109 protein-coding genes (1 of these 109 running past the window's edge) are annotated in these 114,284 nt (G+C 60.7%); 49 read left to right on the forward strand and 60 right to left on the reverse strand.

The window, feature by feature from the left end; all coding sequences use genetic code 11:
* Window positions 1–22: 22 nt before the first annotated feature.
* A complete protein-coding gene (locus tag AAFM31_RS07815; RefSeq protein WP_341707358.1) occupies window positions 23–400 on the reverse strand; it encodes a GNAT family N-acetyltransferase in 378 nt (125 codons plus the stop codon).
* Window positions 401–973: 573 nt separating this feature from the next.
* Here AAFM31_RS07815 and AAFM31_RS07820 point away from each other — a divergent pair.
* Window positions 974–1,939 (forward strand): integron integrase, encoded by a 966-nt coding sequence (locus AAFM31_RS07820; RefSeq protein ID WP_341707359.1) that lies wholly within the window; start codon window positions 974–976, stop codon window positions 1,937–1,939.
* A 173-nt stretch (window positions 1,940–2,112) separates the two neighbouring features.
* On the opposite strand, the gene AAFM31_RS07825 is transcribed toward AAFM31_RS07820, so the two are convergent.
* Complete coding sequence (locus AAFM31_RS07825; RefSeq protein ID WP_341707360.1) at window positions 2,113–2,670, reverse strand: HdeD family acid-resistance protein; 558 nt, start codon at window positions 2,668–2,670, stop codon at window positions 2,113–2,115.
* Between the two features lie 212 nt (window positions 2,671–2,882).
* Entirely contained in the window at window positions 2,883–6,779 is a 3,897-nt protein-coding gene (gene purL, locus AAFM31_RS07830; RefSeq protein ID WP_341707496.1) for a phosphoribosylformylglycinamidine synthase, read from the reverse strand.
* Between the two features lie 158 nt (window positions 6,780–6,937).
* On the opposite strand from purL, the gene mltF reads away from it, so the two are divergent.
* Window positions 6,938–8,380, forward strand: coding sequence for a membrane-bound lytic murein transglycosylase MltF (mltF, locus tag AAFM31_RS07835; protein ID WP_341707361.1), 1,443 nt, complete (start codon window positions 6,938–6,940; stop codon window positions 8,378–8,380).
* Between the two features lie 28 nt (window positions 8,381–8,408).
* Here the strand turns inward: mltF and tadA are convergent, their stop codons facing one another.
* The 4 genes from tadA to AAFM31_RS07855 form a co-directional block, all read right to left on the reverse strand.
* The gene (tadA, locus tag AAFM31_RS07840) at window positions 8,409–8,879 is read right to left on the reverse strand and encodes a tRNA adenosine(34) deaminase TadA (protein ID WP_341707362.1); all 471 of its coding nucleotides are present in this window, start codon (window positions 8,877–8,879) and stop codon (window positions 8,409–8,411) included.
* 23 nt (window positions 8,880–8,902) lie between these two features.
* The gene (gene cysN / locus AAFM31_RS07845) at window positions 8,903–10,810 is read right to left on the reverse strand and encodes a sulfate adenylyltransferase subunit CysN (RefSeq protein WP_341707363.1); all 1,908 of its coding nucleotides are present in this window, start codon (window positions 10,808–10,810) and stop codon (window positions 8,903–8,905) included.
* Window positions 10,811–10,940: 130 nt separating this feature from the next.
* Window positions 10,941–11,843 (reverse strand): sulfate adenylyltransferase subunit CysD, encoded by a 903-nt coding sequence (gene cysD / locus AAFM31_RS07850; protein WP_088273256.1) that lies wholly within the window; start codon window positions 11,841–11,843, stop codon window positions 10,941–10,943.
* Between the two features lie 150 nt (window positions 11,844–11,993).
* Window positions 11,994–12,752 carry a Nif3-like dinuclear metal center hexameric protein gene (locus AAFM31_RS07855; protein WP_341707497.1) on the reverse strand — a complete coding sequence of 253 codons (759 nt, stop codon included), beginning with the start codon at window positions 12,750–12,752 and terminating at the stop codon, window positions 11,994–11,996.
* 160 nt (window positions 12,753–12,912) lie between these two features.
* Here AAFM31_RS07855 and AAFM31_RS07860 point away from each other — a divergent pair, with 160 nt between their 5' ends.
* Window positions 12,913–14,031, forward strand: a complete 1,119-nt coding sequence (locus AAFM31_RS07860; protein ID WP_341707364.1) for a trypsin-like peptidase domain-containing protein — start codon at window positions 12,913–12,915, stop codon at window positions 14,029–14,031.
* On the opposite strand, the gene hisC is transcribed toward AAFM31_RS07860, so the two are convergent.
* From hisC to AAFM31_RS07910, 10 genes are all read right to left on the reverse strand, one after another.
* A complete protein-coding gene (gene hisC / locus AAFM31_RS07865) occupies window positions 14,028–15,083 on the reverse strand; it encodes a histidinol-phosphate transaminase (RefSeq protein WP_341707365.1) in 1,056 nt (351 codons plus the stop codon). The two genes, AAFM31_RS07860 and hisC, sit on opposite strands and share 4 nt — an antisense overlap.
* Window positions 15,084–15,163: 80 nt before the next feature.
* Window positions 15,164–16,474 carry a histidinol dehydrogenase gene (hisD, locus tag AAFM31_RS07870; protein WP_341707366.1) on the reverse strand — a complete coding sequence of 437 codons (1,311 nt, stop codon included), beginning with the start codon at window positions 16,472–16,474 and terminating at the stop codon, window positions 15,164–15,166.
* Window positions 16,475–16,520: 46 nt separating this feature from the next.
* Complete coding sequence (gene hisG, locus AAFM31_RS07875) at window positions 16,521–17,162, reverse strand: ATP phosphoribosyltransferase (protein ID WP_341707367.1); 642 nt, start codon at window positions 17,160–17,162, stop codon at window positions 16,521–16,523.
* A 12-nt stretch (window positions 17,163–17,174) separates the two neighbouring features.
* Window positions 17,175–18,440 carry a UDP-N-acetylglucosamine 1-carboxyvinyltransferase gene (murA, locus tag AAFM31_RS07880; protein ID WP_341707368.1) on the reverse strand — a complete coding sequence of 422 codons (1,266 nt, stop codon included), beginning with the start codon at window positions 18,438–18,440 and terminating at the stop codon, window positions 17,175–17,177.
* A gap of 21 nt (window positions 18,441–18,461) precedes the next feature.
* Window positions 18,462–18,701, reverse strand: coding sequence for a BolA family protein (locus AAFM31_RS07885; protein ID WP_341707369.1), 240 nt, complete (start codon window positions 18,699–18,701; stop codon window positions 18,462–18,464).
* 47 nt (window positions 18,702–18,748) lie between these two features.
* The gene (locus tag AAFM31_RS07890) at window positions 18,749–19,069 is read right to left on the reverse strand and encodes an STAS domain-containing protein (protein WP_341707370.1); all 321 of its coding nucleotides are present in this window, start codon (window positions 19,067–19,069) and stop codon (window positions 18,749–18,751) included.
* Window positions 19,066–19,707: an ABC transporter substrate-binding protein gene (locus AAFM31_RS07895; RefSeq protein WP_341707371.1), complete on the reverse strand. Its 642-nt coding sequence runs from the start codon at window positions 19,705–19,707 to the stop codon at window positions 19,066–19,068. Before AAFM31_RS07895 ends, AAFM31_RS07890 begins: the two co-directional genes overlap by 4 nt.
* 28 nt (window positions 19,708–19,735) lie before the next feature.
* On the reverse strand, window positions 19,736–20,200 hold the full coding sequence (gene mlaD / locus AAFM31_RS07900; RefSeq protein WP_341707372.1) for an outer membrane lipid asymmetry maintenance protein MlaD: 465 nt from the start codon (window positions 20,198–20,200) through the stop codon (window positions 19,736–19,738).
* Between the two features lie 19 nt (window positions 20,201–20,219).
* Complete coding sequence (mlaE, locus tag AAFM31_RS07905; RefSeq protein WP_341707373.1) at window positions 20,220–20,999, reverse strand: lipid asymmetry maintenance ABC transporter permease subunit MlaE; 780 nt, start codon at window positions 20,997–20,999, stop codon at window positions 20,220–20,222.
* Window positions 20,996–21,814: an ATP-binding cassette domain-containing protein gene (locus tag AAFM31_RS07910; RefSeq protein ID WP_341707374.1), complete on the reverse strand. Its 819-nt coding sequence runs from the start codon at window positions 21,812–21,814 to the stop codon at window positions 20,996–20,998. The genes mlaE and AAFM31_RS07910 overlap by 4 nt, the downstream gene beginning before the upstream one ends.
* A gap of 205 nt (window positions 21,815–22,019) precedes the next feature.
* Here AAFM31_RS07910 and AAFM31_RS07915 point away from each other — a divergent pair, with 205 nt between their 5' ends.
* The 10 genes from AAFM31_RS07915 to AAFM31_RS07960 all read left to right on the forward strand — a co-directional run bounded on the left by AAFM31_RS07915 (window position 22,020) and on the right by AAFM31_RS07960 (window position 28,988).
* Window positions 22,020–22,991, forward strand: coding sequence for a KpsF/GutQ family sugar-phosphate isomerase (locus AAFM31_RS07915; RefSeq protein WP_341707375.1), 972 nt, complete (start codon window positions 22,020–22,022; stop codon window positions 22,989–22,991).
* 8 nt (window positions 22,992–22,999) lie between these two features.
* Entirely contained in the window at window positions 23,000–23,521 is a 522-nt protein-coding gene (locus tag AAFM31_RS07920; protein WP_341707376.1) for an HAD family hydrolase, read from the forward strand.
* Entirely contained in the window at window positions 23,518–24,093 is a 576-nt protein-coding gene (gene lptC / locus AAFM31_RS07925) for an LPS export ABC transporter periplasmic protein LptC (RefSeq protein ID WP_341707377.1), read from the forward strand. The genes AAFM31_RS07920 and lptC overlap by 4 nt, the downstream gene beginning before the upstream one ends.
* A 46-nt stretch (window positions 24,094–24,139) precedes the next feature.
* On the forward strand, window positions 24,140–24,634 hold the full coding sequence (gene lptA, locus AAFM31_RS07930; protein ID WP_341707378.1) for a lipopolysaccharide transport periplasmic protein LptA: 495 nt from the start codon (window positions 24,140–24,142) through the stop codon (window positions 24,632–24,634).
* A complete protein-coding gene (gene lptB / locus AAFM31_RS07935) occupies window positions 24,631–25,356 on the forward strand; it encodes an LPS export ABC transporter ATP-binding protein (protein WP_088273240.1) in 726 nt (241 codons plus the stop codon). Before lptA ends, lptB begins: the two co-directional genes overlap by 4 nt.
* A 93-nt stretch (window positions 25,357–25,449) precedes the next feature.
* Window positions 25,450–26,946 (forward strand): RNA polymerase factor sigma-54, encoded by a 1,497-nt coding sequence (locus AAFM31_RS07940; RefSeq protein ID WP_341707379.1) that lies wholly within the window; start codon window positions 25,450–25,452, stop codon window positions 26,944–26,946.
* Window positions 26,947–27,071: 125 nt separating this feature from the next.
* Window positions 27,072–27,380 (forward strand): ribosome hibernation-promoting factor, HPF/YfiA family, encoded by a 309-nt coding sequence (gene hpf, locus AAFM31_RS07945; RefSeq protein ID WP_341707380.1) that lies wholly within the window; start codon window positions 27,072–27,074, stop codon window positions 27,378–27,380.
* A 21-nt stretch (window positions 27,381–27,401) separates the two neighbouring features.
* Window positions 27,402–27,860, forward strand: a complete 459-nt coding sequence (ptsN, locus tag AAFM31_RS07950) for a PTS IIA-like nitrogen regulatory protein PtsN (RefSeq protein ID WP_341707381.1) — start codon at window positions 27,402–27,404, stop codon at window positions 27,858–27,860.
* A gap of 1 nt (window position 27,861) precedes the next feature.
* Complete coding sequence (gene rapZ, locus AAFM31_RS07955) at window positions 27,862–28,716, forward strand: RNase adapter RapZ (protein WP_341707382.1); 855 nt, start codon at window positions 27,862–27,864, stop codon at window positions 28,714–28,716.
* Window positions 28,716–28,988 (forward strand): HPr family phosphocarrier protein, encoded by a 273-nt coding sequence (locus AAFM31_RS07960; RefSeq protein WP_341707383.1) that lies wholly within the window; start codon window positions 28,716–28,718, stop codon window positions 28,986–28,988. Before rapZ ends, AAFM31_RS07960 begins: the two co-directional genes overlap by 1 nt.
* 45 nt (window positions 28,989–29,033) lie before the next feature.
* Here AAFM31_RS07960 and pmbA read toward each other — a convergent pair whose 3' ends face one another.
* Window positions 29,034–30,389: a metalloprotease PmbA gene (gene pmbA / locus AAFM31_RS07965; RefSeq protein WP_341707384.1), complete on the reverse strand. Its 1,356-nt coding sequence runs from the start codon at window positions 30,387–30,389 to the stop codon at window positions 29,034–29,036.
* A gap of 137 nt (window positions 30,390–30,526) precedes the next feature.
* Here pmbA and yjgA point away from each other — a divergent pair, with 137 nt between their 5' ends.
* The 3 genes from yjgA to egtB all read left to right on the forward strand — a co-directional run bounded on the left by yjgA (window position 30,527) and on the right by egtB (window position 33,363).
* A complete protein-coding gene (gene yjgA, locus AAFM31_RS07970) occupies window positions 30,527–31,057 on the forward strand; it encodes a ribosome biogenesis factor YjgA (RefSeq protein ID WP_341707385.1) in 531 nt (176 codons plus the stop codon).
* A 108-nt stretch (window positions 31,058–31,165) separates the two neighbouring features.
* A complete protein-coding gene (gene egtD, locus AAFM31_RS07975; RefSeq protein ID WP_341707386.1) occupies window positions 31,166–32,146 on the forward strand; it encodes an L-histidine N(alpha)-methyltransferase in 981 nt (326 codons plus the stop codon).
* Window positions 32,143–33,363, forward strand: coding sequence for an ergothioneine biosynthesis protein EgtB (egtB, locus tag AAFM31_RS07980; protein WP_341707387.1), 1,221 nt, complete (start codon window positions 32,143–32,145; stop codon window positions 33,361–33,363). The genes egtD and egtB overlap by 4 nt, the downstream gene beginning before the upstream one ends.
* 56 nt (window positions 33,364–33,419) lie before the next feature.
* Here the strand turns inward: egtB and AAFM31_RS07985 are convergent, their stop codons facing one another.
* From AAFM31_RS07985 to bioB, 8 genes are all read right to left on the reverse strand, one after another.
* Window positions 33,420–35,225 (reverse strand): phenylacyl-CoA dehydrogenase, encoded by a 1,806-nt coding sequence (locus AAFM31_RS07985; RefSeq protein ID WP_321350756.1) that lies wholly within the window; start codon window positions 35,223–35,225, stop codon window positions 33,420–33,422.
* 182 nt (window positions 35,226–35,407) lie between these two features.
* Window positions 35,408–36,145 (reverse strand): putative metalloprotease CJM1_0395 family protein, encoded by a 738-nt coding sequence (locus AAFM31_RS07990; RefSeq protein WP_341707388.1) that lies wholly within the window; start codon window positions 36,143–36,145, stop codon window positions 35,408–35,410.
* A gap of 33 nt (window positions 36,146–36,178) precedes the next feature.
* Entirely contained in the window at window positions 36,179–36,487 is a 309-nt protein-coding gene (locus tag AAFM31_RS07995) for a hypothetical protein (protein ID WP_341707389.1), read from the reverse strand.
* Window positions 36,488–36,561: 74 nt separating this feature from the next.
* Window positions 36,562–37,242 carry a dethiobiotin synthase gene (bioD, locus tag AAFM31_RS08000; RefSeq protein WP_341707390.1) on the reverse strand — a complete coding sequence of 227 codons (681 nt, stop codon included), beginning with the start codon at window positions 37,240–37,242 and terminating at the stop codon, window positions 36,562–36,564.
* 10 nt (window positions 37,243–37,252) lie between these two features.
* Complete coding sequence (bioC, locus tag AAFM31_RS08005; RefSeq protein ID WP_341707391.1) at window positions 37,253–38,047, reverse strand: malonyl-ACP O-methyltransferase BioC; 795 nt, start codon at window positions 38,045–38,047, stop codon at window positions 37,253–37,255.
* Complete coding sequence (locus tag AAFM31_RS08010; RefSeq protein WP_341707392.1) at window positions 38,044–38,754, reverse strand: alpha/beta fold hydrolase; 711 nt, start codon at window positions 38,752–38,754, stop codon at window positions 38,044–38,046. Before AAFM31_RS08010 ends, bioC begins: the two co-directional genes overlap by 4 nt.
* Window positions 38,747–39,913 carry an 8-amino-7-oxononanoate synthase gene (gene bioF / locus AAFM31_RS08015; protein ID WP_341707393.1) on the reverse strand — a complete coding sequence of 389 codons (1,167 nt, stop codon included), beginning with the start codon at window positions 39,911–39,913 and terminating at the stop codon, window positions 38,747–38,749. Before bioF ends, AAFM31_RS08010 begins: the two co-directional genes overlap by 8 nt.
* Before the next feature lie 94 nt (window positions 39,914–40,007).
* Complete coding sequence (gene bioB / locus AAFM31_RS08020; protein ID WP_341707394.1) at window positions 40,008–41,057, reverse strand: biotin synthase BioB; 1,050 nt, start codon at window positions 41,055–41,057, stop codon at window positions 40,008–40,010.
* Window positions 41,058–41,145: 88 nt separating this feature from the next.
* Between bioB and AAFM31_RS08025 the strand changes: the two genes are divergently transcribed.
* The 9 genes from AAFM31_RS08025 to yaaA all read left to right on the forward strand — a co-directional run bounded on the left by AAFM31_RS08025 (window position 41,146) and on the right by yaaA (window position 54,087).
* Window positions 41,146–41,865: a ComF family protein gene (locus AAFM31_RS08025; protein WP_341707395.1), complete on the forward strand. Its 720-nt coding sequence runs from the start codon at window positions 41,146–41,148 to the stop codon at window positions 41,863–41,865.
* 84 nt (window positions 41,866–41,949) lie between these two features.
* On the forward strand, window positions 41,950–42,927 hold the full coding sequence (locus AAFM31_RS08030) for a serine/threonine protein kinase (protein ID WP_341707396.1): 978 nt from the start codon (window positions 41,950–41,952) through the stop codon (window positions 42,925–42,927).
* Between the two features lie 87 nt (window positions 42,928–43,014).
* Window positions 43,015–44,817, forward strand: a complete 1,803-nt coding sequence (locus tag AAFM31_RS08035) for an acyl-CoA dehydrogenase (RefSeq protein ID WP_341707397.1) — start codon at window positions 43,015–43,017, stop codon at window positions 44,815–44,817.
* Between the two features lie 159 nt (window positions 44,818–44,976).
* Complete coding sequence (mscK, locus tag AAFM31_RS08040) at window positions 44,977–48,381, forward strand: mechanosensitive channel MscK (protein WP_341707398.1); 3,405 nt, start codon at window positions 44,977–44,979, stop codon at window positions 48,379–48,381.
* A gap of 82 nt (window positions 48,382–48,463) precedes the next feature.
* A complete protein-coding gene (gene yeiP / locus AAFM31_RS08045; RefSeq protein ID WP_341707399.1) occupies window positions 48,464–49,030 on the forward strand; it encodes an elongation factor P-like protein YeiP in 567 nt (188 codons plus the stop codon).
* 111 nt (window positions 49,031–49,141) lie between these two features.
* The gene (locus AAFM31_RS08050; protein ID WP_341707400.1) at window positions 49,142–49,798 is read left to right on the forward strand and encodes an alpha/beta hydrolase; all 657 of its coding nucleotides are present in this window, start codon (window positions 49,142–49,144) and stop codon (window positions 49,796–49,798) included.
* 121 nt (window positions 49,799–49,919) lie between these two features.
* Window positions 49,920–51,449, forward strand: coding sequence for an ATP-dependent RNA helicase RhlB (gene rhlB, locus AAFM31_RS08055; RefSeq protein WP_341707401.1), 1,530 nt, complete (start codon window positions 49,920–49,922; stop codon window positions 51,447–51,449).
* Window positions 51,450–51,794: 345 nt separating this feature from the next.
* Window positions 51,795–53,177: a PhoH family protein gene (locus AAFM31_RS08060; RefSeq protein ID WP_341707402.1), complete on the forward strand. Its 1,383-nt coding sequence runs from the start codon at window positions 51,795–51,797 to the stop codon at window positions 53,175–53,177.
* 133 nt (window positions 53,178–53,310) lie between these two features.
* Entirely contained in the window at window positions 53,311–54,087 is a 777-nt protein-coding gene (gene yaaA / locus AAFM31_RS08065; RefSeq protein ID WP_341707403.1) for a peroxide stress protein YaaA, read from the forward strand.
* A 16-nt stretch (window positions 54,088–54,103) separates the two neighbouring features.
* Here yaaA and AAFM31_RS08070 read toward each other — a convergent pair whose 3' ends face one another.
* Entirely contained in the window at window positions 54,104–55,006 is a 903-nt protein-coding gene (locus tag AAFM31_RS08070) for an alpha/beta hydrolase (RefSeq protein WP_341707404.1), read from the reverse strand.
* Window positions 55,007–55,009: 3 nt separating this feature from the next.
* A complete protein-coding gene (locus AAFM31_RS08075; RefSeq protein ID WP_341707405.1) occupies window positions 55,010–55,783 on the reverse strand; it encodes a class II aldolase/adducin family protein in 774 nt (257 codons plus the stop codon).
* Between the two features lie 163 nt (window positions 55,784–55,946).
* Here AAFM31_RS08075 and AAFM31_RS08080 point away from each other — a divergent pair, with 163 nt between their 5' ends.
* A complete protein-coding gene (locus AAFM31_RS08080; protein ID WP_341707406.1) occupies window positions 55,947–56,663 on the forward strand; it encodes a Crp/Fnr family transcriptional regulator in 717 nt (238 codons plus the stop codon).
* A 3-nt stretch (window positions 56,664–56,666) separates the two neighbouring features.
* Here the strand turns inward: AAFM31_RS08080 and AAFM31_RS08085 are convergent, their stop codons facing one another.
* Window positions 56,667–57,119 (reverse strand): flavodoxin domain-containing protein, encoded by a 453-nt coding sequence (locus AAFM31_RS08085; protein ID WP_341707407.1) that lies wholly within the window; start codon window positions 57,117–57,119, stop codon window positions 56,667–56,669.
* 127 nt (window positions 57,120–57,246) lie between these two features.
* Between AAFM31_RS08085 and AAFM31_RS08090 the strand changes: the two genes are divergently transcribed.
* Complete coding sequence (locus tag AAFM31_RS08090; protein WP_341707408.1) at window positions 57,247–57,678, forward strand: PAS domain-containing protein; 432 nt, start codon at window positions 57,247–57,249, stop codon at window positions 57,676–57,678.
* 11 nt (window positions 57,679–57,689) lie between these two features.
* Here AAFM31_RS08090 and AAFM31_RS08095 read toward each other — a convergent pair whose 3' ends face one another.
* Window positions 57,690–58,607, reverse strand: coding sequence for a MerR family transcriptional regulator (locus AAFM31_RS08095; RefSeq protein ID WP_341707409.1), 918 nt, complete (start codon window positions 58,605–58,607; stop codon window positions 57,690–57,692).
* A gap of 222 nt (window positions 58,608–58,829) precedes the next feature.
* Between AAFM31_RS08095 and folM the strand changes: the two genes are divergently transcribed.
* The 7 genes from folM (at window position 58,830) to AAFM31_RS08130 (ending at window position 63,952) form a co-directional block, all read left to right on the forward strand.
* On the forward strand, window positions 58,830–59,537 hold the full coding sequence (folM, locus tag AAFM31_RS08100) for a dihydromonapterin reductase (RefSeq protein WP_371833026.1): 708 nt from the start codon (window positions 58,830–58,832) through the stop codon (window positions 59,535–59,537).
* Between the two features lie 16 nt (window positions 59,538–59,553).
* Window positions 59,554–60,117 (forward strand): GTP cyclohydrolase I FolE, encoded by a 564-nt coding sequence (gene folE, locus AAFM31_RS08105; RefSeq protein ID WP_341707411.1) that lies wholly within the window; start codon window positions 59,554–59,556, stop codon window positions 60,115–60,117.
* 2 nt (window positions 60,118–60,119) lie between these two features.
* Window positions 60,120–60,494, forward strand: coding sequence for a dihydroneopterin triphosphate 2'-epimerase (gene folX / locus AAFM31_RS08110; RefSeq protein WP_341707412.1), 375 nt, complete (start codon window positions 60,120–60,122; stop codon window positions 60,492–60,494).
* A 103-nt stretch (window positions 60,495–60,597) separates the two neighbouring features.
* Window positions 60,598–60,900, forward strand: a complete 303-nt coding sequence (locus AAFM31_RS08115) for a DUF1244 domain-containing protein (protein ID WP_341707413.1) — start codon at window positions 60,598–60,600, stop codon at window positions 60,898–60,900.
* Window positions 60,897–61,238 (forward strand): HopJ type III effector protein, encoded by a 342-nt coding sequence (locus AAFM31_RS08120; RefSeq protein ID WP_341707414.1) that lies wholly within the window; start codon window positions 60,897–60,899, stop codon window positions 61,236–61,238. Before AAFM31_RS08115 ends, AAFM31_RS08120 begins: the two co-directional genes overlap by 4 nt.
* Before the next feature lie 3 nt (window positions 61,239–61,241).
* Entirely contained in the window at window positions 61,242–61,736 is a 495-nt protein-coding gene (locus AAFM31_RS08125; RefSeq protein ID WP_341707415.1) for an RDD family protein, read from the forward strand.
* 119 nt (window positions 61,737–61,855) lie between these two features.
* The gene (locus tag AAFM31_RS08130) at window positions 61,856–63,952 is read left to right on the forward strand and encodes a hypothetical protein (RefSeq protein WP_341707416.1); all 2,097 of its coding nucleotides are present in this window, start codon (window positions 61,856–61,858) and stop codon (window positions 63,950–63,952) included.
* 56 nt (window positions 63,953–64,008) lie between these two features.
* On the opposite strand, the gene AAFM31_RS08135 is transcribed toward AAFM31_RS08130, so the two are convergent.
* The 4 genes from AAFM31_RS08135 to lptF all read right to left on the reverse strand — a co-directional run bounded on the left by AAFM31_RS08135 (window position 64,009) and on the right by lptF (window position 69,114).
* Window positions 64,009–64,677 carry a response regulator transcription factor gene (locus AAFM31_RS08135; protein WP_341707417.1) on the reverse strand — a complete coding sequence of 223 codons (669 nt, stop codon included), beginning with the start codon at window positions 64,675–64,677 and terminating at the stop codon, window positions 64,009–64,011.
* Window positions 64,674–66,860 carry an ATP-binding protein gene (locus tag AAFM31_RS08140; protein WP_341707418.1) on the reverse strand — a complete coding sequence of 729 codons (2,187 nt, stop codon included), beginning with the start codon at window positions 66,858–66,860 and terminating at the stop codon, window positions 64,674–64,676. Before AAFM31_RS08140 ends, AAFM31_RS08135 begins: the two co-directional genes overlap by 4 nt.
* A 102-nt stretch (window positions 66,861–66,962) precedes the next feature.
* A complete protein-coding gene (lptG, locus tag AAFM31_RS08145; protein ID WP_341707419.1) occupies window positions 66,963–68,024 on the reverse strand; it encodes an LPS export ABC transporter permease LptG in 1,062 nt (353 codons plus the stop codon).
* Entirely contained in the window at window positions 68,011–69,114 is a 1,104-nt protein-coding gene (gene lptF, locus AAFM31_RS08150; protein ID WP_341707420.1) for an LPS export ABC transporter permease LptF, read from the reverse strand. Before lptF ends, lptG begins: the two co-directional genes overlap by 14 nt.
* Before the next feature lie 151 nt (window positions 69,115–69,265).
* Here lptF and AAFM31_RS08155 point away from each other — a divergent pair, with 151 nt between their 5' ends.
* The 5 genes from AAFM31_RS08155 to yejK all read left to right on the forward strand — a co-directional run bounded on the left by AAFM31_RS08155 (window position 69,266) and on the right by yejK (window position 75,923).
* Window positions 69,266–70,756 carry a leucyl aminopeptidase gene (locus AAFM31_RS08155; RefSeq protein ID WP_341707421.1) on the forward strand — a complete coding sequence of 497 codons (1,491 nt, stop codon included), beginning with the start codon at window positions 69,266–69,268 and terminating at the stop codon, window positions 70,754–70,756.
* A gap of 68 nt (window positions 70,757–70,824) precedes the next feature.
* On the forward strand, window positions 70,825–71,256 hold the full coding sequence (locus tag AAFM31_RS08160) for a DNA polymerase III subunit chi (protein WP_341707422.1): 432 nt from the start codon (window positions 70,825–70,827) through the stop codon (window positions 71,254–71,256).
* A gap of 3 nt (window positions 71,257–71,259) precedes the next feature.
* On the forward strand, window positions 71,260–71,751 hold the full coding sequence (locus AAFM31_RS08165) for a hypothetical protein (RefSeq protein WP_341707423.1): 492 nt from the start codon (window positions 71,260–71,262) through the stop codon (window positions 71,749–71,751).
* Between the two features lie 184 nt (window positions 71,752–71,935).
* The gene (locus AAFM31_RS08170) at window positions 71,936–74,854 is read left to right on the forward strand and encodes a valine--tRNA ligase (RefSeq protein ID WP_341707424.1); all 2,919 of its coding nucleotides are present in this window, start codon (window positions 71,936–71,938) and stop codon (window positions 74,852–74,854) included.
* A 61-nt stretch (window positions 74,855–74,915) separates the two neighbouring features.
* A complete protein-coding gene (gene yejK, locus AAFM31_RS08175) occupies window positions 74,916–75,923 on the forward strand; it encodes a nucleoid-associated protein YejK (RefSeq protein WP_341707425.1) in 1,008 nt (335 codons plus the stop codon).
* Between the two features lie 45 nt (window positions 75,924–75,968).
* Here the strand turns inward: yejK and pelG are convergent, their stop codons facing one another.
* The 9 genes from pelG to AAFM31_RS08220 form a co-directional block, all read right to left on the reverse strand.
* A complete protein-coding gene (gene pelG, locus AAFM31_RS08180; protein WP_341707426.1) occupies window positions 75,969–77,339 on the reverse strand; it encodes an exopolysaccharide Pel transporter PelG in 1,371 nt (456 codons plus the stop codon).
* Window positions 77,340–78,854 carry a GT4 family glycosyltransferase PelF gene (gene pelF, locus AAFM31_RS08185; protein WP_341707427.1) on the reverse strand — a complete coding sequence of 505 codons (1,515 nt, stop codon included), beginning with the start codon at window positions 78,852–78,854 and terminating at the stop codon, window positions 77,340–77,342.
* The gene (locus tag AAFM31_RS08190) at window positions 78,851–79,837 is read right to left on the reverse strand and encodes a HEAT repeat domain-containing protein (protein ID WP_341707428.1); all 987 of its coding nucleotides are present in this window, start codon (window positions 79,835–79,837) and stop codon (window positions 78,851–78,853) included. Before AAFM31_RS08190 ends, pelF begins: the two co-directional genes overlap by 4 nt.
* Window positions 79,815–81,182: a PelD GGDEF domain-containing protein gene (locus tag AAFM31_RS08195; RefSeq protein ID WP_341707429.1), complete on the reverse strand. Its 1,368-nt coding sequence runs from the start codon at window positions 81,180–81,182 to the stop codon at window positions 79,815–79,817. The genes AAFM31_RS08190 and AAFM31_RS08195 overlap by 23 nt, the downstream gene beginning before the upstream one ends.
* Window positions 81,182–81,700, reverse strand: coding sequence for a penicillin-binding protein activator LpoB (locus AAFM31_RS08200; protein ID WP_341707430.1), 519 nt, complete (start codon window positions 81,698–81,700; stop codon window positions 81,182–81,184). Before AAFM31_RS08200 ends, AAFM31_RS08195 begins: the two co-directional genes overlap by 1 nt.
* Before the next feature lie 21 nt (window positions 81,701–81,721).
* Entirely contained in the window at window positions 81,722–85,267 is a 3,546-nt protein-coding gene (locus AAFM31_RS08205; RefSeq protein ID WP_341707431.1) for a tetratricopeptide repeat protein, read from the reverse strand.
* On the reverse strand, window positions 85,245–88,028 hold the full coding sequence (locus AAFM31_RS08210; protein ID WP_341707432.1) for an endo alpha-1,4 polygalactosaminidase: 2,784 nt from the start codon (window positions 88,026–88,028) through the stop codon (window positions 85,245–85,247). Before AAFM31_RS08210 ends, AAFM31_RS08205 begins: the two co-directional genes overlap by 23 nt.
* A gap of 242 nt (window positions 88,029–88,270) precedes the next feature.
* Window positions 88,271–89,032 (reverse strand): ABC transporter permease, encoded by a 762-nt coding sequence (locus tag AAFM31_RS08215; RefSeq protein ID WP_341707433.1) that lies wholly within the window; start codon window positions 89,030–89,032, stop codon window positions 88,271–88,273.
* On the reverse strand, window positions 89,029–89,988 hold the full coding sequence (locus tag AAFM31_RS08220; RefSeq protein ID WP_341707434.1) for an ABC transporter ATP-binding protein: 960 nt from the start codon (window positions 89,986–89,988) through the stop codon (window positions 89,029–89,031). The genes AAFM31_RS08215 and AAFM31_RS08220 overlap by 4 nt, the downstream gene beginning before the upstream one ends.
* A gap of 204 nt (window positions 89,989–90,192) precedes the next feature.
* On the opposite strand from AAFM31_RS08220, the gene AAFM31_RS08225 reads away from it, so the two are divergent.
* Window positions 90,193–90,933: a hypothetical protein gene (locus AAFM31_RS08225; RefSeq protein WP_341707435.1), complete on the forward strand. Its 741-nt coding sequence runs from the start codon at window positions 90,193–90,195 to the stop codon at window positions 90,931–90,933.
* A 70-nt stretch (window positions 90,934–91,003) separates the two neighbouring features.
* Entirely contained in the window at window positions 91,004–91,603 is a 600-nt protein-coding gene (locus AAFM31_RS08230; protein ID WP_341707436.1) for a glutathione S-transferase family protein, read from the forward strand.
* 3 nt (window positions 91,604–91,606) lie between these two features.
* Here the strand turns inward: AAFM31_RS08230 and AAFM31_RS08235 are convergent, their stop codons facing one another.
* From AAFM31_RS08235 to AAFM31_RS08245, 3 genes are all read right to left on the reverse strand, one after another.
* Window positions 91,607–92,344 carry a TerC family protein gene (locus AAFM31_RS08235; RefSeq protein ID WP_341707437.1) on the reverse strand — a complete coding sequence of 246 codons (738 nt, stop codon included), beginning with the start codon at window positions 92,342–92,344 and terminating at the stop codon, window positions 91,607–91,609.
* A gap of 151 nt (window positions 92,345–92,495) precedes the next feature.
* Window positions 92,496–93,431: a glutathione S-transferase family protein gene (locus tag AAFM31_RS08240; RefSeq protein ID WP_341707438.1), complete on the reverse strand. Its 936-nt coding sequence runs from the start codon at window positions 93,429–93,431 to the stop codon at window positions 92,496–92,498.
* A gap of 54 nt (window positions 93,432–93,485) precedes the next feature.
* Complete coding sequence (locus AAFM31_RS08245; RefSeq protein ID WP_341707439.1) at window positions 93,486–93,806, reverse strand: GIY-YIG nuclease family protein; 321 nt, start codon at window positions 93,804–93,806, stop codon at window positions 93,486–93,488.
* Between the two features lie 31 nt (window positions 93,807–93,837).
* Here AAFM31_RS08245 and AAFM31_RS08250 point away from each other — a divergent pair, with 31 nt between their 5' ends.
* Window positions 93,838–94,320 (forward strand): asparaginase domain-containing protein, encoded by a 483-nt coding sequence (locus AAFM31_RS08250; protein WP_341707440.1) that lies wholly within the window; start codon window positions 93,838–93,840, stop codon window positions 94,318–94,320.
* 21 nt (window positions 94,321–94,341) lie between these two features.
* Here the strand turns inward: AAFM31_RS08250 and tldD are convergent, their stop codons facing one another.
* The 8 genes from tldD to AAFM31_RS08290 all read right to left on the reverse strand — a co-directional run bounded on the left by tldD (window position 94,342) and on the right by AAFM31_RS08290 (window position 105,186).
* Window positions 94,342–95,784 carry a metalloprotease TldD gene (gene tldD, locus AAFM31_RS08255; protein ID WP_341707441.1) on the reverse strand — a complete coding sequence of 481 codons (1,443 nt, stop codon included), beginning with the start codon at window positions 95,782–95,784 and terminating at the stop codon, window positions 94,342–94,344.
* Window positions 95,777–96,634 (reverse strand): carbon-nitrogen hydrolase family protein, encoded by an 858-nt coding sequence (locus AAFM31_RS08260; RefSeq protein WP_341707442.1) that lies wholly within the window; start codon window positions 96,632–96,634, stop codon window positions 95,777–95,779. Before AAFM31_RS08260 ends, tldD begins: the two co-directional genes overlap by 8 nt.
* A complete protein-coding gene (locus tag AAFM31_RS08265) occupies window positions 96,634–100,527 on the reverse strand; it encodes a YhdP family protein (protein ID WP_341707443.1) in 3,894 nt (1,297 codons plus the stop codon). Before AAFM31_RS08265 ends, AAFM31_RS08260 begins: the two co-directional genes overlap by 1 nt.
* A gap of 15 nt (window positions 100,528–100,542) precedes the next feature.
* The gene (gene rng, locus AAFM31_RS08270) at window positions 100,543–102,000 is read right to left on the reverse strand and encodes a ribonuclease G (protein ID WP_341707444.1); all 1,458 of its coding nucleotides are present in this window, start codon (window positions 101,998–102,000) and stop codon (window positions 100,543–100,545) included.
* Between the two features lie 62 nt (window positions 102,001–102,062).
* Window positions 102,063–102,644, reverse strand: a complete 582-nt coding sequence (locus AAFM31_RS08275; RefSeq protein ID WP_341707445.1) for a Maf family protein — start codon at window positions 102,642–102,644, stop codon at window positions 102,063–102,065.
* Entirely contained in the window at window positions 102,634–103,107 is a 474-nt protein-coding gene (mreD, locus tag AAFM31_RS08280; RefSeq protein ID WP_341707446.1) for a rod shape-determining protein MreD, read from the reverse strand. Before mreD ends, AAFM31_RS08275 begins: the two co-directional genes overlap by 11 nt.
* The gene (mreC, locus tag AAFM31_RS08285; RefSeq protein ID WP_371833025.1) at window positions 103,097–104,005 is read right to left on the reverse strand and encodes a rod shape-determining protein MreC; all 909 of its coding nucleotides are present in this window, start codon (window positions 104,003–104,005) and stop codon (window positions 103,097–103,099) included. The genes mreD and mreC overlap by 11 nt, the downstream gene beginning before the upstream one ends.
* A gap of 140 nt (window positions 104,006–104,145) precedes the next feature.
* Complete coding sequence (locus AAFM31_RS08290; RefSeq protein ID WP_341707447.1) at window positions 104,146–105,186, reverse strand: rod shape-determining protein; 1,041 nt, start codon at window positions 105,184–105,186, stop codon at window positions 104,146–104,148.
* 305 nt (window positions 105,187–105,491) lie between these two features.
* Here AAFM31_RS08290 and gatC point away from each other — a divergent pair, with 305 nt between their 5' ends.
* The 4 genes from gatC to AAFM31_RS08310 are packed head-to-tail and all read left to right on the forward strand — an operon-like array spanning window position 105,492 to window position 109,173.
* Entirely contained in the window at window positions 105,492–105,779 is a 288-nt protein-coding gene (gene gatC / locus AAFM31_RS08295; protein ID WP_341707448.1) for an Asp-tRNA(Asn)/Glu-tRNA(Gln) amidotransferase subunit GatC, read from the forward strand.
* A gap of 30 nt (window positions 105,780–105,809) precedes the next feature.
* A complete protein-coding gene (gatA, locus tag AAFM31_RS08300; RefSeq protein ID WP_341707449.1) occupies window positions 105,810–107,261 on the forward strand; it encodes an Asp-tRNA(Asn)/Glu-tRNA(Gln) amidotransferase subunit GatA in 1,452 nt (483 codons plus the stop codon).
* A gap of 14 nt (window positions 107,262–107,275) precedes the next feature.
* On the forward strand, window positions 107,276–108,724 hold the full coding sequence (gene gatB, locus AAFM31_RS08305; protein WP_341707450.1) for an Asp-tRNA(Asn)/Glu-tRNA(Gln) amidotransferase subunit GatB: 1,449 nt from the start codon (window positions 107,276–107,278) through the stop codon (window positions 108,722–108,724).
* A 56-nt stretch (window positions 108,725–108,780) separates the two neighbouring features.
* Window positions 108,781–109,173: a septal ring lytic transglycosylase RlpA family protein gene (locus AAFM31_RS08310; protein WP_341707451.1), complete on the forward strand. Its 393-nt coding sequence runs from the start codon at window positions 108,781–108,783 to the stop codon at window positions 109,171–109,173.
* A 51-nt stretch (window positions 109,174–109,224) separates the two neighbouring features.
* Here the strand turns inward: AAFM31_RS08310 and AAFM31_RS08315 are convergent, their stop codons facing one another.
* On the reverse strand, window positions 109,225–109,809 hold the full coding sequence (locus AAFM31_RS08315) for a YajG family lipoprotein (protein WP_341707452.1): 585 nt from the start codon (window positions 109,807–109,809) through the stop codon (window positions 109,225–109,227).
* A gap of 173 nt (window positions 109,810–109,982) precedes the next feature.
* Between AAFM31_RS08315 and AAFM31_RS08320 the strand changes: the two genes are divergently transcribed.
* Complete coding sequence (locus AAFM31_RS08320; protein ID WP_341707453.1) at window positions 109,983–110,198, forward strand: hypothetical protein; 216 nt, start codon at window positions 109,983–109,985, stop codon at window positions 110,196–110,198.
* On the opposite strand, the gene AAFM31_RS08325 is transcribed toward AAFM31_RS08320, so the two are convergent.
* From AAFM31_RS08325 to AAFM31_RS08335, 3 genes are all read right to left on the reverse strand, one after another.
* Entirely contained in the window at window positions 110,195–110,488 is a 294-nt protein-coding gene (locus tag AAFM31_RS08325) for a PA4642 family protein (protein ID WP_341707454.1), read from the reverse strand. The genes AAFM31_RS08320 and AAFM31_RS08325 overlap by 4 nt on opposite strands.
* A 67-nt stretch (window positions 110,489–110,555) precedes the next feature.
* Window positions 110,556–111,044, reverse strand: a complete 489-nt coding sequence (locus AAFM31_RS08330; protein ID WP_341707455.1) for a hypothetical protein — start codon at window positions 111,042–111,044, stop codon at window positions 110,556–110,558.
* Window positions 111,045–111,049: 5 nt separating this feature from the next.
* Complete coding sequence (locus AAFM31_RS08335) at window positions 111,050–111,607, reverse strand: hypoxanthine-guanine phosphoribosyltransferase (RefSeq protein WP_341707456.1); 558 nt, start codon at window positions 111,605–111,607, stop codon at window positions 111,050–111,052.
* A gap of 164 nt (window positions 111,608–111,771) precedes the next feature.
* Between AAFM31_RS08335 and upp the strand changes: the two genes are divergently transcribed.
* The gene (gene upp / locus AAFM31_RS08340; RefSeq protein ID WP_341707457.1) at window positions 111,772–112,413 is read left to right on the forward strand and encodes a uracil phosphoribosyltransferase; all 642 of its coding nucleotides are present in this window, start codon (window positions 111,772–111,774) and stop codon (window positions 112,411–112,413) included.
* Window positions 112,413–113,660 (forward strand): uracil-xanthine permease family protein, encoded by a 1,248-nt coding sequence (locus AAFM31_RS08345; protein ID WP_341707458.1) that lies wholly within the window; start codon window positions 112,413–112,415, stop codon window positions 113,658–113,660. The genes upp and AAFM31_RS08345 overlap by 1 nt, the downstream gene beginning before the upstream one ends.
* 7 nt (window positions 113,661–113,667) lie before the next feature.
* Here the strand turns inward: AAFM31_RS08345 and AAFM31_RS08350 are convergent, their stop codons facing one another.
* Both AAFM31_RS08350 and AAFM31_RS08355 read right to left on the reverse strand, forming a co-directional pair.
* The gene (locus AAFM31_RS08350) at window positions 113,668–114,066 is read right to left on the reverse strand and encodes a type IV pilin protein (protein WP_341707459.1); all 399 of its coding nucleotides are present in this window, start codon (window positions 114,064–114,066) and stop codon (window positions 113,668–113,670) included.
* On the reverse strand, window positions 114,063–114,284 hold the 3' portion of the coding sequence (locus AAFM31_RS08355) for a PilC/PilY family type IV pilus protein (RefSeq protein ID WP_341707460.1). 2,646 nt of this gene lie beyond the right edge of the window; the window shows 222 of its 2,868 coding nt (coding positions 2,647–2,868); the start codon falls outside the window, past its right edge; it ends in the stop codon at window positions 114,063–114,065. The genes AAFM31_RS08350 and AAFM31_RS08355 overlap by 4 nt, the downstream gene beginning before the upstream one ends.

Raw genomic sequence — 114,284 nt, forward strand, 5'->3', positions numbered from 1 at the left:
GGGCAGCACCGTACCGGAAAGGTCAGGTGTTGCACTCAGTTTTTGCCGCAGCCCACTGTAAACGAGCCGCACCATTTTTTTCCGCAAAGCTGCGACAGCATTCAATAAGCTGACGACCGATACCTTTACCACGACAATTTGGCAAGGTGTATAGGTCATTTAAAACAGCTACTTTTGCAGTAATTGATGTTGTGAACGAAAAATAAACTGTCGCAAACCCAACAACAATGCCTGCCTCTCTATAAATAAACTGACAACCAGAAGGGCGCGATTCACCAAACTGCGAAAAGAACTTTGAATTCCTATCATCGGATATTTCGGTAACGTTATAAAACTCCTGGTATGCCCGAATAAGAGGGAGTACTTCTGACAAGTTCTTTTGTGATACTACTTCAATCATGTGAGTTTTGAATCCTTGTAAAACTTAACGCCAAGCTAAGCGGCGTGCGTTAGCACGTCCTAGCTTGAGCGCCTTGTTATGTTGATACATGCTTAATTTTACGAATGTTTGAATAGCCCAAAAACGCAAACAAGACCGCCATAAACGCATACCAAACCGATATTGAATAATTCTCAAAAACTGGAGAGATTAAGGTTGAAAGCACTACTAGGACTATAGCGAATATGCCGCCTTTTCCTCCTGAGCCAGACAATTCATTTACTGGCATTCCCCAGCATATCGAGGCACTCACGATACAAATCACAGCCAACGAAATATAAATATATGCCTTTACCTTTTCCAATTACATCTCTCTGAGTACTGTATAAACATAACAGTTGAGTGGACCGACAGCTTTATGATTGCATATTCGTGACTTCGTCATAACAACGCCTCGGCCAGCTGATTCAATGCGTAAACTTTCTCTGTAAAACAAATGGTTACCCTCCTTCCAGCGCGCTTTGCTTGTGTTCGCTTGACTTCCTCTTTTTGCGCAACCAATAACACTGTACAAACATGCAGCGCAGATGCGATATGGATACCACACCAGCCAAGCCACGCCTGTGCGAACAGTTTCGTAACGTCATTAGGGTGAATCACTACAGCATTCGCACCGAGAAGACCTACTGGTACTGGATTCGCTATTTCTTGCGCTACCACCGGATGCGTCACCCGCTGGCGATGGGGCCAGCGGAAGTTAGCGAGTTTCTTACCTGGCTGGCCGTCAGCCGACATGTGGCCGCCGCCACGCAGAATCAGGCGCTCAATGCTCTGGTGTTTCTTTACGGCAAGGTGCTTGATCGGCCGCTGGGCGATATCGGTGAGACTGTCCGAGCCAAACGCCCTGCACGCATACCGACGGTGCTTACGCACACTGAAGCAACCCAGATCATCGGGTTGCTGCCTGAGCCTCACAAATTGATTGCGTCGCTGATGTACGGCTCGGGGCTGCGTGTTGCCGAAGCCTGTCGGCTGCGTATCAAGGACATCGACTTCGACCGCCAGATCATCACGGTGCGTAGCGGTAAGGGAGATAAAGACCGCACCACGCTGCTGCCAACATCGCTGATAGAACCGCTGCGTGAACTTCGAGCGCGGATACAACGGGCATGGAGCGAGAAAGATGCGTGTTACCAATGCGACGCCAGCTTGCCCTATGCGCTGCGCCGCAAATACCCTGACGCGGCGCGGTCGTTGGAGTGGCAGTGGTTGTTTCCCACTCAGGGTTTGTGTGCAGACGAAGAAGGCAACTTTGTGCGGCACCACCTGCACGTCAGTGCGGTGCAAAAGGCGGTAAGGCGGGCTGTGCGTGCGGCGCCTGTTGGCAAACCAGCTGGCTGCCACACTTTTAGACACACCTTTGCCACTGAGCTGCTGCGCCGCGGCAGTGATATTCGCACGGTGCAGACCCTGCTTGGCCATGCCGATGTGCGTACTACGCAGATTTATACCCATGTCCTTGGTAATGCCTTTGCCGGAGTGCAAAGTCCGCTGCGCTGACCCTGTGCAGCTCAACTCCATTCCATTGGCGATACCTTCAAGCAGCTAGAATCCCGTGATATGGCCTTTCGCTACAAACGAGACTAATCCAGCCACAAAGCCGTTGTCCATCACCCGGCCAGGGGCGCACAGGCACAAGGCGCGGCATTAACGCGTGACAGCCACCTCGAGTATTAGCGCGCCATGCCCTTCAACTTGAACGCCAGCACCACCATCAGCGCACCGAACAACGCGGCCCAGAAGGCGATCAGCCATATCAGGGACAGCGCCCCGGCACCGGGCCAGACAATCAGGCAAAGACCGAACAGCACCGAGATGACGCCGCCAAGCCCCATCAAAAATTCACCCTGAATCTGTTTGCGCAGCCGGATAGCGGTGAAGAGCTGCAGTACACCGCTGGCGATGGCCCAAGCGGCGATATAGAACAGCAGAATCAGTGCCGTCAGCCCCGGCACCACAAACGTCGCCAAGCCCGCGACGATGCCAACCAGCCCCCACAACAGCAGTATCCACCAATGCCGGTTCTGCTCACGGCCTCTGAACGCAGCCCAGACCCCGAGCACGCCATCAGCAAGCACGTAGGCGCCAAACAGCAACACCAGCGCCGCCAGCGTCAGTGCCGGCTGCCACCAGGCCAGCACGGCAAAGGCGATCGCTGAGACACCTCGCAACAACAGAATCCACCAGCCCTGCGCCAGCGCACCGGCAAGGTCTACCTGCTCGTTATCCATAACCCTCTCCTGATCATGTGCCAGACACGGCCTTGTCAGCCTGCGGCATCCGCAACAGACAATCCACGCCGTGCGCCCCAGTGTAGGCCAAGGCACGCTCAGGCACCGCGACGGGTCTGTGTGACAGTGCGCCAACAAGTACTGAGCCGCATCAACCCGTGCAACAAAAACCCCGGCACGAGGCCGGGGCTGTTGTTTACTGCGCAGGTGGTTTAACCGATCCAGGCGCGGGCGTTACGGAACATCCGCATCCAGCCGCCGTCTTCGCTCCAGTCATCCGGATGCCAGGAGTTCTGCACGGCGCGGAACACGCGCTCGGGGTGCGGCATCATGATGGTGACGCGGCCGTCGCGGGTGGTCAGACCGGTAATACCACGCGGCGAGCCGTTCGGGTTGGCTGGGTAGCGTTCGGTCATGCGGCCACGGTTGTCGACGTAACGCAGGGCAACCGCGTTGGCGGCTTCACAGGCATCGACCGCTGCGCTGTTGGCAAACTCGGCGTGACCTTCACCGTGGGCGATGGCGATCGGCAGACGGCTGCCAACCATGCCATTGAGGAAGATCGACGGTGATGGCTGGACTTCAACCATGGCAACCCGCGCCTCGAACTGCTCGGAGCGGTTGCGCACAAAGCGCGGCCAGTGGTCGCTGCCCGGAATCAGCTCACGCAGGTTGGAGAGCATCTGACAGCCGTTGCACACGCCGAGGGCGAAGGTGTCGGGGCGAGCGAAGAACGCGGTGAAGGCTTCGCGGGCGATGCTGTTGAACAGGATCGACTTGGCCCAACCCTCACCAGCGCCGAGAACGTCGCCGTAGGAGAAACCACCGCAGGCGACCAGACCACGGAAATCGGTCAGGTCAACGCGGCCACTGAGAATGTCGCTCATGTGCACATCGACCGCGCTGAAGCCCGCACGATTGAACGCCGCCGCCATCTCGACCTGGCCGTTGACGCCCTGCTCACGCAGGATGGCAACGCGGGGGCGAACGCCCTTGCTGATGGCCGGTGCGGCAACGTCTTCGTTGATATCGAAGCTGAGCAGCGCGTGCAGACCCGGGTTGGCGTCGTCGGCGATGTTCTCGAATTCCTGATCGGCGCACTCGGCGTTGTCACGCAGGCGCTGGATCTGCCAGCTGGTTTCGCTCCAGGCCTGTTGCCAAACGGCGCGGGTGTTTTCCAGAACCGGCTTGCCGTTGAACTCGAAGCGGATGCTCTGCTCACTGCTCGGCTGGCCGATTACTGCGCTGCAGTCGCCCAGACCAGCGGCAGACAGCTGCGCGAGGACTTCTTCGGTGTCGTCCTGAGAAACCTGAATGACCGCACCCAGTTCTTCGTTGAACAGCACCTCGGCCAGCGCGCTGGCATCCTGCGCCAGTACGTCGAGGTTGATGTTCAGGCCGCAGCGAGCGGCGAAGGCCATCTCGGTCAGGGTGGTGAACAGGCCACCGTCGGAACGGTCGTGGTAGGCGAGCAGCAGTTCGTCCTGGTTCAGGCCCTGAATCACGGCGAAGAAGGCCTTGAGGTCTTCAGCGTCATCCAGATCCGGTACCTGCTGACCGATCTTGTTGTAGACCTGCGCCAGCGCGGAACCGCCCAGACGGTTCTGACCACGACCCAGATCGATCAAAATCAAGTCGGTGGCACCGTGATCCAGACGCAGCTGCGGGGTCAGGGTGGCGCGCACGTCCTGCACCGGCGCAAAGCCAGTGACGATCAGCGACAGCGGCGAGGTAACCGACTTCTCTTTGCCAGACTCGTCCCAGCGGGTCTTCATGGACATGGAGTCTTTGCCGACCGGAATGGTGATGCCCAGCTCGGGGCACAGCTCCATACCAACCGCCTTGACGGTGTCGTACAAACGCGCGTCTTCACCCGGATGACCGGCAGCCGACATCCAGTTGGCAGACAGTTTGATGTCCGACAGTTTCTCGATGCGCGCGGCAGCCAGGTTGGTGACGGTTTCTGCAACCGCCATGCGGCCAGAGGCCGGGGCGTTGAGCAGCGCCAGCGGCGTGCGCTCACCCATGGCCATGGCTTCACCGGTGTTAACGTCGAAGCTGGTAGAGGTGACGGCGCAATCGGCCACCGGCACCTGCCACGGACCAACCATCTGGTCGCGGGTAACCATGCCAGTGATGCTGCGGTCGCCGATGGTGATCAAGAACTGCTTGCTGGCAACCGCCGGCAAACGCAGGACGCGTTCAGCGGCGTCACTCAGGTTCAGTTCGTTGGCGCTGAAGTCGTCGCCCTGCTCGGCTTCGCGCTCGACGCTGCGGTGCATACGCGGCGGCTTGCCAAGCAGGACCGACAGCGGCATGTCGACCGGCTGGTTGTCGAAGTGGGTGTCGTTGAGCACCAGCAGTTGCTCTTCGGTCGCCTCGCCGACCACAGCGAAGGGGCAACGCTCACGCTGACAGATGGCTTCGAAACGCTCGAAATCGGCGTTCGGCACGGCCATCACGTAGCGTTCCTGGGATTCGTTGGACCAGATTTCCAGCGGGCTCATGCCCGGCTCGTCGTTCGGTACGTTACGCAGCTCGAAGCGACCGCCACGGCCACCGTCGTTGACCAGTTCCGGGAAGGCGTTGGACAAACCGCCCGCGCCCACGTCGTGGATAAAGGCGATCGGGTTCTTGTCGCCCAGCTGCCAGCAGCGGTCGATAACTTCCTGACAGCGGCGCTCCATTTCCGGGTTTTCGCGCTGTACGGAGGCAAAGTCCAGGTCCTCGGCGCTGGCACCGGTAGCCATGGAAGAAGCCGCGCCTCCGCCCAGACCGATCAGCATCGCCGGGCCACCGAGCACGATCAGCTTGGCGCCAACCGGGATGTCGGACTTCTCGACGTGAGTTGCGCGAATGTTGCCCATGCCGCCGGCGATCATGATCGGCTTGTGGTAACCACGGGTTTCCGGGCCGCGGGGCGAGTCGATAGTGGTTTCGAAGGTACGGAAGTAGCCGTTCAGGTTCGGACGACCGAATTCGTTGTTGAACGCGGCACCACCGAGCGGGCCTTCGATCATGATCTGCAGCGGAGTCACGATGCGCGAAGGCTTGCCGTTGTCTTCTTCCCACGGCTGAACGAAGCCCGGAATACGCAGGTTGGACACGGTAAAACCAGTCAGGCCGGCCTTCGGCTTGCCGCCGATACCGGTTGCGCCTTCGTCACGAATCTCGCCACCGGAACCGGTGGACGCGCCCGGGAACGGGGCAATCGCGGTCGGGTGGTTGTGGGTTTCCACCTTCATCAGGATGTGCACCGGCTCTTCGTGGGCGCGGTACTCGTTGCTGCCCGGCACCGGGAAGAAACGGCCGGCGGTGAAACCTTCGATCACCGCGGCGTTGTCCTTATAGGCAGACAACACGCCTTCGCTGTGCATCTGATAGGTGTTCTTGATCATGCCGAACAGGCTCTTGTCCTGCGCCTGACCGTCGATATCCCAGCTGGCATTGAAGATCTTGTGACGGCAATGCTCGGAGTTGGCCTGGGCGAACATCATCAGTTCAACGTCGCTCGGGTTGCGGCCAAGGCCGGTGAAGCTTTCAACCAGATAGTCGATCTCGTCTTCGGCGAGCGCCAGACCCAGGCTGCTGTTGGCTTCAACCAGCGCATCACGGCCACCGGCCAGGATGTCGACACGCTGGAACGGCTTGGGCTCGGTGTGCGCAAACAGCGCGGCGGCGGCCTGCAGGTCATCCAGCGCCAGCTCGGTCATGCGGTCGTGCAGCTCGGCAACCAGAACCTTGCGATCGTCAGCCGACAGTTGGCCACTGACGTAATAGGCGATACCACGCTCCAGACGCAGCACCTGACTCAGACCGCAGTTGCGGGCGATGTCGGTCGCCTTGCTGGACCAGGGCGAGATAGTGCCGAAACGCGGCACCACCAGCACCAGCGCCCCCGCTGGCTCTTCAACCGGAACGGAGGGGCCGTAGCGCAGCAGACGATCAAGAACCTGTGCGGACTGCTCGTCCAGATCAGCGCTCAGCTCGGCGAAATGCATAAACTCGGCGTATACCCCGGTCACTCCGGCAAGGCGGCTTTGCAGCTTGGCGAGCAACTTGGTACGACGAAAATCGGAAAGGGCTGGGGCTCCACGCAGGATATGCATGTCGGTATCGGCCTCGGAGATGCGAACAGTGGGAAAAAAGAGGCGCATAGGATACCCCAACAGGGCCTGTTGAGCCATGCCGAGCGCAGCCGTCCGACCAGCCGCGCCGATTACGCTGACGACTATTGCCGCAGCGCGCTTTTGCCTATACTGGCGCCATGCATCGACCAGCCTTTCGTCCTCTCCGTTTCAAGGCTCTGGCCACCGCGCTCTGCGCTGTTCTATTGGCCGCCTGTGAGCAAAGCAGTCAACTGGAGCAGATTCAGGAGGCGGGTTCGCTGCGGGTGATCACCCGCAACACGCCAACCACCTTCTATCAGGATCGCAACGGCGACACTGGTCTGGAATACGAATTAGCCAAGCGCTTCGCCGACAGCTTGGGCGTATCGCTCGACATGCAGACCGCCGATACCGTCGATAGCCTCTACCAGCAACTGAGCAGCGCCGACGGCCCGCAACTAGCCGCTGCCGGGCTGACCATCAACCCGGCCCGCAGCGAGCAGGTACGCTTCGCGACGCCCTACCTCGATGTCATCCCGCAGGTAGTCTATCGCCGCGGCAGCCGCAAGCCGCGGAGCCTGGAAGAGCTGTACGACAAACGCCTGATGGTGCTCAAGGGCAGCACCCTGGCCGACCAGCTACGCGACCTGCAGGCTACCCATCCAGAGCTGACCTTCGAAGAATCCGACAACGTCGAGGTGGTAGACCTGCTACGCATGGTCAACGACGGCGAGATCGACAGTGCGGTGGTCTACTCCAACGAGTTGGTAGTCAATCAGGCGTTCTACCCCGCTGTCAGTGTCGCCTTCGATCTTGGTGACAGTCAGCCGATGGCGTGGGCCCTGCGCGAATACGCAGACACCACCCTGCTGGACGCAGTTAACACCTTCTTCGCCAGCATCAAGGACGACGGCACACTGGACCAGTTGATCGAGCGCTTCTACGGCCACTCCGACGTACTCGATTACGTGGGTGCCCGCGCCTTCGCTCGGCACATGCAATCACGCTTGCCGCGCTATGAAACCTTCCTGCGCCAGGCTGGTGATCAAAATGGACTGGATTGGCGCTTGCTGGCCGCCATGAGTTATCAGGAATCACTTTGGGACCCGGACGCGCGCTCGGCGACTGGTGTGCGTGGGCTGATGATGCTGACCCTGCCCACCGCAAAATTCGTCGGTGTGACCAACCGGGTCGATCCGCAGCAGAGCATCAACGGTGGCGCGCGTTATCTAATCTGGGTACGCGACCAGATTCCCGCCGATATTCCAGAGCCTGACCGCACCTGGTTTGCGCTGGCGGCTTACAACGTCGGCCTGGGTCACCTGGACGATGCGCGCAAGCTGACCGCCGAGGGCGGTCGCGATCCGAATCGCTGGATTGATGTGAAAGACTTTCTACCGCTGTTGCAGAAAAAACAGTGGTACAGCAAGACGCGCTACGGCTACGCCCGCGGCTCGGAACCGGTGCACTATGTGCAGAACATCCGCCGCTACTACGACATTCTGCAATGGGTCACCCAGCCGCAGTCCGAGTCGCGCCAGCAACCGGCCGAGCAATATCACGCTCCGGGCATTCTGGAACAGTTGCCGGACGGGGTTTGAACCTCAGATAAGCAGAGTCGAAAGCGTTTCAGCTTTCAGCCGGCTTGCTGCGCTTCTCGCGAAAGAACCGTGTCAACAACTCCCCGCACTCCTCGGCCAACACGCCGCCTTCAACCTGCATGCGGTGATTCATCCACGGCTGATCCAGCACCTGACTGCGGCTGGCAACAGCGCCGGAACGCGGCTCACTGGCGCCGTATACCAGACGCGCAATGCGGCTGTGGACCAGCAGGCCAGAACACATGGTGCAGGGTTCGAGGGTGACGTACAGGGTGGTGCCGGGTAGCCGATAATTCTGCATGGCCGTTGCGGCCTGACGGATGGCAACCATTTCGGCGTGGGCACTGGGGTCGAGACTGGTGATCGGCTGGTTAAAGCCCCGACCGATCACCTGCCCGTTTTGAACCAGCACGGCGCCAACCGGGACTTCGCCCCGCTCGGCAGCCAGTCGGGCTTCGGCCAGCGCCAGCCGCATAAAGTCGATGTCAGCTGGCGTCATAGCGTGCCCTTTTCGATCACTGATTAGATCAGCTTGCGCTCACGCAGCAGACCCACTACCTGCTCAACGCAGCCTTCCAGATCCAGCTCGGCAGTGTTGAGGACCAGGTCGGCATCGGTCGGCGCTTCATACGGGAAGGACACACCGGGGATGGTGCCTTCGACGTTGGCCGCGTAGATACCGGACGGGTCACGCTGCTGGCACACGTCCAGCGGTGTGTTCAGGTGAACCAGCAGGCAGCGGTCGCCAAGGATGTGACGCGCGGTAGCGCGGCTCTCTTCGGTCGGCGCGACGAAGGCACCAATCGCGATCAGACCCGCTTCGTTCATCTGGCGAGCGATGCGCGCGCCCTTGTGCAGGTTCTCGGCACGGCCGGCAGCGTCCATCGCCAAGCCTTTGCTCAGGTCCTGACGCAGCACCTTGCCGTCCAGCACGTAGCAGGCGCGACCGCCATCAAACAGCTTGCGCTCCAATGCATACGCAATGCTGCTCTTGCCCGAACCGGAGAGGCCGGTGAACAGCACGGTAACCGGCTCCTGACCGAAGCGCTCCGCACGCTCAGTCGCGGTCACGTGGGCCAAACGGCCGTGGTGGCTGCCACTGGTGTTCTGACCGTCCTGCGCCTTGGCGACGATCATGCCCGCGCCAACGGTGCCATTGGTCATCCGATCGATGACGATAAATGCACCGGAGGTGTGGTTGCTCTGGTAGTCGTCAAAGGCGATCGGGCGCTCCAGTGCGACCTGCACCCGGCCGATTTCGTTCAGCGCCAACTGCGCAGCAGGCTGCTGCTCAAGGGTGTTGACGTCGATACGGTGCTGAATACGGGTGAAGGACGCCGGGCTGTAACTGGTAGCGCGCTTGATGTCGTATTTGCGGCCAGGCTGCATTGGCTGCTCGGCCATCCACACCAGCGTCGCGTCGAACTGATCACCGATCAGCGGGCGATTGTCTGCGTGGCACAGCATGTCACCACGGGAGATATCGATCTCGTCTTCCAGCGTCAGGGTAACGGCCTGCCCCGGACCCGCCTCTTCCAGCTCACCATCGAAGGTAACGATGGATTTGACGCGGCTGCCCTTGCCGGACGGCAGGACGGTCAGCTCATCGCCCTTGCGCACGACGCCAGAAGCGACGGTACCGGCGAAGCCGCGGAAGTTCAGGTTCGGGCGAGTTACCAGCTGAACCGGGAAACGCAGGTCAGTGGTATTGCGATCGCTGGCGATCTCGACGGTTTCGAGAATTTCCATCAGCGACGGGCCGGTGTACCACGGGCTGCGCTCGCTGCGGTTGACCACGTTGTCGCCCTTGAGGGCAGACATCGGTACGAACTGCACCTTGTCGCCGTCGAGCAGCTCCAGGCCGCTGGCAAACTGCAGGTAGTCCTCGCGAATCTTGTCGTAGACGGTCTGATCAAAGTCCATCAGGTCCATCTTGTTGACCGCAACCACGATGTGCTTGATGCCCAGCAAGGATGCAATAAAGCTGTGGCGCTTGGTCTGAGTCTGCACGCCGTAACGGGCATCGATCAGGATGATAGCCAGATCGCAGGTAGACGCACCGGTCGCCATGTTGCGGGTGTACTGCTCATGGCCGGGGGTGTCGGCGATGATGAACTTACGCTTGGCGGTAGAGAAGTAGCGGTAGGCAACATCGATGGTGATGCCCTGCTCGCGCTCGGCCTGCAGACCGTCAACCAGCAACGCCAGATCCACTTCTTCGCCAGTGGTGCCGGACTTCTTGGAGTCACGGGTAATGGCTTCCATATGATCTTCATAGATCATCTTGGAGTCGTGCAGCAGGCGCCCGATCAGGGTGCTCTTGCCATCGTCGACGTTACCGCAGGTCAAAAAGCGCAGCAGTTCCTTGCGTTCGTGCTGGCTCAGGTACGCCAGGATGTCCTGGCTGATCAGATCGGATTGGTGAGACATCGTTGTGTTCTCGACTCTTTGCTACTGGCCGCCGCTCTAGGCTGCCGACCAGTGTATGTTCCAAGCTGTCCCGCGCGCCGCGCGGGCCGTAATTGTCTGTGCTGCCAAGCGGCCCCTGCGGGCCACCTGATCAGAAGTAGCCCTGACGCTTCTTCTCTTCCATCGAGCCGGCGGAGTCATGGTCAATGACGCGGCCCTGACGCTCGGAGGTTTTGGTCAGCAGCATTTCCTGAATAATTTCCGGCAGCGTGGCGGCGCTGGATTCAACCGCCCCCGTCAGCGGGTAACAACCCAGAGTACGGAAGCGTACCATCTTCATTTCCGGCGTCTTGCCATCCAGCGGCATGCGGTCGTCGTCGACCATGATCAGCGAGCCGTTGTACTCGACAACCGGACGCTCAGCGGCGAAATACAGCGGAACAATCGGAATGCTTTCCAGATAGATGTATTGCCAAATGTCCAGCTCGGTCCAGTTGGACAGCGGGAATACGCGAATGCTCTCGCCCTTGTGCACCTTGCCGTTGTAGATGTTCCACAGTTCCGGACGCTGGTTTTTCGGGTCCCAGCGATGATGCTTGTCACGGAAGGAGTACACGCGCTCCTTGGCGCGGGACTTCTCTTCGTCACGGCGCGCGCCGCCGAAAGCAGCGTCGAAACCATACTTGTCCAGCGCCTGCTTCAGACCCTGGGTCTTCATCACGTCGGTGTGCACAGCACTGCCGTGGGTGAAGGGGTTAACGCCCTGAGCGACACCTTCCGGGTTCATGTGCACCAGCAGGTCGAGGTCCATTTCCTTGACCATCTTCTCGCGGAATTCGTACATCGCCTGGAATTTCCAGCCGGTATCCACGTGCAGGACCGGGAAAGGCAGACGGCCCGGATAGAAGGCCTTGCGCGCCAGATGCAGCATCACGGCGGAGTCTTTACCGATCGAGTAGAGCATGACCGGGTTCTGGAACTCGGCAGCCACTTCACGGATGATGTGGATGCTTTCCGCTTCCAGTTGCTTCAGATGGGTCAGTTTTTCCAGCATGGTGTACTCACGTTGAATGGCTAGCGGCCGCAAGGCCCAATTCGACTGGCGGGCATTGTAGCAAAGGGAGTTTCTTATAATAAGCGGCCGATCAAGAACCTTCGGCTATATACATATGAAAAATGTGCAGCCTGCCGGAGCCTCCTCCACCTACACCGGGTTGTCGATGTCGATGAACTGATGCTCAAGGCCAAAGGTCGCCGCCAAGTGCTCGCCCAGCGCTTTGGCGCCGTAACGCTCGGTAGCGTGATGACCGGCGGCGTAGAAGTGGATGCCATTTTCCCGCGCTGCATGCACAGTCGGCTCGGAGACCTCACCGGTGACAAACGCATCCACGCCCAGCGCGATGGCCTTGTCGATATATCCCTGTGCTGCACCGGTGCACCAGGCGATGCGCTTCACCGGACGATCATGACCGGCGACAAACAATGGATCGCGCTGCAACCGCGCGCTCAGCAACGCTGCCAGCTCCTCGCCGGAGCAAGGTTGAGCCAACTCGCCAGCCAACCCCACCGAGCGCGGATTATCTGGCTCAAGACCTCCGCTGACCTGCCACCCCATCAGTCGGGCCAGTTGCACGTTGTTACCCAACTCAGCGTGCACATCGAGCGGCAGGTGGTAAGCCACCAGATTGATGTCGTTCTGCAGCAGGGCTTTCAACCGGCGCTGTTTGACACCGACAACGGCAGCCGATTCGCCACGCCAAAAATACCCGTGGTGCACCAGCAACAGATCCGCTTGGGCAGCTACCGCGGCATCGACCAGCGCCTGACTTGCAGTCACGCCACTAACGATCCGACGAATCTCGGTACGACCTTCAACCTGCAGGCCATTGGGGCAGTAATCCTGAAAACTGCCGCTATCGAGCAGCTCGTTGCAGTAGCGAATCAGCGCATCGCGATCGACCATGGTGCCTCCGGCGGTGTCGGTTGAAAAAGGCATCCATTGTCCGGCCTCCGCTGAACGGTTACAAGGATGTCACCAATGCCCTGCAGAATCCGGTGTGAGCCCGTATAATGCCGCTCACACCGGTCGGCGACGGCCAGCACAGAAGACGGGTAGGGTTTTGATGAGAGAACTGTCACGCGCGATGGGATGGCCGGTTGTCTGCGGCATCCTGCTGGCTCTGCTGATCATTCAGCAGTTCCCCCAATGGATTGGCCTGCCCGCCCACGATATCGTCCTGCGCGAAGTCTCTGCGCCCCGGTCCAACATGGGCCTGGTGTCCTATAGCCGTGGCGTCGAACGCGCCTCCCCTGCCGTTGCCAACATCTATACCAGCAAGGCGGTTGAACCCGGGGCCGACGGTTCATTACGCGACTACGCCGACAGCTTGCCCGCACCGGCGCGCCGTCAATCCAGTCTGGGCTCAGCCGTTATTCTCAATCCGGACGGCTATCTGCTGACCAACAACCACGTAATCGCTGGAGCCGATGAGATTCTGGTAGCACTCAAGGACGGCCGCGAAGCGCTGGCCACGCTGATCGGTACCGATCCCGAAACCGATCTGGCAGTACTGAAGATCGACCTGCCCAACCTCCCCGCAATCACCATCGATTCCCGCGACGAGCAGCGCATCGGCGACGTCGTCATGGCCATCGGCAACCCCTTCGGTCTCGGTCAGACCGTCACCATGGGCATCATCAGTGCGACCGGGCGTAACCAGCTGGGTCTAAATACCTACGAAGACTTTATTCAGACCGACGCGGCCATCAATCAGGGCAACTCGGGTGGCGCGCTGGTCGACGCCGAGGGCAATCTGATTGGCATCAATACTGCGATCTTCTCCCAATCCGGCGCAGCGCAGGGTATCGGCTTTGCCATTCCGGTACGGCTGGCTGTCGAGGTGATGCAGGCGATCATCCAGCACGGTCACGTGATCCGCGGCTGGCTGGGAGTGGAAGTGCAACCGTTGACGCCGGAGTTGGCCGAATCGTTCGGCCTGGATGTCAGTCAGGGTATCGTGGTTGCCAGCCTGTACCGCAACGGGCCAGCCTGGAACGCCGGTTTGCTGCCGGGTGATGTGATTCTGAAGATCGACGGCGAGCCTGCTACCAGCGGTCGCCAGGCAATGAATCAGGTCGCGCGGGCCAAGCCCGGTGACAGCATTCGACTCGATGTGCTGCGCAACGGCGAACCCGCAAGCTTCAAGGCTGAAGTTGGGGTTCGCCCGTCGTTCCGAACTTAAAGCAGGGTATCCAACGCTGCCAGCAGGGCGGCGTTCTGTGCTTCGGTGCCGATGGTGATACGCAGGAACTGATCGATACGCGGCAGTTTGAAGTGACGCACAATCACCTTTTGCTCACGCAGACCTTGGGCCAGCTCGGCAGCATCGCGGCTGGTGTGACGCGCAAACACGAAGTTAGCCTGCGACGGCAGCACCTCAAAACCACGCTCGCCCAGCGCGACGCTCAACGCATCACGGCTGCGCATGACCGCCTGTCGGGTCTGATCAAACCAGCTCTGGTCCTTGAATGCAGCAACCGCACCTACGATGGCTAGGCGGTCCAGCGGATAGGAATTGAAGCTGTTCTTGATCCGCTCCAGCGCCTCGATCAGATCCGGGTGCCCTACCGCCAGCCCCACCCGCAAGCCGGCCAGTGAGCGCGACTTGGACAGGGTCTGAGTAACCAGCAGGTTCGGGTAACGATCAACCAGCGCGATAGCTGTCTCTCCGCCGAAGTCGACGTAGGCTTCATCCACCACCACTACCGAGTCCGGATTGGCAGCCAGAATCAGCTCGATCTCCGACAGAGGCAGGCCAACGCCAGTCGGCGCATTCGGGTTAGGGAAAATGACGCCGCCGTTGGGCTGAGCGTAATCCGCAGTATCAATGGTGAAATCGTCACGCAGCGGCTGCGGCGCGGCCTCGATACCATAGAGACCGCAATAGACCGGATAGAAACTGTAGGTAATGTCCGGGAACAGCACCGGCTTACCGTGCTGGAACAGGCCATGAAAAATGTGCGCAAGCACTTCATCAGAGCCATTACCGACAAACACCTGCGACTGCTGCACGCCGTAGTAGCGGGCGACTTCGTCCTTCAGTGCATCGGCATTCGGCGCCGGGTACAGGCGCAGACTGTCATTCAGTTCGGCCTGAATGGCGTCTACCACCAGCGGCGACGGGCCGAAGGGATTTTCATTGGTGTTGAGCTTCACCAGGTTTTCAACCTTGGGTTGCTCACCCGGCACATACGGCACCAGGTCTTTGACGAAGGGGCTCCAGAAACGACTCACGGGACACTCCAGATGCGCAGCGTCAGCGTGCGCTGATGTGAGACGGGGCGACCGAAAGGTCGCCCCAATCAGGGTAGAGATCAGTCTTTGATTCGGTACTCGGCGCTACGCGCGTGCGCGGTCAGGCTCTCGCCGCGGGCCAGCACGGATGCCGTCTTGCCCAGCTCGGAGGCACCCTCAGGCGAACAGAAGATGATCGACGAGCGCTTCTGAAAGTCATAAACGCCGAGCGGCGACGAGAACCGTGCGGTGCCGGAGGTCGGCAGCACGTGGTTCGGGCCGGCGCAGTAGTCGCCCAGCGCCTCAGGAGTGAAGCGCCCCATGAAAATCGCGCCGGCGTGGCGAATCTTAGGCAGCAGCGCTTCAGGATCAGCAACCGACAATTCAAGGTGCTCGGGCGCAATGCGGTTGGCCAGCACGCAGGCCTGCTCCAGATCATCGACCTTGATCAGTGCGCCGCGGTTTTCCAGCGAAACTCGCACGATGGCATCACGCTCCAGCTCACCGAGCAGGCGATTCAGGCTGGCCTCGACGGCATCCAGGAACTCGGCATCTGGCGACAGCAGAATCGATTGAGCATCTTCATCGTGCTCGGCCTGCGAGAACAGGTCCATGGCGATCCAGTCCGGGTCGGTCTGACCGTCGCAGACCACCAGAATTTCAGACGGGCCAGCGATCATGTCGATTCCAACCTGACCGAATACCGCACGCTTGGCGGTAGCGACGTAGATATTGCCGGGGCCGACGATCTTGTCGACCTGCGGCACAGTCTCGGTGCCATACGCCAGTGCCGCAACGGCCTGCGCGCCACCGATAGTAAAGACGTGATCAACACCTGCCAGACAGGCCGCAGCCAACACCAGTTCGTTGATTTCACCACGCGGCGTCGGCACTACCATCACCACTTCCGGTACGCCGGCAACCTTGGCCGGAATTGCGTTCATCAGTACAGAGGACGGATAGGAGGCTTTGCCGCCCGGCACATACAGACCAACACGATCCAACGGGGTGATTTGCTGCCCGAGCACGGTGCCATCGGCTTCGGTGTAACGCCAGGAGTCCTGACGCTGGTGCTCGTGATAGCTGCGTACGCGCTCGGCGGCCACTTCCAGCGCCGTGCGCTGCTCTGGCGTAATGCGCTCCAGGGCCAGCTCCAGGCGCGCGCGACCCAACGTCAGATCAGCCATGCCGCTCACCGACAGACCGTCAAAGCGCTCGGTGTATTCGACCAGCGCAGCGTCGCCGCTGGAACGCACTGCTGCGATGATTTCCTCAACCCGGTCGTTGACCGCCTTGTCAGAGACACCTTCCCAGGCCAGCAGGGCATCCAGATGCTGGGCAAAATCGCTCTGATTGGCGTTCAGACGGGCGATTTTCAGCGGCGTACTCATAGCGATACCTTCAACGATTCAGGGAGCGGGTTACTCGAAAACGGGCTCAGGTGTTACGACGTTCAACTGCAGCGGCCAGTTGATCGATCAGGGTCTTGATGCGGGCATGCTTCATCTTCATCGAAGCCTTGTTGACGATCAAGCGCGAACTGATGTGTGCGATCAGCTCCTGCGGCTCCAGGCCGTTGGCCTTGAGCGTATTACCGGTGTCGACCACATCGATGATCTTGTCAGCCAGCCCTACCAGCGGCGCCAACTCCATCGAGCCATAGAGCTTGATGACATCGACCTGACGGCCCTGCTCAGCGTAATAGCGGCGCGCGACATTGACGAACTTGGTCGCGACCTTGAGGCGACCTGTCGGCTCCGGCGCATCGACCGGGCCGGCGGTCATCAGCTTGCAGACCGCGATCTTCAGATCCAGCGGCTCATACAGGCCCTGACTGCCGTACTCCATCAGTACGTCCTTGCCCGCCACACCCAGGTCGGCAGCACCGTGCTCAACGTAGGTCGGCACATCGGTCGCGCGCACAATCAGCAGGCGCACATTCGGATCGGTCGTCGGGAAAATCAGCTTGCGGCTTTTCTCCAGATCCTCGGTCGGTTCGATACCTGCCTCTTTCAGCAGCGGCAGGGTATCGTCGAGAATGCGCCCCTTGGACAGGGCAATGGTCAGACTCTGGCTCATGAAAACTCTCTGTTAGGCCGGGACCCGGCGGATGATACCGCCCAGGGCTTGCAGCTTCTCTTCAATACATTCGTAACCACGGTCGATGTGGTAGATGCGATCAACCAGGGTATCGCCGTCTGCGACCAGGCCGGCGATGACCAGACTGGCTGATGCGCGCAGATCGGTTGCCATCACTGGCGCGGCCTTCAGACGCTCGACACCGGTCACGATCGCGGTGTTGCCCTCAACCAGGATGCGCGCGCCCATGCGGTTCATTTCCTGAACGTGCATGAAGCGGTTCTCGAAAATAGTCTCGATCACCGTGCCGGTGCCTTCGGCGACGGTATTCATGGCCACAAACTGCGCCTGCATGTCCGTCGGAAAGGCTGGGTACGGAGCCGTCTTGAGATTGACTGCGCGCGGACGATTGCCCTTCATGTCGAGCTCGATCCAGTTCTTGCCGGTATCGATGTGAGCGCCCGCCTCTTCCAGCTTCAGCAGCACCGACTCAAGAATGGAGGCATCGGTGTCCTTCAGCTTGACGCGCCCGCGGGTGGCGGCGGCGGCAACCAGGAAGGTACCGGTTTCAATGCGATCAGGCATGACCGAGTAACGCGCGCCGTGCAGACGCTCGACGCCGTGAACGGTGATGGTATCAGTACCATGACCGGTGATCTGCGCGCCCATGGCGATCAAACACTCAGCCAGATCGACCACTTCCGGTTCACGCGCGGCGTTTTCGATAACGGTCTTGCCCTGGGCCAGGGTCGCCGCCATCAGAATGTTCTCGGTACCGGTAACGGTAACGGTATCAAACAGGAAGTGCGCACCACGCAGGCCGCCTTCCGGCGCTGTCGCCTTGATGTAACCATCTTCAACGATGATCGTGGCGCCCATCGCCTCCAGGCCACGGATGTGCAGATCAACCGGACGTGAGCCGATGGCACAACCGCCGGGCAGCGCGACTTCAGCTTTGCCGAAGTGAGCCACCATCGGACCGAGCACCAGAATCGAGGCGCGCATGGTCTTGACCAGCTCGTAAGGTGCGACCAGCGAGGTGATGCGGGTCGGATCGACCTCAACACCCAGACGCTCGTCAATGACCGGCAGCACGCCCATGCGACCGAACAGCTCGATCATGGTGGTAATGTCGTGCAAATGCGGCAGATTGGAAATAACAACAGGCTCATCCGCCAGCAGCGTGGCAGCGAGGATCGGCAGGGCCGAGTTCTTGGCCCCGGAAATCCGGATTTCCCCATCCAGGCGATTGCCGCCGGTGATGATCAGTTTGTCCATACGCGGTACGTACTCCAGACCTCAGGCGCGCGACGCCCAGGCCTCTTGGGTGTAAAACTTCATGGTAACGGCGTGAATCCGGCCGTCAGCAATATATTCATTCAGCAGCGAATAGATCTGCTGCTGGCGCTTCACCGGGGACAGTGCAGCCAGCGTATCGCTGATCACGTTGAGCTGAAAGTTGCAGCCCTCGCCCTCGACTTCAACCCTGGCGTCTTCCAGGCTGGACTCGATCAGCGCCTTCACTTCATTCGATTGCATTACTGATTACTCCTTGCGGCGTCTTGCTCTGGCAAAACCCCTGAAAACTAATTGGCCTGCGCGCGCTCAGCCTCGACCAGCCAGGCATCCAGTCCACAGACCCGGGCAATGCTCTGCAGCCCGGCAGGAACCGCCCGCAGCTGCAGCTGTCGGCCCTGCTGCTGGCAGTGTTCGGCGGCACGCAGAATCAACGACAGGCCAACACTGTTGGCCTGTGTTACCTGAGACATATCTAGGACCAGTGGGCCTTGTCCGCTGGCTGCAGCCTGCTGAAACCCATCACGCAAGGCGCCAGCAGATTCAAAATCGACCACACCACTGAGCCGCACGACACCCTCAGCATCTGCTTGCAGACCAGCGTCGCTCACTGCTGAACCTCTTGTGCGGCAACGTCGCGGGACTTGGCCACAACCGAACCCCAATTGTCGATCACCGCGTTCAGGTCGTTGTTGTGGGTCTTCATCGCCTGGGCAAACTGATCACGGAACAGCAGCCCAATGTTGATACCCTCAACGATAACGTTACGCACCTTCCACTGACCGTTGATGTCGGACATGGTGTAGGTGGCTGTGTATACCTGACCATCGTTGGCCTTGACCTGCATGTCTACGCTGGCACGATCCGGACGTGGCTCGCGGTTGTTGGCAGGCAACACGGTGATTTCACCGCTTTTGAAATCGAGCAGCGCGTTACCGTAGAACTGCACCATGCTGCGTTTGAATGTCTCGATGAAGCGCTGCATCTGCTCATCGGTTGCGCTGCGACTGTAACGCACAGTCATTACACTGCGGGCGATACCATCGAAGTCAACAACCGGCTCCAGCACTTCGTTCAGACCATTGGTGAACGCATCAACATCGTTTCGATAGGTCTCGCGGTTGGCATCGAGCACATCCATAACCTTGCGCGAGGTATCTTCAACGACCTGCTGCGGGGTGGCTGACGCGAAAGCCAGGGTCGGCAGCAGCAGACCCAGGGCAAAAAAGGCATTGATAAGGGGGCGCATGTTATTTCTCCTCTGAGGCCGACCGGGATCAGTCTTCCTTGCTTACCGTATTGAGCAGGAACCGGCCGATCAGTTCCTCAAGCACCAGTGCAGACTGGGTATCGTAGATCTCGCTGCCGTCGACCAGCAGATCCTCTTCACCGCCCACCGAGATACCGATGTACTTCTCGCCAAGCAAGCCGGCGGTCAAGATAGAGGCTGTGCTGTCGGCAGGCAGCGTATCGACCTCGCTGTCGATCGCCATGTCCACCCGCGCACTGTAGCGATTCTTGTCGAACTCGATGGCTGTCACCTGACCAATGGTCACACCCGACATGGTCACTTTCGCGCGCGGCGTCAACCCGGCCACATTGTCGAAATAAGCGTGCACGCTGTAGGTGCTACCGGCACTGCCCGGCGTCAGCCCGGCCACACGCAGCGCCAGCACCGCCAGCGCCAGCACACCGGCCAGAATAAATACGCCGACGGTCAATTCCAGATTACGGGTACGCATTTGATGATTCCTTGGCTAATCAAAACATCAGGGCAGTAAGGATGAAGTCCAGCCCCAGTACCGCCAGCGACGCATATACAACGGTGCGCGTTGTTGCCCGGCTGATACCTTCGGAGGTGGGCTCACAGTCGTAGCCCTGAAATACCGCAATCCAGGTCACGACGAAGGCGAATACGACAGCCTTGATCAGGCCGTTGAGCACGTCGTCGACGAACTCGACCGAATTCTGCATATTGGACCAGTACGAGCCGGAGTAGACCCCCAGCCAATCCACCGCCACCATCGCGCCGCCCCAGATACCAACGACGCAGAAGACCATGGTCAGCAGCGGCATGGAGATAAAGCCGGCCCACAGCCGCGGTGCAATAACGTATTTGAGCGGGTCAACACCAATCATTTCCATGCTCGACAGCTGCTCGGTCGCTTTCATCAGACCGATCTCGGCAGTCAAGGCAGACCCCGCACGCCCCGCAAACAGCAGCGCGGTAACCACCGGCCCCAGCTCCCGCAGCAGCGTCAGCGCGACCATCTGACCGACCGCCTGCTCCGAACCGTAACCCACAAGAATGTTGTAACCCTGCAGCGCCAGCACCATGCCGATAAATAGTCCGGAGACGACGATAATCGCCAGCGACAGCACGCCGACCGCATGCAGTTGTTTGAGCAGCAACGCCCAGCCGTTGCCAAATCGGGCCCGACCGAGCAATACGTTCATCAGAAACACCCCGGAGCGCCCCAGCGCCACTACGGTGTCCAGCCCCGCGCTGCCCAGCAGCACCAACCTCTCGACTGCCTTCACGCGTCTTTCTCCGCCTGCATCAGGTCCTTGAGATAATCTTTTGCCGGGAAGTGGAACGGCACCGGCCCGTCGGGCTCGCCCTGCATAAACTGGCGAATGCGCGGATTATCGGAGTTCATCAACTCGTCCGGCGCACCGTGCCCCAAAACCTGCCCGTCTCCGACGACATAAATGTAGTCAGCGATACTGGCGGTCTCCGCCAGGTCATGGGAAACAACGATACTGGACAGCCCAAGCGCGTCATTGAGCAAGCGAATCAGGCGCACCAGCACACCCATGGAAATCGGATCCTGACCAACAAACGGCTCGTCGTAGAGCATCAGTTCGGGATCAAGGGCAATCGCTCGAGCCAGTGCCACCCGGCGCTTCATGCCGCCGGACAGCTCATCCGGCATCAACTCGCGCGCGCCACGCAGCCCGACGGCCTGCAACTTGAGCAGCACGATGTCGCGAATCATGTCTTCCGGCAAATCGGTATGCACGCGCAACGGGAAGGCGACGTTTTCAAACACGCTCAAATCGGTAAACAACGCACCGCTTTGAAACAGCATGCCCATGTCCTGACGCGCCGAAAACAGCTGTTCGCGGCTGAGCTCCGGAATATTGCGCCCGTTGACCCAGATAGAGCCGCTGTCCGGCCGCAGTTGGGCACCGATCAACCTCAGCAGGGTGGTCTTGCCGCAGCCGGACGGCCCCATGATGCCGGTCACCTTGCCACGCGGGATACGAATATCCACGCCATCAAAGATGACTCGCTGGCCGCGCCGAAAGGTCACGTTCTGCAGGTCTACGATGTAATCTGACACGTCGGTCATAGTGATGTTCGGGCCTTTCCGGATACTGCCCAAACCTCGGGCAAACGAAGCCGCCTAATATACCAGCTCCCCGACGGCAGCCCAAGCCGGGAATCTGCAACCTACCCAGAACGGGGTAGTCTGGATGTACCCGGGTTCAAGGCTGGTGAGTTACACCAGACAAACCGCTATACTTGCGCGTTCAGCGACAACCGACGAAGTGCACATGGCCGATTTTGACTACATTGCTTCCGCATCGCGCACCATCAGCATGGAGCGCGACGCGGTGGACTCTCTACTGCAACGACTGGCAGAGCCCTTTACCATTGCCTGCAACACCCTGCTGCAATGCCGCGGCCGGGTTGTCGTTACCGGCATGGGCAAGTCCGGCCATGTTGGCCGCAAGCTTGCCGCCACACTGGCCAGCACCGGCACCCCTGCCTTCTTTGTTCACCCGGGCGAAGCCAGCCACGGCGACATGGGCATGATCACCGCAGAGGACGTTGTCATCGCGCTGTCCAACTCCGGCAATACCGCCGAAGTGGTCACGCTGCTGCCATTGATCAAGCGCCTCGGCGCCCCCCTGATCAGCATGACCGGCAATGCGCAGTCCACGCTCGCGCAGGCCGCAGTCGCTAACCTGGATACCGGTGTCGAGCAGGAAGCCTGCCCGCTGAACCTGGCCCCGACCTCCAGCACCACCACCGCGCTGGTTATGGGCGACGCCCTGGCCATCGCGCTGCTCGAGGCTCGCGGTTTCAGTGCCGAAGATTTCGCTTTCTCGCACCCAGGCGGCAGCCTTGGTCGTCGCCTGCTGCTGCTGGTGGATGACATCATGCATGCGGGTGAAACCATGCCTCTGGTGAAGCCTGAAGCCCCACTGCGCGACGCTCTGCTCGAGATGACCCGCAAAGGGCTAGGCCTGACCGGCGTGATCGGCGCGAACGGGCAGCTCGATGGCATTTTCACCGACGGCGACCTGCGCCGCAGCCTCGACCACAACATCGACTTTCAGCAGGCCAGCATCAGCGACGTAATGACCCGTCACTGCAAGACTGCGCGCAGTGGTATGCTCGCCGCAGAAGCCCTGAAAATCATGGAAGACGCCCGCATCAATGGCCTGTTCGTGGTCGACGCTGAAGGCCGACCGGTGGGCGCCCTGAACATGCATGATCTGCTCCGTGCCGGAGTGGTGTGAGTTTGAACATGGAAAAGCTGATCGAACGCGCCAAAGCCATTCGCCTCGCCATCTTCGACGTTGACGGCGTACTGACCGATGGCCGCCTGTACTTCATGCCTGACGGCACCGAATTCAAATCTTTCAACACGCTGGACGGGCACGGCATCAAGATGCTGATTGCTTCCGGCGTCGAGGTCGCCATCATCAGCGGGCGTAAATCCCCGCTGGTGGAGCGCCGCGCAGCAAATCTCGGCATCAAGCACCTGATTCAAGGCCGCGAAGACAAGCTCACCGCGCTGGCGGAATTGCGTGAAATCGTGCCGGTCGAGATGCATGAGATTGCGTTTCTTGGCGACGATTTACCCGACCTGCCAGTGATTCGCCGAGTCGGCCTCGGCATGGCCGTCGTCAGCGCTGACGGCTTCGTTCGCGAACACGCCCACGGCATCACCAGTGCACGTGGTGGCGCCGGTGCCGCTCGGGAGTTCTGCGAACTGATCATGCGCGCTCAGGGCACCCTCGATAAGGCACAGGCGGCATACTTGTGAATATCACCTTGCCGCGCTACCTCGTCGTTGGCCTACTGCTTATTGCAGGGGCCGCGCTGGCGCTGGCAGTGGGCTACTGGAACATCAATCCGTCGAGCTTCAAATCAGGCAACCTGCAGCAAACCGCGGACCGACCTGACTTCTACATCGAAAATGCCCGCATCCAGATGCTCGATGAGCAGGGCAAAATTGCTTACCAGCTGACGACCAGCCATGCGGTGCACCAAATCGACGACGGCAGTACGCACCTGGAAGATCCGGAGCTCCTGTTTTACCGTGGCGAAGACCCAACGCCGTGGCTGCTCAAGTCAAGACAGGGCGTCGTCACCCAGCGCGGCGATCGCGTCGACCTGACGACAGACGTTCTGCTCAAGCAGAACAGCGCCGACGCCCGCCAGCTGACAACATCGGCATTGACACTGTTTCCCGGTCGCGACTACGCCGAGACCGACCAACCGGTTAAAATCGAAGCCGCTCGCAGTGTGACTACTGCAGAGGGCATGCAACTCTTTCTCAACGACGGCCGCCTGACGCTGCTGTCCACCGTACGAGGCCAATATGAGGTGCGTTAAATCCCTCCTTGCCCTAACGCTGGCACTCTGCCCGCTGAGCCACGTTGTGGCACTGCCCAGTGACAGCAGTCAACCCATCCGCATTCAAGCCAATGGCGCGACGCTGGACGACAAGCGCAACACCGCCGTCTACACCGGCAACGTGGTCATCACCCAAGGCAGCCTGCGCCTTACCGGCTCCCGCGTCACGCTGACCACCAACGCCAATGGCGAACTGAATACCATGGTGACCCAGGGCGGCCCAGCCACCTATCAGCAAACCCCTGAAGCCAACAAGCCACCGGTCAAGGCCCGCGCTGAGACAATCGAGTATCACGCTGATCGCGAGACCATTGTGCTGATCAAGAACGCGTTCCTTGAGCAGTCCGGCAATACCTTTCAGGGCGAACATGTCAGCTACGATATCCAGCGTCAGGTGGTTGATGCCGGCAATAGCAGCAGCGGTGCCAGCAACAGCAACGGCGGCGGACGTATCGAGATTGTCATCCAGCCGCGCAGCCGCAGCACTGAGACACCCAGCGAAGAGCCGTCCGCACCATGACCACACTGCAAGCCCGGCACCTCGCAAAGGCCTACAAGTCGCGCAAGGTTGTGCGAGATGTGTCCGTATCGATTGACAGCGGACAAGTCGTCGGCCTGCTCGGGCCCAACGGTGCGGGCAAGACCACCTGCTTCTACATGATTGTAGGCCTGGTCAAAGCCGACGAAGGCCAGGTCACCGTCAACGGCAAAGACGTCACCCGCCTGCCCATGCACGGTCGAGCTCGCGAAGGTATCGGCTACCTCCCACAAGAGGCGTCGATCTTCCGCAAGCTGACGGTCGCCGAAAACATCATGGCGATTCTGGAAACGCGAAAAGATCTGAACCGTCAGGCGCGCGAGGGTAAGCTCGAATCGCTGCTGCGTGAATTTCATATTCACCATCTCAGCGACAGCCTCGGCATGAGCCTGTCCGGTGGTGAACGACGTCGGGCCGAGATTGCCCGGGCCCTGGCCACCGACCCCAGCTTCATTCTGCTGGACGAACCTTTTGCCGGGGTAGACCCCATCTCTGTGAACGATATCAAGCAGATCATCCAGCATTTGAAGGACAAGGGTATCGGCGTACTGATCACCGACCACAACGTCCGCGAAACCCTGGATATCTGCGACAAGGCCTACATTGTCAACGACGGCCACATCATCGCCGAAGGTGACGCAGAGACCGTACTGGCCGACCAGACAGTAAAAGATGTGTACCTCGGTCATGCCTTCCGGCTATAAAAGCACCCGCAACTCAGGCATGCTAGCGGGGAACGAGTCCGGCCCCCGTCCGGCACAGGGTTTGACCAAGCGCACAAGGTAATACGCGACACAATGAAACCATCGCTCGTCCTCAAGATGGGGCAGCAGCTGACGATGACACCGCAGCTGCAGCAAGCCATCAGACTGCTTCAGCTATCCAGCCTTGACCTCCAGCAGGAGGTGCAAGAAGCACTGGAAGCCAATCCGATGCTGGAAATGGCAGACGACGGCGACGACGACTTTGGCAGCAGTGCGCAGGATAGCGGCGATGACGACGCACCTGCAGTCACGATGCCCGAACCCGTTTCCCTCGACTCCATTGAGCAGCACGGCCAGAACGACCAAGACGGCAACTGGAACGAGCAGATCCCTAACGAGTTGCCCGTCGATACCCAGTGGGAAGACGTCTATCAGACATCGGCCAGCTCCCTTCCCAGCCAAGACGACGAGGATTGGGACTACACCTCACGTACCGGCACTGGCGAAACGCTGCAAAGCCATCTGGAGTGGCAGCTGAACCTGCTGCCAATGTCTGAAACCGACTATCAGATCGCCACCGCCCTGATCGATGGCATCAATGCCGATGGTTATCTCGAAGAATCGCTGGAAGACATCCTTTCCTCCCTGCCGGCCGAGCTGGAAGTAGAACTCGACGAGGTGGAGATGGTGCTGCACCGCATCCAGCAATTCGAGCCGGTTGGTGTTGCAGCACGCGACCTGCGCGAGTGCTTGCTGCTGCAGATCCGCCAACTACCCGAAAACACCCCGATGCTGGAGCAGGCGACCCGTGTGGTTCGTGACCATCTGGAACTGCTCGGCAGCCGCGACTTCACCCAGTTGATGCGCCGCAGCAAGCTGAAGGAAGACCAGCTTCGCGACGTCGTTGCGCTGATTCAGACGCTCAACCCCCGTCCGGGATCCGAGATCGCCTCGGGCGAACCGGAATATGTCATCCCGGACGTGATCGTCCGTCGCGACGCCAACCGCTGGCTGGTAGAGCTGAACCAGGAAGCGGTTCCGAAGGTTCGCGTCAACGGCCACTACGCCTCAATGGTTCGCCGTGCCGACTCCAGTGACGACAACACCTACCTGCGCAACAACCTGCAAGAGGCGCGCTGGTTCATCAAGAGTCTGCAGAGTCGTAATGAGACCCTGATGAAGGTCGCCACCCAGATCGTCGAACACCAGCGCGGCTTCCTTGAGCACGGCGAAGAGGCGATGAAGCCGCTGGTGCTGCATGACATCGCCGAAGCGGTCGGCATGCACGAGTCGACTATTTCGCGGGTTACTACCCAGAAATACATGCACACGCCGCGCGGCATTTTCGAGCTCAAATACTTTTTTTCCAGCCATGTTGGCACCACCGAAGGCGGAGAATTCTCGTCTACCGCCATCCGCGCGCTAATCAAAAAGCTGGTCGCAGCAGAAAACCCAAAGAAACCATTGAGCGATAGCAAGATCGCTGGTTTACTTGAAGAACAGGGCATCGAAGTAGCCCGACGGACCATCGCAAAGTACCGCGAGTCGCTCAACATCGCGCCATCGAGCGAACGCAAGAGACTGGTCTAGTACCTGCCGAAACACCCCGAGCCAGGGCTGTTGAGCGCAGAAGATCCAGTTCAGGGATCAAGCAAGTGGCAATACCGGGTGACAGGTCGTCACCCAGCAACAACAAGCCAATCAGGAGACGCCGTATGCAACTGAACATTAGCGGTCACCAACTCGATATCACCGACGCACTGCGCGACTACGTCACCGAAAAAATGTCCCGCCTGGAGCGGCATTTCGACAAGATCACCAACGTCCAGGTCACCCTGGAGGTCGAGAAACTCCGACAGAAGGCCGAAGCCACCCTGCACATCGCCGGTGGTGAAGTGGTCGCCCTGGCAGAACACTCAGATATGTATGCCGCCATTGACCTGCTGACCGACAAGCTCGATCGCCAACTGATCAAGCACAAGGAAAAGCACATCGACCGTCAGCAAGGCGCGCACGACCGATAAACGGACGCTCACTGCATCAACATGCAAATAGATCACATCCTGACCCCTGAACGCACTTTCGCTGGCGTTCAGGGCGGATCCAAAAAACGTGTGCTGGAGCTGATCGGCAAACTGGTTGCCCAGCACACCAACCTGGATCCCGACGCCATCTACGAAAACCTGATCGCCCGCGAACGTCTGGGCTCCACTGGTTTCGGTAACGGCATCGCTATTCCCCACTGTCGTCTGGAAGACTGTCATCAGGCCATCGGAGCTCTGTTGCAACTGGACGGCAAAATCGATTTCGACGCGCTCGATGGTCAACCGGTCGACCTGATTTTTGTACTTCTGGTCCCCCAGGAAGCCACCGAACAACACCTGCAGATTCTCAAGATGCTGGCCGGCAAGCTGGACAACGCCGAGCTGAGAGACGCGCTGCGCGCAGCACCCGACGCGGATGCCCTCTACCGCGTCATGGTCGGCGCCGGCGACGGGGGCTGACATGCGCCTGATTGTCGTCAGCGGCCGCTCCGGTTCAGGCAAAAGTACCGCTCTGCACCTGCTCGAAGACAATGGTTTTTACTGCATCGACAATCTACCCGCTGGCTTGCTGCCTGAGCTGGCCCGTCAGGCACGACAAAACGACTTCAGCCTGCCGGAAGTCGCCATCAGCATTGATGCCCGCAACCTGCCGAATGACCTTGCACGCTTTCCGGAGTTGCTGCGTGACGTGCGCAACGCAGGCGTAACGTGCGACGTACTGTTTCTCGCCTCACGGAACGAGGTACTGATCAAACGGTTCTCCGAGACCCGCCGCAAGCATCCGCTGACCGACGGCAACCTGTCACTCGGGGAAGCGCTGGATCGCGAAGCGCAACTGCTCCAGCCGATTATCGACCTGGCTACCCTTAAGGTCGATACCAGCCACCTGAATCTCTACCAGCTCCGCGACCATCTCAAGCAACGCCTGCTCGGCACCAAGGGCAGTCAGCCGTCCGTATTGATCCAGTCCTTCGGTTTCAAGCGCGGCTTGCCGGTTGATGCTGATCTGGTATTCGACGTGCGGTGCCTGCCCAATCCTTACTGGCTGCCGGATCTACGCGCATTCTCGGGGAGAGATGCCCCTGTCAGCGACTATCTCGGTAAGCAGCCGGAAGTGGAAGAGATGTACCAGGATATCTGCCACTACCTGAAGAAGTGGCTGCCGCGTTACGCCGCCAGCGAGCGCAGCTATATGACTATCGCGATCGGCTGCACCGGCGGCCACCATCGCTCGGTCTACATCGCCGAGCGCCTGGTGCAGGAACTGAGCCCCAACACACCCAACTTGCTGATACGCCACCGCGACCTGCCCTGATGCCAAGCTCACGTATTCTCATCATCAACAAGCTCGGCCTGCATGCCCGTGCCGCGGCCAAATTCGTTGGTATCGCCAACCAATATGGCTGCAAGGTTTCTGTGGGACACGACGAAAACGATCAGGTTGACGGCAAAAGCATCATGCAGGTGATGATGCTTGCCGCGGGAAAAGGCACGGAAATTTGTGTCAGCTGTGAAGGCGAACAAGCAGACGAGGCGCTGCAAGCCCTGCTGGACTTGATCAATGACTACTTCGGCGAGGGCGAGTAGCGCAGCCGTACAACTTGCTAACGGCTGCGCCTGCGAAGCCAGGTATCAGGCACCACCCACAGTCATGCCATCGATCAACCAACTGCCGGTCAGATAGTTCCCGCGGCGCTCCAGGTCACTACCAACGCAACGCAGATTGGCGTACATGTCTTTCAAGTTACCGGCGATAGTGATCTCGCTGACCGGATACTGAATCTCACCGTTCTCGACCCAGAAGCCACCTGCTCCGCGAGAGTAGTCGCCAGTGACCCCATTCACACCCTGCCCCATCAGCTCAGTCACCAGCAGGCCGGTGCCCATTTCCTTGAGCAGCGCATCCAGATCTCCCGCGTTACTGGTGACCTGCAGGTTATGCACCCCGCCCGCGTTAGCGGTACTGGGCAAATTGAGTTTGCGCCCCGAATAGGTGCTCAACAGCCAACTAACCAGCTCGCCCTCTGCAATAAACGACTGCTCACGCGTTTGCAGGCCATCTCCGTCGAACGCCGAGCTACCAAGCCCCTGTTTCAGGTAAGGCGCCTCGCGCATGGTCATCCAGCTCGGGAATATTGGCTGGCCCAACGCGTCGAGCAGAAACGTCGACTGACGATACACCGCGCCACCAGAGATCGCGCCGAACAGATGACCGACCAGGCCCGCGGCCTGATCCGCCGCAAACAGCACTGGCACCTTGGCGGTCTTGACCGTGCGAGGATTAAGCCGCGACAGCGTGCGCTCACCAGCCTTGCGCCCAACGGCCTGCTCACTTGGCAAGCGCTCTGGCACACGATCAACCGCATACCAGTAATCCCGCTGCATGCCCTGCTCTGACGAGACAATCATGACCGCGGCGCTGCTATGCCGGCTGCTCAGCGCGCTGCCAATAAAGCCGTGACTGTTGCCGTAGACTCGGCACCCCTGTTGGCTGCTGATCTGCGCACTATCAGACACCAACCTGCTATCAACGGCCAATGCTGCTCGCTCTAACTCCAGAGCGCGGTCAATCGCCTGCTCCGCAGACAGTTCCCAAGGATGAAAGAGATCAAGGTCCGGCAACTCGGTGGCCATCAGCGCAGCGTCGGCCAACCCCGAGCACGGATCCTCAGACGCATGCCGAGCAATCGCCAGCGCCGTTTCGACTGCGCGCTGGATAGCCGCATCAGAGGTATCAGAGGTACTGACTGAGCCTTTGCGCTGCCCGGCATACAGGGTGATGGCAAAGCCCTGATCACGGTTGAACTCGACCGTCTCGACTTCACCACTGCGCACACTGACCGACAGGCCGGTACTCTGGCTGACAGCAACCTCGCTGGCGGTCGCCCCCTGACGACGCGCCTCGTCGACAATAAAGGCGACGCGCTGTTCTAGCGCGCGCTGCAGGACTTCAGGGTTCTCGGCTACGCTAATGGTATTCGCGCTCATATCACCTCCAGATCAAGCAGCCATTGTAGCGAGGTTGAGCAACCGGAAACCACCATGGATTGGCCGCAGCCGGCGCTAAACAGGTATCATTGCCGCCCCGGCCAACGCTGGCGCGACCATCTCCAGACAGGATCACCATGACCGAGTTTCACGACGACGAATCCCTCGAACCCGTTGATGAGGGCAAGAGCAAAACCCAGATCAAACGGGAGATGGACGCCCTGCAGGAAATGGGCAAACGCCTGCTGGCGCTTAAACCCGACCAACTGGCCAAGCTCGAGCTGACCGACAAGTTGCGCCTGGCACTCGCCGAGGCCAGTCGTCACACCGCTCGCGGCGCACTGAAACGCCATATGAGCTATGTCGGCAAGCTGATGCGCGATCAGGACATTGAGCAGATTCAGACCTATCTGGACCTGTTCGACAGCAGCAGCGCCGCTCACAACCAGCACTTCCACCAGATCGAGCGCTGGCGCGACCGTCTGCTGACAGGTCGGGCGGACGAACTCGAACTGTTCATGCTTGCCTATCCCGACGCGGATCGCCAGCACCTGCGCCAACTGGTTCGTCAGGCGGCCAGGGAAGTAGAGCAGAACAAACCGCCAGCCGCCGCACGCAAGCTGTTCAAGGCGATTCGCGTGCTGGCCGACGACGCCAAGGGGCTCTGAAGCCGGCCGGTACTCGGTCACAGCTCTGGGGCCTACAGGTCGGTGGCCTTGGCGCTACGCGCAACCCACTGCTAGGTTTTAACTTTAACCTGCAGAGGATAATGCCACGTGAGCCTTGCCCTTGATCTGCCCAGACTCGAGACTACCCTGCGCCTTCCCGCTCAGGATGAGCGCCAGCAACTTCTGCAGGGTCTGCTGCAGCCAGCCGCACGCATCGACTCAAAATACTTCTACGATGACCGCGGCTGTGAGCTGTTCACCGATATTTGCCGCCTCGACGAGTACTACCCCACGCGGACCGAGGCGCAGATTTTCTCGGAAAACCGCGAGGCCATCGCCGCACATCTACCATCTAACCCGCAGTGGATAGATCTGGGATGCGGCGACTGCAGCAAAACCCTGAAATGGCTGAGCGCAGTCGATCCGGCGCGCGTGATCGGTGTCGACATCGCCGGCGAGTTTCTGCACAACTCACTCTCCGCCGTCGCACGGCGACATCCTCAACTGGAGTGTGTCGGCGTGGTCAGTGACTTCACTCAGCACCTCGAACTACAGGAACTGCTGGCAGAACGCCCCGGCAACCCTCCGGTGTTTTTCTACCCCGGGTCATCCATCGGCAATTTCGAACCTCGCGCCGCCATGCGCTTTCTAAAACGTATTAGAGCCCATTGCTCGGCGCACGGACGGCTGTTGATCGGTGCCGATCTGCTCAAACCTCGCGAGATCCTCGAAGCGGCCTACGCTGATGCCAGCGGCGTTACCGCAGCGTTCAACCTCAACATCCTCAACGTCGTGAACCGGGAACTGGACGCTGACTTCCAGCCGGAACTCTTCCGACACTGCGCGCGCTTTGACGAAGCACACCGCCGCATAGAAATGCGGCTGGTCGCCCGCGAGCGACATAGCGTTCGACTGGCGCGCCACACCCGCCGCCACTTCGATGCAGGGGAACACATCCTGACCGAGTACTCCCACAAATACAGTCTGGAAGAATTCAGCGCCCTGCTCGCCGCCAGTGGCCTGCGCTGCAGTCATTACTGGACCGACCCGCAAGCGTGGTTTGGCGTGTTTTTGGCGGAACCCGCATGAATCGGCCGGCCAACCAATCGGCTGCCGTCAGCCTTGAACTGGACTACGCTCGGGTTCGCGCTCACTCCCTAGAGCTAATACGCGGACTCAGCCCCGAGGACTGCCAGCTGCAGTCCATGGCCGATGCAAGCCCGCTGAAATGGCACCTGGCCCATACCACCTGGTTCTTTGAAACCTTTGTTTTGGCAGCATTGCCAGACCCTCCGCCAGTCGTTAATCCGGCCTACCGGGTTCTATTCAACTCGTACTACGTGGGCATTGGCGAACGCCACCTGCGCGCCGAACGCGGCTTGCTATCGCGGCCGACGCTGGAAGAGGTTCTCTACTACCGCAAGCATGTTGATCAGCAGATGCAGCAAGCGATGGCCAACACCCGGCAACGCGATTCCCTGGCGGCGCTGGTCACCCTCGGACTGCAGCATGAACAGCAGCACCAGGAGCTGATGCTGACCGACCTGAAGCATCACTTTTCCTGCAACCCGCTACTGCCAGCTTGGCGAGATAGCGCACCTGAGCAGCGCTCTGCCGCTGGCGTTACCCAGCCTTATCCTTACCGGAAGTTGGCAGGCGGACTGTGCGAGATCGGCACGTCCGACGACCAGTTCAGTTATGACAACGAGGGGCCCTCGCACCGCGTGTGGCTGGAGCCCTTCCTGCTCGGCGAGCGCAACGTCAGTAACGGCGACTTTATGGCCTTTATCGCCGATGGCGGTTATCAGCGGCCAGAACTGTGGTTGTCAGACGGCTGGGACTGGGTAAATCAGCAGCAAGCGCTAGCGCCCCTGTACTGGCAACAGACAGCAGATCAACAGTGGTATGCCTTCACCCTGGCAGGCCGGCAAAGGCTAAACCTCGACGCACCTGCCTGCCATATCAACCTCTACGAAGCGGATGCCTACGCACGCTGGGCGGAAGCACGACTGCCAACCGAAGCCGAGTGGGAACATGCAGCACGGACCGCACCCGACCTTGCTGGTCTCTTTGACCAGGTCTGGCAATGGACCAACAGCGCCTACCTGCCCTACCCCGGGTACCAACCGGCGGCAGGTACCGTCGGCGAGTACAACGGCAAATTCATGATCAACCAAATGGTGCTTCGCGGCAGTTCCTGCGCCACCCCAGCGGGCCACAGCAGACCCTCCTACCGCAACTTCTTTCCGCCCGCAGCGCAGTGGCAATTCAGCGGACTGCGCCTGGCACGTAATCCCCGACCATAAAAAAGGCCGCCCCGGTACCGGGGCGGCCTTCGTTCAAGCAACAACGCTATGCTGGATCAGTAGCCCAGAGCGAAGTTGTCAGCGTCCATTTCCATCAGGTTATCAGCACCGGACAGGATCGCCTCAACGTGAGTGCGAACACGTGGCAGGATGCGCTGATAGTAGAAACGGGCGGTCTGCAGCTTGGCCTTGTAGAAGCCCTCTTCCGCAGTGCCAGCGGCCAGCTTCTCGGCAGCAAGACGTGCCATGTCAGCCCAGAAGTACGCCAGGCAGGCGTAGCCGCTGTACATCAGATAATCGACGGATGCGGCGCCGACCATTTCACGGTCTTTCATCGCGGCCATGCCGATCTTCATGGTCAGCTCGCCCCACTCTTTGTTCAGCGCAGCCAGCGGCGCGACGAACTCAGCGATGGCTTCGTTGCCTTCGTTGTTCTGGCAGAACTTGTGGACGATCTTGGTGAAGCCTTTCAGCGCTTCGCCCTGAGTCATCAGGACCTTGCGACCCAGCAGGTCGAGGGCCTGAATACCGGTAGTACCTTCGTACAGCATGGAGATACGAGCATCGCGAACGTTCTGCTCCATGCCCCACTCAGCGATAAAGCCGTGGCCACCGTAGATCTGTACGCCGTGGTTGGCTGCTTCAAAACCGACTTCGGTCATGAACGCCTTGGCGATCGGTGTCAGGAAAGCCAGCATGGCGTCTGCCTGCTTCTTCTGCTCCGCGTCCTGGCTGTTCTTCAGAATGTCGACCTGCTTGGCAGTGAAGTACACCATGGCGCGATTGCCTTCGGTAAATGCCTTCATGGTCAACAGCATACGGCGCACGTCCGGGTGAACGATGATCGGATCAGCCGGCTTCTCAGGCGCCTTGTTGCCAGTCAGCGAACGCATTTGCAGGCGCTCGCGGGCGTACTGGATGCCACCCTGGAAGGCGATCTCGCTGTGGGCCAGACCCTGCAGGGCGGTACCCAGACGCGCAGTGTTCATGAAGGTGAACATCGCATTCAGGCCCTTGTTCGGCTCACCGATCAGGTAGCCAGTGGCACCGTCGAAGTTCATCACGCAGGTCGCGTTGCCGTGGATACCCATCTTATGCTCGAGCGAACCACAGGTGACGCCATTGCGCTCACCCTTTTCACCATCGGCATTGACCAGGAACTTGGGCACGATGAACAGGGAGATACCCTTGGTGCCGGCAGGTGCATCGGGCAGGCGGGCGAGGACGATATGGATAATGTTCTCCGACATGTCATGCTCGCCGGAGGAAATGAAGATCTTGGTACCGGACACCTTGTAGGTGCCGTCGGCTTGCGGCTCGGCCTTGGTACGCAGCATACCCAGGTCAGTGCCACAGTGCGGCTCGGTCAGGCACATGGTGCCGGTCCACTCGCCGGAGACCAGCTTGGGCAAGTAAGTATGCTTCTGCTCGTCGGTGCCGTGGGCGTCCAGGGTGTTCATGCAACCATGCGACAGGCCCGGATACATGCCCCAGGACCAGTTGGCCTGACCAACCATCTCGCTAATTGCCAGACCCAGCGACTCAGGCAGGCCTTGACCGCCATGATCAACGTTGTGGGCCAGGCTCGGCCAGCCGCCTTCAACGTACTGCTGATAGGCTTCCTTGAAACCGGTCGGGGTCGTTACACCTTCCGGGCTCCAGGTGCAGCCTTCGGTGTCACCAACGCGGTTCAGCGGGGCAATCACCTGCTCACAGAACTTGGCACCCTCTTCCAGAATGGCGTTAACCATATCCGGAGTGGCGTCTTCGCAGCCGGGCAGGCTCTGATAGTGCTCTTCATAACCCAGGAGTTCATCGCGGACGAAACGAATGTCACGCAGGGGAGCCTTGTAATCGGGCATGGTACTGGACCTCAAGTATTGATCAGTATGCACGGGCAGCCGAGGCTGCGGTTTTGAGCTGATTGGCAGCTCGAATTCAAACAGACGTTTGAAACATACGTTTACGCCCAGGCATTGTCAACCCCCGCATGAATGCCGTGGTATCAACAAAAATGAGTATAGAAATTCGGATTTAGGGAGAATCAGGCTTCGGTGCGCAACGCAGATTGCGAGCTGCCAGCCGCAACGTTGCGGTACACGGAAAGGTCAGCGCTGGACGCAGTCGCTGACGTACCAGCATCCGCGTCCTCGTCGTCCGCCTCACTCCGACTATCCCGGTCCGCCTTGCCGACGGGTTCCTCAGAAGCAGAAGCCAGCTCGGCCCGAGCCTGAGCGATCAGCTGGGCAGCTTGCGCCGCAACCGAGCGGTCCTGCGAAGACGGCTCGGCGGGAGCCAGTGCAGCGCGACGAACCTGCTCCATCTTGTCGATGGTTGCCTGTGGGTCACCCGCTACCGGAGCGGTATCGATAGGCACTTCACCACCGACCGCGTACATACGCCCATCTGGACCGCGCTCATAGGTATAGGAAACCGAACCCGCGTACTGACCACCCACCGACATGTGCGCCTGTTCGTGCGTGCGAACCTCACGGTCGCGCGCCGCGAGCTCGCGGATTTCGGCTTGCTCTGCCTGCGCCAGCTGCGCCTCAGCCTTACTAAGTTGAGATCGCTTGCTACGCTCTGCCTCTGCCAGATCGGTGTCGGCCGTCGCGTCAGGGGTCGCAGTGCCAACCGCAGACTCGCTCGCTTCATCTACCGGAGCGAAGCGGGTATTGGGATCGTCGGGAGGAACGCTATCGCTGACCGCAATAGAACGCGCGGTCAGCGTGGTGACCGCGGAGGGAATATAAGTGGTTTGACTGCTGCCGACGGGGGTCATGGTGCCGAGACATGCTCGTGAGCCCAACTAGGCTCAGGCAGTGACATCCAGCAAGGTGCCCAGCACTTCGTCGGCGGTATCAATCACCGATGCGCCGGCTTCCGCTTCCTGGCGCCCCTGTTGCAACTCGACCAGGCTGTCTACCAGATTCACCGGGCGAGATGTTTCAACAGGCGTAGAGGCCGCTGCTTGCCCTGTTGCAGGCTGAGCAGGCTGCGCAGTGGTCGCTGCAGGATCGACTGGCAGCGCGGCGCGAGCGATATCGGATGCCGCACCGCTCATGCGGTTTTGGCCCTGACGCACACTGGCGAGGCCAGAGGAAATCAAGTCAAGGGTTGCCATGGCATAGTCTCTGGATGGATAGACACCAACATTCAAGCACAGATAGCGCGATCAGCCCAACACCACTGGTCGTCTCAGACCAGTGGTGAAACATCCAGAAAGCCTGCCACTTCCTCGGCATCCGCGCACGCCAGACGCGGCACAACACCGAGACACGGCGCATCGATCAAATGCCTGAGCGTTGCCAGATTTTCTTCCGGGCGGCTCATATCCGGATCAACATAGTTGGCCACCCAGCCCGCCAGCTGCAGTCCATCAGCAGCAATGGCACGGCAGCTTAGCAGCGCATGATTGATGCAGCCCAAACGCATTCCAACCACCAGCACTACCGGCAGCTTATGAGCAATCGCAAGATCCGAAAGCAGCTCAGTCTCATTGAGGGGCACACACCAGCCGCCCGCGCCCTCCACCAGCGTCAGGTCAGCGCCGCGCGCGAACACCGCCTCGCAGGCACCAGCCAGCCCCTTGGCGGTCAGCGTGACCTGCTCTTCCCGCGCGGCAATGTGCGGAGCAATGGCAGCTTCCAGGGTGACCGGATTGACCAGATCGTAGGCCAGCGGCGGATAGCTTTGGCCCTGAAGCGCCAGCGCATCTTCGTTGCGCAGACCGTCAGGCGTGCGCTCGCAGCCTGCGGCAACCGGTTTAACCCCGGCGGTGGTCAAACCACGCTGACGCGCCGCGCAAAGCAACCCGGCTGCAATGGTGGTTTTACCAATTTCAGTATCGGTACCGGTGACGAAGTAGCGTTTGCTCATGAGGGCTCCTTCAAGCCGTTAGGCCTTTATGCAGAATGATCTGGGCGACCTTATAGGTCGCGGGCAACCCGGCAGGTTCGCGAAATGCTTCATAGGCTGCGGTCAAAGCGCGCAGCCTGGCGCGCCCGGTCAGCCCACCGGGGCGTCCGGAATTGAGATTGTGTGCACCTAGCGCCTTGAGCTCGTGGGTAAGCCCGCTGAGCTGCGGGTAGTGCAGTACATGGGTCTCAACATCGCAATGCCAGTTGGCAAAGCCGGCGCCAGCAAGGATCTGCTGTAACTGAGCCAGCGGCATAAAGCGGTTGACATGGACATAGCCATCGACCGCTTGCCAGGCATCGCGCAGCTCTTGCAGCGTGCCTTCAACCAAGGTGTTGAAGGCAATGCGCCCGCCCGGCTCCAGCACCCGCAGCGACTCACGCAGCGCCTGCGCCAAATCCGGACACCACTGCAACGCCAGACTGGAGAACAGCAACTGATGCGAGGACGAACGCAGCGGCAGCGCTTCGGCGTCTGCTGCAATCCATTGAGACGAATGGGGTCCTTGGGTACGGGCGTAACGCAGCATACCCTCAGCGATATCCAGGCCCAGCACCGGCTGCCTGAAGCGCGCATTCAGCGCGCGGGTGAAGTAACCGGTCCCACAGCCCAAATCGACAATACGTTCTACCTGCAGGTGCTCAGGCAAACGCGCAAGCAGATTGCTGCCGACACTGCGCTGCAGCTCGGCGACCTGATCGTAAGTTGCCGCCGCTCGACTGAAAGAGGCGGCAACGGCTTGCTTGTCGATGGCAGTGTCGGTCATTGCGAATCCAGCCAGTCGGCGATCTCACCCGCCAACCACAGTGGCGCCTCGAGCGGCAGCGCATGACCGCCCTGCGGCAGCACACTCACACGCGCATTATCATTTAGCGCCAGCAGATCCGCTTCGACGGCAGCAGGTACCAGCGCATCGCTGCCACCCAGGCAATGCAGTACCGGCTGCGCACAGCGCTGCAGCGGAATGCGGTTATCGATCACGCCAAGCAACGCCAGTTGATTAAGCCGCTGCAGCGGGTCGGCATCACTCCAGCGCAATTGCTTGCTCATTTCCCGGGGGTTCTCGCCGCCTTGCGTCACCAGCAGCGAAAAGCGTTTAAGAATGCGCTCCGGCTGCTCTCGGGCATCACTTAGAAACGCCTTGAAGGTATCGACCGGCATCGCGTGCGGCCAGCCGTCGCGCACCGCAAAACAGGCATTGCTGGCAATGGTGATAACGCCGCAGAAGCGCTCCGGAAAACGCCGCTGCAGCTGCACCGCCAGCATCCCACCAAGCGACCAGCCGGCCAGCCAACCGGCGGGCAATGCCTCGGCCAACGCAGTCAAATCGGGTTCCAGCGTCGACATTTGCAGCGCCGGCAGTTCCGCCAACTGGATGTTCAGCGCGGGAAGACGCTCCTGCAGCGCTTGCTGCAAGGGCAGCAGGTTGCTGGCGGCCAACGCCCAGCCAGGCAGCAAAGTAAGGTTATTCATCGTTCAGTTCCTTGTGCGCCTGCCCGAGCGCATCGAGTAAGCGGTCAACCTGGTGTTCGGTGTGGGCGGCGCTGAGGGTAACACGCAGTCTGGCGGTGCCCTGCGGTACGGTCGGCGGGCGAATGGCGGTGACCAACAACCCGCGCGCGCGCAGCGCAGCGGACAAGGCCAGCGCACGTTCACTGCGGCCAACCACAATCGGCTGAATCGGCGTTGGGCTGTCCATCAGTTCCAGCCCGAGTGAGCTGACGCCCGCTCGGAAGCGCGCAATCAGCCGCGAAAGATGGTCGCGCCGCCACTGCTCTTCGCGCACCAGCTGCAGGCTGGTCAGCGTTGCATGCGCAACGGCAGGCGGCTGGCTGGTGGTATAGATGTAGGGCCGGGCAAACTGGATCAGGGTTTCGATCAGCTCCTCGCTGCCAGCGACAAAGGCGCCCGCGGTGCCGAACGCCTTGCCCAAGGTGCCGACCAGCACCGGAACCTGCTCGATCGTCAGGCCGAAGTGCTCAACAATGCCGCCCCCCTGCGCGCCCAGACAGCCGAACCCGTGGGCGTCGTCCACCATCATCCAGGCCTGCGCCGCGGTCGCCTCGGCACACAGTGCGGGCAAGTCAGCCAGATCACCGTCCATGCTGAACACACCATCGGTCACCACCAGCGTGTTGCCCTGTGCCTTGCTCAGACGCCCGCGCAGGCTGTCGGCATCGTTGTGCAAATACCGCGAGAAACGCGCGCCGCTAAGCAACCCGGCATCCAGCAGGGACGCATGATTAAGCCGATCTTCAAGCACTGTATCGCCTTGGCCAACCAGTGCAGTAACCGTCCCCATGTTGGCCATGTAGCCGCTGGACAGCAGCAAGGCCCGTGGCCGACCGGTGAACTCGGCCAACGCCTCCTCCAGCGCGTGGTGGGCGCCCGAGTGGCCGGTCACCAGATGCGACGCTCCACCACCTGTGCCCCAGCGCCGCACGCCATCAACGAACACCTCATTGATGCGCGGATCATTGGCAAGACCGAGGTAGTCGTTACTGCAGAAACTGAGCAACCGCTCACCGTCGACCTGCACTTCCACGCCCTGCGGCGTCTGCAGCAGTGGCCGATGGCGATACAGATGCGCAGCGCGACGTTCAGCGAGGCGTGAAGAAAGGTCGAAAGTCATGGGCTCACACGGCTGGCGGGCGAATGCCTGCGATAGCGTTCAGGGCTCAGCGACCCGGTCGAGCAGGTCGCTGCAATGTCGACACCGTAGCCGATCAGCTCGCAGCGGCGTTGGTGAACAGCGCGCTGTCGCGCTGCTCGATCAGAGCCTGTTCAATCGCCGCCTGATGTACTTCGTCCGCGTGTTCCTGACGCTCTTCCGGCTTGATGCCGAGACGGGCGAACAGCTGCATGTCCTTATCCGCCTGCGGGTTGCCGGTGGTCAGCAGCTTCTTACCGTAGAAGATCGAGTTGGCGCCAGCAAAGAACGCCAGTGACTGCATCTGCTCGTTCATCTGCTCGCGGCCGGCAGACAGGCGCACGTGGGACTTGGGCATCATGATGCGAGCTACCGCGAGCATGCGGATGAAATCGAAGGGATCAACATCCTTCTCTTCCGCCAGCGGGGTGCCCTGCACCTTGACCAGCATGTTGATCGGTACGCTCTCCGGGTGCTCCGGCAGGTTGGCCAGCTGGATCAGCAGGCCCGCGCGATCCTTAAGCGACTCGCCCATACCAAGAATGCCGCCCGAGCAGATTTTCATGCCGGAATCGCGCACGTGCGACAAGGTTTCCAGCCGGTCCGCATAGGTACGGGTGGTGATGATGTTGCCGTAGAACTCAGGCGAGGTATCGAGGTTATGGTTGTAGTAGTCCAGCCCTGCTTCTGCCAGCGCCTGAGTTTGCTCCTTGCTCAGCTTGCCCAGGGTCATGCAGGTTTCCAGGCCCAGCGCCTTGACGCCCTCGACCATCTTCAGCACATAGGGCATGTCCTTGGCAGACGGATGCTTCCAGGCCGCGCCCATACAGAAGCGAGTGGAGCCGATGGCCTTGGCATCGGCCGCCGCCTTGAGCACCTTCTCGACCTCCATCAGCTTTTCCTTGTCCAGCCCGGTGTTGTAATGACCGGACTGCGGGCAGTACTTGCAGTCTTCCGGACAGGCGCCGGTCTTGATCGACAGCAGCGTGGAGACCTGCACTCGATTCGGATCGAAATGCTGGCGATGCACGGTCTGTGCGTGGAACAGCAGATCGTTGAACGGCTGATTGAACAGCTCCAGCACTTCTGCCAGAGTCCAGTCGTGGCGGGTCACGGATGCAGTCATGGGGTCTTGTCCCTTCGAATTGGCAGGGGAACCGGGCGGGTTCCAAGTCTGCCGAGCATCATAACGACGGCACGGAGGCTGTCAACCATTGAAAAAATCACAGGTTTACATCTGGATAAAAAACAATCTATTTGCGCAGTGCATACTCTGCCTCGGCAGCAACCCGCACCCGGACACGCAACTGTGCGGCGGCTGCGAGGCTGACCTGCCCTGGCAACAAGCCAGCTGCCAACGCTGCGCCTTGCCATTGCCGCTTCCGGCCGCGCAGTGTGGGCGCTGTCTCAAGGCACCACCATCGTTCAGTCATGCACTGGCGCCGCTACTCTACCGCTTCCCCATTGACAGCCTGATACCCGCGTTCAAATACCACGGCCAGACCGACATTGGTCGGCTATTGGGCCAGTTGCTTGCCGAGGCGGCAGCGGACTGGCTGCTGCAAGACATCGCCCCCTGCCCGGACCTGCTGCTGCCGGTGCCGATGCACCGCAAGCGTCAGGCCCAACGTGGCTATAACCAGGCATACGAGCTGGCTCGCGACGTTGCCAGGCGCACCCGTCTCAGATGTCATCCGGGGCTGCTGGAGCGCACCCGGGCAACTCTGTCGCAACAGGGGCTGGACGCCAAAGCACGAAGGCAGAATCTGCGCGGTGCTTTCAACTGCCCGGAACCTGAGCAACTGCAAGGCAAGCACGTAGCACTGATAGACGACGTCATGACCACTGGCGTGACAGTGAGTGAGGCCAGCCATACCTTGCTCCAGGCCGGCGCCGCATCAGTTCAGGTCTGGTGTGTTGCCCGCACCCCCTGAAACCCGTCTGCAACAAGCGATTCCGCGGCCAACTCCTGCTACCCTGTGCGGTCACAACCACGCGTTTGCCCCGAGTCGACCACCATGTCCAGCCATCCTTTTTCTACCCTCACCCCTGACACCGTGCTGGACGCGGTCGAGTCGCTCGGCTATCTCTCTGATGCGCGCATCCTGACTCTGAACAGCTATGAGAACCGCGTATTTCAGGTCGGCATCGAAGGCGCGGCGCCGCTGATCGCCAAGTTCTACCGACCGGACCGCTGGAGCGACGACGCCATTCTCGAAGAGCACACCTTCAGCCTGGAGCTGGCCGAACGCGAGATCCCGGTGATCGCACCCGAGCAGATCGACGGCCGCACCCTGTTCGAACATGCCGGGTTTCGCTTCAGCCTGTTCCGCCGGTTTGGTGGCCACGCCCCGGAGTTCGACGATCCGGACCACCTGCTGATGCTTGGCCGGCTGATCGGCAGGCTGCATGCGGTCGGCTCCATGCGTCCGTTCGAGCACCGTCCGACCTTGGACTGGCAAAGCTTCGGCGGCGACAGCCTGGAATACCTGCGCAGCGCCAATGTGGTCCCCAAGAGCCTGCAACCCGCCTACTTCTCGGTCGCCGAAGACCTGCTGCAGGTGGTAAAACAGCAACTGCAGGCCAACCCGGCCAAACAGATCCGCCTGCACGGCGACCTGCACGTCGGCAATCTGCTATGGCGCGACGACAGCCTGTATATGGTCGACCTGGACGACTGCCGCATGGGCCCAGCGATGCAGGACCTGTGGATGGTACTGTCCGGCGAACGCGACCAGCGCCAGGCCCAGTTGTCCGAGCTGATTGACGGCTACAACGAGTTTCACGACTTCAACCCAGCCGAATTGGCCTTGATCGAGCCACTGCGCAGCCTGCGGCTGGTGCACTACAGCGCGTGGCTGGCGCGCCGCTGGGAAGACCCGGCCTTCCCCATGCACTTTCCCTGGTTTGCCCAGGAACGGTACTGGGCGGATCAGGTTCTGACCCTGCGTGAGCAACGCGCCGCATTGGACGAGCCTGCGCTTCGTCTGTTCTGATTTGCGATTATCAAGGGCATCAATGGCCGTTCCCTGACGGAAAGCGACTCAATACACTGCCCCGCGATTACTTCTGAGGTGACCGACATGTCCGAACTGCTGATTGACCAACGCAACCTAGCGTTTGAACTCTATGAAGTGCTGGACGCCGAGGCGCTGACCGAGCGCCCACGCTTTGCCGACCACAACCGCGAGACGTTTGACGCGGCCATCGGCACCGCTCGCACCATTGCGGAGAAGCTGTTCGCACCGCACAACCGCAAAAACGACGAGAACGAGCCCAAGTACGTCAACGGCGCGGCCGAGCTGATTCCGGAAGTCAAACCGGCGGTTGATGCATTCCTGGAAGCGGGCTTCCTGAATGCCACCCGCACCTTCGAACAGGGCGGCATGCAGATGCCGAATCTGCTGTCGCAGGCCTGCTTTGCTCATTTCCAGTCCGCCAACGCCGGGACCTCGTCCTACCCAATGCTGACCATGGGCGCCGCCAACCTGATCGAGAGCTTCGGCACCGATGAGCAGAAACAGCGCTACCTGCAGCCAATGATCGAAGGCCGATTCTTCGGCACCATGGCGTTGACCGAGCCGCATGCTGGCTCCTCGCTGTCCGATATTCGCACCAAGGCTGAGCCGGCCGCTGACGGAACCTATCGCCTGAAAGGCAACAAGATCTTCATCTCCGGTGGCGATCACCCGCTGTCCGAGAACATCGTCCACATGGTGCTGGCCAAGCTGCCCGACGCCCCGGCCGGCGTAAAAGGTATCTCGCTGTTCATCGTGCCCAAATTCCTGGTCAACGAAGACGGCTCTCTCGGTGAGCGCAACGACGTGACCCTGGCCGGCCTGTTCCACAAGATGGGCTGGCGCGGCACCACCTCTACCGCGCTGAACTTCGGCGACAAGGACAACTGCGTCGGCTATCTGGTCGGCAAGCCGCACCACGGCCTGTCCTACATGTTCCAGATGATGAACGAAGCGCGCATCGGCGTTGGCATGGGCGCGGTCATGCTCGGCTACGCCGGTTACCTGTACTCGCTAAACTACGCCCGCGAGCGCCCGCAGGGCCGCCTGCCTGACGGCAAGAACCCGAACGCACCGCAGGTCTCGATCATCGAACACGCCGACGTCAAGCGCATGCTGCTCACGCAAAAAGCGTACGTTGAAGGCGCCTTCGACCTGGGTCTGTACGCAGCCCGCCTGTTCGACGACACCGAAACGCTGGAAACCGAAGAGCAGCGTAAGACCGCTCTCGAGCTGCTCGACCTGCTGACCCCGATCGTCAAGGCCTGGCCGTCTGACTACTGCCTCAAGGCCAACGAGCTGGCGATCCAGATTCTCGGCGGCCACGGCTACACCCGTGAGTACCCGGTCGAGCAGTTCTACCGCGATAACCGCCTGAACCCGATCCACGAAGGCACCAACGGCATCCAGTCGCTCGACCTGCTGGCCCGCAAAGTCACCATGAACGGGGGCGCCGCGCTCAAGCAGCTGTCAGGCCTGATTCAGAGCTGCTGCAAGCGCGCCGCCGAGCACAGCGAGCTGAACGATCTGCGCGAGCCGCTGGAGAAGCTGCATGCGCACATCGGCAGCGTCACCATGGCCCTGCTCGGTGACATGGGCCAGGGTAAGGTCAACGAGGCACTGGCCAACTCGGCGCTCTACCTCAAAGCCTTCGGCCACATGGTCATCGGTTGGCGCTGGCTGGAGCAGGCGATCAAGGCCCAGCAGGGGCTGGCTGCCGGCAACGCGGCGGACACCGCGTTCTATCAGGGCAAGTTGCAGGCCGCCCGCTACTTCCTGCGCTGGGAAGTGCCGTCCTGCCACCACGATCTGAACGTGCTGGAGAACCGTGACCTGACCTGCTACGACATGCAGGACGCTTGGTTCTGACCAGCGCGTGACCAACCGGCCGTTCGCGGCATCCCAACAGGCCACCTTCGGGTGGCCTGTTGCGTTCAGGGCCCGGAACCGGACGTTGCAGGAACGGTCAACTTCCCAAGCTGCAACAGGGCGGCTACCCTTCTCTCAGGTCAATTCAGGAACCCTTTCATGCCGCGCCACACCCTGCTGCTGCTCTGTTGCCTGCTGTTCGCGCCCGTGCTCTGGGCACAGGACGACGCCCCCAGCGCCCTCGATCAACAAATCGAAAGCCTCAATGCCACCATCGAAAGCACTGCTAACGGCAGTCTGCCCGAGGCTGAGAAACGCGAGTTGAGCGAGGTTTACCAGAACACCCTGAGCTTCCTCCAGCAGACCCGACAAATCCGCCAAGAACAGGAAGACCTGCAACAGCAAGTGGCCGACGCACCACGCCAGACGCAGACAGTACGCACCGAATTCAACCGGCTGGCAAAGGCGGACAATGAAACCAGCCGCGAGCAGCTCGAGCGGCTCAGCCTTAAGGAACTTGAAGCACGCCTGAGCGAGCAGGTCAGTCAGATGTTCACCTGGCAGAACGACCTGACAGCGGTCAACGGTCAGTTGATATCAGCGCAGACGCGCCCCGAACGCACTCAGGCGGCGGTATCCGAAAACCAGACCCGTAGTCAGACCCTCAGCGATCAGCTGCGCGCGCAGCAGCGCCTTACGCCGACGGCCCTGTCCCGCGCGCGCATCGACCAGCTGCAAGCAGAGCTAGGCCAACTCAGCGCCAGCAGCGAGTTGCTGAGGCAGAAACTGGCGGGCAACAACGTGCTACAGGATCTGGCCAACCAGAAGAAGAACCTGCTGACTCTGCAAATCAAACGCATCGAAGCGGACATTCGGCTGTTGCAGAGCGTCATCAACGACAAGCGTGAATCCGCCTCGGAGCAGGCCGTGAGTGACGCCACCCTGCCCGAGGAGCAGAGCCAGAACAAGGTGCTGCAAGCCCAGAGCAGCATTAACCGACAGCTCAGCGAAGAGCTGCTCACCGCAACCCGCCAGATTGGTGTGGTGACCCGCATTAATATTGAAACCAAGCAACAAACCGAACACCTGACACAGATCGACAAAGCGCTGGAACAGCAGATCGCGGTACTGGAAGGCAGCCTGTTGTTGTCACGCATCCTGCATCAGCAGAAGAACGAGCTGCCCAAGGTCGAGACCGACAAGGACTTGGCCGACCAAATCGCCGACTTGCGGCTACGTCAGTTCGAGCTGAATCAACTCAGCCAGAGCCTGCAGACCCCCGATACCTACCTCAACGAACTGCTGCTGAAGATCCCCGTTCGCCAGCGCGACGCACTGCGCCCATCGCTGGAGCAAATGGTTAACGCCAGGGTCAATCTGGTCGAGCAACTCAACAGCAATATCAATACGCTGATCAATCAGGCGATCACCCTGCAGATCAACCAGCGCCAGCTGCAGCAGCTGAGCAGCGGCCTGCGACGCACCATTGACGATCAACTGTTCTGGGTCGCCAGCAGCAGGCCGATCGACATGAGCTGGGTCACCGATCTACCTCGCCAGTTGGCCGACCAGTTTGCTCAGCTCAACCTGCCCCAACAACTGAGACATCTGGCTTCGGCGCTGCAACGCCACCTGCTCTGGAGTCTACTGGTGCTGGTGCTGCTGGGCATACGCCTGTGGCGCAGGCCGGCGCTGCTACGCGCCATCAACAAACTACACGACGAAGTAGGACACTTCCGCCGCGACGGCCCATGGCACACACCCATGGCCCTGCTGCTGACCGCCATCCGCGTCAGCACCGTGCCGCTGCTGCTGCTGGCAATCGGTCTGGTGATCTATCTGGACAGCGAGCGCAGCATGCCAATCCTCGGGGTGGCCCTGGCCAAACTGGCCGTCGCCTGGTTTGTGCTGCATATGATGTACCGCGTCTTTGACCCGGGCGGCATTGCCACCCGGCACTTCCACTGGGACGAATCGCTGGTACAACGCCTGCGCAAGTTGGTGCGCAACATCACCTGGATATTGTTGCCACTGGTACTAGCTTTGGGCCTGCATGGCAGCCTGCCGGAATACATCGGTACCGATCCAATGGGCCGCGCTGCGATGCTCATCGGCATGTTCATACTGTCTTTCCTGCTCGGGCGCTTCATGCTCCGCAGTGAACCGCTGTACCGTTCACACATCGTCCACTACGCTGCCAGCGCAGTGTTGATCGTGACACCACTGGCCCTCGCGGGTCTGACCGCCTGGGGCTATCACTACACCGCCGTCAAGCTGGCCGAACGGTTCATCGACAGCCTGTATCTGATCGTCCTGTGGATGCTGGTCGAGGGTACTGTGGTGCGCAACCTGAACGTTGCCGGCCGGCGCCTGGCCTACCAGCGAGCCGTGAGCAAGCGTCAGGCAGCACAGGCCCGCGAAAATCAGAACGAAGCGGAGCTGGCGGTCGAAATTCCGGAAATGAACCTGCAGCAGATCAATCAGCAATCGCTACGACTGGCCAAGCTAACCCTGCTACTGGCGTTCGGTATCGCGCTGTACTTCACCTGGGCCGACCTGATCAGCGCAACCTCCTATCTGGAATCGGTCACGCTCTGGCACTACGAAGGGACCGGCCTGAACGCCGGCGAAGCCGTACCGATCAGCGTTGGCGACATTCTGGGCGCATTGGTCACCGTCGTTCTGACCATTACCCTGGCGCGCAACCTGCCCGGCCTGCTGGAAATTCTGGTGCTGTCGCGGATGCAATTGCGCCAGGGCAGCAGCTACGCCATCACCACACTGCTGAGCTACGTCATCATCGGCTTCGGCCTGGTCTCCTCGCTGTCGACCTTGGGCGTTAGCTGGGACAAACTGCAATGGCTGGTGGCCGCGCTGGGTGTTGGTCTCGGTTTCGGCTTGCAGGAGATCTTTGCCAACTTTATCTCCGGCCTGATCATCCTGTTCGAGCGCCCGGTGCGTATCGGTGACGTAGTGACCATCGGTCCGCTCTCCGGCACCATCAACCGCATCCGCATTCGTGCCACGACGATCACCGACTTTGACCGCAAGGAGATCATCGTTCCGAACAAGAACTTTGTGACCGAGCAGATCGTCAACTGGTCGCTGCAGGACACCATTACCCGGGTGATCATCAAGGTAGGGGTGGCCTACGGCTCCGACGTCAACTTGGTGCGCAAACTGCTCATGCAGATCTCCCAAACCAACACCCGGGTGCTAAAGGACCCTGAACCCATGGTGCTGTTCCTCAACTTTGGCGAGAGCACGCTGGATCACGAGCTGCGAGTCCATGTAAAGGAACTGGCCGACCGCAACATGGCAATCGATGAGATCAACCGGGAGATTGACCGCCTGTTCAAGGAGAACGGCATCGAAATCGCGTTCCGCCAGCTCGACGTCAACCTGCGCAGCAGCGAAGGTCTCGAAAAGCTGGTGCACAGCTACCGTATCGAGGGCACCCCAAGCGACGCGTCAGCACCGGTCAGCGGCGCCAGCAGTGACCCGATCACACCGACCGATCAGGCCCCTTCAGACACCCCACCTGACGCCCCGTCGGACCGCTGAAAACGGGGTCTGCAGCCGCTTGCCGAGGTGCAGCGGCTGCGGGCAGAATAGCGCCTCTTTTACCTCATCTGAGTGCGCCGTCATGCCCAAAGCCGCCGAACTGAAAAAAGGCCATATCGTCCAGATCAATAGCCAGCCGTACATCGTCAGTCAGATTGAGGTGAAAAGCCCCTCCTCGCGCAGCGGCACAACGCTGTACAAAGTGCGCTTCAATCATGTGCAGACCAAACAGAAGCTCGACCAGAGCTTTACTGGCGACGACATCCTGACTTTTATCGATTTCCAGAAGCGTCCGGTCCAGTTCCTTTATCTGGACGCCGACGGTTACACCTTCATGGATAACGAAGACTTCGCCCAGTTCACGCTGACCGCCGACCAACTGGAAGATCAGCTGCCCTACCTGCACGACGGTATCGAGGGCCTGTATGGTCTGCTGGTCGAAGGCAACCTGGTGGGTATCGAACTCCCTGCGGTGGTGGAAATGGCCATCGAGGAAACCCCTCCCGCGATCAAGGGCTCTTCCGCCAGCGCACGGACCAAAACCGCGCGCTTTGCCACCGGCCTGGAAATCCAGATCCCCGAATACTTGGAAACCGGCGAAGTGCTGCGTATCAACACCGAATCCGGAAAATTCATGTCCCGCGCCTGATCGCGCTGAGCAATCTGCAGCCCGCCAGCTAGCGGGCTGCTCTGGCACTTGGTATTGACCGCGCACAGCAGTATAAAGGGCATCCAAATCCCTTTCTCGCCTGGAGCGCCCATGTCACCGCACATCATCGAACCCGCCACCCCCGCTACCCGCAGCGTCATCTGGCTGCACGGTCTGGGTGCCGACTGCTACGATTTCGTGCCGGTGGTTGAAGCCCTGCAACTGCCCGCTAACCACGCCATCCGCTTCATCTTCCCGCAGGCCCCTACCCGTCCGGTTACCATCAACGGCGGCTTCCCGATGCCCTGCTGGTACGACATTCTCGGTATGTCGCCAGCGCGCGCCATCAACCAGGGCCACTTGGACGAAGCTGTAGCGCTCGTACGCCAGTTGATCGACGAGCAGTGCGCGCAGGGTATTGCGTTGGAAAACATCATCCTCGCCGGTTTCTCTCAGGGTGGCGCCGTCGTATTGTGCACCGCGGTCAGCAGCGAGCTGCCGCTGGGCGGTGTAATGGCCCTGTCGACCTACGGCCCCGGTCTTGATCAATTGTTGCAACAACACCCGGCGCAACAGGCGCTCGAGCTGTTCTGCGCCCACGGCCGTTTTGACGAGGTGCTACCTCTGGCCATGGGCCGCGAAGCCCATGACCTGATGCAGACCGCCGGTCACCACGCACGCTGGTACGAGTACCCGATGGCCCACGAGGTCTGCATGGACGAGATCGCCGATATCCGCCGCTGGCTGGTCGAACGCCTGGGCCTCTGAGCCGTTAAACGCCTTGACGCGCCGGTCACAGCTGTTCAAAAAACAACCGCAAGGCTTCGCGAACGCGCGGCCTTGCTTTACACTGCCTGATCTTTAATTTCCATGTAGTCGAGAGAAGCCTGTGCTCAAAGCACTGAAAAAGCTGATTAGCAAGACAGAAGAGCCGGCGCCGCAAGCGGCCGATACCACACCCCGCCAGCCGGCAGCCGCCCCTGCTACCAAACAGAACGAAAGCGGCACCCGGGAGCGCAAGCCCCGCAACCGTGACCGCAAGCGCCCGGCCAAGCCCCAAGCTGCTCCGGCAAAGCCTTGGAGCATCGACGACTTTCAGGTCGCCCCGGCGGAGGGCAAAACCCGCTTCCACGACTTCCCGCTGCCCGACAGCCTGATGCGCGGCATTCAGGATCAAGGCTTCAGCTACTGCACCCCGATTCAGGCTGCCGTGCTGGGCAGTACCCTGCGCGGCCATGACGCCATCGGCCGTGCGCAAACCGGTACCGGCAAGACCGCCGCCTTCCTGGTCTCCACCATTACCCAGTTGCTGGAAACGCCGCCGCCGGACGAGCGTTACATGGGCGAGCCACGGGCGCTGATCATCGCGCCGACCCGCGAGCTGGTGATGCAAATTGCCAGCGACGCCGAAGGGCTGACCAAGCACTGCCCGCTGAACGTCATGACCTTCGTTGGCGGCATGGACATCGACAAGCAACTCAAGCAACTGGAACAGCGCTACTGCGATATTCTGGTCGCCACTCCGGGTCGTCTGCTCGACTTCTGCAACCGCGGCGAAGTGCATCTGGACCTGCTCGAGGTACTGATCCTTGACGAAGCCGACCGCATGCTCGACATGGGCTTTATCCCGCAGGTACGCCAAATCATTCGCCAAACCCCGCGCAAGGGCGACCGCCAGACGCTGCTGTTCTCCGCGACCTTCAGCGATGACGTGATGAACCTTGCCCGCCAGTGGACGCACGAACCAGCGGTGGTCGAGATCGAGCCCGAACGCCCCGCCTCAGAAAACGTGACCCAGAAGGTCTACGCCGTCAGCGGCCGCGACAAGTACAAAGTGCTCTACAACCTGATCACCCAGCTCGAACTGGACCGGGTCATGGTGTTTGCCAACCGCAAGGACGAAGTACGCCGGGTGCAAGAGCGCCTGATGCGCGACGGCATCAACGCGGCCCAGCTATCAGGTGATGTACCGCAGCAAAAGCGCGTACGCACACTGGAGAACTTCAAGAGTGGCAAGCTGCAGGTGCTGGTCGCGACCGACGTTGCAGGCCGCGGCATCCACATTGATGGCATCAGTCACGTGGTGAACTACACCCTGCCGGAAGACCCGGAAGACTACGTCCACCGTATCGGCCGTACCGGCCGCGCCGGCGCCAAGGGCACGTCCATCAGTCTGGCGGGTGAAGACGACGCCTTCCAGGTACCGCCAATCGAAGAACTGCTGGGGAACAAGCTGGAGTGTGTGCCGCCGGAAGAGCGCTTCCTCAAGCCGGTGCCAAAGCGCGAGCAAAGCGCCGAGGAAAAAGCGGCCACGGACGCCAACGAAGCCGAACAGGCAGCCGCCGCTGCAGCAGCCCGCCGCCGCTCGGCTGGCAGCAACAGCCGCCGTGGTGGCGGTCGCCCGCAAGGTCGTCACTAACCTCCCGCAGGTTGCGGCTCGCCCGAGCCGCAACCGACTCTAAAACCCTCAAAAACTGACCATTTGGGCAAAAAAAACGGCCACTTTTCAGTGACCGGGCCCATGACTATATCCCGGCTTTTTGCCCGCTGCCCAGCCCCTTTGATCAATTTTCGACTTTTTTTATCTCAGGCTTTTTTCGTGCTTGTGAAGGTCATTCTGTTTACGTTATACCTCGATCAACCGGTCCACTGCGTCGAGTGATCCCTTGATACCCGAGCGCTGTGCGAGCCGGCCCAGTGGACTGCCAGGCGCAGCCTATGCTGCCTGATACAGTCGCGTCACCGGCACTGCGAGGTACAGCATATGGAAGCGTGCGGACCGACAGAGCACACCTTCTACGTTCTTGATACCAACGTTCTCATTCACGATCCCAACGCGCTGCTCAACTTCGAAGAACACCACGTCATCATCCCGATGACCGTTCTGGAAGAACTCGACAAACTCAAATCCGGCAAATCCAGCACTGCAGCAGACTGTCGCCAGGCCATTCGGCTGATCGACAAGACCCTCGGTGACGCCCCACCTGACCAGGTGGAACAGGGTGTCCCCATTGAGCGAGGCAAGCTCGGCCCCAACGGCACACTCGCCATCCTCATGGACAAGGCCCCGATCCCTGCCCACTGCCTGCCCAACGACCTCAACGACAACAAGATCATCAACCAACTCTGTCAGCTGCAAAGCCAGCACTCTGATGGCCGCATCGTGCTGGTATCCAAAGACATCAACATGCGCCTGAAGGCACGAGCCTGCGGCATTGATGCCGAGGACTACCACACCGACCAGTTGCTGGATGACATTTCCCTGCTGGCCCGTGGTTACCACGAAATCGAAGGCTCGTTCTGGGAGCGTGTCGCCAAGGTTGAAACCCGCCAACTGACCGGACAGACCGTGCATGAGGTTCAACTGACCGACAACCTGCCGGCGCTGCACATCAACGACTTCATCATTGATGACCAGGGCTTCATCGGCTGGGTAAAGGGCATCGACGGAGGCAAGCTGACCATCCGCGATCTGCATCAGGAGCCCATGCTGCATCAGGAGTGCTGGGGGCTGCGTCCGCGAGACATCTTCCAAGCCCTGGCGATGTACGCACTGATGGACCCGGATATCCATCTGGTCAACCTCACCGGTGCCGCCGGCTCGGGCAAGACCATTCTGGCGCTGGCTGCGGCCATCGAGCAGACCATGGTCACCAAAACCTACCGCCGCATCATCGCCACCCGCAGCACCCAGGGGCTGGACGAAGACATCGGCTTCTTGCCGGGTACCGAGAAGGAGAAGATGGAACCCTGGCTCGGCGCGATCACCGATAACCTTGAAGCCCTGCATATGGATGACGAGAGCACCCACGGCAGCGTGGAGTACATCCTCGATCGCGTCCCGCTGCAGTTCAAATCCCTGAACTACATTCGCGGTCGCAGCTTCCAGCAGAGCTTCATCCTTATTGATGAAAGCCAGAACCTGACTCCGCACCAGATCAAGACCATCATCACCCGCGCCGGCAACGGCTCGAAGGTGATCTGCCTTGGCAACCTGGCGCAGATCGATACCCCTTACCTCAACGCTACCAGCTCAGGCCTGACCTATCTGACCGAATGCTTCAAAGACTTTCCCCACGGTGTACACATCCATCTGCAGGGCGTACCGCGCTCGGCACTGGCTGAGTACGCAGAAAACCACCTCTGAGCGAAACGCCCTCGGTCATCCACAGGCCGGGGGCGCTTGTCCTGCTTCGATAGTTCAAGGCTATCAACCCCATGCGGGCGCATCACCCTGCTTTGCGGCATAATGCGGCCAATCTGCAAACAGGAGCGCACTCATGCTGATGGTGATTTCCCCCGCCAAGACCCTCGATTACGACACCCCGCCGGTCATCGAACAGAGCACCCAACCGCGCTTTGTCGAGCACAGCGCCGAGCTGATCGAGGTGCTGCGCGAAAAGTCGCCACAGGATATCGCCAAGCTGATGTCGCTGTCGGACAAGCTGGCGAGTCTCAACGTCGCCCGCTACGGCAGCTGGGAACCCCAGAGCACTCCGCAGAACGCCAAGCAGGCGCTGCTGGCGTTCAAGGGCGACGTATACACCGGACTGAATCCCGAAGACTTCAACGCCGACGATTTCGCTTTCGCCCAGCAGCATCTGCGCATGCTGTCAGGCCTGTATGGCCTGCTGCGTCCGCTGGACCTGATGCAACCCTACCGCCTGGAAATGGGCACCAAACTGGCCAACGCGCGCGGCAAGGATCTCTACGCCTTCTGGGGTGAGCGGATCAGCCAGTGGCTGAACGACGACCTGGCAGCGCAGGGTGATCAGGTACTGGTCAATCTAGCCTCGCAGGAGTACTTCGGCGCCGTCAAACCCAAGGCACTTAACGCCCGAGTCATCAACACCGTGTTCAAGGACCAGAAAAACGGCCAGTACAAGATCATCAGCTTCTACGCCAAGAAGGCCCGCGGCCTGATGGCGCACTACATCATCAAGGAACGACTGCAGGATCCGGAAGGCTTGAAGGACTTCAATCTGGATGGCTACCACTTCGACGCCGCCGCCAGCAGCGAGAATCAGCTGGTTTTTCTGCGCGAAGAACAAGCCTGAGAACAACAACCCCGGCTCAGGCCGGGGTCGTTATTTGTGCTGCCGTATCCACTCGCTGCTGTCGAAACGCCAAGTAGTGCTGTAACACCAACTCCGGCGCCTCTACCTGCGGATAGTGGCCAATGTGCGGTAGCAGCACCGTATCCGGGTCCGGGATCAACTGCCGATAGCGCTCAACCATATGAGCACCCGACACCGGATCAACCGCGCCATCAATGACGCGCAGCGGCAAGCGGGTAGACTGCATTGCCTGCACCCAGCGATCACGATGGACACGGCGATCCACCATGTAACGAATCAGCCGATGCATGATTTTCGGGCCCTGATTGAACTCGATCATGCGCCAGAAGCCGTCCAGCTCACGTTCATCAGGCGGCGTCTGCGGTCCAAAGATGCTGGCGAAGGTCCGAGCCATACGCTCCTTGCTGTAGCGACTGCCGATGAATGGCCCAATCGGGCTCATCAGCAGCTTCTGCAGCAACACCGGATGGTGCGTCTCCGGAAATAGCCCGCCGTTCAGGAAGCACATCGAGCGCAAAAACCCCGGCCCTTGCTCGTGCCGCGCCAGCAACTCCTGCGCCACGCTGTCACCGTAGTCATGCGCCAGCACGTGATAGTGCTCAATGCCCAGACGCTGCATCAACGCCTGCTGCAGGTCAGCCTGATCAATCAGGTTATAGGGGTAATGACGGGGCTTATCGGAGAAGGCAAAGCCGATCATGTCCAGCGCAACCACCCGGTAACGCTCGGCGAGCGCCTGCCAGAGGTAGTGCCAGTCCCATGATCCTGAGGGGAACCCGTGGATCAACAGGAGCGGCTCACCCGCCCCTGCTTCCCACCAGCGAATCTGATGTCCGCGATAACGGAACACCTGCCCCTGGGCGAGCCAGTCGTCCAGGGAAATGCCAGTGAACGACACCTCTTACTGGTCGTAACCCGGGTTGACGCGATCCAGTTTGCGCAGCAGCGCAGGCCAGGCGATGTTCGCGCCAGCGCCGTTGGTCGCTTTCTTGACGCTGGCAGCCGCGCCGTCCAGAACAGACTGGGCAACCGGGATCAGTTCAGCGTTCTGCGCCTGGGCACGCACCTGAATTTCACAGCAGCGCTGCATGGTGTACATGTTCAGGAAGGCATCAGCAACAGTCTTGCCACAAGTCAGCAGGCCGTGGTTATGCAGCACCAGATAGTTGGCGTTACCCAGATCAGCCTGCAGACGCGGCTTCTCTTCGTGGTTCAGCGCAACACCCTCGTAGTGGTGGTAGGCCAGGCTGCTCAGAACAAAGATGGACTGCTGGGAAATCGGCAGAATGCCTTCCTTCTGGATCGACACGGCAATACCCGCAGCGGTGTGCGTGTGCAGGACGCAGTTGGCGTCGTGGCGCACTTCGTGGATCGCGCTATGGATGGTGAAACCGGCCGGGTTGACGTTGTACGGAGACTCTTCAACCTTGTTGCCCTGCAGGTCGATCTTGACCAGATTGGAGGCGGTCACTTCGTCGAACATCAGACCGTAGGGGTTGATCAGGAAGTGTTCGGTGCCCGGAATCTTGGCGGAGATATGAGTGAAGACCAGGTCGTCCCAGCCGTACATGGCAATCAGGCGGTAGCCGGCGGCCAGCTCAACACGCACCTGCCACTCTTCGGCGCTGACCTTGTTCTTCAGGCTGGTCTCGGGCAGAGAATGAACTGCGTTCATGGGGTAATCCTCTATTGTTGGAATAATGTAATTGTGCCCACGCGGGCTGCTGACGCTACAGGACATCCCCAGCGCTCATGCGGCATACTGTGGGACGTTCGGTATGAGTGGAGTCTAGACGGTGACGGCGAAGCGGACTGTCAAACACATTACAGTGTCCGAGATGGGCAACAACCCGCAGCTGGCAAAGCTGTTGCAGCAAAATCGCTGGTTCGGCGAACTGCCGCAGGATGTGCTGGACGAGCTACTGGCGCTGGCGCGAGTACGCACTCTGCACGACGGCGAATTTGTCTACGCCAAGGACGATCAGCCGGACGGACTATACGGCGTCATCAGCGGCAGCGCGCGCATCAGCAATATCGGCCAGGATGGACGTGAAGCCATTCTGGCGATTCTGAGCCCCGGCAGTTGGTTCGGCGAGATTTCTCTGTTCGATGGACTGCCGCGTTCACACGATACCGTCGCCAGCGGCCCGACTGAACTGCTGATGATTCCCCGTCCCGCTTTCCACCAAATGCTGGAGCGCCGGCCTGAGCTTTACCCGATGTTCATGCGTATCCTCTGTCGACGCATCCGCATTTCCTTCGCCATGCTCGAAGACAGCGCGCTGCTGCCGCTCTCCTCGCGCCTGGCCAAGCGGCTGTTGATGCACGCACATAACTACGGCCAGACCGACGATGAAGGCCGCTGGCCGTGTGTGCAGCTGTCACAGGAGGCATTGGGGCAAATGCTCAACAGCTCGCGGCAGAGCATCAACAAACTGCTCAAGCGTCTGGAGAGTCTGGGTTGGCTTAGGATCCAATACGGCCAGATCATTCTGCTGGAGGAAGACCACCTGACCCAACTGGCCAGTGGCGCCCCTCTGCCAAACGATAACTGAACCTCAGCCCTGCAACACGCCGGCCAACTCCTGCAGCCAGGGCTCTGCGTCAGTCTCGGGGGTGACGGTTTCGCTGGCATCCAGTCGCAGCATTGGCAACGCCTCAACAGCCTGCAACTCGATTAAAAGCTCGCGGAACTGCTCACCGGCCAGGCAGAAGGTGTCTCCGTAGGCCGAGTCACCCAGCGCAATGACCCCAAATGGTTTACCGGTCAGCAACGGAAAGCGGTCGCGCATTTCATGGAAAAGTGGCACCAGGGCATCCGGCAGCTCGCCCATCCCGGTTGTCGAGGTGCACACCAGAAGTGCATCCGGCGACAGTGCCAAGAGCGCATCGAGCGACAGCGTTTGTAAGCGGCTGACCTGCAGGCCTGCATTGGAAAACAACGCCTGGGCTTCGTCTGCTACCAGATTGGCGGTACCGAAGACCGAACCGCTGATGATCACCAGATGCATGAATTCTATTCTCCCGAATTGGACACAAGGCGGCATTATGCCTCAAGCAGCTAATGACTGTCGGGGCTCTGGACAGCCCCGGGCCTTGCTATAGAATGGGCCGACACGCAACACGGACAGGTAAGGCATGATCAACGCGAAGCTGCTGCAGCTGGTCGTCAACGCCTCCAACGACGGTATCGTCGTTGCAGAGCAGGAAGGTGACGACAACATCCTCATTTATGTGAATCCGGCGTTTGAAGCGCTGACCGGCTACAGTGCCGACGAGATTCTCTATCAGGACTGCCGCTTTCTGCAGGGCGATGACCGTGATCAAGAAGCCCTGCGGCAGCTCCGCGACGCGATTCGCGCAGGCCAGCCATGCCAGGTCACGCTGCGTAATTATCGCAAGGACGGCAGTCTGTTCTGGAATGAGCTTTCCGTGACCCCTGTGCTCAATGAAACCGACCAGTTGACCTACTTCATCGGCATTCAGAAAGACGTCACAGCTCGGGTTGAAGCCGAGCAGCGTGCAGATGCGCTGCAAAAAGAGCTGGACGCTCTGCGCACAGGTAACTGAGAGCCCGGGTCTCAGCTATCCAGCTGCCCGGCCAGCAGCAATTGCACCCGACTCCCGAGGTCCGCTCCCAGCACACCGAGGCGGTGTACCCCCGTTGCCGCAAGCACATCGCTCTGCAGCGCACAGCAGCCTCCCGCTAACGCCAGATCACAGTCCAGATGCTGATTGAGCATGACTAACTGCCGCTGCAACATGGACGACTCCAGCGGCCCCTCACTGAACAGCACCAACAGCTGACAGGCTGATTGCTCCGCAGCCATCAGCACACTTGCAGCATCCGGCATCGCCGACAGAAAGCCCACGTTCACCTGCGCCTCGGCAACCAGTGCAGCAGTGCTCAACGCCTCGACCTCCACCTCGGTGCCCTGCAGGTTGACCAGCAGCACGGTTGGACGGCCGTCTTCACGATGCCCACATCGCTGCAGCAACCGACCACGCAACATACCATCCAATAACAACGCAGATGCGCCGCCACGCCTTTGCCGTTGCAGCAGAGGCAACAGCACGCCCGTCAGCGCCGACGCCAGCGGCATGGCAGCCAGCATTTGCTCGTACCGTCGCTCCAGCAGGCTGAGATCAAACGCGTGAAGCGCTTCATCCAAAGCGCCCTGCCACTGCTCCAGCGCCGAGGGCGGCTCCGGCGAAACGGCTGGCTGCGGGGCCTCCAGCTCGTCGCGATCAATAATCGAGGCGACCTTACTGACTGCGACGCCCTTGGCGATCCAGCTGGTGATCGCCTGAACCCGTTCAATGTCACGCTGGGAGTAAAGACGATGCCCACTGTCTGTACGATGCGGCACCAGCAAGCCGTAGCGTCGCTCCCAGGCGCGCAGAGTGATCGGATTGACGCCCGTTAACCGCGAAACTTCGCGGATCGGGTACAGGGTTTCGAGGGCCATTGACTGTTCGCCGTCAGTTGCGTGATTCATCGTGTCATGTCCTTGGAAGGTCGCTATCACGATCCGGGGGCCAGTGGGACAACTTATACCGGTATTGTACATGAACCACCACCCGGTACTGACTTGTTACATCAAGTTATCCAACCGTCACGTTCGAGCGTGTTAACATGCCCCGCTGTAAACGCCTGAACAAGGGCTTTCCGCGACGGCGGACCAAGGAATTTGAACTGCATGCAGACGAGTACGCCGCCCATACCGGCAGCGCCTGACACCATTCTGATCACCGGTGCTGCCCAGCGTATCGGGCTGCACTGCGCCGAGCGTCTGGCCGATGACGGCTTCAAAGTGCTGATTACCTGCCGTCGGGTGCGCAGCGAGTGGCAGCACCAGCCTCTAGCTGAGGGCATCGAGCCAATGCTGGCCGATTTCTCAACCGCCGGTGGAATCCAGCAGTTCATCAATGAGCTTCAGGCCCGCGCGCCACGCCTGCGGGCGATCATCCACAATGCGTCGTTGTGGCTGGACGACAGCGACGGTGCCGATGCGCTGCAGCAGATGTTCATGGTTCACATGCAGGCACCGTATCTGATCAACCAGCAGTGCAATAACCTGTTCGTACCCGGGGCGCCAGCCGACATCATCCATCTTGGCGATGATGTTACCCGCAAGGGCAGCGCCCGCCACATCGGCTACTGCGCCACCAAGAGCGGCCTAGACGGCCTGACCCGCTCCTTTGCTGCCAGCCTGGCACCCGCAATCAAGGTCAACGCCATCGCACCAGCGTTGATCATGTTCAACCCCGAGGACGATGCCGACTACCGCGCCCGTGCGCTGACCAAGTCGGCAATGGGCATCGAGCCCGGACCGGATGTCGTCTACCAGTCCATTCGTTACCTGATGGACAACCCCTATATCACCGGAAGCTGCCTGCCGCTGAACGGCGGCCGGCATCTCAAGTAAGCGACGAGACAACGCCATGAGCCTGGAAAAACTGACGAACAACTACCTCGACATCCTTAGCAACCTGGGTGAGCAACCAGAGCGTGACGGCCTCAAGGGCACGCCTGAGCGCGCAGCCAAGGCCATGCAATTCCTCTGTCGCGGCTACACGCAGTCACTGGAGGAAATCGTCAACGGTGCACTGTTCGACTCCGACAACGACGAAATGGTGATCGTCAAGGACATTGAACTGTACTCACTGTGCGAGCACCACATGCTGCCGTTCATCGGCAAGGCACACGTCGCCTACATCCCGACCGGCAAGGTCATCGGCCTGTCCAAGGTCGCGCGAATCGTCGACATGTTCGCCCGCCGCCTGCAAATTCAGGAAAACCTGACCCGGCAAATTGCCGAGGCGATCCAGCAGGTTACCAACGCCAAGGGGGTAGCTGTGGTGATCGAGGCCAAGCACATGTGCATGATGATGCGCGGTGTGGAGAAACAGAACTCCTCAATGCACAGCTCGGTGATGCTTGGCGCCTTTCGCGAGTCGGTCAACACCCGCCAGGAGTTCCTGCAACTGATCAGTCGGAGCAACTGACCATGAACCAGCTGCCTCCGGGACTGGCGCGTATCCGCATCAAGGATCTGCGCCTGCGCACTTATATCGGTATCAAGGAAGAGGAAATCCTCAACCAGCAGGACATCCTGATCAACGCCACCATTCTGTATCCGGCGGCCGATGCGGTCAGCGTCAACCAGATCGAACAGGCACTGAACTATCGGACCATCACCAAAGCGATGATCCGCCATGTCGAGGAAAATCGCTTTGCGCTGCTCGAACGTCTGACCCAGGAGCTGCTCGACATCGTCATGCAGCACGAGCAGGTGCGCTATGCCGAGGTGGAAGTCGACAAGCCTCATGCGCTGCGCTTTGCCGAGTCAGTATCCATCACCCTCAGTGCCGCGCGCGCCTGAGGCTGATTGACAATACCCGGATGCCAATTATCCTTGCGCTCAGAGTCGGTGCGCTGAAGCAGCGCGCCAAGCCCCGCCACAGTCGCATGAAGGAAACCCGCTCATGACCAAGCAGGAGCGTCTCGAACTGGAAGCTGCCGCCTTCCGCAACCTTGTCAGCCACCTGCGCAACCGCAAGGATGTGCAGAACATTGACCTGATGACCCTCGCCGGTTTTTGCCGCAACTGCCTGTCCAAATGGTACAAGGCAGCCGCCGACGACATGGAAATCGACCTGAGCATGGATGAAGCCCGCGAAGCGGTCTACGGCATGCCCTACGCCGACTGGAAGGCGAAGTATCAGACCGACGCGACACCCGAACAGCAAGCCGCCTTAGACAAGGCACAGAAACAGGACAAAGCATGACCTCCGAGCAGTTCATCGCCCGATTGGGCAACCCCGAGCATCAGTTTGCCGAGACCCTGGCCTTTATCGACGCGACCTACGAACACCAGCCCACCGCCTTCGATAACGGTCCGGTACACAACAGCGCCGAACAGAATCAGGGCTCCTGCAAGGTGCTCGCGATGTCGCTGGATTTGGGTTTGAGTGATGAGCAGGCGCTGCAATGCTTTGCCGAGCACTACCGCTCGGTGCTGCAGACCCCGGAAGGTAGCGACCACGCCAACATTCGTTCGCTGATGCAGGGCGGTCTGGCCAAGGTCAGCTTCGCCGGCACCCCGCTGACCCGACGTCAGGGCTAACCCATGAGCGTCAAGCAGCTGCAACCGATCGGCGACTTTCCACCGACCGGCCTCTTCCGCCGACTATTCGCCGCAGGCTACGACCTCTTGCTGCTGCTGGCGGCGCTGATGGTCGCGACCCTGATCTATCTTAGCGTGCACATCTGGATCAGCGGCGAGGCTGCAGCCCACGCCGAAGCCGAGCAAGGCGCCTACGTCGGTGACCCGATACTGACTCTGGTCGTTGTGCTGATCACCATCGGCTTCTACAGCTGGTTCTGGACCAAAAAGGGCCAGTCGCTTGGCATGCAGGCCTGGCGCATTCGCCTGCAGCAGCCGGACGGCCGCTCCATTTCCGGACGCCAAGCGCTAGTTCGCCTCGCTGTTGCGCAGCTTTCCTGGCTATGCGGCGGCCTCGGATTTTTATGGCAACTGTGGGACAGGGAGTCGCGTACCTGGCACGACATTGCCTCCGACACACGCTTGGTCACATTGCCCAAAGGCACTTTCAAGGACTGACCTCTACGCGTACCCAAATCTGGGTACGCTAATGGCAAATACCCACTATTGGGTATGACGCCACTCTCTCGCCCCACCTACAGTCCCGTGAGCACCTACTCACATCAAGGGACTACCGTATGCACAGCTACAGGAAATGGCCGCTGGCCCTCGCAATTTCGTCTGCCCTGACACTGACCGCCTGTGGTGGCGGTGGTGGCGGTGGCGGTGGCGGTGGCGGTGGCGCCCCAGCAACCACCACCTTTAACCTGACCGTCGGCACACCAACCGCCGTCACGGCAGCGCCAGTGACCCCGCAGGACCGCCTGGTTGCCGCGCTGATCGACTTCCTGATTACCCCCGCGCTGGCAGACACCTTTGACGACCTCGATCCGAGCACCTTCCGCGTGATTACCATCGAGCCCGACGGCAGCCTAGTCGAACTCGGCGCGGACGACTTCACTGCCGAAGCCGACGGCGAAGGCAACGGCTACACCCTCACCCTGCCCTTCGGCTCACGTATCAACAGCTACATCGAAGTGCCACTGCCCAGCGGTGTCAGCTACACCACACCAACTACCCGCTCTGACCTGTTCGCTAACCCGCTGACCACCTTCGTCACCCAGCAGATTGCCAGTCGCACGGCGCAATTCGACCAGCTGACACTGGAAGAGGTCGACCAGATCATCGAAGCGGTGCTGGAGATGGCCAACGACCCGGCGGTACAGGCTGAACTGGAGCTAGCCATCAACAGTAGCTCCAGCACCGAGCAACTGCTGGATCAGGTCAGCGCCAGGCTGTCAGCCACCATTGAGCAGCAACTGGACGACAAAGCAGCCCCCGCACTCGACAGCACGGCAGCCAACCAGGCGTCCGGCGGCTACTATGGAGAGAACATGACCGTCGGCGGATACGCCGACCTTGGCTCCGGCATTCTGCTCGGCGGCAACCGTAACAGCGCAGTTGAGCTGGACATCACCGGCAGCAACGGCACCTTCAGCATCGCGGCCGACAGCGTCAAGGAAATGGAGATAGTGGTTGGCCTCGGCGCCTACAGCAGCGCATCGTCCGAGGTTTGGCTCGACAACGACGCCGAGAGCGGCAATTTCAGCGCCGACGCGCGCGGCATCCTGTTTGCCGAAGACGAAGAGGTGGAAGACTACGAGAAGGACAGTGACGATGTAGCGGCCTGCGAAACGCAAGCCGCCGCCTGTATCGAGCGCGAGTACAGCAGTGCCATACGCTTCACCGCAGCCGGCCCATCCAGTTCGCCGCTGGATGTGATGGTCGGCTCCCAGTTCTACACCCGCGAGGTGCGCGACGACACCAATACACCGCAACTGCAAGTGCTCAACCATACCCTGGATGTGATGCTGCGCCGCGCCAGCCAAACACCTGCGCTTGACGGCGCGTATGGCGTCATCGAGCTGCTGTTCGAAGCCGGTGACAGCGATCTGGATATCTACGTCTACAACAACCTGCTCGATATCGACGGCTCTCTGGGGACCTATTGCGAGCAAGGTCGCCGCACACTGGAGATCAATCCGCAGCTGGTCAGCTACCAGTTCGACCGCTTTAACTACCAGGCCTGCCAGGGCGACGAGGGCTGGGACTGGGACGACCCGAACGTCGGAGAAAGCGGCAGCTTTCCGCTCAGCGTTGCCAGCGACGGCAAACTGGTACTGGATGAAGCGCTGGAAGGCTACGCCTCGCCGGATGGGCGCACACTGTTGCTGAGCACCGAACAGACCGACAGCGACGGGGGCATCGAAGAGAACGACGAGCAGCAGCACTACCGTCAAATGCTGCTGGCCGTCAAACCCGCCAGCACCAACAACCTGGCCAACCGCGAGTACCGCCTGATGGCCATGGGTTTGTACGCCGAAGCCGGTCTGGTCGAGCCAACACGGCTGAACGCTGGCAGCCTGCGCTTTGACGCAGAGGGCAATGCAGAAATGACCGCTGCTTGGCACTGGCAGCAGGTGACCGAGTACGGCTTTGCCGAGTCCAGTCTCAATGAACAGTTCACCCTGGCATTCGATACGGCCTTCGACGACGGCGCTCTGCAGCTGCAAGCCGTGCAAAGCAACAACGATGGCGGCGTGCTGACCTTCACTGCCGACGGCTACGTACAGGAAGGTGAACGCCTGATCGTGCTCAGTGCCAGCGGCGAGAACTCGGACGGCGGCGACTTCACCGGCATGATGATCGGGGTGTGCACCAACTGCGACGAGTAGTCACGCCCTCGCACGCCCCAGAACGCCCGGCCGCTGCCGGGCGTTCTGCTACCAGCCTAATTGAGCAGGCCCATCCGAATGGCTTCCTGCACCGCCTGGGCCCGGCTGCTGATCCCCAGCTTGGCATAGATATTTTTAATGTGCTTGGCGGCAGTGTGATAACTGACACCCAGCATATCCGCCGCTTCCGCCGTCTTGTATCCATTACCGATGACCAGTAGAAACTCACGCTCCCGAGCGCTCAGGCAAGCTGCATTCTCATCCGGCAACTCACGCTTCCAGATTTCACCGTCCGGCGCAGCAGGCATCTGCTGAAAATACCCCAGCATCCGTTGGGCGATCTGCGCCGACAGCGGAGGTATACCACGCACGATACCCTGCAAGGCAGCAGCGATTTGCGCTTGTGAGTCCTCCTTGAGCAAATATCCATTGGCCCCCGCCTGCAGAGCCGGAAACAGATGCATATCGTCATCGTACATGGTGGCAACCACCAGCTGCGCAGCTGGATAGCGCTGCCGGCAACCCGCGATAAAATCGACACCAGAACCATCGGGCAGCTGCAGATCAACCAAGCACAGCGCTGGCTCAGCCTGCTCCAGAGCCGCCAACGCCGAGTCCAGACGGGCATACAACTGAATCTCTGCTTCCGGCCAGGCCAGCCGAACAGCCTCACTTAACCAGACCTGCGCATCACGCAGATCCTCGACAATCATGACCCTGTTCATGTTCGTCCGCCCCCTCCCATCGGAACCTCACAACGCACAGCAAAACCGCCCTCCAGCGGCGACCAAAGCGCCACCTCTCCGCCCAGCTCCTCACAGCGCTGGCGAATTCCGGCCAACCCGAGCCCATGCAGCTCTTTCAATGCCGCGACCGCCAGGCCACGACCGTTGTCGGCATATTCCAGCGCCAACCGCCCCGCCGCCATCCGCAACCTGACGGCGATCGACGTGGCCTCCGCATGCCGGAAACTGTTCGACAGGCACTCACGCAGCACGCGTGACAAGTTACGCTCAAGACGCGGGCTGAGCAGATACGCGCCAATGTCCGGCGCCAATTCCATGGTTAGCGCCACACCAAACAGGTTGCAGCGCTCGCGTGCTTCGGCGTGCCAGCGCGAGTAACTCTGCAGCAGCGGCACCTCACTTTTCTGCAGCCCCTGAATGACCTCGCGCAGCTCGCCGAGACACTCTCGAGCCAGACGCTGCAACTGCTCGTCGCCCTGCGCGCGATAAACAACCGAAAGCAAACGCGCGCCGACATCATCGTGCAGGTCGCGCGCAACGCGCTGACGCTCACTGATCACGCCGTTCTGAAAGGATTGGTGATAGTCACGCGCATAGCGAAACAGCGTCAGCGCCTGAACACTGAACTGCAGATCACGCGGATTGAACAGGCGCCGACCACCGGAGGCATAGCTCAACAGGTAACTACCCTGATCGGCTACCGCGGGTACCGCCATGCGTAATCCGTTGTCACGCAATTGTGGGGTTTCAATCCGCTCGCTCGACGGCTCGCAGCTGAGCGGGTGGTAAATGTCCTGCAGCGCCTGCCCCCATTGCTGGGCAACCGGCCGCTGGTACTCGAACGCCTGCTGCAAAATCGCCGGCAAGCGCTTGTGCAGGCTTTCGGGAGCGTCGCGGGGCGATAGCCAGTTCAGCATGCTGTTGCGCAGCGGCAGGTAAACCCAGCCGACCAGCGCCAGCGACATCAACACGCCAATGCTGGTCTGCAGATCCAGTAGCAGCACCAGACTGGCATCAATAGCGACAAAGACGACACCAAAGGCAAACCAGAACCACGCCATCAGTATCCAGCGATCCAGGTCAAACAGGCGGTAACGCACAATACCCAGCGCGATCCCAAGATAGCTGACCACGAACAGGCCCCACGCATACTGCTGAGGAATCAAGGGCAGAAAGCCCAAAACCTGCGGCGCAATTACCGTACCGAGATAACCCACTGCCCCCGTAAACCAGGCGACCAGCATCCACTTCAGACGCGCGCGTTCGACCGGCTCAAAGCGGGTGCGATGCCATTGCAGGAAGGCAAAAACAAAATCGACCATCAACCAGGCCAACAGCGGATAACGGGCAGCCAGATCCAGATTAGGCCACCACTGCAGCCAGTTACCGATCAGCGTGAGCACTACCAGCGGCAGCATCAGATACTCGAATGTCAGGCGTCCCAACCTGACCGGGTAATACCAGAACAGCGTCGTACCCAGCCCCGCAAACAGCATTGCCCCAGCCTGATTAAGCCGCGAAAGCAGCAGGAACCAGTCCGGCGCCAGCGTCAGTTCACGGCTGGTGTAAATCGCACTTGCGGTCATCGCCACAGCGACGGCAAGCCCTGCCAAGGCATACAGTTGCGGGCCGCGCTCGGTATTGACGAACGCCCAGGCTGCGACGCCCATCAGCAGGACAGCCAGGGCGCAAACCATCTGGTACCAGAATGAAAGCGGGAGTGCGCCGATGCCACGCAGCGGCGCAGGCGTTACCGGTACCCAACGTGGCGGCGGCGCCTGGCCCTTGAGCACATAGGGCTGGACCAGGAGTTCTAGCCCGTCCCCCTGGATGATGTGCCATAAAACCTTGTGACGCTGAAAAAACCGGTTATAGGTCGCGTATTCAACCGCATCGTCCGGCTCGGCAACCGCATCCCAGCTCTCCAGCGTCACCAGCCCTGCGCTGCTGCGCACAGCCAGCACAAGATCGCCCGGCTGCATTCGCTTTGCCAGCAAGCTTTGTTCATCAACCGTCTGGATGACTACCCCGTTTGCCGCAGAACGGACAGAAAATCCCAGCCCGGGCTGGCTTGAGGCAACGTGAATAGCGAGTAGAAACAGCAGCAGTCCTATCGCCAGACCGGCGGACAGCACGCTGGATGGAGGTGTTTCCTTGAGCATTGGACGGAGCAACCCTGCTTACCTGTCGGGACAACTGCTTCGGCTCAAGCATGCCTGAGCCGAAGCCGACGGTCATCCCCCAATTGCGTCAGATGGCCAGCATCATCCGGCGCGACGCAGCAAGTAGCTCCCCAACACGACGAGCAGCCCGATCGGCAACAGCACAGCAATCAGTGGAGAAAAGCCGAATACCAGACTCGACGGTCCCAGCAGGTCCTGACCAATCTGAAAGACAAAACCGACCAGCACCCCGGTAAACAGACGCTGGCCCATGGTCACCGAGCGCAGCGGACCGAACACGAAGGACACCGCCACGAATACCAGCGCAGCCGTCGCCAGCGGCTGGAACAGTTTCTTCCAGAACGCCAACCAGTAGGGCTGATTGTCCAGCCCCTGGTCGGCCAAATACTTCTGATAGTGCCAGATACCGGTCAACGGCAAGGCATCTGCGTCCAGCACCACGACCTTGAGCAGCTCCGGCGACAGATGAATGCTCCAGCGCTCCTGTAGATTGACCGTTACCGTGCTCTCACCCGACTCGGCAAACTGGGTAGAACGGACGTCCTCCATCAGCCAGTCGTCTTCCTGCACCGAGGCACGACTGGCAAAGCTGGCGTCCAACAGGCGGCGCTGGTCGTCAAAACGGTAGCGGGTGACGCCATACAGCACGCCATTGGGTTGCACCGCGTTGATATGCAGAAAATCGTTGCCCTCGCGATGCCACAACCCCTTGGACTTGAGCGCTTCATTACTGCCGACCGCGATCGCCTTGCGACTGGCGGCCATGTTCTCGCTATAGGGGGCGACGTACTCGCCAACCAGCACACCCAGCAGCATCAGCAACAGCAGCGGCTTCATAACCGCAAAGGTAATGCGGGCAATGGACACCCCGGCGGCGCGCATGATGGTCAGCTCGGAGTTGCTCGCCAGCGTCCCCAGCCCGACCAGACAACCAACCAGCGCCGCCAGCGGCAGCAAGTCATGTACGCGCCGTGGCAACGACAACAAAACGTAGTTGAGCGCCTCGGCAGCGCCATACCCACCTTTGAGGTCGTCCAGCTCGTTGATGTAGGCAAACAGCAGATCCAGCCCAAGAATGACGGCCAGCACCACGATAATGCTCAGCAGAACCGAGCTGCCGATATGCCGATCAAGCCGCCGCATGCGCACCTCCCTGTACCCGGCTGGGCGCCAGCAACGCCTTGCGATTAAATGCCAGACCGATCAGCAGGAACAGGCCGTGCACCCACCACAGACCAATCTCTGCTGGCAGCTTGCCCGACTCGATCCAGCCGCGGGCACTGATCAACAGCGCCAGATAGGACATGTACAGCAAAATCGCCGGCAGCAGCTTGAGGAAGCGTCCCTGACGTGGATTGACCCGCGACAGCGGCACCGCGAAGAAAGCAACGATCGGTACCAGCAACGGAATCGCAATGCGCCACTGCAGCTCAGCGCGCTCATCCAGGCCGTCCTCGCGCAGCAGCTGCGCGGTGCTCATCGCTTCACGGTCGCTGACCTCGGTCTGCACTTCGGGCTTGGGCAGCAACACACCGTAGGTGTCATAGGAAATGCTGCGGAAATTTGCCGCGCCCGGCTGGCCTTCGTAACGGAAACCGTTTTTCAGCACCAGATAACGACTACCGTCTGCATTCAGCTCCTGGGTGCCTGATTCGGCAACCAGCACGCCCAGCACAGCCTCTTCACCCTGGCCGCGGCGCTCGGTAATGAAAACATCCTGCAGCTCGGTGCGGTCCTCCGACAGAGCACCAGCGTACGTCACCCGCTGGCCACTGCCGAGCGCCTGAAAGCGACCGGCAGACAGTGTGTCGAACTCAGTCAAAGCATCTTGCTGATTGAGCAGTTGCTGGGTCTTGAGCACACCGGCCGGCGCACCCCAGAAACTCAGCAGCGCCACCAGCACGGCAACCAGCAGCGCGGGGCCCTGAGTATAGGCCAGCAGCTTGCGGTCACTCATACCGGTGGCCGACAGCACGGTCATTTCGCTGTCGAGATACAAACGCCCGTAAGCCAACAAGATGCCAAGGAACAGCCCCAAGGGCAGAATCAGCACCAAGAAGCCGGGCATGCGGTAGGCCATGATGGAAAACAGCACCGCCGCATCGAGCTGACCGGCGGCCGCCTGCGCCAGATACTTGATAAAGCGTCCGCTGACAATGATCAGCAGCAGTACACCGCTCACCGCCGTCAGGGTCAGCAGTACCTCGCGACTCAGATAACGAAAAACAATCACGGATAAGGTCCTTGGCTCCGGGGTCTTTAAGGGGCTGCGCTAATAGGCCAGAATGCAGGGCTGACATGTCTGCCAGCAGCAGCCCGACAGACACCCACGGGAATTTGCCCGTATTATCAGCCAATCATCTCGATTTGTCTTGGGGAGCACCATGGAGTTCAACGTAAAGCACGGCGCACTGGAAACCATCAAATGCGGCTGTCTGGTGGTAGCGGTCAGCGAAGGCAAGACCCTGAGCGGCCCAGCCGCCGATCTGGACAAGGCCTGCGGCGGACAACTGAGTAACGCCCTGAAGAACGGTGATCTCAGCGGCAAGAGCGGCAGCAGTCTGATGCTGTTTGCCCTCCCCGGCATTGCCGCCCAGCGTGTACTGCTGCTCGGCAGCGGCAAGGACGAAGCATTGAGCGACCGCGCCTGGCGCAAGCTGGTACAACAAGCATTGGCCGCAGTCAAAGGCGGCCCGGCGACCGACGCCGTGTTTGCTCTCAACACCAGTGGCGTCAAAAACCGCACCGCCGCGGAGCAAACCCGCCTGCTGGTCGAGGCGTGCTATGACAACCTGTACGGTTTTGACCAGTTCAAGAGCAAGAAGGCCGACAAGCCGAAGCTGAAAAAACTCAGCCTCTGGACTGCTGACAAGGCCGACGCCGATGCACTCAAGCAGGCAATTGCCGAAGGTGCCGCCATCAGTGACGGCATGGCCCTGACCCGCGACCTGGGCAACCTGCCCGGTAACGTCTGCACCCCGACCTATCTGGCCAACGAAGCCAAGGCGCTGGCCAAGGTACACAAGACCCTTGAAGTCGAAGTACTCGACGAAAAGGCCATGAAGGCGCTGGGTATGGGCGCCCTGCTGGCGGTCAGCGCCGGCAGTGCCGAACCGGCCAAGCTGATCCGCATCAGCTACAACGGCGGCAAGGCCAAGGACAAACCGCACGTTCTGGTCGGCAAGGGCATTACCTTTGATACCGGCGGCATCAGCATCAAGCCGGCCGCAACCATGGACGAGATGAAATACGACATGTGCGGCGCCGCAACCGTGCTCGGCGTAGTCAAGGCGGTTGCCAGCCTGCAACTGCCGATCAACCTCGTCGGCCTGATCGCCTCGGCCGAGAACATGCCAAGCGGCACTGCGACCCGCCCCGGTGATATCGTCACCAGCATGTCTGGCCAGACCATCGAGATCCTCAACACCGACGCCGAAGGCCGCCTGGTGCTGTGCGACGCCCTGACCTACGCCGAACGCTTCAAGCCCGCCAGCGTGATCGATATCGCCACCCTGACCGGTGCCTGCATCGTTGCCCTCGGCAGTAATGCCTCCGGCCTGATGGGCAACAACGACGCGTTGATCGGCGAACTGCTGGACGCTGGCACCCGCGCTGGTGACCGTGCATGGCAGCTGCCGCTGTTCGAGGAATACCAGGAACAACTCGACAGCCCATTCGCCGACATGGCCAACATCGGCGGACCGAAGGCCGGCACCATCACCGCTGGTTGCTTCCTGTCGCGCTACGCCAAGGCCTACCCATGGGCGCACCTGGATATCGCTGGCACTGCGTGGATCAGCGGCGGCAAAGACAAGGGCGCCACCGGCCGCCCGGTTCCGCTGCTGATGCAATACCTGCTCAGCAAGGCCAGCTGATTCACCTCCCGGCGCACTGCCCCGCATATGCGGCGCGGTGCGCTCATTGACGTTCCAGGTTTACCCCCATGACCCGCATCGATTTCTACCTGCTCAGCAGCGACCAGCCACAGACCCGGCTGGAATACGCCTGCCGTCTGGCCCACAAGGCCTGGCACAAGGGCCATCGGGTATACCTTCACTGCCCTGATGAGGCGACCGCTCGCAACATCGATGACTTGCTGTGGTCGTTCCGTCGTGATGCCTTCGTACCTCATGTTGTGCTCGGAGAAGGTCCGGAAGAGCCCGTGGCCTGTGGCTGGGCTGATCAGCCCGGCAGCTACAACGACCTGTTGATCAACCTGTCCGATCAGCCACCGCCATTCTTCAGCCGCTTCCAGCGCATGGCGGAAATCGTCATCGAACACGACCCGGTGCGCCTGCCCGCACGCGACCGCTTCCGTTTGTACCGTGAACGGGGCTATCCTCTGAATTCCCACCCCATTCGGACAGCAGGATGAATCATGAAGCAGCGCGATCCCTCGGAGCCGTCACGGCTGCTGGAAGATCTGGAGTCCATCCGTACGCTGCTGGATGAACACCCGGAGCCTGCACAGCAAGACCATCCCGGTGACGGTCAGTTGGATATTCCCTTGCTGCAGGACGTCATCCTCAACCCGAATGAACCGCCGCTGAGTGCGGCCGATCAAACCGATCTGCCGACGCCTCAAGCGCCGGTCAGCAAGTCGCACAACCCGTTTTTGCCCTATGCCTCGTTGGCCAGACTGGCCGAAGAGCGCATGCAGCTCGATCAACTGCTGACCCAGCAGACTCAAAGTCAGCCGCTGCCGGCCACCAGCAGCGCGCGCGAAATGCGCCTGGAAGCCCGATTGCAATCCGAAGCCCAATTGCTGCTGCAAGGGGTGATCGACGATTTGATCCCCACCATCGAAGCGGAGCTGCGCAAGCGCATGCAAGGCCGACTGCAGCAGATCATCCGCGAACAGCTCAAGTAACCCACCAATTCCACGGCGAAACGCCGATCCACTGGCCGCCGGGAATTATTCCTCGCTTCCCACGCCCGACGGGCTGGGCCTTGCTCGCCTCAGCCCGCTATAATGGCGGCTTTTCCTGCGCGCTCGACGCCTCTCGCGTCCCCAGCGCCTGCCATTCCTGAATAGCCGGATAGCCAAGACACCCATGGATAAGACTTACCAGCCCCACGCCATCGAAACTTCCTGGTACCAGACCTGGGAGCAGAACAACTACTTTGCTCCCCAAGGCTCGGGCGAGTCCTACACCATTGCCCTGCCGCCGCCGAACGTGACCGGCAGCCTGCACATGGGCCACGGCTTCAACAACGCGATCATGGATGCGCTGATCCGTTTCCGCCGCATGCAGGGTCGCAACACCCTGTGGCAGCCGGGCACCGACCACGCCGGTATCGCCACCCAGATGGTGGTTGAGCGTCAGCTTGGCGCACAAGGCGTCAGCCGCCACGACCTCGGCCGCGAGAAGTTTCTGGAAAAAGTCTGGGAGTGGAAGGAAGAGTCCGGTGGCAACATTACTCGTCAAATCCGCCGTCTCGGCAGCTCGGTTGACTGGAGCCGTGAGCGCTTCACCATGGACGACGGCCTGTCCGAAGCGGTCAAGGAAGCCTTCGTTCGCCTGCACGAAGACGGCCTGATCTACCGCGGCAAGCGCCTGGTCAACTGGGATCCGAAGCTGCACACCGCGATCTCCGATCTGGAAGTGGAAAACCACGATGAGCAAGGCTCGCTGTGGAACCTGCGCTACCCGCTGGCCGACGGCGCCACCACCGCTGACGGCAAGAATTACCTGATCGTCGCCACCACCCGCCCGGAAACCATGCTGGGTGACAGCGCGGTTGCCGTTAACCCGGAAGATGAGCGCTATCAGGCGCTGATCGGCAAGTTCGTCGAGCTGCCGCTGGTGGGCCGCCGCATCCCGATCATAGCCGACGACTACTGCGATCCGGAGTTCGGTACCGGCTGCGTGAAGATGACCCCGGCCCACGACTTCAACGACTACGAAGTCGGCAAGCGCCACAGCCTGCCGCTGATCAACGTACTGGACAAGAACGCCGCCGTACTGGCCCGCGCCCAGGTGTTCAACATCGACGGCAGCGTCAACAACGACATCGACGCCACCCTGCCCGAAGCTTACGCCGGCCTCGACCGCTTCGACGCGCGCAAGAAGATCGTCGAGGACTTCGACGCCCTCGGCCTGCTTGAGAAGATTGAGCCGCACGCGCTCAAGGTGCCCAAAGGCGACCGTTCCGGCGTGGTCATCGAGCCATGGCTGACCGACCAGTGGTACGTCTCCACCAAGCCGCTGGCCGAACCGGCCATTGCCGCCGTTGAAGACGGCCGCATCCAGTTCGTGCCCAAGCAGTACGAAAACATGTACTTCAGCTGGATGCGCGACATTCAGGACTGGTGTATCTCCCGCCAGCTGTGGTGGGGCCACCGCATCCCGGCCTGGTACGACGAAGCCGGCAACGTCTACGTTGGCCGCGATGAGGAGGAAGCCTACCGCAAGGCGCTGGAAAGCAACGACCGCGAAGCAGAAGCAGAGCTGCCAACGCTGGACGAACTCAAGAATGCCGCCATCGCCTGTGGTCTGGGTGTACTGCGCCAGGATGAAGACGTGCTGGATACCTGGTTCAGCTCGGGCCTGTGGACCTTCTCCACCCTTGGCTGGCCGGAACAGACCGAAGCGCTGAAAACCTTCCACCCGACCGACGTGCTGGTCACCGGTTTCGACATCATCTTCTTCTGGGTCGCGCGCATGATCATGCTGACCATGCACCTGATGAAGCATGACGACGGCACGGCGCAGATTCCGTTCAAGACCGTCTACGTGCACGGTCTGGTGCGCGATGGACAGGGTCAGAAGATGTCCAAGTCCAAGGGCAACGTACTCGACCCGCTGGACATCATCGACGGCATCGACCTCGAATCGCTGGTCAAGAAACGCACCAGCGGCATGATGCAGCCCAAGCTGGCGGCCAAGATCGAAAAGCAGACCCGCGCCGAATTCCCCGATGGCATCGCCGCCTACGGTACCGACGCGCTGCGCTTCACCAACTGCTCGCTGGCCTCCACCGGCCGCGACATCAAGTTCGACATGGGCCGCGTCGAAGGCTATCGCAACTTCTGCAACAAGATCTGGAACGCCGCGCGTTACGTCATGATGCAGTGCGAAGACAAGGACACCGGCGTCAACGGTGAACCGGTCGAGCTGACCCTGGCCGACCGCTGGATCATCTCCCAGCTGCAACGCACCGAAGCCGAAGTGACCCGCCAGCTCGATCAGTTCCGCTTCGACCTAGCCTCCAACGCGCTCTACGAATTCATCTGGAACCAGTACTGCGACTGGTATCTGGAACTGTCCAAGCCGGTACTGTGGGACGAAAACGCGCCGGCCGAGCGCCAGCGCGGCACCCGTCGCACCCTGGTGCGCGTACTGGAAGCCGCCCTGCGCCTGGCGCACCCGTTCATGCCGTTCATCACCGAAGAAATCTGGCAGCGCATCGCGCCGATGGCTGGCAAGAGCGGCCCAACCATCATGCTGCAGCCGTGGCCGGAAGCGGACAACAGCCGCATCGACGCCGGCGCCGAAGGCGATGCCGAGTGGCTGAAGTCGCTGATTCTGGGTGTGCGCAACATCCGCGGCGAGATGAACGTAGCGCCCGGCAAGGAGCTGGAAGTCATGCTGCGCAAGGCCAGCGATGAGGACATTCGCCGCCTGAGCGAGAACGAAGCCTTCCTGAAGAAGCTGGCCAAGCTGTCCAGCGTGCAGGTGCTGGCCGAGAACGAGGAAGCGCCGCTGGCGGCTACCGCACTGGTCGGCGAGCTGGAAGTGCTGGTGCCGATGGCCGGTCTGATCGACAAGACCGCCGAGCTGGCGCGTCTGGACAAGGAAATCGGCCGTCTCGACGGCGAGGTCAAGCGCATCGGCGGCAAGCTGTCCAACGCCGGTTTCGTCGACAAGGCCCCGGCTGCGGTGATCGACAAGGAGCGCGCCAAGCTGGCCGACGCCGAACAGGCCCTGGCTCAGCTGAGCGAACAGCGCGCCCGTATCGCCAGCCTGTAACCCCCTGACAGTGCCGCTCCCCGAGCGGCACTTGTTTCCCTGAGTGATTGCGGATCGTCCCATGCCCATCGACAACAGCATCGTTCATCAGATTCACAAGAAGCCCGACGGCCAACCGGCCAGCCTGACCCTGCGTGACGCCGAGCTGGCCAGTTCCGAAGCGCTGGAGCAGCTGTTGGCGGGCCTGATCGAGGCGTACAACAGCAAGCCGAACAAGGCCTGGGGCTACTTCCACGAGGAAAGTGGCGCCTACCCCTTCAGCGGCTGGCTGCAGCAACTGGTGGATCAGGAACTGGACTTCGTGCGCTTCTCCAGTCAGGCGACCGAGCACCTCAAGACCCTGATGGAAGGCTCCAACCTGGCGCTCGGCGGCCACGTGCTGTTCATCCGCTACCGTCAGGGCATGACTGCGTTTCTGGTCATCGCGCTGCTGCACCACACCGAAGGCGTGACCGTAACCGACGAGCTGGATGTTGCCGCCGCCCGCCACCTGGACCTGTCCAGCCTGAACATGGCCGCGCGCATCAACCTGACCGAATGGAAACAGAACGCCAGCGCGAAGAACTACATCTCGTTCATCCGTGGCCGCAGCGGCAAGCGGGTGTCGGACTACTTCCGTGACTTCATCGGCTGCGTTGAAGGCTCCAACCCGGAAGAGGACACCAACACCCTGCTGCAGGCGTTCAGCGACTACGTCGGCGAAGCCTCCCTTGAGCCGGAATTGGTGAAAGACAAGGCCAAGGCGATGAGCAGCTACGTCAACAGCCAGAGCAAAGCGGGCGAGCAGGTAGCGCTGGAAGAATTGTCCGGCGTGATCGACGAAGAGCACCCGCGTGCCTTCTACGATTACATCCGTAACAAGGACTACGGCCTGAACCCGGAAATGCCCGCCGACAAGCGCGCGATCAACAACTTCATGCGCTACTACGGCAAGGCCGACGGCCTGTCGATCAGCTTCGAGTCACACCTGCTCGGCGAGCGGGTCGAATACGACGAAAGCGAAGACGCGCTGGTCATCCGCCACCCACCCAAGGGGCTGGTACAGCAACTACGCAACAAGCGGCGCTGACTCCCTCTCCCCGCCCGACCTTCCGGCGGGGAGCAGACCTGGAGATCAACGCTCCAGCATAAAGGTCTCGTACTCCAGACTTTCGAGCGCCGACGACAGCCGGAACAAACCAACCAGCGAGCAGATAATCAGCGAGATGGTGAAACCGTATCCGAAAAAGCTCGGGCCAAGTTGCAGGCTAAGCAGCGTCAGCAGGGTGTTCAGCAGCACGAATAGCGCACACAGCTCCAACGCCAGCAGGCGCTTATCCAGATAGAAAAACACGTTGAGCAACGCCATAAACACCACCTGAATGCTGACCCCGACAAGATCGACGTAGAACAGCGGCAGGTAGTGGCTTGAGATGTTCAGGCGCTCGAGAATCAGCGGCGCGAACAGGAACAGCAGCAACACCGTTAGCCCCTGCACCTTACAGATTTCCTGCAGCCCCTGGCGGATAGACAGGGTCATCTCGTTCTTCAGCTGGCGAATGTGCTGCAAGGTCTCCCCGCCACGTACCGCCGTAAACAATCGGTCATACCATTCAGCAAAATCGGTCTCTATTCGCACCAGAAACACCGCCATTCCCGGAATAATCGACAGATAGGCGAGGAAAATCGGCAAGTCATAGATCACAGACGCCCTCAGCGGTCCAATGACCAGATCAGAGGTTGCCGGATTGAACCAGAAAATGAACTTGTCCACCCAAATGCCCAGGTTGTAGAACAACCCGGTCAGCAGCAGACTGAGAAACACCTTGCGCCGATCCAGAAAGTCGAAAGCAACCAGCCGGTCCGCGGGATACTCACGCAGAATGTCGAACAGGAACACGAACAGCAGCACCGAGTGTCCGATCAGCAACGCAAGCAGCAACCCTTCCATCCCGGCCATGCGCATGAACAGGGCACTGATGACCATACAGCTGTAGCCACCGAGCATGACCAACAGGATCCGGTTGTAGGCCTTCATTCCGGACAGGAAGATGATCACCAGCCACAGATTGCACAGCGTGACAAAGTTGGCGAGCACCAACAGCCGGTAGATAAACGACTGATCGAACAGAAAGACCAGCGCTACCGTGCCGAGTACCCCTGAGGTCAAGGTCACCAACAGCAACACACCCAGCAGGTTAGGCGTGACCATATCCAGACGCTGCTCAAACAGCCGATCCGAGACAAATCGAGTGAAGAACAGCTGCAGCCCACCGGTCAGAATCAACGAGCTGGCCATCAGATAGGTCACCGTCACCAGGAACTGCCGAACCAGTAAATCCGGAACGACATACCCAATACTCATGACCCCGATCAGCATCACGCTAATGATCGACAGCACCCATGGACCAGAACTGATCAACCCGGCGTAAATATAGGCGCGCAGCGTTGAGGTGTAGTTGTCGCGCGCCAGAATCCGCCGCAGTTCAAACCCGATACCGGCCATTCAGCGGCCCTCCATAGCCACGCGATAAACTTCGCGGTAGCGGTTAAACATCAACTCGTCGCCGTAGCGTCGGGCAACCCGCTGCTCTCCCACTGCCTGCGCTTGATCCCAGCGCTGCGGGTCCTGCAGCAGTTGCTGGATGGCCCGTGCTGTCGCCTGCGGATCCGCAATGGGGATAACCTCTCCCGCCTTGCCCAGCTGGCGGTCCTCATCCGTCGCGCCTTCAATCAGTTCCCGACAGGAGCCCACATCGGTACTGACTACCGGGGTACCTGCGCACCAGGCTTCCAGGATAACCAAAGGCTGCGCCTCACTGATGGAGGTCAGCACCAGCACGCCGAGCTGCGGCATGATTTCCCGGATATCTCTGAACCCGAGAAAGCGCACGTGATCCTTAAGCCCGAGGCTACTCACCAGCATGTGGCATTCGTGCGCGTAATCGGCGTCCTCATCCTCAGGACCGACGATCCAGGCTTCGAACCCCGGCACAGCGTTCACCACGCTGCGCGCCGCGCGCAGGAAGGTTTTTACATCTTTAATCGGCACCACACGGCCAATCAGGCCAGCGACCATCGGCGTTGCGTCTGATCGCTGGGTCCTGACCTTCTGCCACTGCTCCAGCGCAATGCCGTTGGGTATCACGCGGGTGCGCTCAGGGTCCGCTCCATCCTTGATCTGACGCGCACGATTGCCTTCATACAGCGAGATAATCGAGTCCGCCGAGCGATACGCCAGCAGCCCGACCCGTTCAAAGAAGCGAATCCACAAGGTTCTGACATAGCCACGCGAGGTGTCCAGCCCGCCACCCTGTGCTTCGTCCGGGTTTTCAGCTACCCACGCTGCCTGGGCCAGATCGATCTTGCGCTCTTTGGTATAAATGCCGTGTTCGGTCAAAACATAGGCGCAGTCCCAGTGGGCCTTAAGCAGGGCCCCCAGCAATCCGGCGTAACCGGTTGACACCGAGTGCACTGCCTTGGCCCGAGGCAAGCGGCGCGCCAGTTCCGCAAGCATCAACACTGGTGGCTGAATGGTGCGTAGCGTCCAGAAGTAATTAATGAACGAGGGATCCGAGCAGTGCTCGAGATAACCGTGGCTCAGCACGCGCCAACTGGCCCTGCTGCGCAGCACCTGATCAACGCTCAGCGTCCCTGCGGCAAGCTGCGAGAGCACCGCCTGCGAAACGCTTGAATCCGGCTGGTCCGGATGATGGAAATAGCGGTAGAGACGCTCCAGCGCCGCAATATCGCCGCGCGGCGGCTGGCTGTCACGCCGAGCGCCCAGCTGCCATGCCTCAGAGATGAACACTTCTTCAAAGTGCACAACGTTGGGCGGGACGTCGTAATAGCGCTTCGGGTAAGCAGACCGTTCCCCCCCGACAAAAACCACCGAGAAGGTCACTTCGGGTAAGCCGAGCAACATCTGATTGACCCAGCTCGAGACACCACCGCGGACATAGGGCCAGGTACCTTCGAGCAGCAGGCAAATGTCGGCAACCGGCGCCATCTGCGTAGTCATAGCCAATACCTCACAGCCTGCAAAAACGGCGGCTTGCTACGCACCGCGTCAGGCATAGCGCTGAGGTAGCGCGGCACCTCGTCATAGCGTCGTTCCATAAAGGCGATCTCGGCGAAGAAAGGCGCTACCCGGCCCGGGTTGATACCCCGCTCCAGTGCATGCTCAAGATGCTGACGCGCCTGCTCGGTGTTGCCCTGAGCCATCAGAATGCGTCCGGCCAGCAGATCAAGGTCAACGTCGTAGGCGCCACCCTGAGCGGCCAGAACGTGCTCCAGAGCTTGCCCAAGGATATGTTCCAGCACACCGCCCTGCGCCAACCCAAGGTAGGCAAGTTCCCAGTACCAGCGGGCCAACGCCGCGTGAGTGGAAGGCAATGCTGCAGGCTCGCTGTTGAGGCGCTGAAGCAATTGTTCGATGTGCTGATTGATCCGCGTCTCCTGCTGATCAAGCATCGAATAGGCCAGCAACCGCACATCATCCTCGGGATCGCGCAGCGCCAGCTTCAGGATGGGGGCGGCCTCGTGACCCGGCATCCGCTTGGTTGCCAGCAGCGCGGCAACACGCTGCTCGGGGTCGCCTGCCAGCTGCAGAACATCCTGCAGACCGCCGTCGTTAAACAGCGGCGAGTTACGCTGCTCTACTGCACGGAATGGCAAGGCAGGAACGCTGGTTGCCTGCCAGCCTTGTTCCGCTGCCCGACGCGGGAAGTACAGCCCACCAAATACCCCTGCAACGGTGCCAATCGTACCCACGACCGGAATAAAGAAAGCCAGACTGAACAACAGCAACGGCGACCAAGGTAGCGGCCAGCGATAGCGTCCTGGCAACACAAGCCAAAGGCCTGCCGCCAGCAGTGCTGACGCTGCGGCATGCGGCAAGACATACAGATACAGCCCTTCGCTGAGGGTCGGGTTGCCGAGCAGACTGGCCCAGCCGCCTGCCTCAAACGCAAAGGCGCCGCTAAACAGCCACTTGCTGGTCATGCAGACCGCACTCCCGATACAAGAAGTTGGCGACCTCACGCTGCGTGTTCTCCGCAGCCAGTTCGTGGTAATGGCTGATAACCCCCAGCTCACGAAGGCTCGCCGGCTGACCACCGGAGTGCTCGGCAACGATGCGCTCCAGACGGGTCAGATAGCCCTGACTGCCTTGCCGGTCAGTCAGCGGCATCAAAACCAACAGGGCATCGCCCTCCTTGCCCTGCACCGGCAATTGCAGATCAAGGCCGCGCTGACTCTCAGTCAGCGCCTTACGCAACGCACTGTTTTCCGCCGGCAACTCGAAGAACATCAGGCCTGCCGGCAGCGCGTACTGCTCGGCATCCAGAATCGACCGTTTGAGGTGCTGCGAGAAACGCCGCGCTTCGGGAGCCTCGAGCGCCAGCACGTCAGCGTCGCTGTGCAGCAAGTCGGCAATGTGCCCGCCCAGCAGGGCCAAAAGCATGAAGGTACGCTCATTGAAAGCAAAGAACGGCATGCTGCGCACTGCAACCAACGCGAGTACGTGACCGTCGACCGTTGTCAGCGGGATGCAAGCCTGCAGCGCGGACACCCGGGATTGCTCATCCTGACTCTCAAGTACATCACGGACGCTGACCACGTCAGCACGCTCCAGACTCATGCGCACCAACAGGTCGCCTGCGTCCAGCGCCCCCATATTGCCGATCTCGGCCAACGGCTGCTGCGCCTGCACCTGTCCATTCACCACTGGATACAGCGCGGCCGCATTGAAGGAGCCATACTGCCCGAGCACACCGAGAATCGACTCGGCACTGGCGCGCAACATCTGCCCATCGGATGGCACCAGCAGCATGCGCTTGCGCAGCAACAGCAGCGAGCTGCGCAGACTGGTCTCGCTGCCCGCCACGCGTTCCTCGAGCCGGTCGTGCGATGAGCGCAGCATCTGGTACGCACGGGTGAACTCGTCCAGCCGGTACTGCCGATACTCATTGGCCATCTGCAGGCGCTGCAGGCGGCGCTCCCAAAGGTCACGGAACTCGCCCACCACCATGCTGCATACCAGTGTGCCCACGATATAGGACGCTGGTAGCTCGGCGTAGGCTTCCAGCCCCCTCTGGCGCAATGCCAGGGCCATCACCACGACGATAGCGGCACTCGCCATCGCGTGCAGAAAGCCATAGCGGACCGCGACCAGCAACGGCGCGAGCAGCGGCCAGGGAAAACGCTCGACAAACAACGGGTCCGCTGGATCAATCCAGAAACACAGAGCCAGAACCAGCCCGGTAATTGCCGGTGTTTCCAGCCAGGCGAACGAGCGCGTCGGCTGCGGCGCCAGACTGTAGTCCTTGTGGGGAGTATGCTTAAACATCATTCAAGCCGCAGATCGCCGATCAGCGTGGCAAGCACCTTCTGCGCAGAACCTGCCAGGCTCTCACGAGACCAGCCGGCGCGTGCGCCGCTGTTGCTCCACAGCACTTGACCGGTCTTGGCATCGATCACCCGCAGGCTGATGCCGACCGCTGGCTCGCCGTCCAGACCGTTCTTGTACTGCCACTCCTCCACGCTGCCGGCAACCAGGTAGTCAAAGCGCTGGCTGGCGGCCCATTGCATGGCATCGGCCAGGCGCTTGCGATCATCCAGCATCAGCAGGTCGGTATCATCGGCCTGCGGGTATACCCGCGGGCGTACGCCTTCTTCCGAGAGAACGCTGAGCAGAATCTGCTCAACCCGCTCGCCGGCCTGCGGCGTCTGCGAGTAGTTCACCAGCGGCAGAAGCCCCCACTGTGCATTTGCCGCAAAACTGGGGCTTTGACCACCTGAGAAGGTGCTGCAGGCCGCCATGACCAGAGCCGACAGAACCACGGTCAGAGTACGAAGAAAACGCATTTGTCACTCCTTGTTGGATACTCAGCGACCAAAGCGGACGCTGTAGGAAATATTCACATTACCGCCCGACTCGCCATCTCCCCCGACTGGCGCAGACTGGTAGCCCGCACGCAATGACAGTTCGTCGTCGCCCAACACTTCAACACCCACACCGGCATTAATCGCATAGGTGAAGCTTTGCTCCTCCCAGTCCCAGCCTGTGGAGGTATCCAGCAACCAGGTGTACTGGCCGCGCGTGCGGTTTAATGCACCCGGGAATCCGCGCCGCCACTCGCTGCCAACATAGAACCGGCCAACCTTCTCAGGCAGCAGTTGATCGACTTGCAAGGCAGGCTGATTCACGACACCACCATTGACTGCCAGCAGCTCATCCAACACCGGGTTGCGCAAGCTATAGCGCTGCCAATCCAGGCCGGTGCGCAGTGCCCACGTTGGCCCTTCGAAGAACTGAATCTGACTAAACTCAACTGTCGCCAATTGACCACTGGCCAAGGTCTTGCCGGAGCGCGTGCTGTACCGACGCTGTGCCAGTGACCAGCTCAACTGATCGCGCGCTGAGAGGCTGTGGCTGACCTGTAGCCAGGCGCCATCCTGTTGGCCCAGGGCGCGCATCAGACCCGTCTCCTCGGTTTTACGCTGCCAATCCAGTCCAGCCGCCAGAGCGTCGTCCCCCAGACTCCAACGGCGCGTCAAGCCAACTCCGTAGCGCCCCTCATCACTGCGGCGGCTGCCGTCAAACAACAACGACAGGCTGCCATCAGGCAGTTGGCGCTGGAGTTCAAGACTCAAATTTCGCTCAGCCCCCATCGCCGATTGGTCGAGTAACGCCGAATCGTAGCGGCCTTGACCAATATCCGCGTGGGCATACCAGTGCTCATTCACAAAGCGCCCGACACTCAATTCAGGGCCGACAAACCGCAACCCGCCGTAGTCATTGCGGCCGAACTGGATACGAGCCCCCTGAGGGTGTGCCTCGGCAAGCTGAATGGACTGTCGCCATAGTTGCTGCTGAACCGCTCGGCGCTGCTGGTCACCCAACGCCGCACGGGCCTGGGTCTGCGCGCGCCCCGGATTGCCAAGCAGCGACAACACCTCAACCTGCTGAGCCGGATCCAACGCCTGTTCGTCGTACAACGCGGCCAAGCGCTGGCCGTCAACCGAGCTCATAGCGGCCTGAATGAGGTCATATCGACTGGCGGACAACGAACGCTCGCGCCCCCATGCCAGCCAAGCGTCTTTCTGCGCCTGCTGATTGGTTCGATCAAGGTGTGCAAGCTGAGCGGAGAACCAGAGTTGCAGGGAACTGGCGGAGCCGTCCCGCCAGAGCAACGCCTGTTGCAGACTGCGCTCACCGGACACGCTGGCGGCCGTGAGCCGCAACCACAGTGACCGCACATCTGCACCGCCGACAGCAGCCGTCTGTCGCAACTGCTTGAACAGCGCCGAGCGCACACGCAGCGCATCAGAGTTACGGCCAGCCTCGTCCAGGGCGTCGGCCCAGGCAGCCAGCGCGAGCTGATCATTCGGCTGGTTACGCAAGTGACGCTCGTACCATTGCAGAGCGCGTGAGCGGCCAAGTACCTGATTGGCCGCTCCCATCACCAGCCACAGCGCAGGCACAGCTCGCGCCCCAGGCTCCCAGCGTTCCAGCCAGTGCGCCAGCTGAACCTGATCCTGGCGCTCCACATATAACCAGAGCAGACGCTCGCGAAGCAGCACATTATTTGGGTTGCCCTTCAGCGCATGCAGATACAGCCTCTCGGCCTCTCGCGAACGGCCGTGGTGCTCCGCAAGGGAGCCGCGGGCAAGCACTAGCGCAAGACGCTCGTTCAGCTCCGGACCAGCCTCGGCCAACAAGACCTCCAGCTGGTGCCAGTCGTCGAGGTCCTGCGCCAACTGCACAGCGTCGAGTAGGCGCAAGGTGTCTCCGGTGCGCTGCCAACTTGCAATCAGCAACGCCAGTGATCGCCGGGGTTGCGACTGGCGATACATCGCAATCAGCTGGGTTTCTTCCTCGAAACGCAACTCTTGGCCACTGCGCTGCATCGCCTGATAGCTGGCCAGCAGCTCGTCATCACGCCCCAGCTCCCAAGCCAGAGCGGCCCGCAAGCGCCAGAAGTCAGCATCGGCCATGCCCTGAGTGGGCACGTCGATGACCTTCCATGCCAGTTCGGGCTGATACGTATCCCACAACACTTCCGCCCAGCGCCGTCGCTCATCCAGCGTGAGCGCGTGGTGCGTTGCAAAGGCCTGCCATGTCTCGACCTCAGCGTCCGGCTGCTGGGTATTCTGCAGATTCTGCAGCAGCTTGCTCCAGGCCAAACGATGCGAAGGGACGCGTGCGACATAGCTGCGCAGCCAACGCTCGGCCTGCTGCGCCGTGCCTCGCGCTTCATGGGCATAGACCAACGCCTCAAGCTCTTCGGCAGTCAGCGACCGCGATGCGGCCGTGTCGTTTAGCAAGGCGATGCCGCGGTCATAATTGAATAGCGCAAATGCCTGACGCCAGGCTAGCTCACGCACAGCGTCATCCGGCACCAATGCAAGGTAGGCGACCCAGAAATCCAGCGCGATTTCCGGGCGATTGGTCCACTGCGCCAGCTGCGCCATCTGCTTGATCAGCGGCGCGGAATTCGGCTGCAGGGCCAGCAACCGATGCCCGGTTTTCCAGGCATCCTCGGTCTCGCCCGCCGCGAGTTGCAGGCGAAAGCGCATCTGCAGGCCGTCAGGGCTATCCGGTATCGCCTGCAGCCAAAGATCATTCAGCTGTCGAGCAAGATCATGACGCATTGCCCCTTCTGCGATCGCAACGCTGTCGGACCAGCGCTGCGCCGGCCAAGCGCTCAGGTCAACATGCTCTGCCTGTGCCAACAAATAGGCAGTGGCCTGCTCGACATTACCGGACGCTGCCATCGCATCGTAAGCGCTGATGGCATACTGCGAACGCAGCGAGGCACTCTGAGCCTCGGCAGCCAGCTGCTGGTAAACCTTTGCAGCGCTGCGCTGGTCACCCGCCGCCAAGTACCAACGCGCGGAGCTAGCCAACAGAGTCAGACGCTCCTGCCGCTCGCTTTCAGCCAGCCGGAAATACATATCTGCCGCAAGTGCTGGCAGATCTATCTGCAACGCCAACTCGGCCAGCTCGCGTTGCTGATCAGAGGACAACGCCTCGACGTCGAACACGGCCATGAGCGCCTGGGCGGCAGTAATCCGGGCCGGGTCCTCACTGACGATCGCAGCGTTCACATTCAGCAGCAGACCGTAAAACTGTCGATCTGCCTGGCTCCCGCCCTGCCAGCTATCCAGTAGAGCGCCTGCGCGATCAAACTCGCCCAGCTGAATGAGCATCTCGACCAGCTCGGCACGCAAGGCAACATTGTCGGGTTCGGCCGCCAGCAGCAACTCGGCATAGCTGGCAGATACCTGATCTCCGTCCCCCTTGCTCGGAAAGAAAGCGTCTCGATTCTGATAGGACATCGCCAATACTGTGACCACCAGAATGGCTGCCAGCACCAGCGCCCAGGGGCGAAACAGCGGAACAGACTCAGCGGCAGGTGAGTAACGCATCACGTACCTCGTGCTGATCAACCGCGAAGCTCAACATCGCACCACTGCGCACGCCCTGAAACTGCTTGCTCCCAACCCGCAGTTCACAGTGGCCCGCATACCGCACGGCAAAGCGCAGGTTGAACTGACCGGAAAACGACAACTCGACCTCATTTGGCGAGCGATAGGACCAAGCTTCCAGCGGGATATTGGCTTGCTCCAGCGCCGGCGCAGGGTCACGATCGGCGCGCAAAGCCAGAACGGCGGCGTCGCCGGAGAGGTGGACATAACGCCCCTGGGGCAGATCACGAACTCCGGCAACAGCCGATGAGCGAAGCAGGTCAGGCCACCCCATTCCCTCTGGCAACCTCACAGTACGCGTGCCCTGCAATGCTCGCAGCTGCCAACGACCGTCCAGGCGGCGCGCAACCCCGCCCTCGAACAACCCGCGCACCCGCTTGAGATAGTCGCCCATCCACAGCGAGATCGGCTGCTGTCGATCCATAAAGCGGTAAATGTCACCCATGGCTCTGAGTGACGCCTGCTTGGTGCCTGAATAGAAGTGATAGTAGAGGTTCAGACCGCGCATCCGACGCGGGGAATCGGTCAGTTCGAACGTATCTATCACGCGCTCAAACCCATAAAACGGGCCAGTCCAGAGGTTGGTATACAGATTTTCGTTGATAATCGGCGCGTAAATCTGCAAGCCACCTCGAGTAGGTCGCAACAGTGGCCCCAGCCCTGTCAGCGAGGGGTTGGCCCTGGTGATATAGGTTTCCGCACCATTGACGTTCGCCATCCCCGCCTGATAACTCATGGCGATTGCGTCGGGACTGGGGAGCGCCTCACCCGACCAAAAAATCAGTTTTACTTCCTTGCCCGCTGGCAACAAGCGTTGGTTGATATAGTCGCGCGAGCCCACGATCTCACGCTCAAGGCTCATCTGCGGATAATGCGGGATAGCCATATGCATGCCGTACTCGGCCTGAAAGCCCTCCCGTCGGATGGCCTTTTCCGGCTCCCAGTAGAACGGGTGACTGAAGGTGTGGGTCGCCGGTTCAACTTTCGGGTCAGCAAAGATGCGGCGGGCAATCGGTTCCAACGTGTGCGCCAGATAGGGGTACATCCCTTTCGCACCAACCTCGCCCTCAACCACTGAGACGGAGGTTAGATAGTCGTGAGCCTGAATGAAATCCTTGAGCACAACCTCACCCGAGTAGGGCGTGCCCGGAACCTCTGCTCGCGAAGCAAACCCGTCTCCATCGATATGCACGGTCGCTATGCGGCGGCCGTTTTCGGTTGTAACGTCCAACACCGGTGCAGCCGCAAGTCGCAGGGCTCTAGCGATAAATGCAAACGGGTCAAGCATCCAGCGACTGGCTGCTGCGCTTTGCTGAAACAGATACGGGTTCAGGGCAAAACCACCCCAGGGAGCGATGGCCAAAGGCACCAGCGAACGGCCGCTGTCATCGCTCAGGGTCAACCCAGGCACAACGTCTGAATTGGTTAGTTGCAGCGGCGTGAGTTCTCGTCTGCTCACCCGCAACGGCGCTTCAAAGTTACCAATGAGCGTCTCGTCCTGCTGCCGTATTGTCAGGGAGGCAGGCTCGCTAGCGCCCTTGCTGACACCCAAGCGTGCCAGTAGCCCGGCGTTATCAATGGGCATTCCACCAAAAAACACCAGCGGCACATTTTCATCCAGACGAGCGCGCACAAACTGGTTGAAGTCGTTGGCGTCGGCTGGCGCGCCGCTGGTCATCCAGATGACCACGCCTGCATACAAATCCGCAAACGGCGCTTGCGGCAGGGAGCCGTCCACCGGAAAGTAATCGACGCGGTAACCAAGATACTCAAGCAGGCCGCCGAGGTAGAGATGGCCGGCGGCCCGAGTGAGTTCCCCTTCACGCGGATCGAAGAGCATTGCCAGCCGCCGAGGCTGTATCTCAATGGTACTGATACCGAGGCGATTGAGGTCAGGGGCAGTCACGACGGGCACGAAGCCCTCAGCACTCAGCTCCCGGGCCAGCACACGCGCACGCTCACGCTGCTCCGCCGGCAAATATTCAATCGCGACGATGGGGATTCCAGCCTCACGTAACGGCGCCAGCTGTCCATCAAGCCAAGCGCGATCCGCTGCTGAAACATCAACATAGGTTTGACTGCTAGCGTTCCAACCGGCCCGCAAGGACTCGACGGCCACCGCCGCAGCGACCCCCTCCAGCTGCGGCAGCACCTCGAATCCGCGATTGAAAAAGAGCTTCATGTCGGGAAGTTCACTATGCAGTGCGGTCAACAGAGACTGCAACGCCGCTCGCTGCTCAGGCTGGCGATCCGCCGGCAGCAAGGTGAAACTGTCGAGAGTATCGAGAAACAGACCGGTGTAGCCTTGAGAGCGGAAGGCGCTTGCCCGGTCCAGCACCATTTGCTGCCAGCCGGGGCTGCTCAAGTCAACGACATCACTCTGCCACGCACTGTTCACGACGCCGGACAGGACGCCCTGCTCGCGGGCCTGCGCTTGCAGGGGCTGATCTACCTCCCCGATGGAAAGATAGGCGAACGGCTCTACGCCTTGGGCTTTCAGGAACTGGATATCACGGTCGTCGACATGACCTGACTCCAGCACCACCCAGTCAAACTGGGCAAGCTCAGGTAAAGGGGGGGACTCGGCGTACCAAAAGGCTACCGACTCTGGCGCGGACGAACCCGCCAAAGTCGTAATGGGCAGCGCAGCAAGGACAGCGGCACAAACAGTGCGCGCCACGGCAGACAGCAGACTTACCAAACCTCAACTCCTTGCACGATTCCATTCGCTCAATAGCACCAGAGCCGAGTCCACTTGCGGCACGTCACACCCCTGACAGCGCCGACGCCAAAAGCCTGACGACAGCGGGACCCAGCGCGGCGACCATAACAACTAATTGACGACTAATCAAAAATAATTAGACGCGGCCCACAAATCGACACAAAAAGACAGCAGCTTGACCCGAAAAAACACCCGTCAGGCAGCGGACAGTACTCTTGCACTCACGGCTTGATGCGATAACCAGTGCGGAAGATCCACCACACCGCACTGGTGCACAGGGTCAGAAACACCAGCGTCATCCCCACACTTACGCCAATGTGCACATCAGCGGCGCCATAGAAGCTCCAGCGGAAGCCGCTGATCAGGTAGACCACCGGATTGAACAGCGTCACCGTCTGCCATAGCGGCGGCAGCATGGTGATCGAGTAGAAACTGCCGCCCAAAAACGCCAGCGGCGTAACGATCATCAAGGGGATGATCTGCAGCTTCTCGAAACCGTCGGCCCAGACCCCGATGATGAAGCCGAACAAACTGAAGGTCACCGCGGTCAGGATCAGAAAGCCGAGCATCCAGACCGGATGCTGAATCTCATAATCGACAAACAGCCGGGCGGTCAGCAACACCAGCAGGCCGAGCAGTACCGACTTGGTTGCCGCGGCACCAACGTAGCCGACAACGATCTCCAGCGGCGACACTGGCGCCGACAGTACCTCGTAGATGGTGCCAGTGAAGCGCGGCATGTAGATGCCGAACGACGCGTTGGAAATGCTCTCATTGAGCAACATCAGCATGATCAGACCCGGAATAATGAAGGCGCCGTAGCTGACGCCATCAATCTCGGTCATGCGCGTACCAATCGCCGCACCGAAGACGATGAAGTAGAGCGAGGTCGAGATCACCGGCGAGGCAATGCTCTGCAGTCGGGTGCGCATCATCCGCGCCATTTCCGACAGGTAGATGGCCTTAACTCCGTACAGATTCATGCGGCGCTCCCTGTTGCCTGTTCGTCTGTCTGCGCCCGGCTGTGCACCAACCCGACGAAAATGTCCTCCAGCGAGCTCTGACTGGAGTGCAGGTCACGTACCTCGATACCCAACTGGTCGATGCGCTTGAGTAGCTCGGCAATGCCGCTCTGCTCCGCCTTGGCATCGAAGGTATACACCAGCGCATGCCCCTGCTCACCCAGTACCAGCGGGTAGCCGGCGAGCGCAGCGGGTACGACTTCCAGCGGCTGCTGCAATTGCAGGGTCAGCTGGCGCGTGCCCAACTGCTGCATCAGGGTGTCCTTGTCTTCGGTGAGAATCAGCTCACCCTGGCGAATCACACCGATACGGTCGGCCATTTCCTCGGCTTCTTCGATGTAGTGGGTGGTCAGGATGATGGTTACCCCGCGCTCCTGCAGCCGGCGAACCATGTTCCACATATCGCGGCGCAGTTCGACGTCGACGCCAGCCGTTGGTTCATCGAGGAACAGCACCTCAGGCTCGTGCGCCAGCGCCTTGGCAATCAGCACTCGACGCTTCATGCCGCCGGACAACGCCATGATCCGCTCGTGGCGCTTATCCCACAGTGACAACTCACGCAGAATCTGCTCCAGCAGGGCATCATTGCGCGGCTTGCCGAACAAGCCGCGACTCAGACGCACGGTCGCCCAGACCGTGTCGAACATGTTGTTGGTCAGCTCCTGCGGCACCAGTCCAATGCAACTGCGCGCCTTGCGGTAGTCGCGTACGGTATCGTAGCCATCGACCAGTACCCGGCCGCTGCTGGCGTTCACCAGGCCACAGATGATGCTGATCATGGTGGTCTTTCCCGCACCGTTTGGCCCCAGCAGCGCAAAAATCTCTCCGCGCCGAATGCTCAGACTGACGCCCTTGAGAGCGCGAAAGCCGCTCTCATAGGTCTTGGTCAGGTTGTCTACAACGATGATGCTGTCCACATGCCCCCCAACTATCACGACTCTTGAATGCCACCAGACGGCTGTACCGAAAGCTGATCGCCCAGCATACGCTCATGCGCAGCTTGCTGCAGCCGCTCGGCACCTCGCCGTTGACCTGCCCGACATCCTGAACTAAACCTGTCCACAGCGATGGGTGATCCGTCGCCCCGTCACCAGAAAAATAATAAATGGGAGGGGCAGACCATGCTGAATCTGCTATTGGTTGTCCTGCTGGTACCCTTGCTTGCAATAAACGTGATAGGTCCGCTGCTGGTTCTACGCACCCAACGAATTCCAGCCCGAGTCCGTTTCAGCGATACAGATCACGACGGCTTCCTCGCCAAGCGCGGGGACGTTTTCAAGCGACTGGATGAACAGCTTCAGGCCCTGAGTTTCGTCCATGTTGGCTCCTCGGCCCTGCCCTCCAGTCACACCGTCAGCCACTTTTCGCTCTATGTTCACCCGCAGGATCAAGCAGCAGCGATGCTGGTTACCATGAGCAGTGGCAAACGCCGGGTGACCTACGCAGAGTTCACCCAACTCTACGCCGACGGCAGCCTCTTGGATGTGCACAATGCGCCAACGCTGTCCTCCTACCCGACAATGCCCTGCCGGCTCGGCGTGAGAATGACCGATGTCAACAGCCTGAAGCTGCTGTTCGGCACGCTCCAGCGTCTGCGCGACCGGCTGCCCAATTCGGCACCAGCCATCCCCTACCCCAGCGATCAGGGCTTTCGTCCGATCGAGGCCTTTATCGCGCGCGAGTCTGATGAACTGGTCCAGCTGGGCTACTGCAAACCAGAAATCGACAGCCAGGGAAGACGTGCCCTGACCCTCAAAGGCGCTCTATTCCTGACCTGGAAGAACGCCCTGCCCGGCAAGTGGATCTTCGATCTGCTTGAACAGCGGCACACCCGGCTACTCCTGGCTGGCTCTCACTCCTGAACAGCCAGCACTTCCGGCACGCCGTGTTTTATGTCAGAAAGGCGAACATCAATCCGCAGGAAGCACCAGCATGATCATCTATGGCGACGGGCGTTCGGGGAATTGCTACAAATTGCAGCTGCTGTGCGCACTGCTGGGCCTCGACTATCAGTGGCGCGCGGTCGACATCATGGCCGGCGAAACCCGCACTGAATCCTTCCTCAAACTCAATCCAAACGGCAAGGTACCGACGCTGATACTAGACGACGGCCGCACGCTGGCCGAGTCCAATGCCATTCTGCTGTATCTGGGCGAAGGCAGCGCACTCGTGCCGGACGACGCCTACCTGCGCGCTCGCATGCTGCAGTGGCTGTTCTTCGAGCAGTACAGCCACGAGCCTTACATCGCGGTCGCACGTTTTATCAAGCTGTATCAGGGTATGCCCGAAGCGCGGAAGGCTGAATACGAAACCCGGCTACCCGGAGGCTACCGAGCGCTGACGGTCATGGAGCAGCAGCTAGCCGAAAGCGACTTTCTGGTCAGCGACCAGCTGACCCTCGCCGACATCGCGCTCTACGCCTATACCCATGTTGCCCACGAGGGCGGTTTCTCGCTGGAAGCCTATTCAGCTATCCGCCGCTGGCTGCAGCGCGTCGAGTCGATTCCGAGCTACCGCCCCATGGATAACTGAGCCTCAATCAGTGACTGACGGGCGCTCGCGGTTACGGCGGACACGAATGTTCAGCAATTCAACCGCCACCGAGAACGCCATGGCGAAGTAGATGTAGCCTTTCGGAACGTGTACATCAAACCCCTCGGCCATCAACGTCAGGCCAATCATCATCAGGAACGATAGGGCCAGCATCTTGATAGTCGGATGACGATCCACAAACTCGCCAATCGGGCGCGCGGCAAAAAGCATCACTGCTACCGCCCCAAGAATGGCGATCACCATCACAGCCAGGTGCTCAACCAGCCCCACTGCGGTAATGACCGAATCGAGCGAAAATACGATATCCAGAACCGCAATTTGGGCCACGATGCCGACCATGCCGCTACCCGCTGCTGAAGCAAGAGATTGCTCGGTCTGCCCCGGCGCCTCCAGGCTCAGATGGATTTCGTGGGTTGCCTTGGCCAGCAGGAACAATCCGCCACCGATTAGCACCAGATCACGACCCGATATTTCCCGCCCCAGCACGCTGAACCAGGGTTCGACGAGTCCGATGATCCAGGCAAGTGAAAACAGCAGTGCCAAGCGCGTCAGCATCGCGAAACCTATTCCCAGCCGGCGCGCAAATTCACGCTGCTCGGGAGGCAAGCGACCAACCAGAATGGAGATAAATATGATGTTGTCGATGCCCAGCACGATTTCCAGTGCGAGCAACGTTGCCAGAGCGATCCAAGCCTCTGGCAGAAAAATCCAGTCGAACATGAAGATGTACCCCTGCGACCGCGATCAGGATGACCGCACGCCGAGACTACCTCCAGCCAAGCGCGTCGACGAGAGGGGCACGAAGAAATAAGTTGTTGCCAAACACGTCAGCCAGCAGTCACACCTGACTGCTGGCCTCAGTTGTGCGATATCAGGCCGCGCGGATGCGGAAGCCGAAGCGCGGGAAGTGGACGTGCACCAGGCCAGCACGCTCATCGTCACGGGCGATGATGATTTCCTCCTCGCCCTCAAACACCAGCGTACCTGCCACCTCATCGGTGCCGTAATCAACGGCACTGACCGTCACTGCCTGACCGACTTCAAAGCCGCCGGGACTGGCAATCGCACCGGCCGGCAGCGGCGCTGGCGCGCTTTCGCGGGCAATGGTGATTGCCTGCTCGCCGCTCATGTCGGTGTGCGAGCCGTGACCGAAGTCAGCAACCCGTTGCATCCAGGCACGTACCGCCGGATACGGCTCAAGCGCTGCAGCAACGGCGCGGTTGCTGGCGACAAACCAGAGCGCGTGATAATGCGCGAAATCAGCAATGCTGGGGTGTTCGCCCAGCAGGAAGTCACCATCGCGCTCCAGCTGCAGCTCCAGGCGTGACAGCAGCGCCGGCCACTGACTGAGAGCAACATCGGTATCCAGTCGGCTTGCAGTACCACCGGTGAACAGCTTCTGACGATCTGCCACGAACGCCTTGATTACCTGCTCCGGCATACCGGCAAAGCGTTCGGCCAGACCCTGTGGCTGAAAGTTGATGGCGACCGCGTGCTGGAACAATACCTGATCAGCCAATTGGGCCAGGCCCGCAGCGGCGGCTTCCTGGCCCTCCGGGAACAATGCCGGGCCGCTCTTTTCCTGCTCCAGACGTCGGGCGATCAGCGCGGTATCGCAGTAGATGTCAGCGCCGATCTGCAGTACCGGGGTACGGCGGTAGCCGCCAGTCAATGCGGTCAAATCCGGCTTTGGCATCACAGGCGGAATCATCACCGAGTGCCAGGACAGGCCTTTGAACCCCAGCATCAGGCGCGCTTTTTCGGCAAAGGGAGATTGCGGGTAATGGTGCAGAATCAGATCAGTCATGACAGCTCTCCGGCAAATTGAGCAGCCACTTTAGACCCGAGGAAGGCGCGCTGACTAGTCTCTCGCCCCAGTTGATGAAGACTCATCCAACTGGCTGATGAGGCGCTCCTTGGCCTTGCGGGTCAGCGCCTTGATGGCGATTTCCTGGCGTAGAGCATCGCTGTGATCAGTACACTCCCGGCGCCAGACCAAAGCGGCCGCCGGACTGCGATTGAAGAAGCGCGCGCCCTTGCCGCGCTGGTGCTGGGCAAAGCGGCGCTCCGGGTCCACGCTAATGCCCGTGTACAGGTGACCGTTCTGCGCGCGCACCATATACACCCACCAGGTACGCGTGGGCGCGACAGGCGAGTTACACTGCTCAGCATCAGCAGACATGCGCAGACAGACTCATCAGCAAGGAAACAGGATGTTCATTCAAATTTTCACCACCGGCGGCACCATCGACAAGGTCTACTTCGACGCCCTCAGTGATTTTCAGATTGGTGAGCCGATGGCGACAGACATTCTGCAGCAGGGTCGCGTCGGTTTTGAGTACGGCGTCGAATCGCTGACCCGCAAGGACAGCCTCGAGTTGACCGACGATGATCGTGAGTTGATCCATGCCAAGGTCGCCGCCAGCCCTTACGAGCACATTCTCATTACTCACGGCACCGACACCATGACGGTGACCGGAACGGCGCTGGCCGATATCGATGGCAAGGTCATCGTACTGACCGGTGCCATGCAGCCCGCGCGCTTTCGTGATACCGATGCCAGCTTCAACCTCGGCCTGGCAGTCGGCGCGCTCAACTGCTTGCCCCACGGCGTCTATGTCGCCATGAGCGGCAAGGTGTTTCCAGTCGATCAGGTTCGCAAGAACCGACTGGCTGGGCGCTTCGAATCGCAATGAACGCGCGGCAGGTGGCCCGGCTCAGCCGGTACCGCCAACCGTGATCTGATCAATTTTCAAGGTCGGCTGACCAACCCCGACCGGCACTGACTGGCCGTCCTTGCCACAGACGCCAACACCGGTATCGAGTTTGAGGTCATGGCCGACCATCGACACCCGGCTCATCGCCTCCGGACCGTTGCCGATCAACGTCGCGCCCTTGACCGGCGCAGTGATCTTGCCATCCTCGATCAAATAGGCCTCGCTGGTGGAGAACACAAACTTGCCACTGGTGATATCCACCTGGCCACCGCCCAGGTTGGCGCAATAAATGCCTTTTTTGACCGAGGCAATGATTTCTTCCGGATCGCTTTCGCCTGCCAGCATGTAAGTATTGGTCATGCGCGGCATCGGCAGGTGCGCGTACGACTCACGGCGACCATTGCCCGTCGCGGCGACGCCCATCAGGCGGGCATTCAGCTTGTCCTGCATGTAGCCCTTGAGGACACCGTTTTCGATCAGCGTGGTGCAGTTGCTCGGTACGCCCTCGTCGTCCATGGTCAGAGAGCCACGACGGCCCGGCAGGGTACCGTCATCCACGATGGTGCACAGGCTGGACGCCACTTTTTCGCCAACCCGGCCGCTATACGCGGAGCTGCCCTTGCGGTTGAAGTCCCCCTCGAGACCGTGACCGACCGCCTCGTGCAGCAGTACACCCGACCAGCCCGAGCCCATCACCACCGGCATGCTGCCCGCAGGAGCGGCGATGGCCTCCAGGTTGATCGAGGCCTGGCGCACGGCCTCACGGGCATACCCGAGGGCGCGCTCTTCAGCTTCAAAGTAGAGATAGTCGGTGCGTCCGCCACCACCGCTGCTGCCACGCTCGCGACGGCCGTTCTGCTCCATGATCACGCTGACATTCATGCGCACCAGCGGACGGATATCACCAGCCCAGGTGCCGTCACTGGCGGCGACCATAACGGTGTCGTGCACACCGCTGAGGCTGACGCTGACCTGGGTGATGCGCGGATCCAGGCTACGGGTGAAGGCATCGATGCGCTGCAGAAAACTGACCTTGTCGGCCTGGGGCATGACATCCAGCGGGTTCACCGCAGGATACAGCGGTGCACAGTCCGGACGCTGCCAGGCTTGCACGCTGCCGGTCTGTCCGGCCCGGGCGATCGAGCGCGCGGCTCCGGCGGCCTGGGTCAACGCCGGCAGGCGGATATCGTTGCTGTAGGCAAAACCGGTTTTCTCACCGGACAGGGCACGCACGCCGACGCCCTGGTCAACGTGAAAACTGCCGTCCTTGACGATGCCGTCTTCCAGCACCCAGGACTCGCTCAGCTGATGCTGAAAATACAGGTCGGCGGCGTCAACGCCGGGCGCCTGCAGCAAGGTGCCGAGGACACCGGCAACCGCGTCGGGCGTAAGGTCGGCAGGCTGCAGCAACGCCTGCTCGGCACGGGTAATAAGGTCACTCATGTTCAAACTCCTTGGCCACGGACAGCGGCTGGGCTGCCAGGGCAAAACGACGGTGGCTGAGGATGGGCATACGTGTACGCACGGATTCGAGCTGACTGCGATCCAGTGAACCGACAATGGCACCCTCGCCATCCGGCAGGCAGGCCTGCACCGCGCCCCATGGGTCAATCAGGCAGCTATGGCCAAAGGTCTGACGGCCACTGGGATGCTCACCGGTCTGGTTGGCGGCCAGTACCCAGCATTGGATCTCGATCGCCCTGGCGCGCAGCAGTACTTCCCAGTGGGCGGCACCGGTGACGGCGGTAAACGCGGCCGGCACCACGATCAGCTCGGCGCCATCGGCACGCAAAGCCTGATACAGCTCGGGAAAACGCACATCGTAGCAGATACTCAGACCCACCCGCCCGACCGGGCTATCCACACAAACAACCTGCTCGCCAAAGCCATAATCGCGCGATTCACGGTAACTGCCATGGCTGTCGGCGACATCCACATCAAACAGGTGCAACTTGTCGTAGCGCGCGACCTCGCGCCCCTGCTCATCAACTACCAGCTGACAGGCCAGCGGCTTGCCGCCGGCACGGCTTGGCAACGGCAGGCTGCCACCGATCAACCAGATGCCATGCGCCCTGGCCTGATCGGCAAGAAACCGGCGAATGGGCTGCTCTGCACCCCATTCAGCATCGGCAATGGCCTGCAGCGAACGATTGCCGAAGGCGGCGAAGCACTCGGGCAACAGCACCAATTCTGCGCCCCGCTCCGCGGCCTGAGCAATCAACTCGCCGGCACGCTGAAGGTTGTCAGCCACCACCGGGCCACTGGTCATCTGAATTGCCGCTACCCTGGACATCAGTCCTCCTCCAGTGCTGCCTTGTTGTCAAAGGCACGATCAAACTCGACCGTGGGTTGCTGCCAGTCACCGCTGATCTTGTATTTTACCGAGGCGAAACGGGCGACCTTGTCGCCAAGGATCTTGTCAGCCAGAAACAGCACGCCACCAATCTGCGGCGCGCCAGCGATCAGCGCCGCCAAGGGCAGGTTGTTGGTCACCGGCAGGGTCACCAGCATGCCCATATCGACCTGATTGCTGCGCAGATTCAGACTGCCTTCACTCTGAATCTTGACGCTTGGCCCTTCGAGCACAACCGGCTGTTCGCTGTGCAGCACACCGTTGTCTACGTACAGACCGCCGTCCAGTGTGTCATAGGCCGTTCCCTTGCTGAACAGGTCGGAGAAGTCGAGCCGCAGACGCCGGGTCAGGGCGTTGAAGTTGAGCAGACCGAATACCCGCAATGCCTCGGCGCTGGTCTCACCACTCTGCAGCATGCCATCACGGGCTTCGATACCCAGCGTACCCGAGGCCCGACGCAGCTTGAATGCGGCGGGAGAGCCTGGCCAATTCAACGCGGCGTTGGTCAGGAAGCGCTTGCTGGTAATGGTTGGCGCGTATCCCCAGGACTGCAGTACCTGGCCGATATCTTCAGCCTCCAGGCTACCTTCGAAGACACTGTGCGCCGGTTGCTCACGCCAGTCCATACTGCCCTTGAGCGTCAATCCACGCAGATTCAATTCCAGGTCGGGCAACCGCGCTCCGGTGCTATCCGGACGCAAACTGAACCGCGCCAGCCCGATCGGCTTGCTACCCCAAGAAAGCTGTTCGATCCGGACATCAAGCGGCGGCAACGTTGAAGGCCGGAAATCAGCCAGGGGATCAGGCTTGTCCGCCTCAGGCTGACTATCGTCCGGCGATGCCAGTGGCAACTGGCTGATATCCTCGTCCACCGCATTAAGTCGCAACCGTTGCAACGCAATATCAATCGGCTGGGCGGGGTCGTCCGGCACCAGAATCCGACCGGCAACATCGGCTTGATCCACCGTTACTCGCCAGTGCGCTGCCTCGCGCGCAATCAATGCGTGGGTGTCCGCCAGCGTCAAACCAAAACCGGTAAAGGTGTCTGCGCGCAGATCAAGCTGACGCACCAGTTTTGCCAGTACGCCACCATCGGCCTTGGCTGCCGGGGTTGTATCGCTATTTCTACTGACGTTTGCTGCCCAACTACGCCAGCTTTCCCAATCCAGCGACGGTACCTGCGCCTGAATGCTAAGCGCGCGTCCAGTCGGCGGCTGCGGCGAGCCGCTGGCGTAACGCAGGTCCCCGGACAGCTGGCCATTGCGAAAACGCAGCAAACCATGCATGCCATCATCGGTGCGCACTTGCCAGTTTTGCTCACCGCCCGCCAGCGTCATCTGCAGTTCCAGTTGCCTGGGTGTCTCAGCGGACTTGCCAAAGGGCGCTGGCACGGTCAACTCAACGCCTTTCAGGTTACTGGTAATCGTCAGATCCTGCCGACCGCTGCGAATATCCATAGCTGCCTGCCAGCCAACGGTTCCACTGGCGATCCCGGCGGGAATGGTTGGCAGCAGTGTCCACTGACGCAGCGTCTCAATCGGGTGCTGCCCTTCAAGCTGCAGCCGCTGCCCCCGTGACGCAAGTGGCGACATGCTGCCGCTGACGGGCGCACCTAGAAAGTTACCGTTCAGATTATCGGCACTGAGACCGTCGCTGCGTGAGAAGTGCAAATGCCCACTGGCGCGCTCAATGGGGGCCTGCAGCACCGGAATATCCAGGCGGCTGACCTGCACGTCGGAGCTGAGGTCGACCTCAAGCTGAGCAGCCGGGTCGTCGCTGCGTTGCAGCGGAATGGACAGCCCCAGGGTCCCGGTCAAACTGCCTTCGCCACGCCAGCCAGCCAGAGGGTTGCCGGTAAGATCAGACAGCGGGCCATCCTGCATCAGCCTGAGCGCATCGCTGAGTGGACCAGTAAAGTTTGACTCAACCGAGAGAACGGCAGGCCCACTTCGATGCAACAGCTGAGCCTGAGCCTGCGCCTCGGTCGAGACCGAATCCAGCAGGCGGGCATGCCGACTGGACACTGTCAGCTCTCCATCACGCAGCAGCAGGTCACCGTCAAGTTCGGTCAGTGCCGGCCAGCCCGGCTGAAAGTGCATCTGCCCTTCACGCAACTGCGCGTAGAGGCCAATCTGCCGCTCCTGCGGCGTGGCCCCTTTGAGTAACGAGCCGTGATACTCAAAGATCGCCAACGGCACACTGCCCTTAACCTCGCTGGCAGCCAGCCACTTCGCAAGTGCCGGACTGAATCCGGGCGAGCGCAGAGGCAAATAGGGGGCGTGCTGGTCGGCGGTCGAATTGCGCAGAGCTACCCGCAAATCCATGGTTGGCGTCTGTCCCTTGGGTGGCAAGTGCAGATCAAGTAACGCACTGCCCTGCCCCTGCGGGCCACTGACGGCCATTCCCGGGACGTTCAGCTGCAGGCCCTGCTCATGAGACCAGCGCCAATAAAGCGCGCCTTGAGCATCTTGATACTCCCAGGCCTGCGGAAACAGGTTAGGCAGCTGCATACTCCAGGCATCACTGCTGACACGCAGCTCCCCCTCTGCCGGGCTGCCACGGAGGGTGCCGCTGACGCCGTTAAATGCTGGCGCGTTGTGAAACGCCTGAACCCCAACCTGTTCCAACGCTGCGCCAAAGTGCATGGACTGCCAGTCGGCCAGCGCGCCCTCACCAGTGACCGACACTTGGCGCAAGGTACCCTGCGGTGCAAGTTGCGAGATCAGATCGGCTACAGGCTGATTGGGCAATAACGCTGCAATCCAGAGCGCCGCGCGGTCAAGCAGCAGGCGATCCAGGCCGACAGACCAACGGCCCGAACTGCGTTCGCGCCGACCGTTAAGGTGGGTCGTCGGCCAGACGTCCTCGCCCAGATGCATGCTGAAATCCTGCACGGTTAGGCTTTGCAGATCGCCATCATCCCGATATTCAAAGCGGGCAAAGAGGTCGTTGAGGGTCGGCTGCGAGGTGTCGGTCTGCAGACCGATTTCGGGGGCAACCAAGGTGCCCTGAAGACGCTGCAGGCGCTGATCCTGCCAACTCCCCCAAAACCGCCCGCCGGCCGAGAGTTGACGCAAACGGGCCCGCTCGAGCCAGTCTTCCGGCAGCCAGCGACTCCAGTCACTGGCCGGCAGCTCGAGAAAGAAGCCAAAGGAGGCGGCAGTCAGGTCACTGGCGGGCAAGAGCGCACTGATCTGCCAGCGCAGCCGCTCGCCATCGGGCAGACTCAGCCGGCCATCCAGTCGCTGCCAGCCAAGACCATTGAGCAACGTCATCTCGCCGCGCTCAAACTGCCACTGCGGCTCGCCAAAAGGGGTAACGCGAATTTCGGTGTCGAGCAGGGTAATGCGGCGATGTTCGCGCAGCGCAGCGAGCGCCTTTTCCAACCCGCCCACCTCACGGGTACGTTCACCCAAACCCTGCAAATGCCATAAACCCTGCTGGTCTTCGCTGAGGGTCAGCGCCAGGCCGCGGATCTGCAACGCATCCATGACCGGACGGCGCAGCCACAGGCTGCGCCAGACATCAATACGCGCGGTGACGTCATCCAGGTCAAACAATACGGGGCTGTCTGGTTCGGCATTCTCATGAACGCGCAGCCCGCGCAGCGTCAGCACCGGCTGACTGCCCTGCATCTGGCCGCTGAGTGAACGCAGCTCAATGTGTCGGCCCGAGAGTTCCTCTGCCTTGGCCAGCAGCTCAGACTGATAATCGGCGACGACCGGGACCAGCTGACGACCGATGCTGACGTAGGCCGCCGCGGCCAGCAGCCAGGCAACCAGCAGCCAGATCAGGCCATTGAGCGAACGAATAAGCCAGCGTTGCCAGATCACCGAATCAGCGCCCCATTACATCAACACCACGTCATACTGCTCCTGGGTGTACATGGTTTCCACCTGAAACTTGATTGGGCGCTCGATGAACAGTTCCAGATCCGCGACGTTGCCCGACTCTTCGTCCAATAGCCGATCAACCACAGACTGCGAGGCCAGCACCATATAGGCGCCCGCCTGATAGGCGCGCGCCTCACGCAGAATCTCGCGAAAGATTTCGTAGCAAACGGTTTCCGGGGTCTTCTGAATGCCGCGACCCTGGCAGCTTGGGCATGGCTCGCATAGCACCTGTTCAAGGCTTTCACGGGTGCGCTTGCGGGTCATCTGCACCAAACCGAGCTCGGTAATGCCAATGATGTTGGTCTTGGCGTGATCGCGCTCCAGCTGCTTCTCCAGCGTGCGCTGAACCTGACGCTGATGCTCTTCATCTTCCATGTCGATGAAGTCGATGATGATGATTCCGCCAAGGTTACGCAGCCGCAACTGGCGAGCAATTGCGGTCGCCGCCTCGAGGTTGGTCTTGAAGATGGTTTCCTCGAGGTTGCGATGACCGACGAAGGCGCCGGTGTTGACGTCGATGGTGGTCATCGCCTCGGTCTGGTCGATCACCAGGTGACCGCCAGACTTGAGCATCACCCGGCGCTCCATTGCACGCTGAATCTCATCTTCGACGCTGTAAAGGTCAAAGATCGGCCGCTCGCCCGGATAATGTTCCAGCAGCTCTTCCACGCCCGGCATCAGTTCATGCACAAACTGCTCGACCTTCTGGAAGGTCTCGCGTGAGTCGATGCGAACCTTCTCGAGTCGCGGATTAGCCAGATCGCGCAGGGTGCGCAACGCCAGTGGCAGATCCTCGTAGATCACCGACGGCGCTGGCGCGGCGCCCATCTGCTGGCTGATCTGCTGCCACAAACGGCGCACGTAACGAATATCAACCAGGATGTCTTCCTGCCGCGCGCCTTCGGCGGCGGTACGCAGAATATAGCCGCCCGCCTCCTGAATACCTTCCTGCTCCAGACAGTCAGCGACGACCTGTTTGAGTCGCTCGCGCTCGTTCTCGTCTTCAATCTTCAGGGAAATACCCACGTGCGGGGTTCGCGGCATGTACACCAGATACCGCGACGGAACCGACAAATGCGTGGTCAGACGCGCACCTTTGGTGCCGATCGGGTCCTTGGTGACCTGCACTACCAGCGCCTTGCCCTCGTGCACCAATGCGCTGATCGGCTCGACGGCCTGACCTTCGCGATCGGAGATTTCCGAGGCATGAATGAAAGCGGCACGCTCCAGACCAATGTCGACAAAAGCCGCCTGCATGCCGGGCAGCACCCGCACGACCTTACCTTTGTAGATGTTGCCGACAATGCCGCGGCGCTGAGTGCGCTCGATGTGGACTTCCTGCAGCACACCGTTCTCGACCAACGCAACGCGGGTCTCCATCGGCGTGATATTGATCAGAATTTCTTCACTCATGGGCTCTACCACTCCTGTTCTGTCACCAGAATACCGGTGATCCGAGCCCTGGAACAGCCGCGTCAGAGCCGCTGCCAGCAGGGAATTCCAAAGGATTTGAGCAGCGTCGCGGTCTCCAGCAGCGGCAATCCCACCACGGCGCTGTAACTGCCCTCAATGCGTTCTACGAAAACGGCTGCCAGGCCCTGAATACCATAGGAACCGGCCTTGTCAGCCGGCTCGCCGGTGTCCCAGTAGGCGTTAATCTCCGCCTCACTCAACGCCCGAAAGCGGACCTGCGTATCAACCCGAACCAGCTCGACCCGCTGATCACAGGCCACCGCCACCGCCGTCATTACCGTATGTTCAGCACCCGACAAAGACGCCAGCATGCGCATTGCATCGTCACGGTCGGTAGGCTTGCCAAGGATCCGATCGCCCTGCACCACCGCTGTATCCGCGGCCAATACCACGCGTCCGGGCGCGGCCCGCACCGCAGCGAGCACCTTGTCGCGGGTAACCCGCTCGACATACCTTTCCGACGACTCGCCCGGCTGCACCTGCTCATCGACACTGCAGATCAGTCGTGTTGCGCGCACACCAATCTGCGCCAGCAGTTCCGCGCGGCGCGGCGAGGCCGAGGCCAGCAGCAGCTCAGTTGACATGGAAGCGCCGTCTCACCCCGCGCAGCAGGGAGAACACCCACGGCCAGAGTACTGCACTGACGACCGCCGGCAGCAGGAATAACAAAGTGGGTGGCCGATTGCCGCTGAGACTGTTGAGCCAGAGCATGACCATCTGAGCGATGCCGAACACCGGCAGCATAACCAGACTCTGCTGCCACAAGGGGAATCGTCGAATGCGTTGGTAGAGCAGCAGAACCAGCCACACCACCAACGTCATCACCAGCGCGTTCTGCCCGAACAGCTGCCCAAACAACACATCCGAGACCAGGCCAGCCAGCCAGGCGGTCAACAGGCCCACTCGATGCGGCAGCGCCATGACCCAGTAGGCCAACACCATCGCCAGCCACATCGGCCGAGCCAGGCTGACCGGTTCAGGCATCGGCATCACGCTGAGCAGCAGTGCCACCAGAATACTGAGAATGATCGCCAGACTACTCTGCATCAGATGATCCCTCCGATTCCGCGGCTGCTTGGGGCGCCTGCTCACCGGCGGGCTCGGCATCAATGGCAGACTCTGAAGCATCCTCCGGAAGCAGCTCCAGCGCAGGCAGCACGTCACCGTAGCCACTCTCGGGGCTGAACACCAGCAACAGGTAGCGACTGCGATTGAGCTGGGCCGAGGGGGTGACCCGCACTTCGGCAAACGACTGAGCCGGATGGCGGATCACCGACTGCACCCGCCCGACCGGGTAGCCCGCCGGGAAGCGCTGCCCGAGACCAGAGCTGACGACGATATCGCCCTCCCGCACATCGGCCGTATCGCCCACAAAGCGCAGCTCGAGCCATTCGTTACGCCCGGTACCGGCGGCCAGCGCACGCAAGCCGTTGCGGTTAATCTGCACCGGCAGGCTGTGGGAAGCATCGGTAATCAGCAGCACCCGCGCGCTGTGCGGCAGCACTTCGACCACCTGCCCCATCAGCCCGGTTGCATCCAGCACCGGCTGACCGAGGAAAACACCATCCACCTCGCCCTTGTCGAGCAAAATGCGCTGGGTAAAGGGATTGGGATCGACACCGATCAGTTCGGATACCAGTACCCGCTCATCAACCAGTGAAGAAGAGTTAAGCAGCTCACGCAGGCGGACGTTCTGCTCAGTCAGCGTTGCCAGCTTCTGCAACTTGCGTTGGGTCAGCAGCGCCTCGGCACGCAAGCGTTCGTTATCAGCAATCAGTTGAGCCCGACTGGTTGCCAGTTCAGTTACCGACTGCCAGGCGCGCACCGGCATCTCGGCCGCAGAGTAGAGTGGCGCAACTAGCAACCCCATCTGAGCGCGCAACGGTTTGAGGGCATCGAAGCGGGCGTCTACCACCATCAGAGCGATGGACAGTACCGTCAGCACAACCAGGCGAACGCCGAGCGACGGACCCTTGATGAATAGCGGTTTGATGGCAGGCTCCTCGCAGCCACAGGTTGGTTGCCGTCAGCAGCAAGCCGCGCGCGACAGGAGGGCCTGCTGCATACGGCTCGCCACCAGTTCGATCACTCGGTCGACAGCAGATCCATGGTGTGCTGGTCCATCATTTCCAGCGCCTTGCCGCCGCCACGGGCAACGCAGGTCAGCGGGTCTTCCGCGACGATCACCGGCAGGCCGGTTTCCTGGGTCAGCAGCTTGTCCAGATCACGCAGCAGTGCACCACCACCGGTCAGAATCAGGCCGCGTTCGGCGATGTCGGACGCCAGTTCCGGCGGCGACTGTTCCAGCGCGCTCTTGACCGCCTGAACGATGGTCGCCAGTGACTCCTGCAGCGCCTCGAGCACTTCGGTCGAGTTCAGGGTGAAACTGCGCGGCACACCTTCGGCCAGATTACGACCACGCACGTCGACCTCGAGGGTTTCACCGCCGGGGAAGGCAACGCCGATTTCCTGCTTGATGCGTTCGGCAGTGGACTCGCCGATCAGGCTGCCGTAATTGCGACGCACGTAGGTCACGATGGCTTCGTCAAAGCGGTCACCACCCACGCGAACGGATTCAGCGTAGACAACACCGTTCAGGGAAATCAGCGCGATTTCAGTGGTACCGCCACCGATATCGACAACCATCGAGCCGCGGGCCTCTTCAACCGGCAGGCCAGCACCGATCGCCGCAGCCATCGGCTCTTCGATCAGATAGACTTCGCGGGCGCCGGCACCGAGTGCGGATTCACGAATGGCGCGACGCTCAACCTGGGTCGATTTGCACGGCACGCAGATCAGCACGCGCGGGCTGGGCTGGATAAAGCTGTTTTCATGAACTTTGTTGATGAAGTACTGCAGCATCTTCTCGCAGACACTGAAGTCAGCGATGACGCCGTCCTTCATCGGACGGATCGCCTGAATGTTGCCGGGGGTGCGGCCGAGCATGCGCTTGGCATCGGTACCGACGGCGACGACACTTTTCTGATTGCCAGTCGTGGTACGAATCGCGACCACCGACGGCTCGTCCAGTACAATACCGCGGTCCCGAACGTAAATAAGCGTGTTGGCTGTACCCAGATCGATGGACAGATCACTGGAAAACATGCCACGAATTTTTTTGAACATGCGTTGACTAGACCCCGAAGACGCGTGGGTTAATTGGAAAAAGTACGGATAAGCCACCTGCTCCAAGCGCTGTTGAATTGGAAACTGGTGGCTAAAGGCCTTGATTGGTGGCCTTCTGCGCAGCGCAAGCAGGTGACTGATCGGTACTTCCAGAAGTGTCGCAACTCTAACAATGGCGGGGTTTTTGGGCAAGGCGCGACTGTGGTAAATTCGCGCCTTTGCCCGCATTTTCCGTGGCGAACCACCAAACGGCGCCCGTCGCCACCAGACGACCGGAAATCACCGGCAACATGGAGCACAAGTACATGTCCCTGGACCGCACCGATGTGGAAAAGATCGCGCATCTGGCCCGTATCGCCATCAGCGAAGACGAAATCCCGGCAACCACCGCCAAACTCTCCGGCATTCTTGAGCTGATCGACAAGATGCAGGCGGTAGATACCAGCGCCGTTCCCCCCCTCGCTCATCCGCTGGAAACCACCCAGCGCCTGCGCGCCGACGAGGTCACCGAGAGCAACCAGCGCGAGGCCTATCAGGCCATTGCACCGGCCACCGAACAAGGCCTGTACCTGGTTCCCAAGGTCATCGAATAATCCTGCCGCGCCCAGACAAGAGACACACTCATGCACGAAAAAACTCTGGCCGAACTGTCCCAGGCCCTGCAGAGCAAGGCGCTGTCCAGCGTCGAGCTGACCCAACATTACCTCAAGCGCATCGAGCAACTTGATGGTGGCCTCAACAGCTACATTACCGTTACCGCCGAATCGGCACTGCAGCAGGCTGCCGCCGCCGACGCGCGCATCGCTGCCGGCGACGCAGGCCCGCTGACCGGCGTCCCGCTGGCGCACAAGGACCTGTTCTGCACTCAGGGCCAGCGCACCAGCTGCGGCTCGAAGATGCTCGACAACTTCATCGCACCGTACGAGTCCGCCGTCACCCAGCGTTTCCTCGACGCCGGCGCGGTCAGCCTTGGCAAGACCAACCTCGACGAATTCGCCATGGGTTCGTCCACCGAGTCCAGCTTCTACGGCCCGACCCGCAACCCGTGGGACACCGAGCGCGTGCCGGGTGGCTCCTCCGGCGGCTCTGCTGCCGCTGTTGCCGGCCGCCTGTGTGCCGCAGCCACCGGCACCGACACCGGCGGATCGATCCGTCAGCCAGCCGGTTTCACCGCGCTGACCGGCCTGAAGCCGACCTACGGCCGGGTTTCACGCTGGGGCATGGTCGCCTACGCCTCCAGCCTCGACCAGGGCGGCCCCATGGCCCGCACCGCCGAAGACTGCGCGCTGATGCTGCAGGTCATGGCCGGTTTCGATGCCAAGGACTCCACCAGCGTCGATCAACCGGTCCCCAATTACAGTGCTGGCCTGAATGAGTCGCTCCAGGGCCTGCGCATCGGTCTGCCGAAGGAATACTTCGCCGCCGGTCTGGACGCTGCGACCGCCGATGCCATCAGTGCTGCAGTCAAGCAATTCCAGGCACTCGGCGCTGAGGTCAAGGAAATCAGCCTGCCGAACGCCGAGCTGGCCATCCCGGCCTACTACGTCATCGCCCCTGCGGAAGCCTCCTCCAACCTGTCGCGCTTCGACGGCGTACGCTTCGGCTACCGCTGCGAGAACCCGGCCGACCTGACCGATCTGTACAAGCGGTCGCGTGCCGAGGGCTTCGGCGCCGAGGTCAAGCGCCGCATCATGGTTGGTACCTACGCGCTGTCCGCCGGCTACTACGATGCGTATTACCTGCAGGCGCAGAAGATCCGCCGCCTGATCAAGAATGACTTCATGGCCGCCTACGAGCAGGTCGATGTGATCCTCTGCCCGACCTCGCCGACCCCGGCGTTCAAGATCGGCGAGAAGATCGACGATCCGGTCAGCCTGTACCTGACCGACATCTACACCATTACCGCCAACCTGGCCGGCGTACCGGGCGTTGCCCTGCCTGCCGGGTTTGCCAACGGTCTGCCGCTGGGCATGCAACTGCTGGGGCCCTACTTCAGCGAAGCCCGTCTGCTCAACATCGCGCACCAGTACCAGCAGGTTACCGACTGGCACCAACGCGCTCCGGCCGGCTACTGAGAGGATTGACAGCAATGCAATGGGAAATCGTCATCGGGCTGGAAATCCACGCCCAGCTCACCACCGCGTCGAAGATCTTCTCCGGCAGCGCCACCACCTTCGGCGCCGAACCCAACACCCAAGCCAGCCTGGTTGATCTGGGCATGCCGGGCACCCTGCCGGTGCTCAACGCCCAGGCCGTGCGCAACGCGGTCAAGTTCGGTCTGGCGATCGACGCCGAGATCGGCATGACCAACGTCTTTGCCCGCAAGAACTACTTCTATCCGGACCTGCCCAAGGGCTATCAGACCAGCCAGATGGATCATCCGATCGTCGGCAAGGGCCACCTGGACATCACCCTGGAAGACGGCACCGTCAAGCGCGTCGGCGTGACCCGCGCGCACCTGGAAGAAGATGCCGGCAAGAGCCTGCACGAAGACTTCCACGGCATGAGCGGCATCGACCTCAACCGCGCCGGTACCCCGCTGCTGGAGATCGTTTCCGAGCCGGACATGCGCAGCGCCAAAGAAGCGGTCGCCTACGCCAAGACCATTCACTCGCTGGTGCGCTATCTGGGCATCTGCGACGGCAACATGGCCGAAGGTTCGCTGCGCTGCGACTGTAACGTCTCGATCCGCCCCAAGGGCCAGACCGAGTTCGGTACCCGCTGCGAGATCAAGAACGTCAACTCGTTCCGCTTCATCGAGAAGGCGATCAACACCGAAGTCCAGCGCCAGATCGAGCTGATCGAAGACGGCGGCAAGGTAGTACAGGAAACCCGCCTGTACGACCCCAACAAGGACGAAACCCGCTCCATGCGCAGCAAGGAAGAAGCCAACGACTACCGTTACTTCCCCTGCCCTGACCTGCTGCCAGTGGTGTTGGAGCCGAGCTTTATCGAGGAAGTCCGTGGCGAACTGCCGGAACTGCCGCAGCAGAAACGCGAGCGTTTCGAAAGCCAGTTCGGCCTGTCGACCTACGACGCCAGCGTCTTGAGCGCCAGCCGCGAACTGGCCGACTACTTCGAGCAGGTCCAGCAGACCTGCGGCGACGCCAAGCTGGCGGCCAACTGGGTGATGGGCGAGCTGTCCAGCCTGCTCAACAAGGAAGGTCTGGACATAGAGCAGTCACCGGTCAGCGCCGATCAACTGGGCGGCATGATCCTGCGCATCAAGGACAACACCATCAGCGGCAAGATCGCCAAGATGGTCTTCGAGGCGCTGGCAGCGGGCGAAGGCGACTCCGCCGATGCCATCATCGACGCCAAGGGGCTTAAGCAGGTCACCGACAGCGGCGCCATCGAGGCCATGCTGGACGAGGTGCTGGCAGCCAACGCAGCGCAGGTAGAGCAGTACCGCGCCAGCGACGAAGCCAAGCGCGGCAAGATGTTCGGTTTCTTCGTCGGCCAGGCCATGAAGGCCTCCAAGGGCAAAGCCAACCCACAGCAGGTCAACGAACTGCTGCGCAAGAAACTGGAAGGCTGAACCTGAGAGCGGCGGAGCGGTCAGAGATCGCTCCGCCCACTTTCCGGGAGCGCGCCATGTTCCGCACACTGCTGATCGCACTGCTGTTGCAGCTGCCCTTCAGTACCCATGCCACCGAGGCGCAGCAGCTCGGAGAGCCCGGCTGGACCCAGACTGGCAAAGCCTCTTACTACTCCTCCCGCCTGCATGGCCGACGCACCGCCAGCGGCGAGCCATACGACGAAACCGCGCTGACCGCCGCGCATCCGGCTCTGCCATTCGGCACCCTGGTGCAGGTAACCAACACCTACAACGGGCGCAGCGTGATTGTGCGCATCAACGACCGCGGCCCCTTCGTTGGCCACCGTATCATTGACGTCTCCCAGCGCGCTGCCGAGGAGCTGGGCATGATTCGCGCTGGTAGCGCCCGCGTAAGGCTCGAGGTTTCAGAGCCGGAGGCCGACGAGTAGGCAACAAAAAGGCCAGCATTCAGCTGGCCTTTTCTTTAGCGCAAGCGCCAATTACTGCTGCAGCGTCTGCAGGATCATCGGGTCCTGGAAAACACGGGTCAAAGCATCACTCATTACATCCGTCACCAGCTTGGTGTTGGTTTCCTGATTCGGTGCATAACCAAAACGCTGCTGCAGTGACGAGCTGAAACGGCCTTGATAATTGCGGTTCATGTTGCTTGCCTCGGCAACAAAGGTCGCGCTGATATCAGCCTGAGTCACATAGACCGAGTCCTTCGGCGACTGATAACGCAAATCCGCCAGATTCAGGGACAGGCTGTTGGCGTTGGGCGTACCCTCCGGCACAACGTTAAAACCGAGCTGGCGCAGCGCCTGCTCGACCTGCTGACGAATAACTGGCAACGCACTGTCACTGATGGTGATGTTACTGGAGTCGGGGTAGATCCCGCCGCGGGTACCAAGCACCTTGTTCTGCCGAGTGTCCTGCACACGAACGCTGACCGGCTGCTGCTGGGCGACTTGACTCAGTGGCTTGTTGATCTGGGGTTGCACCGTCAGCTGCTGCGGACTGTGGGCGCAGCCCACCAGTGCCACGGCCATCAGGGCCAACAGCAACATGCCTGAACGCTTGAGCATAAAAAACTTACTCCTGCCGTCTATCGGGGTTAACAAGGGAAAAGTGGTCGGTGCCACCTTGGACAGGCGCAGCATACTCCGGTTCCGAAGAAGCCAACAGAGGGGGGAGCAGTGTCATCAAGCTGACATGGAGATCAGCGATTCTGCGCGCAGAAACCGAGAGGATGACCGCCATGCTTGCCAGACTGTTCAAACGTCACCGCTGCTACGCCCAGTTGAATGCTGAGGGCGTGTGCGTTGCCATCTGGGAACTAAAGCAGCAACCGAAAACAGGTCATTGGGTAGAAGTGAACGAGCTGCAGCCGCGCTGGATAGGCAAGCCCCTGCCAGCCGCTGCGCGCGTCAGCCGGCGCGACACCCGCACCGGCTGGAGCATGCTGCCGGCTTAACGCGCGCCAGCTGCTTCCAATACCGCGACGTAATCTTCGCTCTGGGCGTGCTCACGCACAGTCGCCAGGAACGTACGGCCATCAGCATCAACCGCATTCAGGTCATGACCTGCGGCCTTGAACATCACCAGAAAGCGCTCGAAGTCTTCAATACGCAGGCCGCGGTATGCGCGTACCAGCACATGCAGATCAACCGACTCGTCGCTGTTGTAGGGGCGTGCGTTCAGGAATACCGCAACCTGTTCATCGGTCATCGGCTCGCCGATCACCTTCTGCTTGTCTTTACGCATGAATCTTCCTCAGAGAGTCCAGGGCGGGCATTGTAACCATCCCCCGGGCGTCTCACCAGTTCGACGCTCAGTCCGCGGCAGGGACTGGTTCAGAGTGCATATCGGCCCAGATCAGGCCGTTGCCGTAGAAGCGCCCCTGTACATAGTCCTTGCCGGGGCTGTCGAGCATCTGGCGAATCGCTGGCAGCAAGGCTAACGGGTAACTGATGACGAGCAGCGTACCGTCGGCGGCCAGACGCGCACCTCTCTGCCCAACTGCACTATCGGCAAAGTGCAGTTGCGCACGCTGAACGGGCGAGCCCGGCAGCAGGCTCCGACCTTCCAGCAATATCGAGACACTGGCCTGCGCTTCATTCGGGCGAGCACCCGGGCGCAGTTCGCTGCCGATGGTCAGGCTGTGGCGTTGCACCTCGAACAGCACCTGTTCAGGGCGGTCAACGCGTTGACCGTAGATATCCTCCGGCAGGTATTCATCGTGCGGCAGCGCCACCGGTGCAGCAGCAAGCGGCAGCGCCAGCAACGCACCCAGTAACAGCGCAACCGCGCGCAGCAGCATCGCCGTCAGTGCCCCTTGAGAGCAAAAATACCGGCCGCGTTGCGCCAGTAGCCCTTGTAGTCCAGCCCGTAACCGAAGATATAACGATCTTCGACATCCAGACCGGTGAAATCAGCACGCATACCCGGATAGGCCTTGCGATCATGCTGCTTATCCAGCAGCACTGCGGTGTAGACGTTTTCCGCCCCAGCATCACGGCAGTACTCGACGATCGCGGCCAGGGTGTGCCCCTCGTCCAGAATGTCGTCAATGATCAGCACATTTCGACCGACCAGAGAGTGCTCGGCACGGGCCTTCCAAAACAGCTCACCGCCGGACAGCTTGTTGCGGTAACGGGTCGCGTGCAGATAGCCCACTTCCATCGGGAACGGCAGTTTGGGCAGCAGCTTGCCGCTGATGATCAGGCCACCGTTCATGACGCTGTAGACAATCGGGTTGCTGTCGCTCAGACGTGCAGTAATCTCGGCCGCCATATTGTCCAGCGCGCCTTCAACGTCCGCTTCAGTGAACAGGCAATCAGCCTCTGCCATTACCTGTTTGATGTGTTCCAGCTCTACCGCCATGCATGACCTCCGCCGGTCCCGGTATGAAAAAAGGGGCGAAAAATACCCATGTCGCCGCGAAAGCACAAGTATAGAGGAGGTTTTCCGACAGACGAGCACCTGCTGTCAACGCCGATGCTGTGCCATAATTGCCGCGCCCTTCCACGCAAGAGAGAAGCTTCAGCATGAACGTCAAAGAAATCCGCCATCCATTGATTCGGCACAAACTGGGTCTGATGCGCCGCGAAGACATCAGTACCAAAAATTTTCGTGAGCTGGCGCAGGAAGTTGCTGCCCTGCTGACCTATGAAGCAACCCAGGACATGGCGGTCGAGACCCACACCATTCAAGGCTGGTGCGGTGATGTTGAAGTGGAAAAACTGAGCGGCAAGAAAGTGACCGTCGTGCCGATCCTTCGCGCCGGTCTCGGCATGCTTGATGGCGTGCTCAGCCTGGTACCCAGCGCCAAGGTTAGCGTCATCGGTCTGGCCCGCAATGAAGAGACACTTGAGGCCGATACCTATCTGGAAAAACTGGTCGGTGAACTGAACCAGCGCATGGCCCTGATCATCGACCCGATGCTGGCCACCGGCGGCTCGATGGTTGCCACTATCGACATGCTGAAGAAGGCGGGTGCTCGCGACATTCGCGCACTGGTGCTGGTCGCCGCCCCTGAGGGCATCAAACGCGTCAACGATGCGCACCCGGACGTACAGATCTACACCGCCTCGGTAGATCAGCGCCTGAATGAACACGGCTACATCATTCCCGGTCTCGGTGATGCTGGCGACAAGATCTTTGGTACCAAGCAGAAGGATATCGACTGATGGATGGTGTTCAGACCCACGGCTGGCGCACCGCGCTGGCTGGCTCGCAAATGCTGTTTGTGGCCTTCGGTGCGCTGGTACTGATGCCACTGATTACCGGGATGAACCCCAGCGTGGCACTGTTTACCGCCGGTATCGGCACGCTGCTGTTCCAATTCACTACCCGTCGTCAGATCCCGATCTTCCTGGCTTCCAGCTTCGCCTTTATTGCCCCAATCATGTACAGCAACCAAACCTGGGGCCTGCCAGCCACACTCGGTGGTCTGGTCGCTGCGGGCGTGGTCTACATCCTGCTCAGTCTGCTGATCCGCGTCAGGGGCCCGGGCTTCATTCAGCGCCTGCTGCCGCCGGTGGTGGTTGGCCCGGTAATCATGGTTATCGGTCTGGGACTGGCCTCGGTAGCGGTCAACATGGCGATGGGCAAGGCCGGTGACGGCAGCGCTCAACTGGTCGAGTACAACACCGCGATTCTCATCGCAGGTGCGTCGCTGATCACCACCATCATCGTTGCCGTTTATGCCAAGGGCATCTTCCGTCTGGTGCCGATTCTGGCTGGCGTGCTGGTGGGCTACACCCTGTCCTGGCTGCTCGGCGTGACCGACTTTACCCAAGTTGCTGCAGCGCCCTGGCTAGCCGTTCCGCAATTCGTTGCCCCCGAGTTCCAGCTGGCCGCGATCCTGTTCATGATTCCAGTCGCTATCGCCCCGGCCATCGAGCACATCGGTGATGTCCTGGCCATCGGCGGCGTGACCGGCAAGAACTATCTGGAAAAGCCCGGCCTGCAGAACACCCTGCTGGGTGACGGCATCGCCACCTCCGCAGCCGCGTTCCTCGGTGGCCCGCCGAACACCACCTACTCCGAAGTCACCGGTGCGGTCATGCTGACGCGCAACTTCAACCCCAACGTAATGATCTGGGCGGCGGTGTTTGCCATCGTCCTGGCCTTCATCGACAAGTTCGGCGCCGTACTGCTGGGCATGCCGGTTCCGGTCATGGGCGGCATTCTTTGCCTGCTGTTCGGCTCCATCGCCGTAGTTGGTCTGAACACGCTGGTTCGCAATCAGGTCGACCTGTCCCAGGCCCGCAACCTGTGCATCGTATCGGTAACCCTGGTATTTGGTATCGGTGGCATGGTGATCGGTAATGACAGCTTCAGCCTGCAGGGCATCAGCCTGTGCGGCGTGGTTGCCATTCTGCTCAATCTGATCCTACCGAAGGCCGAGGAAGCAGCGCCCGCTGCGCACTGAGGCCCGCTCAGCGACGCCAGCAGCGATCATCTGCTGGCGTCCGCTGCCCCAGCTGATTCAAGCTGTAGGACGCACAAGCGTCACCCTCCATCGCACCGCCCACCAGCGCCTCAGCCGATAAAACATAACCCTGCGCCTGGCGCTGCACCGCCAGTCGATACACCGGCCGCCCACGCGCCGGGCTCTGCCGGTAAAGACCATCTATCTCGCCATCATCGTAACGACCTGAGCGGGCGTAATGGCGCTCAAGCCGTTGGGCATTTTCCAGCAACAACCCGGTGACCTCGACCCGCTGCGCCTTGCGCACGTGCCCGAGGTACGCAGGGTAGGCAACCGTCGCGAGCAGCCCCACAATCACCAATGCGACCAGCAGTTCGATCAGGCTGAACCCGTTACGACCGCTCATTGCAGCTGCCGCCAGTGAATACGGACCAGTCGACACTCGCCCTGCGCCAGCATCTCGGCCACAGCATGCGTACCGCTCAACAGGTAACGCTCCCCTTCGCAGCCTGGCGGCCGAGCTGTCGCCCCATCAAGCAGACGGGTCATCTGCAGTTCGCCCGGCATGCCGACATCCAGCTCAATGCCTCCGACACGGCCGTCGTCTTCGTCCAGCTGACGGTC

The sequence above is a fragment of the Halopseudomonas sp. genome (assembly GCF_038130085.1).
Lineage (GTDB): Bacteria > Pseudomonadota > Gammaproteobacteria > Pseudomonadales > Pseudomonadaceae > Halopseudomonas.

Coding starts and splice junctions, on each gene's coding strand:
- AAFM31_RS07995 (WP_341707389.1), bottom strand. CDS start 36,487: ATGGCAACCCTTGACTTGATTTCCTCTGGCCTCGCCAGTGTGCGTCAG.
- AAFM31_RS08120 (WP_341707414.1), top strand. CDS start 60,897: ATGACCTCCGAGCAGTTCATCGCCCGATTGGGCAACCCCGAGCATCAG.
- AAFM31_RS08010 (WP_341707392.1), bottom strand. CDS start 38,754: ATGAATAACCTTACTTTGCTGCCTGGCTGGGCGTTGGCCGCCAGCAAC.
- egtB (WP_341707387.1), top strand. CDS start 32,143: ATGAATCGGCCGGCCAACCAATCGGCTGCCGTCAGCCTTGAACTGGAC.
- AAFM31_RS08235 (WP_341707437.1), bottom strand. CDS start 92,344: ATGTTCGACTGGATTTTTCTGCCAGAGGCTTGGATCGCTCTGGCAACG.
- AAFM31_RS08200 (WP_341707430.1), bottom strand. CDS start 81,700: ATGCGTTTTCTTCGTACTCTGACCGTGGTTCTGTCGGCTCTGGTCATG.
- pelG (WP_341707426.1), bottom strand. CDS start 77,339: ATGGCCGGTATCGGGTTTGAACTGCGGCGGATTCTGGCGCGCGACAAC.
- AAFM31_RS08030 (WP_341707396.1), top strand. CDS start 41,950: ATGTCCAGCCATCCTTTTTCTACCCTCACCCCTGACACCGTGCTGGAC.
- AAFM31_RS08240 (WP_341707438.1), bottom strand. CDS start 93,431: ATGACTGATCTGATTCTGCACCATTACCCGCAATCTCCCTTTGCCGAA.
- AAFM31_RS08250 (WP_341707440.1), top strand. CDS start 93,838: ATGTTCATTCAAATTTTCACCACCGGCGGCACCATCGACAAGGTCTAC.
- bioF (WP_341707393.1), bottom strand. CDS start 39,913: ATGACTTTCGACCTTTCTTCACGCCTCGCTGAACGTCGCGCTGCGCAT.
- gatA (WP_341707449.1), top strand. CDS start 105,810: ATGCACGAAAAAACTCTGGCCGAACTGTCCCAGGCCCTGCAGAGCAAG.
- AAFM31_RS08310 (WP_341707451.1), top strand. CDS start 108,781: ATGTTCCGCACACTGCTGATCGCACTGCTGTTGCAGCTGCCCTTCAGT.
- rapZ (WP_341707382.1), top strand. CDS start 27,862: ATGCGCCTGATTGTCGTCAGCGGCCGCTCCGGTTCAGGCAAAAGTACC.
- mscK (WP_341707398.1), top strand. CDS start 44,977: ATGCCGCGCCACACCCTGCTGCTGCTCTGTTGCCTGCTGTTCGCGCCC.
- tadA (WP_341707362.1), bottom strand. CDS start 8,879: ATGACGCCAGCTGACATCGACTTTATGCGGCTGGCGCTGGCCGAAGCC.
- AAFM31_RS08170 (WP_341707424.1), top strand. CDS start 71,936: ATGGATAAGACTTACCAGCCCCACGCCATCGAAACTTCCTGGTACCAG.
- AAFM31_RS08190 (WP_341707428.1), bottom strand. CDS start 79,837: ATGACCAGCAAGTGGCTGTTTAGCGGCGCCTTTGCGTTTGAGGCAGGC.
- yejK (WP_341707425.1), top strand. CDS start 74,916: ATGCCCATCGACAACAGCATCGTTCATCAGATTCACAAGAAGCCCGAC.
- AAFM31_RS07895 (WP_341707371.1), bottom strand. CDS start 19,707: ATGCGCCCCCTTATCAATGCCTTTTTTGCCCTGGGTCTGCTGCTGCCG.
- AAFM31_RS08135 (WP_341707417.1), bottom strand. CDS start 64,677: ATGAACAGGGTCATGATTGTCGAGGATCTGCGTGATGCGCAGGTCTGG.
- tldD (WP_341707441.1), bottom strand. CDS start 95,784: ATGAGTGACCTTATTACCCGTGCCGAGCAGGCGTTGCTGCAGCCTGCC.
- AAFM31_RS08315 (WP_341707452.1), bottom strand. CDS start 109,809: ATGCTCAAGCGTTCAGGCATGTTGCTGTTGGCCCTGATGGCCGTGGCA.
- AAFM31_RS08290 (WP_341707447.1), bottom strand. CDS start 105,186: ATGTTCAAAAAAATTCGTGGCATGTTTTCCAGTGATCTGTCCATCGAT.
- gatB (WP_341707450.1), top strand. CDS start 107,276: ATGCAATGGGAAATCGTCATCGGGCTGGAAATCCACGCCCAGCTCACC.
- yeiP (WP_341707399.1), top strand. CDS start 48,464: ATGCCCAAAGCCGCCGAACTGAAAAAAGGCCATATCGTCCAGATCAAT.
- AAFM31_RS07920 (WP_341707376.1), top strand. CDS start 23,000: ATGGAAAAGCTGATCGAACGCGCCAAAGCCATTCGCCTCGCCATCTTC.
- purL (WP_341707496.1), bottom strand. CDS start 6,779: ATGCATATCCTGCGTGGAGCCCCAGCCCTTTCCGATTTTCGTCGTACC.
- AAFM31_RS08350 (WP_341707459.1), bottom strand. CDS start 114,066: ATGAGCGGTCGTAACGGGTTCAGCCTGATCGAACTGCTGGTCGCATTG.
- gatC (WP_341707448.1), top strand. CDS start 105,492: ATGTCCCTGGACCGCACCGATGTGGAAAAGATCGCGCATCTGGCCCGT.
- AAFM31_RS08075 (WP_341707405.1), bottom strand. CDS start 55,783: ATGAACGCAGTTCATTCTCTGCCCGAGACCAGCCTGAAGAACAAGGTC.
- hisD (WP_341707366.1), bottom strand. CDS start 16,474: ATGAGTACGCCGCTGAAAATCGCCCGTCTGAACGCCAATCAGAGCGAT.
- AAFM31_RS07860 (WP_341707364.1), top strand. CDS start 12,913: ATGAGAGAACTGTCACGCGCGATGGGATGGCCGGTTGTCTGCGGCATC.
- bioD (WP_341707390.1), bottom strand. CDS start 37,242: ATGAGCAAACGCTACTTCGTCACCGGTACCGATACTGAAATTGGTAAA.
- AAFM31_RS08035 (WP_341707397.1), top strand. CDS start 43,015: ATGTCCGAACTGCTGATTGACCAACGCAACCTAGCGTTTGAACTCTAT.
- AAFM31_RS08050 (WP_341707400.1), top strand. CDS start 49,142: ATGTCACCGCACATCATCGAACCCGCCACCCCCGCTACCCGCAGCGTC.
- AAFM31_RS08115 (WP_341707413.1), top strand. CDS start 60,598: ATGACCAAGCAGGAGCGTCTCGAACTGGAAGCTGCCGCCTTCCGCAAC.
- AAFM31_RS08330 (WP_341707455.1), bottom strand. CDS start 111,044: ATGCTGCTGCGCGCGGTTGCGCTGTTACTGGGTGCGTTGCTGGCGCTG.
- AAFM31_RS07915 (WP_341707375.1), top strand. CDS start 22,020: ATGGCCGATTTTGACTACATTGCTTCCGCATCGCGCACCATCAGCATG.
- cysN (WP_341707363.1), bottom strand. CDS start 10,810: ATGTCTCACCAATCCGATCTGATCAGCCAGGACATCCTGGCGTACCTG.
- hpf (WP_341707380.1), top strand. CDS start 27,072: ATGCAACTGAACATTAGCGGTCACCAACTCGATATCACCGACGCACTG.
- AAFM31_RS08205 (WP_341707431.1), bottom strand. CDS start 85,267: ATGCGTTACTCACCTGCCGCTGAGTCTGTTCCGCTGTTTCGCCCCTGG.
- rng (WP_341707444.1), bottom strand. CDS start 102,000: ATGAGTGAAGAAATTCTGATCAATATCACGCCGATGGAGACCCGCGTT.
- AAFM31_RS08325 (WP_341707454.1), bottom strand. CDS start 110,488: ATGCGTAAAGACAAGCAGAAGGTGATCGGCGAGCCGATGACCGATGAA.
- AAFM31_RS08245 (WP_341707439.1), bottom strand. CDS start 93,806: ATGTCTGCTGATGCTGAGCAGTGTAACTCGCCTGTCGCGCCCACGCGT.
- hisG (WP_341707367.1), bottom strand. CDS start 17,162: ATGAGCCAGAGTCTGACCATTGCCCTGTCCAAGGGGCGCATTCTCGAC.
- AAFM31_RS08320 (WP_341707453.1), top strand. CDS start 109,983: ATGCTTGCCAGACTGTTCAAACGTCACCGCTGCTACGCCCAGTTGAAT.
- AAFM31_RS07990 (WP_341707388.1), bottom strand. CDS start 36,145: ATGACCCCCGTCGGCAGCAGTCAAACCACTTATATTCCCTCCGCGGTC.
- AAFM31_RS07825 (WP_341707360.1), bottom strand. CDS start 2,670: ATGGATAACGAGCAGGTAGACCTTGCCGGTGCGCTGGCGCAGGGCTGG.
- AAFM31_RS08060 (WP_341707402.1), top strand. CDS start 51,795: ATGGAAGCGTGCGGACCGACAGAGCACACCTTCTACGTTCTTGATACC.
- AAFM31_RS08260 (WP_341707442.1), bottom strand. CDS start 96,634: ATGTCCAGGGTAGCGGCAATTCAGATGACCAGTGGCCCGGTGGTGGCT.
- AAFM31_RS07885 (WP_341707369.1), bottom strand. CDS start 18,701: ATGCAATCGAATGAAGTGAAGGCGCTGATCGAGTCCAGCCTGGAAGAC.
- AAFM31_RS07910 (WP_341707374.1), bottom strand. CDS start 21,814: ATGACCGACGTGTCAGATTACATCGTAGACCTGCAGAACGTGACCTTT.
- AAFM31_RS08095 (WP_341707409.1), bottom strand. CDS start 58,607: ATGAATCACGCAACTGACGGCGAACAGTCAATGGCCCTCGAAACCCTG.
- AAFM31_RS08160 (WP_341707422.1), top strand. CDS start 70,825: ATGACCCGCATCGATTTCTACCTGCTCAGCAGCGACCAGCCACAGACC.
- AAFM31_RS08215 (WP_341707433.1), bottom strand. CDS start 89,032: ATGAATCTGTACGGAGTTAAGGCCATCTACCTGTCGGAAATGGCGCGG.
- AAFM31_RS08080 (WP_341707406.1), top strand. CDS start 55,947: ATGGGCAACAACCCGCAGCTGGCAAAGCTGTTGCAGCAAAATCGCTGG.
- yaaA (WP_341707403.1), top strand. CDS start 53,311: ATGCTGATGGTGATTTCCCCCGCCAAGACCCTCGATTACGACACCCCG.
- AAFM31_RS08155 (WP_341707421.1), top strand. CDS start 69,266: ATGGAGTTCAACGTAAAGCACGGCGCACTGGAAACCATCAAATGCGGC.
- pmbA (WP_341707384.1), bottom strand. CDS start 30,389: ATGAGCGCGAATACCATTAGCGTAGCCGAGAACCCTGAAGTCCTGCAG.
- ptsN (WP_341707381.1), top strand. CDS start 27,402: ATGCAAATAGATCACATCCTGACCCCTGAACGCACTTTCGCTGGCGTT.
- lptG (WP_341707419.1), bottom strand. CDS start 68,024: ATGCGGCGGCTTGATCGGCATATCGGCAGCTCGGTTCTGCTGAGCATT.
- mreD (WP_341707446.1), bottom strand. CDS start 103,107: ATGCAGAGTAGTCTGGCGATCATTCTCAGTATTCTGGTGGCACTGCTG.
- AAFM31_RS07855 (WP_341707497.1), bottom strand. CDS start 12,752: ATGGTCGATCGCGATGCGCTGATTCGCTACTGCAACGAGCTGCTCGAT.
- AAFM31_RS07960 (WP_341707383.1), top strand. CDS start 28,716: ATGCCAAGCTCACGTATTCTCATCATCAACAAGCTCGGCCTGCATGCC.
- AAFM31_RS07940 (WP_341707379.1), top strand. CDS start 25,450: ATGAAACCATCGCTCGTCCTCAAGATGGGGCAGCAGCTGACGATGACA.
- AAFM31_RS08165 (WP_341707423.1), top strand. CDS start 71,260: ATGAAGCAGCGCGATCCCTCGGAGCCGTCACGGCTGCTGGAAGATCTG.
- AAFM31_RS08125 (WP_341707415.1), top strand. CDS start 61,242: ATGAGCGTCAAGCAGCTGCAACCGATCGGCGACTTTCCACCGACCGGC.
- AAFM31_RS08195 (WP_341707429.1), bottom strand. CDS start 81,182: ATGTTTAAGCATACTCCCCACAAGGACTACAGTCTGGCGCCGCAGCCG.
- mltF (WP_341707361.1), top strand. CDS start 6,938: ATGCATCGACCAGCCTTTCGTCCTCTCCGTTTCAAGGCTCTGGCCACC.
- folE (WP_341707411.1), top strand. CDS start 59,554: ATGAGCCTGGAAAAACTGACGAACAACTACCTCGACATCCTTAGCAAC.
- AAFM31_RS07985 (WP_321350756.1), bottom strand. CDS start 35,225: ATGCCCGATTACAAGGCTCCCCTGCGTGACATTCGTTTCGTCCGCGAT.
- AAFM31_RS08230 (WP_341707436.1), top strand. CDS start 91,004: ATGATCATCTATGGCGACGGGCGTTCGGGGAATTGCTACAAATTGCAG.
- AAFM31_RS08225 (WP_341707435.1), top strand. CDS start 90,193: ATGCTGAATCTGCTATTGGTTGTCCTGCTGGTACCCTTGCTTGCAATA.
- AAFM31_RS08345 (WP_341707458.1), top strand. CDS start 112,413: ATGGATGGTGTTCAGACCCACGGCTGGCGCACCGCGCTGGCTGGCTCG.
- AAFM31_RS07815 (WP_341707358.1), bottom strand. CDS start 400: ATGATTGAAGTAGTATCACAAAAGAACTTGTCAGAAGTACTCCCTCTT.
- yjgA (WP_341707385.1), top strand. CDS start 30,527: ATGACCGAGTTTCACGACGACGAATCCCTCGAACCCGTTGATGAGGGC.
- AAFM31_RS07820 (WP_341707359.1), top strand. CDS start 974: ATGGATACCACACCAGCCAAGCCACGCCTGTGCGAACAGTTTCGTAAC.
- folX (WP_341707412.1), top strand. CDS start 60,120: ATGAACCAGCTGCCTCCGGGACTGGCGCGTATCCGCATCAAGGATCTG.
- AAFM31_RS08335 (WP_341707456.1), bottom strand. CDS start 111,607: ATGGCGGTAGAGCTGGAACACATCAAACAGGTAATGGCAGAGGCTGAT.
- mlaD (WP_341707372.1), bottom strand. CDS start 20,200: ATGCGTACCCGTAATCTGGAATTGACCGTCGGCGTATTTATTCTGGCC.
- AAFM31_RS08090 (WP_341707408.1), top strand. CDS start 57,247: ATGATCAACGCGAAGCTGCTGCAGCTGGTCGTCAACGCCTCCAACGAC.
- AAFM31_RS08140 (WP_341707418.1), bottom strand. CDS start 66,860: ATGCTCAAGGAAACACCTCCATCCAGCGTGCTGTCCGCCGGTCTGGCG.
- cysD (WP_088273256.1), bottom strand. CDS start 11,843: ATGCTGGAAAAACTGACCCATCTGAAGCAACTGGAAGCGGAAAGCATC.
- AAFM31_RS08085 (WP_341707407.1), bottom strand. CDS start 57,119: ATGCATCTGGTGATCATCAGCGGTTCGGTCTTCGGTACCGCCAATCTG.
- upp (WP_341707457.1), top strand. CDS start 111,772: ATGAACGTCAAAGAAATCCGCCATCCATTGATTCGGCACAAACTGGGT.
- lptB (WP_088273240.1), top strand. CDS start 24,631: ATGACCACACTGCAAGCCCGGCACCTCGCAAAGGCCTACAAGTCGCGC.
- AAFM31_RS08130 (WP_341707416.1), top strand. CDS start 61,856: ATGCACAGCTACAGGAAATGGCCGCTGGCCCTCGCAATTTCGTCTGCC.
- AAFM31_RS08275 (WP_341707445.1), bottom strand. CDS start 102,644: ATGTCAACTGAGCTGCTGCTGGCCTCGGCCTCGCCGCGCCGCGCGGAA.
- pelF (WP_341707427.1), bottom strand. CDS start 78,854: ATGACTACGCAGATGGCGCCGGTTGCCGACATTTGCCTGCTGCTCGAA.
- bioB (WP_341707394.1), bottom strand. CDS start 41,057: ATGACTGCATCCGTGACCCGCCACGACTGGACTCTGGCAGAAGTGCTG.
- murA (WP_341707368.1), bottom strand. CDS start 18,440: ATGGACAAACTGATCATCACCGGCGGCAATCGCCTGGATGGGGAAATC.
- bioC (WP_341707391.1), bottom strand. CDS start 38,047: ATGACCGACACTGCCATCGACAAGCAAGCCGTTGCCGCCTCTTTCAGT.